General features: G+C 40.3%; 85 protein-coding genes (1 of these 85 cut by a window edge). 65 read left to right on the top strand and 20 right to left on the bottom strand.

Translation table 11 applies throughout. The features are described from left to right. Positions 1-530: 530 nt before the first annotated feature. On the top strand, positions 531-4,706 hold the full coding sequence (locus AC504W_RS00930; RefSeq protein ID WP_494875776.1) for a hypothetical protein: 4,176 nt from the start codon (positions 531-533) through the stop codon (positions 4,704-4,706). 481 nt (positions 4,707-5,187) lie between these two features. Next, positions 5,188-7,506 (top strand): cation:proton antiporter domain-containing protein, encoded by a 2,319-nt coding sequence (locus tag AC504W_RS00925; RefSeq protein WP_494875775.1) that lies wholly within the window; start codon positions 5,188-5,190, stop codon positions 7,504-7,506. Between the two features lie 65 nt (positions 7,507-7,571). Here AC504W_RS00925 and AC504W_RS00920 read toward each other — a convergent pair whose 3' ends face one another. After that, entirely contained in the window at positions 7,572-7,790 is a 219-nt protein-coding gene (locus AC504W_RS00920; protein WP_096582344.1) for an Hfq-related RNA-binding protein, read from the bottom strand. Positions 7,791-7,964: 174 nt separating this feature from the next. Here AC504W_RS00920 and dapF point away from each other — a divergent pair, with 174 nt between their 5' ends. Then, positions 7,965-8,804 (top strand): diaminopimelate epimerase, encoded by an 840-nt coding sequence (gene dapF, locus AC504W_RS00915; protein ID WP_494875774.1) that lies wholly within the window; start codon positions 7,965-7,967, stop codon positions 8,802-8,804. Positions 8,805-8,991: 187 nt separating this feature from the next. On the opposite strand, the gene AC504W_RS00910 is transcribed toward dapF, so the two are convergent. After that, entirely contained in the window at positions 8,992-11,154 is a 2,163-nt protein-coding gene (locus AC504W_RS00910; protein WP_494875772.1) for a Tex family protein, read from the bottom strand. Between the two features lie 242 nt (positions 11,155-11,396). Here AC504W_RS00910 and AC504W_RS00905 point away from each other — a divergent pair, with 242 nt between their 5' ends. Then, the gene (locus tag AC504W_RS00905; RefSeq protein ID WP_096585521.1) at positions 11,397-11,633 is read left to right on the top strand and encodes a hypothetical protein; all 237 of its coding nucleotides are present in this window, start codon (positions 11,397-11,399) and stop codon (positions 11,631-11,633) included. 130 nt (positions 11,634-11,763) lie between these two features. Here the strand turns inward: AC504W_RS00905 and AC504W_RS00900 are convergent, their stop codons facing one another. After that, positions 11,764-13,938, bottom strand: a complete 2,175-nt coding sequence (locus tag AC504W_RS00900; protein WP_494875771.1) for a GumC family protein — start codon at positions 13,936-13,938, stop codon at positions 11,764-11,766. A gap of 1,287 nt (positions 13,939-15,225) precedes the next feature. Between AC504W_RS00900 and AC504W_RS00895 the strand changes: the two genes are divergently transcribed. The 28 genes from AC504W_RS00895 (at position 15,226) to AC504W_RS00760 (ending at position 49,062) form a co-directional block, all read left to right on the top strand. Next, positions 15,226-16,575: a glycosyltransferase family 4 protein gene (locus tag AC504W_RS00895; RefSeq protein WP_494875770.1), complete on the top strand. Its 1,350-nt coding sequence runs from the start codon at positions 15,226-15,228 to the stop codon at positions 16,573-16,575. A gap of 380 nt (positions 16,576-16,955) precedes the next feature. Further along, entirely contained in the window at positions 16,956-17,384 is a 429-nt protein-coding gene (locus AC504W_RS00890; protein ID WP_494878801.1) for a hypothetical protein, read from the top strand. 31 nt (positions 17,385-17,415) lie between these two features. Then, the gene (locus AC504W_RS00885) at positions 17,416-18,255 is read left to right on the top strand and encodes an ABC transporter permease (protein WP_096582334.1); all 840 of its coding nucleotides are present in this window, start codon (positions 17,416-17,418) and stop codon (positions 18,253-18,255) included. Between the two features lie 15 nt (positions 18,256-18,270). Then, a complete protein-coding gene (locus tag AC504W_RS00880) occupies positions 18,271-19,560 on the top strand; it encodes an ABC transporter ATP-binding protein (protein ID WP_494875769.1) in 1,290 nt (429 codons plus the stop codon). A gap of 19 nt (positions 19,561-19,579) precedes the next feature. Beyond that, positions 19,580-20,086 (top strand): acyltransferase, encoded by a 507-nt coding sequence (locus tag AC504W_RS00875; protein WP_494875768.1) that lies wholly within the window; start codon positions 19,580-19,582, stop codon positions 20,084-20,086. Positions 20,087-20,162: 76 nt separating this feature from the next. Beyond that, positions 20,163-21,200: a Gfo/Idh/MocA family protein gene (locus AC504W_RS00870; RefSeq protein ID WP_494875767.1), complete on the top strand. Its 1,038-nt coding sequence runs from the start codon at positions 20,163-20,165 to the stop codon at positions 21,198-21,200. Next, positions 21,197-22,291 carry a DegT/DnrJ/EryC1/StrS family aminotransferase gene (locus AC504W_RS00865; protein ID WP_494875766.1) on the top strand — a complete coding sequence of 365 codons (1,095 nt, stop codon included), beginning with the start codon at positions 21,197-21,199 and terminating at the stop codon, positions 22,289-22,291. Before AC504W_RS00870 ends, AC504W_RS00865 begins: the two co-directional genes overlap by 4 nt. A gap of 12 nt (positions 22,292-22,303) precedes the next feature. Beyond that, a complete protein-coding gene (locus AC504W_RS00860; RefSeq protein ID WP_494875765.1) occupies positions 22,304-22,990 on the top strand; it encodes an acyltransferase in 687 nt (228 codons plus the stop codon). A gap of 8 nt (positions 22,991-22,998) precedes the next feature. Then, entirely contained in the window at positions 22,999-23,973 is a 975-nt protein-coding gene (locus AC504W_RS00855; RefSeq protein WP_494875763.1) for an NAD-dependent epimerase/dehydratase family protein, read from the top strand. Then, positions 23,966-25,171 carry a DegT/DnrJ/EryC1/StrS family aminotransferase gene (locus AC504W_RS00850; RefSeq protein ID WP_494875761.1) on the top strand — a complete coding sequence of 402 codons (1,206 nt, stop codon included), beginning with the start codon at positions 23,966-23,968 and terminating at the stop codon, positions 25,169-25,171. The genes AC504W_RS00855 and AC504W_RS00850 overlap by 8 nt, the downstream gene beginning before the upstream one ends. Positions 25,172-25,375: 204 nt before the next feature. Beyond that, positions 25,376-28,405, top strand: a complete 3,030-nt coding sequence (locus tag AC504W_RS00845; RefSeq protein ID WP_494875759.1) for a N,N-dimethylformamidase beta subunit family domain-containing protein — start codon at positions 25,376-25,378, stop codon at positions 28,403-28,405. Between the two features lie 143 nt (positions 28,406-28,548). Continuing rightward, the gene (locus tag AC504W_RS00840; RefSeq protein ID WP_494875757.1) at positions 28,549-30,891 is read left to right on the top strand and encodes a glycosyltransferase family protein; all 2,343 of its coding nucleotides are present in this window, start codon (positions 28,549-28,551) and stop codon (positions 30,889-30,891) included. 71 nt (positions 30,892-30,962) lie between these two features. Continuing rightward, complete coding sequence (locus AC504W_RS00835) at positions 30,963-31,910, top strand: glycosyltransferase family 8 protein (protein ID WP_494875755.1); 948 nt, start codon at positions 30,963-30,965, stop codon at positions 31,908-31,910. Between the two features lie 6 nt (positions 31,911-31,916). Beyond that, positions 31,917-32,474: an acyltransferase gene (locus AC504W_RS00830; protein WP_494875753.1), complete on the top strand. Its 558-nt coding sequence runs from the start codon at positions 31,917-31,919 to the stop codon at positions 32,472-32,474. Next, a complete protein-coding gene (locus AC504W_RS00825; RefSeq protein WP_494875751.1) occupies positions 32,471-33,415 on the top strand; it encodes a glycosyltransferase in 945 nt (314 codons plus the stop codon). Before AC504W_RS00830 ends, AC504W_RS00825 begins: the two co-directional genes overlap by 4 nt. A gap of 79 nt (positions 33,416-33,494) precedes the next feature. Continuing rightward, positions 33,495-34,466, top strand: a complete 972-nt coding sequence (locus AC504W_RS00820; RefSeq protein WP_494875750.1) for a glycosyl transferase — start codon at positions 33,495-33,497, stop codon at positions 34,464-34,466. Between the two features lie 37 nt (positions 34,467-34,503). Beyond that, on the top strand, positions 34,504-35,538 hold the full coding sequence (locus tag AC504W_RS00815; protein ID WP_494875748.1) for a glycosyltransferase family 2 protein: 1,035 nt from the start codon (positions 34,504-34,506) through the stop codon (positions 35,536-35,538). 5 nt (positions 35,539-35,543) lie between these two features. After that, entirely contained in the window at positions 35,544-36,794 is a 1,251-nt protein-coding gene (locus AC504W_RS00810; RefSeq protein ID WP_494875747.1) for a glycosyltransferase family protein, read from the top strand. 78 nt (positions 36,795-36,872) lie between these two features. After that, positions 36,873-37,928, top strand: a complete 1,056-nt coding sequence (locus AC504W_RS00805; RefSeq protein ID WP_494875745.1) for a glycosyltransferase — start codon at positions 36,873-36,875, stop codon at positions 37,926-37,928. Between the two features lie 16 nt (positions 37,929-37,944). After that, on the top strand, positions 37,945-38,784 hold the full coding sequence (locus AC504W_RS00800) for an FkbM family methyltransferase (RefSeq protein WP_103123365.1): 840 nt from the start codon (positions 37,945-37,947) through the stop codon (positions 38,782-38,784). 74 nt (positions 38,785-38,858) lie between these two features. Continuing rightward, complete coding sequence (locus AC504W_RS00795) at positions 38,859-40,094, top strand: glycosyltransferase (protein ID WP_494875744.1); 1,236 nt, start codon at positions 38,859-38,861, stop codon at positions 40,092-40,094. Positions 40,095-40,105: 11 nt separating this feature from the next. Further along, a complete protein-coding gene (gene wzy / locus AC504W_RS00790; protein ID WP_494875743.1) occupies positions 40,106-41,593 on the top strand; it encodes an O-antigen polysaccharide polymerase Wzy in 1,488 nt (495 codons plus the stop codon). Between the two features lie 20 nt (positions 41,594-41,613). Further along, complete coding sequence (locus AC504W_RS00785) at positions 41,614-42,786, top strand: glycosyltransferase family 4 protein (protein ID WP_494875741.1); 1,173 nt, start codon at positions 41,614-41,616, stop codon at positions 42,784-42,786. A 7-nt stretch (positions 42,787-42,793) separates the two neighbouring features. Next, positions 42,794-43,951, top strand: coding sequence for a glycosyltransferase (locus tag AC504W_RS00780; protein ID WP_494875739.1), 1,158 nt, complete (start codon positions 42,794-42,796; stop codon positions 43,949-43,951). A 55-nt stretch (positions 43,952-44,006) separates the two neighbouring features. Beyond that, positions 44,007-45,800 (top strand): asparagine synthase (glutamine-hydrolyzing), encoded by a 1,794-nt coding sequence (asnB, locus tag AC504W_RS00775; RefSeq protein ID WP_494875737.1) that lies wholly within the window; start codon positions 44,007-44,009, stop codon positions 45,798-45,800. A 46-nt stretch (positions 45,801-45,846) separates the two neighbouring features. Then, a complete protein-coding gene (locus AC504W_RS00770; protein ID WP_494875736.1) occupies positions 45,847-47,058 on the top strand; it encodes a glycosyltransferase in 1,212 nt (403 codons plus the stop codon). Between the two features lie 10 nt (positions 47,059-47,068). Beyond that, entirely contained in the window at positions 47,069-48,238 is a 1,170-nt protein-coding gene (locus AC504W_RS00765; protein WP_494875735.1) for a glycosyltransferase family 4 protein, read from the top strand. Between the two features lie 35 nt (positions 48,239-48,273). Then, positions 48,274-49,062 carry a glycosyltransferase family 2 protein gene (locus tag AC504W_RS00760; RefSeq protein ID WP_494875734.1) on the top strand — a complete coding sequence of 263 codons (789 nt, stop codon included), beginning with the start codon at positions 48,274-48,276 and terminating at the stop codon, positions 49,060-49,062. A 101-nt stretch (positions 49,063-49,163) separates the two neighbouring features. Here AC504W_RS00760 and AC504W_RS00755 read toward each other — a convergent pair whose 3' ends face one another. Further along, complete coding sequence (locus AC504W_RS00755; RefSeq protein ID WP_494875733.1) at positions 49,164-51,485, bottom strand: DUF4082 domain-containing protein; 2,322 nt, start codon at positions 51,483-51,485, stop codon at positions 49,164-49,166. Between the two features lie 6 nt (positions 51,486-51,491). Beyond that, positions 51,492-51,851 carry a hypothetical protein gene (locus tag AC504W_RS00750; RefSeq protein ID WP_494875732.1) on the bottom strand — a complete coding sequence of 120 codons (360 nt, stop codon included), beginning with the start codon at positions 51,849-51,851 and terminating at the stop codon, positions 51,492-51,494. Positions 51,852-52,657: 806 nt separating this feature from the next. Here AC504W_RS00750 and AC504W_RS00745 point away from each other — a divergent pair. After that, positions 52,658-53,197: a WcaF family extracellular polysaccharide biosynthesis acetyltransferase gene (locus AC504W_RS00745; RefSeq protein ID WP_494875731.1), complete on the top strand. Its 540-nt coding sequence runs from the start codon at positions 52,658-52,660 to the stop codon at positions 53,195-53,197. A gap of 88 nt (positions 53,198-53,285) precedes the next feature. Here the strand turns inward: AC504W_RS00745 and AC504W_RS00740 are convergent, their stop codons facing one another. Then, positions 53,286-53,543, bottom strand: a complete 258-nt coding sequence (locus AC504W_RS00740) for a hypothetical protein (protein ID WP_015112673.1) — start codon at positions 53,541-53,543, stop codon at positions 53,286-53,288. 301 nt (positions 53,544-53,844) lie between these two features. Here AC504W_RS00740 and AC504W_RS00735 point away from each other — a divergent pair, with 301 nt between their 5' ends. The 3 genes from AC504W_RS00735 to AC504W_RS00725 all read left to right on the top strand — a co-directional run bounded on the left by AC504W_RS00735 (position 53,845) and on the right by AC504W_RS00725 (position 55,831). Then, complete coding sequence (locus AC504W_RS00735; RefSeq protein WP_096582278.1) at positions 53,845-54,354, top strand: inorganic diphosphatase; 510 nt, start codon at positions 53,845-53,847, stop codon at positions 54,352-54,354. 178 nt (positions 54,355-54,532) lie between these two features. Then, entirely contained in the window at positions 54,533-54,916 is a 384-nt protein-coding gene (panD, locus tag AC504W_RS00730; protein WP_096582276.1) for an aspartate 1-decarboxylase, read from the top strand. A gap of 12 nt (positions 54,917-54,928) precedes the next feature. Next, positions 54,929-55,831, top strand: a complete 903-nt coding sequence (locus AC504W_RS00725; protein ID WP_494875729.1) for an MBL fold metallo-hydrolase — start codon at positions 54,929-54,931, stop codon at positions 55,829-55,831. 1 nt (position 55,832) lies between these two features. On the opposite strand, the gene AC504W_RS00720 is transcribed toward AC504W_RS00725, so the two are convergent. Then, entirely contained in the window at positions 55,833-56,624 is a 792-nt protein-coding gene (locus tag AC504W_RS00720; protein ID WP_494875727.1) for a class I SAM-dependent methyltransferase, read from the bottom strand. 506 nt (positions 56,625-57,130) lie between these two features. Here AC504W_RS00720 and AC504W_RS00715 point away from each other — a divergent pair. The 3 genes from AC504W_RS00715 (at position 57,131) to AC504W_RS00705 (ending at position 61,636) form a co-directional block, all read left to right on the top strand. Continuing rightward, on the top strand, positions 57,131-57,922 hold the full coding sequence (locus tag AC504W_RS00715) for a PEP-CTERM sorting domain-containing protein (RefSeq protein WP_494875726.1): 792 nt from the start codon (positions 57,131-57,133) through the stop codon (positions 57,920-57,922). A gap of 109 nt (positions 57,923-58,031) precedes the next feature. Further along, entirely contained in the window at positions 58,032-58,796 is a 765-nt protein-coding gene (locus tag AC504W_RS00710) for a PEP-CTERM sorting domain-containing protein (protein WP_494875725.1), read from the top strand. 95 nt (positions 58,797-58,891) lie between these two features. Then, on the top strand, positions 58,892-61,636 hold the full coding sequence (locus AC504W_RS00705) for a two-partner secretion domain-containing protein (RefSeq protein ID WP_494875724.1): 2,745 nt from the start codon (positions 58,892-58,894) through the stop codon (positions 61,634-61,636). A gap of 70 nt (positions 61,637-61,706) precedes the next feature. On the opposite strand, the gene AC504W_RS00700 is transcribed toward AC504W_RS00705, so the two are convergent. Beyond that, positions 61,707-62,774 carry an anthranilate phosphoribosyltransferase family protein gene (locus AC504W_RS00700; protein WP_494875722.1) on the bottom strand — a complete coding sequence of 356 codons (1,068 nt, stop codon included), beginning with the start codon at positions 62,772-62,774 and terminating at the stop codon, positions 61,707-61,709. 215 nt (positions 62,775-62,989) lie between these two features. Continuing rightward, positions 62,990-63,925 (bottom strand): LysR family transcriptional regulator, encoded by a 936-nt coding sequence (locus AC504W_RS00695; RefSeq protein ID WP_494875720.1) that lies wholly within the window; start codon positions 63,923-63,925, stop codon positions 62,990-62,992. Positions 63,926-65,036: 1,111 nt separating this feature from the next. Here AC504W_RS00695 and AC504W_RS00690 point away from each other — a divergent pair. The 5 genes from AC504W_RS00690 (at position 65,037) to AC504W_RS00670 (ending at position 71,636) form a co-directional block, all read left to right on the top strand. Next, the gene (locus AC504W_RS00690) at positions 65,037-65,468 is read left to right on the top strand and encodes a phenylpyruvate tautomerase MIF-related protein (RefSeq protein WP_494875719.1); all 432 of its coding nucleotides are present in this window, start codon (positions 65,037-65,039) and stop codon (positions 65,466-65,468) included. A 22-nt stretch (positions 65,469-65,490) separates the two neighbouring features. Further along, positions 65,491-67,500, top strand: coding sequence for a lipoxygenase family protein (locus AC504W_RS00685; protein WP_494875718.1), 2,010 nt, complete (start codon positions 65,491-65,493; stop codon positions 67,498-67,500). 128 nt (positions 67,501-67,628) lie between these two features. Next, complete coding sequence (locus AC504W_RS00680) at positions 67,629-68,582, top strand: hypothetical protein (RefSeq protein ID WP_494875717.1); 954 nt, start codon at positions 67,629-67,631, stop codon at positions 68,580-68,582. A 132-nt stretch (positions 68,583-68,714) separates the two neighbouring features. Then, a complete protein-coding gene (locus AC504W_RS00675; protein ID WP_494875716.1) occupies positions 68,715-69,458 on the top strand; it encodes an SDR family NAD(P)-dependent oxidoreductase in 744 nt (247 codons plus the stop codon). A 534-nt stretch (positions 69,459-69,992) separates the two neighbouring features. Further along, positions 69,993-71,636, top strand: a complete 1,644-nt coding sequence (locus AC504W_RS00670) for a purple acid phosphatase family protein (RefSeq protein ID WP_494875715.1) — start codon at positions 69,993-69,995, stop codon at positions 71,634-71,636. A gap of 336 nt (positions 71,637-71,972) precedes the next feature. On the opposite strand, the gene AC504W_RS00665 is transcribed toward AC504W_RS00670, so the two are convergent. Next, positions 71,973-72,707, bottom strand: a complete 735-nt coding sequence (locus AC504W_RS00665) for a DUF1995 family protein (protein ID WP_494875714.1) — start codon at positions 72,705-72,707, stop codon at positions 71,973-71,975. Positions 72,708-72,794: 87 nt separating this feature from the next. After that, complete coding sequence (locus AC504W_RS00660) at positions 72,795-73,649, bottom strand: oxygenase MpaB family protein (protein ID WP_494875713.1); 855 nt, start codon at positions 73,647-73,649, stop codon at positions 72,795-72,797. A 106-nt stretch (positions 73,650-73,755) separates the two neighbouring features. On the opposite strand from AC504W_RS00660, the gene AC504W_RS00655 reads away from it, so the two are divergent. The 4 genes from AC504W_RS00655 (at position 73,756) to AC504W_RS00640 (ending at position 76,288) form a co-directional block, all read left to right on the top strand. Next, positions 73,756-74,361, top strand: coding sequence for a TetR/AcrR family transcriptional regulator (locus tag AC504W_RS00655; RefSeq protein ID WP_494875712.1), 606 nt, complete (start codon positions 73,756-73,758; stop codon positions 74,359-74,361). Next, on the top strand, positions 74,348-74,737 hold the full coding sequence (locus tag AC504W_RS00650) for a tautomerase family protein (protein ID WP_494875711.1): 390 nt from the start codon (positions 74,348-74,350) through the stop codon (positions 74,735-74,737). Before AC504W_RS00655 ends, AC504W_RS00650 begins: the two co-directional genes overlap by 14 nt. Before the next feature lie 124 nt (positions 74,738-74,861). Then, on the top strand, positions 74,862-75,530 hold the full coding sequence (locus AC504W_RS00645; protein WP_494875710.1) for a glutathione S-transferase family protein: 669 nt from the start codon (positions 74,862-74,864) through the stop codon (positions 75,528-75,530). Between the two features lie 116 nt (positions 75,531-75,646). Then, the gene (locus AC504W_RS00640) at positions 75,647-76,288 is read left to right on the top strand and encodes a hypothetical protein (protein ID WP_494875709.1); all 642 of its coding nucleotides are present in this window, start codon (positions 75,647-75,649) and stop codon (positions 76,286-76,288) included. A gap of 34 nt (positions 76,289-76,322) precedes the next feature. Here the strand turns inward: AC504W_RS00640 and AC504W_RS00635 are convergent, their stop codons facing one another. Both AC504W_RS00635 and AC504W_RS00630 read right to left on the bottom strand, forming a co-directional pair. After that, positions 76,323-77,291 (bottom strand): CHAD domain-containing protein, encoded by a 969-nt coding sequence (locus AC504W_RS00635; protein ID WP_494875707.1) that lies wholly within the window; start codon positions 77,289-77,291, stop codon positions 76,323-76,325. A gap of 384 nt (positions 77,292-77,675) precedes the next feature. Then, on the bottom strand, positions 77,676-78,080 hold the full coding sequence (locus AC504W_RS00630) for an NIL domain-containing protein (protein ID WP_494875706.1): 405 nt from the start codon (positions 78,078-78,080) through the stop codon (positions 77,676-77,678). A 108-nt stretch (positions 78,081-78,188) separates the two neighbouring features. Between AC504W_RS00630 and AC504W_RS00625 the strand changes: the two genes are divergently transcribed. Both AC504W_RS00625 and AC504W_RS00620 read left to right on the top strand, forming a co-directional pair. Beyond that, positions 78,189-78,776: a thioredoxin family protein gene (locus tag AC504W_RS00625; protein WP_494875705.1), complete on the top strand. Its 588-nt coding sequence runs from the start codon at positions 78,189-78,191 to the stop codon at positions 78,774-78,776. Positions 78,777-79,156: 380 nt separating this feature from the next. Continuing rightward, the gene (locus AC504W_RS00620; RefSeq protein WP_494875704.1) at positions 79,157-80,293 is read left to right on the top strand and encodes a glycosyltransferase family 4 protein; all 1,137 of its coding nucleotides are present in this window, start codon (positions 79,157-79,159) and stop codon (positions 80,291-80,293) included. Between the two features lie 176 nt (positions 80,294-80,469). Here the strand turns inward: AC504W_RS00620 and AC504W_RS00615 are convergent, their stop codons facing one another. Then, positions 80,470-80,745 carry a MoaD/ThiS family protein gene (locus AC504W_RS00615; RefSeq protein ID WP_494875703.1) on the bottom strand — a complete coding sequence of 92 codons (276 nt, stop codon included), beginning with the start codon at positions 80,743-80,745 and terminating at the stop codon, positions 80,470-80,472. A 67-nt stretch (positions 80,746-80,812) separates the two neighbouring features. After that, positions 80,813-82,117 carry a threonine synthase gene (gene thrC / locus AC504W_RS00610; RefSeq protein WP_096582227.1) on the bottom strand — a complete coding sequence of 435 codons (1,305 nt, stop codon included), beginning with the start codon at positions 82,115-82,117 and terminating at the stop codon, positions 80,813-80,815. Positions 82,118-82,621: 504 nt separating this feature from the next. Between thrC and AC504W_RS00605 the strand changes: the two genes are divergently transcribed. The 6 genes from AC504W_RS00605 to AC504W_RS00580 all read left to right on the top strand — a co-directional run bounded on the left by AC504W_RS00605 (position 82,622) and on the right by AC504W_RS00580 (position 95,485). After that, positions 82,622-85,171, top strand: a complete 2,550-nt coding sequence (locus AC504W_RS00605; protein ID WP_494875702.1) for a beta strand repeat-containing protein — start codon at positions 82,622-82,624, stop codon at positions 85,169-85,171. Between the two features lie 24 nt (positions 85,172-85,195). After that, positions 85,196-85,750, top strand: a complete 555-nt coding sequence (locus AC504W_RS00600) for a hypothetical protein (protein ID WP_494875701.1) — start codon at positions 85,196-85,198, stop codon at positions 85,748-85,750. Between the two features lie 120 nt (positions 85,751-85,870). Beyond that, positions 85,871-87,394, top strand: a complete 1,524-nt coding sequence (locus tag AC504W_RS00595; protein WP_494875699.1) for a hypothetical protein — start codon at positions 85,871-85,873, stop codon at positions 87,392-87,394. A gap of 3 nt (positions 87,395-87,397) precedes the next feature. Further along, entirely contained in the window at positions 87,398-91,042 is a 3,645-nt protein-coding gene (locus tag AC504W_RS00590) for a TonB-dependent receptor (protein WP_494875698.1), read from the top strand. A gap of 255 nt (positions 91,043-91,297) precedes the next feature. Next, positions 91,298-94,507, top strand: coding sequence for a lamin tail domain-containing protein (locus AC504W_RS00585; RefSeq protein WP_494875697.1), 3,210 nt, complete (start codon positions 91,298-91,300; stop codon positions 94,505-94,507). 75 nt (positions 94,508-94,582) lie between these two features. Beyond that, complete coding sequence (locus tag AC504W_RS00580; RefSeq protein WP_494875695.1) at positions 94,583-95,485, top strand: hypothetical protein; 903 nt, start codon at positions 94,583-94,585, stop codon at positions 95,483-95,485. 116 nt (positions 95,486-95,601) lie between these two features. On the opposite strand, the gene AC504W_RS00575 is transcribed toward AC504W_RS00580, so the two are convergent. After that, the gene (locus tag AC504W_RS00575; RefSeq protein ID WP_494879508.1) at positions 95,602-96,804 is read right to left on the bottom strand and encodes a phosphoglycerate kinase; all 1,203 of its coding nucleotides are present in this window, start codon (positions 96,802-96,804) and stop codon (positions 95,602-95,604) included. An 88-nt stretch (positions 96,805-96,892) separates the two neighbouring features. On the opposite strand from AC504W_RS00575, the gene AC504W_RS00570 reads away from it, so the two are divergent. Further along, positions 96,893-97,300: a universal stress protein gene (locus tag AC504W_RS00570; protein WP_096582211.1), complete on the top strand. Its 408-nt coding sequence runs from the start codon at positions 96,893-96,895 to the stop codon at positions 97,298-97,300. A 124-nt stretch (positions 97,301-97,424) separates the two neighbouring features. On the opposite strand, the gene AC504W_RS00565 is transcribed toward AC504W_RS00570, so the two are convergent. Beyond that, positions 97,425-98,705: a hypothetical protein gene (locus AC504W_RS00565; RefSeq protein ID WP_494875693.1), complete on the bottom strand. Its 1,281-nt coding sequence runs from the start codon at positions 98,703-98,705 to the stop codon at positions 97,425-97,427. 99 nt (positions 98,706-98,804) lie between these two features. Continuing rightward, complete coding sequence (locus AC504W_RS00560) at positions 98,805-98,984, bottom strand: hypothetical protein (RefSeq protein WP_494875691.1); 180 nt, start codon at positions 98,982-98,984, stop codon at positions 98,805-98,807. Positions 98,985-99,131: 147 nt separating this feature from the next. Here AC504W_RS00560 and AC504W_RS00555 point away from each other — a divergent pair, with 147 nt between their 5' ends. From AC504W_RS00555 to AC504W_RS00545, 3 genes are all read left to right on the top strand, one after another. Beyond that, positions 99,132-100,439: an acetyl ornithine aminotransferase family protein gene (locus AC504W_RS00555; protein ID WP_494875690.1), complete on the top strand. Its 1,308-nt coding sequence runs from the start codon at positions 99,132-99,134 to the stop codon at positions 100,437-100,439. 78 nt (positions 100,440-100,517) lie between these two features. Further along, entirely contained in the window at positions 100,518-101,429 is a 912-nt protein-coding gene (locus tag AC504W_RS00550; RefSeq protein WP_494875689.1) for a DUF1338 domain-containing protein, read from the top strand. Positions 101,430-101,538: 109 nt separating this feature from the next. Beyond that, positions 101,539-101,892, top strand: coding sequence for a hypothetical protein (locus AC504W_RS00545; RefSeq protein ID WP_494875688.1), 354 nt, complete (start codon positions 101,539-101,541; stop codon positions 101,890-101,892). Between the two features lie 91 nt (positions 101,893-101,983). Here the strand turns inward: AC504W_RS00545 and AC504W_RS00540 are convergent, their stop codons facing one another. Together AC504W_RS00540 and AC504W_RS00535 are read right to left on the bottom strand one after the other, a co-directional pair. Further along, positions 101,984-102,532 carry a pentapeptide repeat-containing protein gene (locus AC504W_RS00540; protein WP_096582201.1) on the bottom strand — a complete coding sequence of 183 codons (549 nt, stop codon included), beginning with the start codon at positions 102,530-102,532 and terminating at the stop codon, positions 101,984-101,986. Between the two features lie 393 nt (positions 102,533-102,925). Continuing rightward, positions 102,926-103,867, bottom strand: coding sequence for an LPS biosynthesis glycosyltransferase (locus AC504W_RS00535; protein ID WP_494875686.1), 942 nt, complete (start codon positions 103,865-103,867; stop codon positions 102,926-102,928). A 1,253-nt stretch (positions 103,868-105,120) separates the two neighbouring features. Here AC504W_RS00535 and AC504W_RS00530 point away from each other — a divergent pair. The 5 genes from AC504W_RS00530 to AC504W_RS00510 form a co-directional block, all read left to right on the top strand. Further along, positions 105,121-106,041 (top strand): hypothetical protein, encoded by a 921-nt coding sequence (locus tag AC504W_RS00530; RefSeq protein ID WP_494875684.1) that lies wholly within the window; start codon positions 105,121-105,123, stop codon positions 106,039-106,041. Between the two features lies 1 nt (position 106,042). Beyond that, a complete protein-coding gene (locus AC504W_RS00525; RefSeq protein ID WP_494875682.1) occupies positions 106,043-109,762 on the top strand; it encodes a hypothetical protein in 3,720 nt (1,239 codons plus the stop codon). Between the two features lie 8 nt (positions 109,763-109,770). Then, entirely contained in the window at positions 109,771-111,933 is a 2,163-nt protein-coding gene (locus AC504W_RS00520) for an OmpA family protein (RefSeq protein WP_494875681.1), read from the top strand. A 108-nt stretch (positions 111,934-112,041) separates the two neighbouring features. Further along, the gene (locus AC504W_RS00515) at positions 112,042-114,678 is read left to right on the top strand and encodes a beta strand repeat-containing protein (protein WP_494875680.1); all 2,637 of its coding nucleotides are present in this window, start codon (positions 112,042-112,044) and stop codon (positions 114,676-114,678) included. A gap of 96 nt (positions 114,679-114,774) precedes the next feature. Further along, a protein-coding gene (locus tag AC504W_RS00510; RefSeq protein ID WP_494875679.1) for an alpha/beta hydrolase crosses the window boundary here: on the top strand, positions 114,775-115,343 show its 5' portion. 52 nt of this gene lie beyond the right edge of the window; only the first 569 of its 621 coding nucleotides appear in the window; its start codon is at positions 114,775-114,777; its stop codon lies off the right edge, out of view.

The following is a 115,343-nucleotide window of genomic DNA, read 5'->3' as shown; positions in this document are numbered from 1 at the left end:
ATCCCCATACCCTTAAAGTCTATAACCAAGTTTCCCAGACATATCATCAAAAACCTACACCTGTCAGTCCCAATGTCAACCACTAACCTTTGTGCGTAGGTTATCCAAATTATTTTTTGTGTTCTAGCTAACTTGCCATTCCTATACTCCTTAGCTAGATTAATGGCGCATGTGGATGTAAAGTGGAGGGAATTTGCCTTGTTGATGTGGTGTCTGTGATCAGATGCCAGTTGGTTCTAGACTCCTGGCCGATTTGTTGCATTTTTTTATGTTTTTGATTGTGAAGTCCCAGAGGCTGTAACATCGCCTGTAGGGTAAAAGAGCAAAATGCCTAGTCAACCAATTGGCTGACAATTAGGGAATATTTTTGTATCCTGGTACTTCAATTAGCACTCCAGCTAATTACCATGATGCCTAGTTATCATAAATTGCCGTCAGAAGTCTGAGGGGCAGTTGCTACCGTTCTTAACTTTGATAAGCGTCAATTTCTCACCCAAGTTAAAATCCAGTTCTAGCTAAGGTAATTCAAAGTGACTTCCCGCGCTGATGAAATTCAAAAACTGATCGCAGATATTGATAACTTACTCACTAACAATGGTAAGCGACTGCCGAAGTTGCTGTCTGGTCAAGCGCCAGAAGCCAGAGAGGTTTTAGAACGAGTTCGCAACTTCCTGGTGAATTTAAAGGAAACTGAGGATTTACAAGGCTATCTTCCTCAGCCAACGGGACAGATGCAAACATCACCGTTGTTGGCAAAATTTGCTGAACAAGTAAATAACCCATCTTCAAGAGAGTTATCTTCATCTGAGTCAGCAGAAAATAGTGTTCTGAGTAGCCAATTCAAAAGTGAATTGGCGATATTAATTCAGCCACTCCAAGCAGAATTAACAGCGCTGTTGCAAGAACGCTCGACCCTGATGCAGGAAATTCGGCAGTTAGAGCAGAGGCGACTGCAAAATTACTCTTTAAGTCAACAGTTAGCGAATCAAGAGCAAATTATTGGGGAATTTTTACAGGTACTAATGAGTCGCCTTGTTCCTACTGTCGCACCGCATATCAACTCGAATATGGCGAATGAGTTGAATGCTGTTAGCCCAAGTCAGCACAACATTATAGAACGAACATCTGCTACGGGTGTGTCTGCATTAGAATCTTCAACACAGGTAGAACGGTTAACTCAGTTTGCTAAGGAATTAGACCAACGTTTACTGTCTTTAGATGGAACGGTGAATGTTGTTTTTGACGCACTACAACGTAATATTAATACTTATCATGAATCCTTGTCGCAAGCACTGGCGAGAATGCACAGTACAGGCTTGCAAGGGGAACAGTTGCTGGTGAGTTTCTTGAATAATTGGACTCAGCAATTGCAGCAACTTCCTACCTCAATTCCCGCGGCGGTAGTTCAGGAAACATCAGGGCGATCGCCATTCCCAACGAAAGAAGATGCTGTTACTGTAGAAACTACCCCACCTGCTATTACCAAGACAGAAGCCACAAATCCAGCATTAGAATTGCCAGAACCAGAAGTCGAATTTGCATCTGATGTGGCAGCTAACGATTTGGATGCCATGCTGTTAGAACTAACAGGTATTGTGACTCAAGCTGGGGATAATTCGACAACACCTTTGGAATTGGAAGGGTTGGAGAACTGGGAGCAATTAGCGGATGATACTCCACAACAACCATTAAATTCGCCATCACTCCTACCTACTTCCACCTGGGAACAGGGAACAGGGAACAGGGAACAGACCCCACAATCATTAAATTCGCCATCACTCTTACCTACTCCCGAAGCTGTCACTCCTCCCCCAGAACTTTTAGAGATATTCAGTGACTCAGCACCAGAGAATATGGAGTTGACTGATACTGATGAGGTAGATCAACTTTACGCCAGTTTATTTAATATTAGTTCTGTCACTCAATCGAGTGTTGAGCCTAAGCCAGAGGAACCAACACCGGATTTTTCCGCAAATATTATTGACACCGCATCTCTCAGCACTCCTGTAAAAGAACCAGAAACATCTCCAGGAGTCACAGCAGATTTTGCCGCATTAAATATTAGTGATAACCCTCCACTAACACCGTTATTTGATGGGAATGTTGGCTTACCAGAGTCGATATTCACTCAGTCAGATGCAGGGTTGTTTGAACCGAGTTCCACTCCACCGCCAAACATACCAACTGATTCGCCGCAATTTATTGATTTATCATCGGATTTCCAACAAAAATTATTTTTTGAGGAAGAGCCGGAATTATTCAGCGCTACACTCAGTTATTCTCCTTCCCTACGTGAAAATATTCCAGTTCAGCCAGAACATACTGATACGATTACTTCTTTAAGTGAACTGTTCGCTGAGGAGAGTAGTGAAGAGAATTTATGGCCTGGTTTATCACCCGCAGAAATCGTACTAACTTTGGATGAACCAACTCCAGAAATTGCAGATACCTCTGATGCGGAACCCCAGGAGAATTTATCAGATATATATATTGCGGCTTCCCCCCAGGAGAATTTGCTTGCGCCAGAGGTAATGCAGTCGGCAAATTTACCGGAGATTTCTTTGAATGAATCACAGTTGCAGCAATTAAATCAAGATTTAGCTAATTTTGATGAGTTGCTCAATTATCAGTCAGCGGATGTCTACAGTCTGGCAGAGAGCGAACCACCAGATGTTACTTTTCCTCATCCGCAAACAGTAGACCACACGCCAAATGTGGCTTTTTCGCGTCCGGCTGTACCACCAGTTGCACCTATATCATTGCCACAAACACAAGCTGATTTAAACTTTAGTCCCGCCAACGAAAAAAAAAAGGAAGCTACAACTGGTTCCATTTCTCCCAGCCAGATAGAACTGACCGTCGATGTGCATAACTCGGTATGGTATTTAGGTATTGATTTGGGAACAACAGGTATTTCTGCGGCTTTGTTAAATCGCTCCCAGTCGGTGGTGTATCCTATTTACTGGTCGGCAGAAAATATTCCAGGCGCGACTTCTTTTCAACATTCATTTCGTTTACCTGCGGAAGTTTATCTACCAAATGCTACAGTTTCAAATGGTGGAACTAATGTCAAGAGTAGCCAATGTTCCGCACAATTAAAGCCTTATTTACAAGTGGCGATTCCCTATAAAAATGAAGAGCAAAAATGGGAACCTGTGCTGCAATTCAATGAGTTTTCGGCAGGGCCATTAATTTGGGTGGTACGATCGCTCTCTAAGTTACTTTTAACATTAAAATCCGATCGCCAAAGCACAACTCAAGGTTTAGTGGCTATGGCTGTGGGGATTAATCAGCCGACGTTCCACACAATTGTCGGTAAAATCGCTGGTGTTATCTGCACTTGTCCTTCTAGTTGGTCAGAACAATATAGATTTAATGTGCGGGAAGCTTTGCTGACAAGCAAACTGATTCAACATCCCCAGCAAGTATTTTTTGTAGAAGAAGCGATCGCCAGTTTAATTAGTTTATTCGATCAAAGTCACGGCGAAATCATTCAAGTGAGCGATCGCACTGGTTTACAGCCTGTCCAAACCACAGAATCTTTGCTGGGCAATACTTTGGTGATTAATATTGGCGCAACCGCCACCGAAATGGCTTTGGTTGATGTCCCAGAAAATCTGCTGCAATTAGCGCACCAAGATTTTATGCTGCACAGTTTTCCTTATGCAAGTAAGGGAATAGAACAAGATATTATTTGTCAGTTGCTGATTCCGCCAAAATATCGGCAATCACGCAAAGATATTCCAGATAGTGGTCAAAATAATACTAGTAGCTCTTGGCATTGGCAACCAGCTTTCCCTGATATCGACAAAATGCAGTGGCAAAGTTTGGGGTTAGATAAATTTGATTTACCAAGAGCCGGAGAGCCAGATATTGGTGTGCGAATTCGCTTACAACAGCGCCTAGAAAGTTCAATATTAGGACAAGCTGCTCTCGAAGCTGCTCTCGCATTAAAGTTAATTTTGCAACACCAAGAAAATTTCACCCTGGATTTGGCAGACCAACAGTGGAAACTACAAAGACGGGACTTAGAAAATCAGGTGTTTGTCCCCTTTGTGCGACGGCTGAACCGCGAATTAAATAAATTGCTAGTCGCGCGGGGTATCCCCACCGAAGCCATTAATCAAGCCATCTTGACTGGTGGAGTTGCATCATTAGGAGTTGTGCATCATTGGCTCAAGCAAAAACTCCCCAACGCCAAGATTATGCAGGATGCGTATTTAGGGGAAAATGGCGCACCGAATTGCAGCCGGGTTGCATTGGGTTTAGCAATGTTACCTTTACATCCCCAGATTTTAGAAGAACCGCGACAACAGTATACTGACTACTTTCTGTTTACAGAATTGCTGCGGCTGTTACCAGAGCGAAGTTTGTCCTTTAACGAAGTGCTGCAATTGTTTGAGGGAAGGGGAATTAATACAAGTATTTGTCAGCAAAGATTATTGGCATTTTTAGAAGGAGAATTACCTGCGGGTTTGATTCCATCGCCACCTGAGTCAGCATGGTTAACCCAGAATTCATCTCAGAATTTAGATTATCAGGCGATCGCAACTGCACCCCTATTTGAAAAGCAAGGTAATCTCAGCTATCGTCCTAACTCTCAGCAATTGTCTGCTTTGCGACGCTATTTAGCAGCAGTGAAAACTAGTACACAGCAATCTTTAGAGGAACCATACACAGTTAACTTTGTTAATGTTCCTATGTAGGGTTTGCTGAAAAAGTGATCTGTGAGAACAAGGAACAGGGAACAGTTTCAGCTATCTGAATCTTGCCAAGTCTGCTAATTTATCAGAAATATCCCTTTTCTGTCACTTTCCAGAATAAGCAAGTAGTTGACGAGCAAAATCATTCAGAAGCATAACAGGGTTTAAACTGATTCATTGCAGCAATTCAATGCTTGAATCCCAGCAATAAATGTGAATTAGGGAAAATACTGAACCAGGGATAAATTAACCAACATAGTAAAAATGGTTGGGTAATGAGACGCAGATTATTTAAAGTATTTTTCCATTTTATGGTAGGTGCTTACATAGCATAAACTGTGTAGGTTTATTCAATAAGTTTTAATTAGGCAGTTTCCCGAAGAAAGCACAAATTTTGTTGCCTTTATACCAACAATTTAACCCCTAGATAGATAAAAATTTGTATGCTGAAGTTAACAGGTCTTAATAGTTCTTTTTAAAGATTGTGCAGGAAGATTTTAGATTAATTGTCGATTTAGTACTAGTTTTGGGAGTCGCAGCCTGTGGGGGACTGTTGGCATCCCTTTTAAAACAACCCGTGCTACTGGGTTATCTCATTGGGGGAATGGTTGTTGGGCCTGCGGGGCTAGGGCTGATTAAAGAGGTTATTCAAGTAGAAACTTTAGCGCAGTTCGGGGTAGCCTTTCTCTTATTTGCCTTGGGCGTAGAATTTTCTTTTGCTGAATTAAAAAAAGTAAAAGCGATCGCTCTTGGTGGAGGTGGACTACAAATCGCCTTGACAATCTTAGTCACAGTGCTGGTGTGTGGCGTAACGGGAGCTTGGGGCAGTTTACCCGCTAAAGGTGTATTCTTAGGGTCAATTCTTTCCTTATCTTCCACTGCCGTTGTCCTCAAGTGTTTGATGGAGCGTAACGAGACGGAAACGCCCCACGGACAGGTAATGTTGGGGATTTTGGTAGTGCAGGACTTGGCTTTAGGGCTAATGCTGGCGGTTTTACCTGCACTGCACGCACCAGCAGAAGTAATTGGTGTAGCTGTACTCACAGCCCTGGTACGGATTGGTTTATTTGCGGCTGGGGCTGTCGTGGCGGGGATTTGGCTCATACCGCCATTGTTGCGACTGTTAGCCCGCACGGAAAGCAGAGAATTATTTTTACTAGGTGTTGTAGCTCTATGCTTAGGTATTGCTCTGTTAACAGAGTATCTGGGCTTGTCAATTGAAATGGGGGCCTTTGTCGCCGGCTTGATGATTTCTGAGGTGGAATACGCCGACCAAACCCTAACTTACGTAGAACCGCTACGAGATATTTTTGCCAGTTTGTTCTTCGCGGCCATTGGGATGCTGATTGACCCGATGTTTTTGTGGCAGAATCTGGAATTAATTTTAGGTTTAGTGGCGTTGGTGTTTGTCGGTAAGTTTTTGATTATTACGCCCTTAGTCAAACTGTTCCGCTACCCATTGAAAACAGCCTTAATTGCTGGTTTAGGACTGGCACAAATTGGGGAATTTTCCTTTGTACTAGCCAGTGAAGGACAAGTATTAGGTTTAGTATCCCGACGAATATATTTATTAATTTTAGGAACTACAGCAGTTACCCTGATTTTGACTCCTTTTGTACTGCGGCTACTACCATTGTTATTTAATTTTGCCGAATCTATGCCTTGGCTGAAACCCTATTTAGCGGGAGAAGGTGAAGCGCGGGATGTATCGGAAGAATTACCGATAAAAGACCATATAGTTGTTTGTGGCTATGGGCGTGTAGGTAAGAATTTGGTCAAGTTATTGCAACAGCATGACTTACCTGTAGTAGTTATTGACCAATCAGAAAGTCGAATTCAGCAGTTACGAGATGCAGGAGTGCCTTATGTTTACGGTAACTGCGTGAGTTTTCACGTTTTGGAAACCGCAGGTGTCAATCATGCGAAAGGAATGGCGATCGCACTTCCTGACCCCATGAGTACGCGCCTTAGCCTGAAACGCGCTTTAGAATTACACCCAGAATTAAATCTAGTTGTCCGCGCTACCCAAGACAAAAATATTGAAGTGCTTTATCAATTAGGGGCGAGGGAAGTAGTTCAACCAGAATTCGAAGCCAGTTTAGAAATGGCAACTTATTTATTAAATGACTTGGGCTTCTCGCAATTTGTGGTACAACGAGAAATGCAGCAAATCCGTAACGATCATTACTTGGATTTGCGCCCAGAGCGTTCTGCTTCAGAAGTTTCCCGCGATTTACACCAAGCAACCCGCGATTTAAATCGGCGCTGGTATGCAATACCATCTACTTCACCTCTCATTGGGATGAGCTTAGAAGAAGCAGATATGCGTTACTTAACAGGGGTCAGCTTGATGGCGATTCGCCGCGCTAACGGCCATGAAATCGACTATCCTAATAATCAAACTAAATTAGAGGAAGGCGATCGCCTATTAGTTGTCGGTGCATCTGAGGAACTAGCAGCCTTAGAAGAATTTGCTCAAGGTAAGATAGCTGTTCCAGGAGAACATAGCGCTTGCCAATGGATAGCTGTCGAGGCTGATTCCCCTGTGGAAAATAAAACCTTGGCTGACTTGAAAAATCATGAGCAATCAGTGAAGGTGCAAGCACTACGGCGGGATGGCAAGTTTATTCGCCGCCCTGATGACAAAACAGACCTCAGAGTTGGCGACCAATTATTATTATGTGGTAGCTTACCCAGTTTGAATCAACTACAATCTTTATTTGCCCCAGCCAACAAAATACCTTTGTCTATACCCATCGCCAAAACTAATGAAGCACAAACGCTCAAAGAGTTTCTGCCTTAAGAGTGCTGAGTAAAATTACTAGTCTTGAACCTCTAGTCTCTCTTTCTTTGGAACAGCTTTGAGGATTAACCTTTGGGTTTGAAGTAGGCGATCGCTTGTTTCCAAATGGTTGTTTGCTGGTTGTTTTCATCGGCAATACAAACACAACCAGGGTCTTGCCATAAAACCTTACCTGTCAACAGGTCGCCTGTCACCAGTTTGAATTCAACTACTGCGGCTTGTTTAATCAGGTTCTGCACTTGCCGAATGCTTGGTAGTGACGTATCAAAATCAGTTATCGCCATGTTTGATGATGGTTTATGCACAATAAAAAATGTTTTCTGTAAGGAGTTGTAAAGTATGAATGATCGATTATGAAGGATAAAATTTCATACTAGCCTGCGGCAAGCCACCTAAAAGGTGTCTACATACTTCACACTTCATACTTTCCTAATCATTGATAATTCATCATTGGAAAAATGGCAATCGAATTTACTAAGTATCACGGTCTAGGAAACGACTTTATTTTAATTGACAATCGCGCGTCAGCCTCACCATTACTAACACCAGAGAAAGCAATTGAGTGGTGCGATCGCCATTTTGGTATTGGTGCAGATGGTGTGATTTTTGCTTTACCCGGAAAAAACGGTACTGACTACACTATGCGGATTTTTAATTCCGATGGTTCAGAACCGGAAATGTGTGGTAATGGTATTCGCTGTTTAGCCGCATTTCTCGCCGATTTAGAAGGTATATCCCGCACTCAAGATAAATATCATATTCATACCTTGGCGGGTACAATTACACCCCAGCTAACACCGGATGGTCAAATTAAGGTGGATATGGGTTTACCTCGGCTACTCGCTGGCGAAATCCCGACTACCTTGGGTGCTGCTGATGCCAAAGTGATTAATCAACCTCTAGAAGTCGCAGGCCAAACTTGGGAAGTCACTTGTGTGAGCATGGGTAATCCCCACTGCATCACTTTTGTTGAAGATGTCGCCGCGATTCCCTTAGAAACCATCGGCCCAAAATTTGAACATCACCCAGTTTTTCCCCAAAGAACCAACACCGAATTTATTCAAGTGGTGAGTCGTGACTACCTGAAAATGCGGGTATGGGAAAGAGGTGCAGGAATTACATTAGCTTGTGGTACAGGTGCTTGTGCATCTTTAGTGGCTGGCGTGTTAACTGGAAAATGCGATCGCTTGGCGACTGTAGAATTACCAGGAGGTTGCTTAGAAATTGAATGGTCAGAAATAGACCAACGAATTTATATGACTGGCCCTGCTGATCGAGTGTTTAAGGGTACTGCTTGAAGAAGTTAGCAGTCATACCTTTTTGGATTTTAGATTGTAGATTTTGGATTGTCACATATCTTGCACCTAGCCCCGACGAATAGAATTCGCGGCTAGAAACAAAAACCCTTGCGCTGCGCTTGGCGCACCACGAGGACTAATGCAAAATCAAGGGTTGTTTGTCAATCCAAAATCCAAAATCCAAAATCTAAAATTGCTTGGCTGCTTTCATAGACAAACTAATCCGTTTTAATTTCTCGTTCACTTCCAAGACTCTAACTTTGACAACTTGTCCCACCTTCACTATGAGCTTAGGGTCTTCGACAAATCTATCGGCGAGTTGGGAAATATGCACTAAACCATCTTGATGTACACCGATATCCACAAATGCGCCAAAATTGGCAACATTGGTAACTATTCCTTCTAATTCCATCCCAATTTGTAAATCTTTAATTTCTTTAATGCCTTCTTGAAAGGTGGCATACTTAAATTCGGCGCGGGGGTCTCGACCGGGTTTTTCAAGTTCGCTGAAAATATCGCGCAATGTTGGTTCACCAATACTATCGGTGGTATATTTTCTGATATCTACTTTTTTGAGTTTTTCCGCAACTTGGATCACTTGATTTAATGGTACTTTCAGGTCAGTTGCGATCGCCTCTACAACTGAGTAACTTTCAGGATGCACAGCAGTATTGTCTAAAGGATGCTCACCATTACGAATCCGCAAAAATCCCGCTGCTTGTTCAAAGGCTTTCGGCCCTAATTTCGGTACTTTCAGAAGTTGACGGCGATTTTTAAACGCTCCATTTTGATTACGGTAGGTGACAATATTATTAGCAACTGCGGCTGTAATGCCAGACACAAAAGTTAAAAGTTCTTTAGAAGCCGTATTTAAATCTACACCCACAAAGTTGACGCAGCTTTCTACAGTGTCATCCAGCTTCTTTTTCAACAATTTTTGATCAACATCGTGCTGATATTGTCCCACGCCAATCGATTTGGGATCAATTTTGACTAATTCCGCTAAGGGGTCTTGTAAACGACGACCGATACTAATCGCACCCCGCACTGTTACATCTAAATCAGGAAACTCTTCTAAAGCTACTTTACTGGCAGAATATATGGATGCACCAGATTCATTCACCATCACCTTAATTGGTTTACGGTCGAGAGTTTGTAATACTTGCGCTACAAATTCATCGGTTTCTCGCGAAGCTGTTCCGTTACCAATAGCAATTAGCTCGATTTGATATTTTTCAATCAAATTTTTAATCGTTTGTGCAGCTTTAGTGCGTTGTTCTGCTGCTTGGTGGGGAAAAACAGCCTGATACTCTAAAAATTTGCCTGTTTCATCTAAAACTGCGACTTTACATCCCGTTCTAAATCCTGGATCAATTGCCAAAGTGGGTTTCATTCCCGCTGGTGCAGACAGTAATAACTCGCGCAGATTAGTTTCAAATGTTTTGATTGATTCTATATCTGCATAAACTTTTTTGATAGAAATTACTTCTCCGGTGAGAGAAGTTTTCATCAGACGGTTGAAAGCATCTTTCAGCATCAGCTGGTAGAAATCCCGAATTGCACGAACTTTTGTGTGAATTACCTGAGATTCGAGATAACTAAGCACATAATCTTCATCAAAGTTAATATCAAAGTTTAATACTCCCTCAGCTTCACCACGACACAATGCCAACATATTGTGGGGAGCAATATTTTTGACTTTGATTTGATAATTCCGGTACATTTCAAATTTGGTTGTACCTTCAGGATAAGCATCTTTAATCTGAGAAACAAAAACTCCTGCTTCTAAGAGGTAGTCACGCAAATAAGCACGGAGTTCTGCTTTTTCTGCTATTGCTTCTGCGAGAATATCTGCTGCACCTTTGAGCGCTTCATCTGCTGTTTTTACGCCTTTCTCTTGAGAAATATACTTGCTGGCTTCTGCTTCTAAAGATGCAGCTATACCATTTTTAATATTCAGCGATTTAATAAACTCTGCCAGCGGTTCTAATCCTTTTTCTTTCGCAACTGTGGCACGAGTACGGCGCTTTGGTCGATATGGTAAGTATAAATCCTCAAGCTCTGTTTTTTGTTGACAAGAGATAATTTGCATTTTCAACTCATCAGTGAGTTTACCTTGTTCGGTGATCGCATTTAAAATGACTGATTTTCTGGCTTCTATTTCTGTTAAGTAATTATACTTATCAAATAAATCCCGCAATTGCACTTCATTCATTTCTCCAGTGCGCTCTTTGCGGTAACGTGCAATAAAAGGAACTGTCGCACCCTCTGCCAAAAGTTCCAGCGCGTTCTGCACCTGATAAGGTTTAAGGTCTAGTTCAGTTGCTAATAGTTGAGGAATGTTTAGCATTGGGTATCTAATGGGAAAACGTTACTTCTTAAGGTAATATCGTAGATCGTTATTATAGTGACAGCGCTGAGTGTTAAACTTATTTACTGGATAATTACGGAATTGTGACTTGCTGATTGTTTATTTCTTTAGAGGATTGTGAAGACACCTCTTTAGATATAAGATTGACAGCAATGATTATAAAAACAATATAAATTAAACCTTCTCAATTCTTGGCATTTTACGTTAGGAGAAGAATAGCAATGCCCTTGTTTTTTTTAATTCCTCTGTTTACTGGTTTAGCAACTGGTTACTTATCCAAAAAATGTAGTGATGAATTAGCTTACCTGACTGGTATATTTACAATCATCAGTCTAGTCGTGAGTTTAGTTTTAGCACCTTGGCAAATCCAGCTATTGCTACTGGTTTTTGTGGTTATTACTACTAATAAACTTCTACGAGATAATGATAAAAAATATACCCAAGCCAGTAAAAAGTAAATGGAAATAATTTAAAGAATAGGACAGATGCGATCGCCACTAATTCTATAAAATGATGAACTACAAGCGATCGCCGTCTCTTAGCCAAAAATTCATCCCTAAAAATTTACACATCTTGTATGGGGATAATTTAATAACTCTTGAAGGTAGTTTTTTCACCATTACCAACTATACCCAGAATATTCAACCGAGAAAGTTTTAAATTGTCAATAGCACGGCTAAGAACTAAGGACTGGGTTTTACCAATTTTTGCGACTATTAAAATACCGTCTGTGTTTGGTGCAAGCAAACTAACATCAGCCAGCCCCACTAGAGGAGGTACATCATAAATTACCAAGTCAAAAGAATTATGAAACTCAGTCATCAGTCGCTTCATTTTCTCTGAAGATAACAATTTTGTAGCATCTGGTGGTACTGGACCAGAGGTAATTACAGATAATTGACTCAACGTAGATATTTCCTGAATAGCTTCTCCTACTGGTAAATTGGTCGAAATTAAATTACTTAGACCCCACAGATTACTTAAATTTGATAAACTATGGATTGTTGGTCTGCGAAGATCAGCATCTACTAGTAGTACTTTTTGACCCATTGCTGTAGCTATTTGAGCCAAATTAAAAGCAACTGTAGATTTCCCATCACCAGGCATAGATGAAGTAATAATAATTGAACGGATTGGGTGATCAGAATTGAGAAGCTGAATATTTGTATAAAGCACCCGTAAAGATTCTAAAAAATTTGTAGTATAGTTACTATTCTCGTGAACTGTGTCAACATTTAAATTAGGTAGAAATTCAGAGAAGTACTTTGGTAAATTGAGCAAAGGAAGATTTCGAGGAAACAGAGAGTTATCTTGCTCAGTCTGAATTTGCTTTTCAAAAGGTATACTACCTAATAATGGTAATTTTACTTTTTCCTTTAAATCTTTAATGCTATTGTATGTACTGTCCAACTTTTCTAGTAGCAAAGCAACACCAATACCTATCAGAATACTGGCAGCTAATCCTGATAAGAGGTTCTTTTTTAAACTAGATGAAGTAGCAGGAAATCCTGGTTTAACTGGTGCTTGAACTAACTCCCAACTAAATTCTGTTTGAGATTTCTGAATTTGCAAAGTTTCACGAGTAGACAAAAAACGATTAAGGCTTTCAACAGCGACTTGTAATTTCCTTTGTAAATCTGTATATTGACGGGACAAAATAGGTAGCTGTTTACGTTTTTGTTGTAATTCCTGTTCTCTTTTTGCCACTGTCAGACTCTGTACTTCTAAAATTCTAATTCCAGTTGCTATCTCAGCACGTTTAGTATCTAAAAAGCGCTTGGCTTCTTGGTCAATTAAAGGCAACAAACTGTCTCGCCTTTCTTTCAAAGATTGGAGCGTGGGATTATTTAATTGGAACCGAGTAGAATCCGCAGCTACTTGAGCATCTAATTGATTTTTTTGAATGATTAGCTGTTGATATAAATTTGCAGTGTTCAGTGCTGTTTTGGCACCATCTGGTTGTTGAAGCAGGTTTAAATTAGCACGAGCTTGTGCCAACTGAAAATTAATTGTTTGCTTTTGTGCATTTAAAGTTGCTGTTTCGGCATCTAGTGCTTTTGTTTCAGTTTCTGGATCATTCAGATTGTATATTTGTTTGAGAGTTTGCAGTTGTTGTTGCAGCTGATCAACACGACTTTGGGAAATTTTTAGCTGTTTTTCAACAAATTGAAGTCCTTGCCCTATTTTAGTTTGTCGTTTTTCTTTACTATATTCTAGGTAAGATTGAGCAGTTTTATCTAAAACCAGTTTAACTTTATCTGGATCGTTATCTCGATAACTTACTTGTATAATTTTTGTTTTACCTAACTGAACAACATTTAAAGAATTAGCTAAAAAATCATAACTGATATCTGGATAGGCAACTTGCACGCGTTTAATTACATCTCCCAAGATTACAGGACTCTTAAGAATCTGAATTTGGCTATCATAATCTAGAGTAGATTGATTTGAATTAGGATTAGCATCTTTGATCACATCAACAGTTTTGCTATCGTCACTGACTGGTTCTACTAAAATCTGAAAATTTGCTTCATATTCTGGCTTTGTCGGGTTCAGTGTTAAACCGATAACAATACTGACCATCGCAGCAGTAGCAACTCCAGCAATAGTTAGCCATCTTCGCTGTAAAATATCTAAAACTTCTTGAAGGTTCCAACCACCTTCTGATTCTTCAGCCCACGGCAGAGGTTGGTTTGATAAAAATTGATGTTCAGGGTTGCTATTATGTCCGGAGGAGGAGTGTTGTGAAGGATGATTGTCCATTATTTATGAATACTTGGTAGTCAACCATACTAGATTTATTTATAACAATTTTTTAGATTGAGTTTCTATAGCAGCCATAATGACTTAATGAGAGTTTTTGCAAAAATTTATACGACTTATAAGACTATTACCTAAACAATACTGGATCTAAAAGTAATTTTTAATACAACTAAATCTAAAGAAAAAATATTGTTGTGACAGAAAAATAATTTTATATTTATACTAGATTATAATTAGTTTATACTGAAGTTAGAAATTTATTTTAAGTTTATTAAAGGTTTAATATACCTACACAAAATAAATTATTTTATAGTATTTTTTACATTTATTTAGATAAAATTGATATGTTAAAAAATATATCAAGATAGTCATTTTGAATTAACCATTTTTTCCCTTCTAGTCGAGGAGTACTTATAAATAAAAAAATACTTAATCATCTTTAGATGGAATCTGTAAATTACAGATTCATATAGTTGTGAATAGGAATAAACCAGTAACCTAATTTACGAAACTTAAACATATATACTTTCCCTAAACTACTGATTTCTTCAATAATAATTATTTTTTTATAAAGAAAAATTGGTGACATATTAAACTCTTAATAAGAGTCTAAGAAAATCCTAGTTCACCAATTAGTTCTTGATTAGGAGCAGGAAGTTTAATATACATAAGAACTAGTACTTAAATAAAAATATACTGTATGAAGATATTGTATAAAGCTACTTGCTCAAAATAAATTTTTGATAAAGATTATGAGTAAACTTTGAAACATGATATTTTACTATTTAGGATCATAATTAGTGATTGTATGCAATTTAGGAAAAGTGAATACAGTCACTAATAAACAATAAAATTAGTAAAAGCTAAAATCTTACAAACATTAAGTTTCATACTAGGAGGTAAATTAGATTTCCACGATAGGAAGTAAAATTCCCAAATTTTATTTAAATGATCAATCTGTATGAGCTAAGAACTCGCTCGAAAAAAGTTTTATATTTAAATAAAACTTATTGTAAATTGTGTGTTTCCCTGTTTAAGAAATTTTATTATACATAATCAAGAGTACATTTACTTACTTATGTGATGAATATTTCCTAGCTCTCGGAATTACACGAGTAAGGTTTAGGGAAATTTCACAGAGTATGTGATTCTCATGCCAGGCTTTCAGCAAACTAAAAACTGGTATGAACAACTAGTATTAAATTGTATAGATTAATGACTTAAGAGCTTTAGTGGTTCAGTTATATTTCCCTATAAATCTCTAAATTCTTAAGTAGGATAGCGCCGATGAGACTCAATGAATGGATGAACCAAAAATTTTTACAATCCATTTCTACTCGGTTAGAAGAAGAAAGCGACAATTCTTTAAAAGTCCAGCAATCTATTAAATTGTCTGTAGTTACCCAATATTTTCCCCCAGACTATGCTGCTACCGGACAGTTAATTGAGGAATTAGTAAAACAGTTAGGACAGCAAGGAGTAGATGTAGAAGTTTTTACTAGTCAACCAGGGTATGCGTTTAACTCAGCAGCAGCTCCATCAGTTGAGAAATTAGAACGCCTCCGAGTTCAGCGCTCTCGGACTGCTCAACTTTGGCCAGGAAGAATTCGCGGCAAAGCTATTAATGGTGTGTTATACACTTTACGCGCCTTATTGTACATGTTGAGAGCTTGGCGGCGTAACAATGTGATGTTAGTTACAACAGCCCCACCATTTTTGCCATTATTAGGATATTTAGGATATTTGTTATTTAGGCTGCCCTATGTCTGCATAATATATGATCTTTATCCTGATATTGCGATCGCTCTAGGAGTAGTTTCCAAGAGTCATTGGCTAGTTAGAATGTGGCGTAAAATTAACCAACAAGTTTGGTTAAATGCAAAGGGAATTATTGTTTTAAGCCCAGCAATGAAACAACGGGTATTAGCCCATTGCCCGCAAATCAGCGATAAGATTTCTGTTATTCATAGTTGGGCTAATCCAGATTTAATTGTTCCAATTGCTAAACAAGAAAACTGGTTTGCATGGAAGCATAACCTTGTGCAGAAATTTACAGTTCTCTATTCTGGCAACATGGGGCGCTGTCATGATATTGAAACCATGTTAGAAGCAGCCAAAGAACTACAAGATGAACCAATTCAGTTTGTCTGTATTGGTGGTGGCGCAAAGCGAGAAGAATTAATCAAGGAAGTAAATCGCTTAGGTTTGAGAAACTTTACATTTCTGCCATATCAAGATAAGCAAGTACTTCCATATTCTTTAACAGCCTGTGATTTGTCCTTTGTAAGTGTAGATGAAACTACAGAAGGTTTGGTTGTTCCTAGTAAGCTTTACTCTGCCTTAGCAACCGGGAGGCCTATAGCGGTCATTTGTTCTCCCTACTCTTATCTAAGACAGTTGATTGCAGAAGCTAACTGTGGTGCAACTTTTGACAATGGAGATGGACACGGACTAGCTCAATTTATTCGCTTACTGAGCCGCGACCCACAATTAGGAGAACGGATGGGAAAAGCTGGTCGTCAATATTTGCGATCGCATTTCACACCTAAGTTAATCTCTCAACAGTACTTGGATGTTTTACAGCAAGCAATAGCCTCTGATGAAGTGATCTCTGTGTCTCAAATGCAGACAAAATAAACTTTAAGAGGATATTCATTTTATCCTAGAAAAATATTAGTTTAGTGTTTTGTTTCAACAATGCAATCTTGATAATTTATTAAAGCTCTGTTGATAATGAACTCACTAATAACTAAGTATCTATATTTTTATGGTAGGAGGAACATAATATTTAAAAGCTGACTCTAATTAATATATCTGAATAGACTATAACTAAACTAAGATAGATTATTTAGCAATAACCAGCTGAATCAATTGTTAAAAGAAGTATTCTAACTAAATTAGTAATCAAATTGGTAAAAATTTAGGAGATGGGCTTCGATGGTCATTTTGATCTCAGTCCCTCCAAATAAACCTTCCGTACTTATCTATTTTGTAGTTCATCAATGTGGGAGGCAAAATTGCAGAGAAGGTGTGACCGAAATCGGAAGCGTTCAAAAAGAAGGGCTATTTACTGCCCAATTCACAGTTGCTATATAGATAGCGTCAGTCAGAAATATCAAATATTTGCTGAAAACCCAGGTCAATTGCAGCAACGAGGTGTGGGTAAGCGTAATGCTCTAATGCTAATTGCCAGTCACACGACAGTTGCCATAGAAGGAGAATGGCTGGAAGCTTTTTGGTGTGAAGAATGCCAGCAGACAAAATGGTATCATGTACAAAAATCTGGCGATCGCACCTATAAACTTTCACTAGCCCCACAAGAACTTTGGCAGCAAGCAACAGGAGTGATAAATCCAAATGGAAATCCTTCTGTTGGAGAGTTTACTCGTAGACAATCAAGACTAGTTGGTTATCACGGTATGAAAGATTTCCAGTTTGTAGGTTAACTATTACAGATTAAGATACTAAATATATACTATGAGTAGTCAAGATATAGCTTCTAAACAAGAGCTAGTACTGGAAGCTGGAAAAGTGGAGCGACAGTATTGGCAAGACTTGTGGCGCTATCGGGAACTATTATATTTTCTTGCCTGGCGTGATATTTTGGTGCGGTATAAGCAAACTGTGGTTGGTTTAGCGTGGGCGTTAATCCGACCATTTTTGACTATGGTTGTATTTACTGTAGTGTTTGGCAATTTAGCAAAATTACCTTCATCAGCACCTTATCCAATTCTTGTTTTCGCAGCGATGTTGCCTTGGCAATTTTTTGCCAATTCCCTTAGCGACTGTAGCAACAGCCTAATTGGTAATGCCAACTTGATATCGAAGGTTTACTTTCCTCGCCTGATTGTGCCACTGAGCTCAGTAATAGTCAGCTTTGTAGATTTTATGATTTCTGGCATAATTCTACTCGCACTTATGGCTTGGTATAATTTTGTTCCTGACTGGCGGATATTGACACTGCCCTTATTCATTGCGATAGCTTTTGCTGCTTCATCTGGAGTTGGGCTGTGGTTTGCAGCATTAAATGTAGAATATCGTGACTTCCGCTATATTGTGCCATTTATTGTCCAATTTGGATTATACATATCACCAGTTGGTTTTAGTAGCAATCTTGTACCAGAAAAGTGGCGATTACTGTATTCATTAAATCCAATGGTAGGAGTGATTGATGGATTTCGTTGGGCTATTCTTGGCGGTGATGCCAAAATTTACTGGCCAGGATTTACCTTATCTTTAGCCTTAGTTTTACTTTTACTGCTAAGTGGCATCTGGTATTTCCGCAAAGTAGAACGGACATTTGCTGACGTAATTTAGAAAGGAGTAAAGCAGATGTCAGAAACTGTAATTCGTGTTGAAAATCTTAGTAAAAAATATATCATTAGTCATCAGCAGGAGAACTCCGGTCGCTTTCGCTATAAAGCTTTGCGTGATGTGATTACTGATGGCACTAAATACGTGACTCAGAAACTTTTCAAACCAGCCGATAAAAAAATAACTAATCCATCTATTGAAGAATTTTGGGCATTGAATGATGTTTCCTTTGAGATTAAACAAGGTGAAGCCATTGGTGTGATTGGACGTAATGGTGCAGGTAAATCCACTCTCCTCAAAATTTTGAGTCGCATTACCGAACCAAGCAGAGGGCGTATTACTATCCAAGGAAGAGTGGCAAGTTTATTAGAAGTAGGAACAGGATTTCATCCAGAACTGACAGGCCGAGAAAACATCTATCTCAATGGTTCAGTCCTGGGGATGAGTCGAGTCGAAATTAAGCAGAAATTTGATGAAATAGTAGCCTTTGCTGAAGTTGAGAAATTTTTAGACACACCAGTGAAGCGCTATTCTTCCGGAATGTATGTGCGCCTTGCGTTTTCTGTTGCCGCCCATTTAGAACCAGAAATTTTAATTGTTGATGAAGTTTTGGCTGTGGGTGATTCGGCATTTCAGAAAAAGTGCTTAGGGAAAATGGATGATGTCGCAACCAAAGAAGGGCGGACAGTTTTATTTGTTAGCCATAGTATGGCCGCGATCGCCCAGTTAACAAAACGCTGTATCCTGCTTTCTAAAGGCAACATTCAGTTTGATGGTAGTACCAATAAAGCTGTACAGCTATATTTAGTTGGACAAAAAGATGATTCCCTACCACAGGCATACTACCAAGCACCTGCAAATAAAACTGGCAATTACATTGCTTGGGCGCGAGTGCATACATCGGAAACTGAGGGAATTCACTGTTGGGGCGAACCAATTACCGTTGAGTTTGCATTACACATTACTCAACCTCATGAAAGTCTGCGCTTTTCTTTTCAGATAGTCAATTCTTTACAGCAGCCGATTTGTATTTTTTGGTTTTTTGAATCAAATGCTCCCTTCTGTAAAAAACCCGGAACATTTATTCTCCGGTGTGAAATTCCGAAATCAAGACTTTACATGGGTTCATACACCTTAACAACATGGTTTTCCGAAAGACGCAGCGAGACTTTACTAGAAAATCTCAGAGAAATTTGCCCATTTGAAGTGACTATGCACAAATTCGAGCGTCCCGAATATGAATGGCAGCCTAATGAATGTATTTATTTAGAAGATGCCGTTTGGCAATCTGTTGAACAAATCTCATAACAGCAAAAGGTAGAGTAAAGTGCCAATCAACGATGATGTAAAATTAGGCAAAAATGTCACAATTTTTCATGCCAATCTGGTGAATCTTTACGGTTGTGAAATTGGTGATGAAACCAAGATAGGCGCATTCGTAGAAATTCAAAAAGATGTGATTATTGGTGAGCGATGTAAGGTTTCATCTCACAGTTTTTTGTGTGAAGGCGTAGTCCTAGAAAACGAAGTCTTTATTGGTCATGGAGTTATGTTTACCAATGACATTTATCCCCGTGCCACTAATGAAGATGGTAGTTTAAAAACAGGAGATGATTGGTGTGTAGTAAAGACCCTAGTTAAAAAATGTGCTTCTATTGGCAGTAACGCCACTATCCTACCAGGAGTAACCATTGGTAAAAAAGCCATTGTTGGTTCGGGAGCAGTGGTAACTCGTGATGTTCCTGATTATGCAATTGTAGTTGGAGTACCAGCTAAAGTAATAGGTGATGTTCGCGATCGGCAAAACTTACAAATTTCAACTAGCATTTTGTGAGAGCATTGTGTGTTGCCACTTTTCAATAGTAACAATTGATAATACCTAAAAAATAAATTCTGATTAGTTAAAAGCTATGGTAAATATCATTAATATCGGTGTCATTGGCTATGGTTATTGGGGCCCAAATCTGGTAAGAAATTTTGTAGAGATTCCTGGAGTTCAGGTAAGAACACTCAGTGATTTTAACCCAGAATTATTGGCCAAGGCCCAAGCTCGGTATCCTGCTATCCAAGTTACTCAAGATTGTCGAGATATATTTACAGATCCCAAGATTGATGCAGTAGCGATCGCCACACCAGTTTCAAGTCACTTTGAATTAGCTTTAGCTGCGTTGCAGGCTGGTAAACATGTGCTGGTAGAGAAGCCAATGACAACTACCTCAGAGCAAGCAATGCGGCTGATTGAAGAAGCAGAAAAACGCAACCTAGTGTTAATGGTGGATCACACTTTTGTGTATACCGGTGCTGTACGCAAAATGCACGATTTAATCGCCACTAATTCCTTGGGCGATATTTACTACTATGATTCTGTACGCGTTAATCTGGGACTTTTTCAGCATGATGTGAATGTTATTTGGGATTTGGCAGTCCACGACCTTTCGATCATGAGCTACTTACTGCCATCTACACCTTATGCTGTCTCCGCTACAGGTATCAGCCATGTTCCTGGAGAACCAGAAAATATTGCTTACTTGACTTTATTCTTTGAAAAGAATCTCATTGCTCACATCAATGTCAACTGGTTAGCACCAGTAAAAATCCGTCGCACATTGATTGGTGGTAGCCAACGGATGATTGTTTACGATGACTTAGAGCCAAGTGAGAAAGTCAAAGTATATGACAAAGGTATTACAGTCAATGGCAACTCTGAAAGCGTTTACCAAATGATGATTGGTTATCGCACAGGGGATATGTACTCACCCAAGTTAGATATGACAGAAGCCTTGAAAACAGAAGGTTTACACTTCATCGATTGTATTACCAAAGGCGATCGCCCGCTAACTGATGGACAAGCCGGACTGCGGGTAGTCAGAATTCTCGAAGCTGCAACCCAGTCACTCAAGCAGCAAGGCCAATTAATTGAACTTAATACAGCAGGGGTAGCAGTATGATTCCATTTGTAGACCTAAAAACTCAATACCTGAGTATTAAAGACGAAATTGATACTGCCGTCTTGAAATTACTTGCAAGTACGCAATTCGTTTTAGGAAATGAAGTCAAAGCCTTTGAACAAGAATTTGCCAGTTACTGCAATTCAGATTATGGCATTGCTGTCAATACAGGTACTAGTGCGCTACATTTAGCATTACTAGCAGCAGGCATTGGTGCTGGTGACGAAGTAATTACCGTACCTTTCACCTTCGTAGCAACCACAGCAGCCATTTGTTACACCGGAGCTACACCCGTTTTTGTTGATATCGATCCTGTATCTTATACAATAGATGTTACGCAAATTGAAAAAGCCATAACAAAACGCACCAAAGCTATCCTGCCTGTACATTTGTACGGTCAACCAGCAGATATGGAGCCAATTTTGGATATTGCGCGTCGTCATAGTTTGCTGGTAATCGAAGATGCTGCCCAAGCTCACGGCGCTGAGTACAAAGGACAACGTGTAGGTAGCATTGGGGACATTGGTTGTTTTAGTTTTTATCCCGGAAAAAACTTAGGAGCTTACGGCGAAGGAGGTATGGCAGTTACCAACAATCCCGAATATGCTCGGACTATGGGAATGCTGCGTGACTGGGGTCAAGAACGCAGATATAATCATGTTATCAAGGGTTATAACTATCGTATGGATGGTATCCAGGGAGCAATTTTACGAGTTAAGTTGCGTTACATTGAGGCCTGGACAGAAGCGAGAAGAAGCCACGCAGCATATTACGACCAACTCTTGGCAGACTCTGGTGTAAGTATACCCAAGGTGATGCCTTACAGCCGCCACGTTTATCATGTTTATGCAGTGCGATCGCCCCAAAGAGATGCGCTGCAACAAGGTCTGCAAGAAATGGAAATTCAAACAGGAATTCATTACCCCATTCCTGTTCATTTGCAACCAGCATATTCTGAATTGGGCTACAAAGCTGGAGACTTTCCCCACGCCGAAGCAGCAGCAAAAGAAGTGTTATCTCTGCCAATGTATGCAGAACTAACTACAGAGTCGCAAACTCAAGTTGCTAAGGCAGTAATTAGCTTAACATAACCCAGAAATTCAATGTCCGATCCAGGTATGATTAAGATAGCTAAAGCTGTCCACGGCTTACAAGCACAAAAGCTAGATCCTGATTTTGAAATTCAACTAGCAGAATATTTGCGTACTCAGTATGAAGGACAATCATTAATCGAGCTATATGCCCGGTTTGTGACCAGTGATGGCGACTTTGATGGATTGATGCGTCGGGCAATTTGGCGTGCTACGGCCCGAAAATTCGGACACAACGTACGTATTGGTAATGGTGTAGGCTTTAAACACTTGGAAACCTTTGAGATTGGGAATCAAGTATTTATTGGTTCCCAAAGCTATCTTCAAGGAAGATTTGATGGTACTTGTATTATCGGCAATCACGTTTGGATCGGCCCACAAAGTTACTTTGATGCCCGTAATTTAATTATTGAAGATTACGTCGGCTGGGGGCCAGGTGCAAAGCTACTAGGTTCAACACACACTGGCTTGCCGATTGACGTGCCGATTATTCAAACCGATTTAGAAATTAAACCTGTAAAGGTAGAAACAGGAGCCGATATTGGGATGAATGCGGTAATTTTACCAGGTGTGACTATTGGCAAAAACAGCATTGTTGGTGCTGGGGCAGTTGTCACCAAGGATGTACCGCCCTTTGCGATCGTGGCTGGAGTGCCTGCTAAATTTTTACGCTGGCGAGAAGGATATGAACCAACATAAGGAAGAATATGCAAAATAAACGAATTTTAATTACAGGTGGTGCAGGTTTAGTAGGCTCCCATATTGCCGATTTACTAGTAGGCGAAGGAGTCTCAGAAATTATTATTCTAGATAATTTCACCCGTGGACAATTGAAAAACCTTGCTTGGGCAAAAGAACATGGCCCTTTGGTAATTGTAGAAGGTGATATCCGAGATCAAAAACTTCTGCATGAAGTTATGCAAGGTGTGGATATAGTTTTTCATCAGGCAGCAATCCGCATTACCCAATGTGCTGAGGAACCAAGGTTAGCGTTGGAAGTCTTGGCTGATGGCACTTTTAACGTTTTAGAAGCAGCAGTAAAAGCTGGAGTAAAAAAGGTAGTTGCGGCCTCATCAGCCTCAATATACGGAATGGCAGAGGAATTTCCCACAACTGAATCTCATCACCCTTATAATAACCGCACTCTCTATGGAGCAGCCAAGGTTTTCAACGAAGGCTTATTACGCAGCTTTTATGATATGTATGGGTTGGACTATGTAGCACTACGCTACTTTAACGTCTATGGGCCGCGGATGGATATTTACGGTGTATATACTGAAGTATTGATTCGCTGGATGGAGCGCCTTGCTAAAGGACAGCCACCACTAATTTTTGGTGATGGCAAACAGACAATGGACTTTGTATATATCGAAGACATTGCCAGAGCAAATATCTTGGCAGCCAAAGCTGATGTCACTGATGAAGTATTTAACATTGCTAGTAACGTAGAAACTAGCCTCAACGACCTAGCCTATAGTTTGGCAAAGGTAATGAATTCAGATTTACAGCCAGAATACGGGCCAGAACGTAAAGTCAACCCCGTGTCTCGCCGACTGGCAGATGTGAATAAAGCCAAACAATTACTGGGTTTCGAGGCACAGGTATCTCTGGAAGAGGGATTGCATCGGTTAGTTAGTTGGTGGCGTGAACAAAAATTGGCACAGGAAGCAAGCAATGTCTGAGAAAATACAATCTATCCCCATCGCTAAACCCTGGATAGGTGAAGCTGAGGCTGAAGCAGCTAAACGAGCGATTATGTCTGGCTGGATTACACAAGGGCCAGAAGTCGCTGCCTTTGAGCAAGAGTTTGCCGCTTATATAGGAGGAAAGTATGCTTGTGCAGTCTCCAACTGTACCACAGCATTACACCTAGCACTCTTGGCTGTGGGTGTGCAACCTGGGGATGAAGTGATTACCGTCAGCCATTCTTACATTGCCACAGCTAACAGCATTCGCTATTGCGGAGCAATACCAGTGTTTGTGGATATTGAACCACAGACATACAACATTAACCCGATTTTAATTGAGGATGCGATTAGCGATCGCACCCATGCTATTCTGATTGTCCATCAGATCGGGATGCCTTGCGACCTCAAAGCCATCTTAGATATTGCCCACCGCCACAAATTGCCAGTAATTGAAGATGCAGCTTGTGCGATCAGTAGTGAAATTCTCTGGAATGGGCAATGGGAAAAAATTGGCAAGCCTCATGGTGATATCGCTTGTTTTTCTTTTCACCCCCGCAAAATCATCAGCACTGGTGATGGTGGGATGTTAACTACCAACAACCCAGCGTGGGACAAGCAATTCCGCCTCTGGCGACAACATGGAATGAGCGTACCTGACACCGTGCGCCACGGTGCCAAACAGGTAATATTTGAGTCTTACCCAATGCTGGGCTATAACTACCGGATGACTGATATTCAAGCAGCAGTCGGACGAGAACAACTCAAACGTCTTCCAGAGATTGTGGAACGTCGGCGCTATTTAGCACAACGATATCATGAAATAATTGCGGACATACCTGGACTGAAATTACCATCAGAGCCAGCTTGGGCAAAAAGTAACTGGCAGAGTTACTGCGTTAGGTTACCGCAAAAATGTGAACAAAAACAAGTCATGCAAACAATGTTGGATGCTGGCATATCTACACGTCGGGGCATTATGTGCGTCCACCGCGAAGCCGCATATCAACAACATGAAACTTGGTTATGTGCCAATCAAAGAAAAGATTGCCAGTGTAGTCAAGGAAATTGCGATCGCCTTTTTGAAAGTGAGCAAGCACAAGACAATACTGTTCTCTTACCCTTATTCCACCAAATGACTGAACCAGAACAAGACTATGTAGTAAAAGTGTTAAAAACAGCTTGTGAGAGTTGATTCATCCAGATAATTTTCAGGTGGCTCAAGTTATTACTAGGTTGGAGTTTCAAGGAATCAGTACTTTATTGCCTTAAATTCCTGCAACCCTTTTTACTACACAATTACTTTACTTGAGTATACAAATTAGCTCTGAAGAAACTCTGAACATCGGTTCCTTAATTTTAATAACTCAAATTTATCGAAATTCTATCTATCTTACTTATGAATACTATCTTTTCCACTCAAGTTCCCAGTATTCCTAATTTCACGGAGCCAGGAAATACCTACGAATTAGGTATGAAATTCCGTAGTGCCAGAACTGGTAACATTACCAAAATCCGCTTTTGGAAAGCCCCTAGTGAAACAGGTACTCATATTGGCAAACTGTGGACAGCCACAGGAACACTTTTAGCCAGTGTCACCTTTACGAATGAAACAGATTTTGGTTGGCAGGAGCAAACATTAGATCCACCAGTTCTTATCCAAGACAATACCACCTACGTAGTTTCCGTTAACATCAATAGCCACTACGTCGCCACCTATGATGAACTAGCTACTCCCATCGTGAATGGCGACCTCTCCTCCGTCGCTGATGACAACAATGGGGTATTTAATGGTACACTTGGTGCCTTTCCCAGCAATTCCTATCGCAATACTAACTACTACCGTGATGTCGACTTTGTTTATGTGCCACAACCAACAATCACCAAAATTAGCGGCGATAATCAGAGTGGTTTAGCTGGCAGCACCTTACCCAATCCCTTGATTGTTGAAGTCAGAGATGCCGCAGGTAATATCAAACCTAATGCCCCTGTGACATTTACTGTTATCAGTGGTGGAGGCTCAGTCTCCCCTGCTAGTGGAGTTACTGATACCAGTGGTAGGTTTAGTACCACCTTAACCCTGGGAGCTAATTCTGGTACTGTCAGACCTGTGCCTAACATCGTTACCGCTACAGCTACTGGTATAGGTAGTGTAGACTTTTCTGCCGATGCCAATCCATTAGGCAACACACAAGTAGTCTTGACTAACCAGGTTCCTAGCATTGGGAATAATACTGATGGTACTTCCTACGAATTAGGCATGAAATTCCAAACTACAGCAAGAGGGCAGATTACCCTCCTACGCTTCTGGAAAGCTCCTAGTGAAACAGGGACTCATATTGGTAAGCTTTGGACAGCGACAGGAACACTTTTAGCCAGCGTCATCTTTACGAACGAGACAGCTTCTGGCTGGCAAGAGCAGTTACTAGATACGCCAGTTAATATTCAAGCCAACACAACCTACGTAGTTTCTGTGAACGTTAATAGCCACTACGTTGCCACTTATAGTGAACTAGCTGCTTCCATAATCAATGGTAATGTTCGCTCTGTGGCAGACGGAAACAATGGAGTGTACAATGTCACTGTTCATTCTTTCCCACAAAATTCCTACAACAATAGTAACTATTATCGAGATATTGGCTTTGTTGTTGGTAGTAACTTATTGAAAGTGAGTGGAGATAATCAAACTGGTACCACAGGTAATGCTTTACCCAATCCTCTAGTTGTGAAAGTTGTCAATGCTCAAAATACTCCCCAAGCTGGAGTGACAGTCAACTTCAGTGTCACAATGGGTGGGGGGTCAATTTCCCCAACTAGTGCAGTTACCAATGCCAGCGGTGAAGCCAGTACAACCTTGACATTGGGAGCAGTTCCTGCGGGTTTAGGAGGAGTAGTAGTTACGGCGATCGCTCCTGGTATTGGTAGTGAAACTTTTTTAGCCGCAGCCGCTCCCAGCACTCCCAACGCTATTTATTCAGAAAACCTCAATGCTGGAACCAATAGCTGGAAGATGACTAACCGTGCCAGTGGTGAGATTGCTGGTTATGCGTCGGCAACCAGCGTCAACAAAGGTCAAAGCTTAGATATCAAAGTCTCTCTGGCACAAGAGGGGCCATTTACCATAGATATTTACCGTTTGGGCTATTATGGCGGCGCGGGAGGCAGGCAAATGGCTGGCCCAATCTCACTGAACGGCTCGCCGCAACCCGCCTGTACTCTAGACCCCAATACTCGTCTGATTGAGTGTAACTGGACTACTTCCTATGTCCTACCGGTAGGGAACAACTGGGTAAGCGGTCTTTACGTCGCCAAACTCACCGACCAAAGCACTGGCAAACAAGCTCATGTATGGTTTGTAGTGCGTGATGATAGCAGCGAAGCGGATATTATCTTCCAAAGTGCCGTTTCCACAGTATTGGCATACAGTGCAATGGGAGGTTATAGCTTATACGGTTTTAACAGCAAGGATGGTCAAAGGGCTTACAAAGTTTCCTATGACCGACCTTACTCCCAAGCCAGTTATGAGGATTCCTACGAAGCTGACACACCATTGCGATGGGAATACAATATGGTGCGCTGGTTGGAATCACAAGCCTACGATATCACCTACACAGACAATATGCAGGTACACTCTAACGGAGGAAGATTACTAAATCATAAAGTATACCTGTCTGTCGGTCATGATGAGTACTGGTCAAAAGAGATGTTTGATCATGTCAAAGCGGCTCGTGATGCAGGAATTAATTTGGGATTCTTCTCTGCTAACACCTGCTATTGGCGAGTCAGATTTGAAAATTCTACCCCTGCGGCTGGACAAATTAGTCCAAATCGAGTTATGGCTTGTTACAAGCAGGATTGGGCATTAGATTCGGTTGCCCAGCAGCAAGGAATATCAGCCGCTACTAATAAATTTCGGAGTTTCCAGAACAAGCAACCAGAAAATGCCTTATTAGGAGTTATGTATGGTAGTGACACACCCAATCTTTACGGTGGTAGTAATTTTGTTGTTACCAACAGTAACGATCCTTACTACGCAAACACAGGACTACAAAATGGGCAACAGCTATCTTTATTAGTAGGCTATGAATGGGATTTTGTGGTGAATAATGGTTCTACACCTCCAGGACTAGTGATTTTATCTGAATCACCAGTCTCACCTTCAGCTTTATTACCCAACTTTGATGAGCCACCTGGAGAACCGGGTCTGCCCACGAATCAAGATTACACCAAGTCTCACTCAGCTCGCTATACCGCAGCTAGTGGTGCAAAAGTCTTTGCTTCTGGGACGATTCAATGGGCATGGGGGCTAGATAGTGAAGATGTTACACCAGCGCGGGCAGATAGTCGCGTTAAGCAAATGACTGTCAACATTCTTGCAGATATGGCAGCCAGACCCCAGAGGCCAGATGCAAACATCATCGTTCCATAAACCATCTCAAAATTGCTAGTAACATCACTGTGCTATCAATTTTTTGATTCAAAGATAGGAAAGAACCCATCTTTCCTATCTTTCCCTTGGCTACTATATAGTCAGATTATATAAGTTTTGAAATTTCCTTTATTAATAAGGATATGATGCAGAATAATTGCAAGCCAAAATTAGTATTTTTTCGGTATAAAAATGATGAGAATTTACCCAACTTTTTGATATTACACAAACAACAACATATCCAGTGTTTATCTGAGTTTTTTGAAGTAACTGTAATTAGTAAAAATTGTGATTATCAACAAATTTGTGACCAGTACCAGCCAGATATAACCCTGTTTGAAAGTGGGGTAAACTATCGAAGATGTTACAGATTAGAGATTACTAATACTCATATTTATCCAGAAATACCCAAACTAGGCTTTCATAATGGTGACTCTTGGTGTGAAGCTCGTGCTGGCTTTATCTCCGATATGGAACTCTGGGGAATAGAAACCTTCTTTTCTATTGCTACAACAACCCCTGAACATACGCCGGAAATTGCTGAAAATACTTTTATTTGGCCTAACTTTATTGATCCGCAAATCTATCATGACTATGGGCAAGACAAGATTATTCCGGTTATGTTTACTGGTGGGATTAATCAACTTTATCCTTGGCGGCAGAGAATTCATAAGCTAATTTCCCAAAATTATCCCTCATTAATTTGCCCACATCTAGGATATCATCAGCGTGCTGCCTTCAAGATGTTAGAAGGTGAGCAATATGCGCGCACAATTAATTCTGCTTGGTTTGTGCCAACCTGTGGTTCCATAGAAAAAGAAATAATTCGTAAACATTTAGAAATACCAGGTTCTAAATCCTGTTTAATTACTGAAAAAACTCCTGTTTTGGAGTCTGCTGGCTTTGTTGATATGCAAAATTGCGTGTTTGCAGATGAAGATAACGTATTAGATAAGCTAGATTATCTATTTCATAATTTAGATAAACTATCTGAAATCATTGATGCAGGCTACCAGCTTGTTCACACTCACCATACATTCAAACAACGGGCTCAAATATATCAATGGTTTAATCTCCAAAAACATCGCCAATCTCATCAAAAAATTATTCAAACAAGCCCTTTTGGTTCACTTTCGATTGTTGAAAAATCATCAGGGATACAAAGTTCTCACATCATTGGTAATGGATTAATTCTGGAAATTCTTCGCCAAGGAGATGAGAAATTATGGGCTGGTGAATATGCAGTAGCAGAAAGTGCATATCTAAAATGTGTCAATCACATATATTGGATGCCTGAGCCAAAACTGCGATTAGCAATATGTCACCTTTATCAAGGAGATGCTAAGACAGCATATCATTGGATTACTCAACCAATTCAATATACTTTAGAAGAGTATAAAGCCTTAGATCCTGATCCAGTAGAATGGGCATATTTGATTATTACTTTACTGTGTCAAGGGGAACTCAATCAGGCGGTTGCGCGTGCTAATGAATTTACATCGCTGATTCATCCTGAGTTAGACCGCATTCGTTGGGTAGTCAAGCTGGTTGAGAATCCTGGTAGTAAAGTAAACCCATTAAATATTTCTACGGAAAAACATCGTTTGAGTGTACATCAATTACCTGAGCGCAGCTTAGATGACTGGTTGGCTCAACTTTGTAAGATGCTACAAGCTTGTGAACAGTCGCATTTAGTACAGATATTAACTCCTAGTCTAAATTTACAAGTGCCTTTCTTAGCACCACAAAAATCTATAAATTATCGCCTATACATATCATGGTTAAAGCAGAATTTAAATTTGAACATCAAAATCTTGACAAGAACGAAAAAATCAAGTTTTTCTCATAAGGAAAATCTTCTATATCAAAGAGTAAAATCTAAATTAAATAGAGAAATTGAAAAATTCATCATCAAACCCTTAAATAATTGGGAAGATCGGGTAGGACACTTCTTACCTTACAATCTTTCTAGTATGAGACATGATGAGGTATGGCAAGAAATTCACAATATTAGTCAAGAAAATATCCAAACAGTCTTAGTCATTGGAGCAGGCAATGGTCAATTAGCAACGGAAGCATTACTAGCACATTTGCATTCTAAGTTAGACAAGATAAATGTGGTTTGTCTTAATACTGCCACAAAAAACTTCCAGAAATTACAAAAACGGTATAGGCATACTAAAACGGTAGTTTTCTATACTTTAAACCTCAATTGTAATCAAAAGTTTTCCGTAAGAGATTGCGTCAAATCAGAGGAAGAAAATCAAGTAAAGGCATCCTTTGATTTAGTATTGATTGATACTCATGATTTGCAGGTTGATTTTGATATCAATGAGCTTTATGGAGCAAAATATTTATTAATTAATAATGTAAATCAAAGGTTTAATTATAATAAATACCAACAATTAATTGCTGATGTGAATTATATTACAGTATCACAAAATCTTGCTCTCCGTAAAGGTTATGCTCTCTTTAAGAGAAAGTAGAGTTTGATTGAATGATAAATTACACTATTAAAATGACTAATTAGATAATTGATAATTTCACAATAATCAATATGAGTATTAGTATTGTTTGTACGATAGATGAGAAATATGCACAGCATTGTGCTGTGATGCTATCTTCATTATTTAGCAATAATCCCCAGCAGTATTTTAATATTTATATTATTACTGATAGCATCTCTTCTAGAGAGATGGAAAAGTTAAAGTTATTTTTGGAAGAAAATAACAAAAGTTTTGAGTTTATCCCTATAAGTAAAGACACTTTTAAGAACGCGCCAGTAACTCACCATATTTCGATAGCTACTTACTTTAGGTTATGTATACCAGAAGTATTGCCGCCCACGGTTAATAGCGTGTTGTTTATTGACTCGGATATAGTAATTCGTAAACCAATTACTCCTTTGTTAAATATTAATATTGAAAATTTTAGTCATGCAGCTGCGATCGCAGCGGGGATGGATGATTATCCACCAACAATTGGACTACCTCAAGATTCTCTGTACTTTAATGCTGGATTAATACTCATTAATCTGGAAACTTGGCGCAGACTCAAAGTTTTTGAGAGGGGTTGTGAGTTAATTCGTCAACAACCTGATAGATTGCAATGGTGGGATCAAGATGTCTTGAATATTTTATTGCACGGTTCTTGGTTGCCCATAGATTTAACCTGGAATTCTCAACCTTTTATTTATGAGGAAGAAGGGATAAGTAGCTCACATTATCGGGCTAAATATGAGAAGTTTGATTATTTAACAGCCCAATTCGATCCAGCCATAGTTCACTTTGTCGGTGGAGGAACGGCCAAACCTTGGTACTATGGTTGTCAACATCCTTTTAAAGATGAATATTTCAAGTACTTAGCAACTACACCGTGGAAAAATACGCAACTTCTGGGCAAACCTAATTATCTATCTAAAGTCACTGCTGATTTACGATTTCGTTTAGGGATAGGAAGTAAAATTCGCAATTTACTTGCACCACTTACAGGAAGAATTAGCTAAAAAATCGTGCTTAAGGGTTTATTACATCGCCAAGAAAAGTTAGCAATTTTCTGGCGAAGATGGAAATTGCAGTTATTGGGCGTGGAATTACACTCTTCTTGTTGGATAGATAAGCAAGTTAAAGTAGCTTTAGGTGTTGCTAGAAATTCTCCTGGAAAAATTTGTTTATTACCAAATGTCAAATTAGAACAAGGAGTAATTCTAGAAGCATGGGGAGGAAGTATCGCAATTAAGGATAATGTTTTTATTGGGCCTTATACCGTGATTTACGGTCATGGGGGCGTAACTATTGGACAAGATTCATTAATTGCTATGCACTGCCGCATTCTTTCCTCTAATCATACAATTCCTGCTCAGTCCGAACAAATTCGTTCACAACCTGATATTTTACTACCAACAACCATAGGTAAAGATGTTTGGTTAGGTGCGGGAGTTACTGTTTTAGGTGGAGTCACAATTGGCGATGGTTGTGTTGTTGGTGCTGGTTCTGTTGTGACTAAAGATTTACCTCCTTATTGCATTGCTGTAGGTGTTCCAGCAAAAGTTATCAAAACACGTATATGAATCCTCTAATTTCAGTTGTTATTCCTACTCATAATCCTAATTTAACTCGATTACAAAGAACTTTAGATGGATTGCGATCGCAGTCTTTATCTTATAGTGATTGGCAGTTACTAATTATTGATAATGCTTCTAGTAATCCAGATTTGTTTGCCAATTTAGACCTCTCTTGGCATCCCCATACTCACATTATTCGTGAAGAACGTCTAGGATTAACCAGAGCAAGAATTGCTGGTATTCAAGCCAGCCAAGGAAAATATATAATTTTTGTTGATGATGATAATGTCCTCTGTCCTAATTATCTTCAAGACACTATCAACATTTTGCACACCTATCCCCATTTAGGGGTAATAGGCGGAAAATCTCTGCCAGAATTTGAAGCAGATCCCGAACCTTGGGTAAAACAATTTTGGGGTTGTCTGGCATTGCGAGATTTAGGGGATGAGATGCAAATTTATGCTTACGACAAAGACCCCAATAGCGAGAAACAACACCCTAAATTTGCACCCATTGGTGCAGGAATGGCTTTGCAACACCAAGCCGCACAATTTTATGTCAACAGTATCTTAAACGATAGTCTGAGATTAGGTTTAGACCGGACTGGCAAGAGTTTACAATCTGGCGGTGATTGTGACATTAATCTAACTTTGCTTGATGCTGGTTGGGGAGTTGGTTATTTTCCTCAACTACAACTTACCCATCTAATTTCTATTAATCGCTTAACAAAACATTATCTGGCTCGACTCAATTATTCGTCGTCCCGTTCCTGGGTGCAAGTATTAGATGCGCACAATATTCGCCCTTGGAAAAAAATTGCTAGTTGGACTGTCCATTTGAGGAAAGCTAAGGCTTTCGTTAGCTGTCAACCTTGGAAAAGTCCTGCTCATTATGTGGAGTGGCAAGGTGCTTGTGGGTTGTTTGAAGGTTTAGCAATGTTGAAATAATATTAAGTAAGGTTGGCAATACCCACCTTACGGATATCTCAAATAATTATAGTTAAATAGTAATTTAAATAATATTTATATGGCTGCCAATCAGCAACTCCGCCAGTTAGCTAAACAATGGGGACTAGGTGCGATCGCCTACAAATTATATTATGCTCCCAAGAGCTTTTTAGAAAAAATTTCCCGTCAGGGAAGTATCAATATAGCGATTGATTATTTGTCACGTCTTCAGATGGAAGCTGCTGCTGATAAATTACCTACAGTTGCATTTCAAACATCAGCACCATCTTTAGATATTTACTTTTTAAGTGGGCGCAAATTTTGGTATCAAACCTGCTTTTGTGCCTACTCAATGCAACAACATACAAATCTGAGATTGCGTCCAATTATTTATGATGATGGTTCTTTAGAGCAGCAATATCAAAACAAAATTAAGCGAATTTTTCCTCATGCTGAAATTATTCTGCTTTCGGAAGTGGAAGAACGCTTAGAGCAATATTTACCACAAAGTAAATTCCCCTATCTTAGAGAACGTCGTCTCAATTATCCTAACCTGAAGAAATTAACAGATATTCATATTGGCTCTCAAGGGTGGAAACTGGTACTTGACTCTGATATGTTGTTTTTCCATCCGCCAGATTTATTAATAGAATGGCTCAAATCGCCTCAGCAACCATGCCACATGGTAGATGTAGAGACATCCTATGGTTATTCTCAGTCTTTGATGTCTTCTCTAGCTCAAGCAGAAATTCCAGAGCGGTTGAATGTCGGAATTTGCGGATTAAAAAGTGAGGATATCGACTGGGAAAAGTTAGAGTATTGGTGTAAAACTATGATTGAGCAACAGGGGACTCACTATTATCAGGAACAGGCGTTGATAGCAATGTTAATGTCTAGCCAACCTTGTACTGTTGCTCCAGCCACGGATTACGTTGTTAGGCCAAATCAAGCAGAAGTCATTCAGCCCAAAATGGTGCTACATCACTATGTATCAGAATCTAAATCATGGTATTTCCGCTATGGCTGGAAGCACATTATATCTTCTATGTGAACTGATTAAATAAAATTTAATTTATTCATGATTAATTATGAGTAAACAACCTCTAGTCTCAATTCTCATACCTGCTTTTAATGTAGAAGCATGGCTGGCAGAAACCCTAGAATCTGCTTTGGCACAGACATGGCAAAACACAGAAATCATTATTGTAGATGATGGTTCCACAGATAATACTCTGGCAGTAGCCAAAAGTTTTGCCTCTTCTAAAGTTAAAGTCATCAGTCAAGAAAATAGGGGACAAAGTGCATCTGAAAATCGTGCCTTCCAAGAAGCTCAAGGAGATTTTATTGAGTATTTAGATGCAGATGACTTGTTAGCACCTGACAAAATTGAGCGACAAATTCAGCTTTTGGGTGATAGCAGTTCTGAATTTGTCGCCTCAGGAGAATGGGCGAGATTTTATAAATCTCTTGATGAAGCTTTGTTTATTCCCCAACCTCTGTGGGCAGATATGTCACCAGTTGACTGGTTAGTTTGTGCTTGGGAAAATCATCTGATGATGCACGGAGCAGCTTGGCTAATTCCCCGCCCAATTGCTGAACGGGCAGGAAATTGGGAGGAACGTTTATCATTGATTAATGATTTTGACTACTTCAGCCGCATATTATTAAGTAGCAAAGGAGTTAAGTTTTGTCAGGGTGCTAAAACCTACTACAGATCCGGTAATACTACTAGCCTAAGTGGTTCAAAATCTCGTCAAGCTTGGGAATCAGGTTTTTTAGCTTTGGAACTTGGTACAAGTAATTTATTAGCCAAAGAAGATAGCCAACGTACACGTCACGCTTGTGCAACGGTGTTTCAACGCTTTATTTATGAAGTTTATCCTGACGTACCTGATCTCCTAAAAGAAGCAGAGGACAAAGTTAAACAATTCGGTGGTTCTGATTTACAAACATCAGGAGGCCCAATGTTTCGACTTTTATCTTCTTGTTTGGGTTGGCGACAAGCTAAAAAAATGCAAAGATTTTTCTATCAATATGGATATGCAAAAGCTGCTGTGGGTTGGAAGTTTTTTAGGTTAAGAGAAAAAAGCTTGTATCGGTTAAAGGAAAGCAAAGTTCAGTAAATATAATGGCTAAGATACTGATACTCATTGGCGCTCATCTTTGTACAGCACCTCGCCCACAAAAAGAAGCAGAAGCCTTAACAAATGCAGGTCATGATGTGATAGTCGGTGGTTGTTGGTTTGACCCAGACTTGGTAGAGCGCGATCGCCTAATCATGGTAAACAAAAAATGGCGATTTGTACCCATGATTGACTTTCGGCCCAGCAAAAAATTCAAGAACTTGCTGATTCGTCTCCAAGGACGTTTAGCTAGAGAAAAATTTCAACGTTTCGGGATATTTTCGCCGGAATTGCTAGGCTACGGAGCAGAAGCTATGCTCAAATTTGCTCTGAAAACCCGTGCAGATTTAACAATAGTTCACTCGGAAGCTGGACTGTGGGTAGGAAATCAGCTTCTAGATAGAGGTTTTAGGGTTGGTGTAGATTTTGAAGACTGGTTTTCTGAAGACTTGTTACCAGAAGCTCAGATCAGCCGTCCTATTACACAGCTAAAACGTCTAGAAAGTCTGCTAGTAAAGGAATGTAGCTATTGTTTAACGACATCCCACGCCTTAGCAGAGGCTTTAGCTAAAGCTTACAATGCACCCAAACCTACAGTAATTTATAACGTTTTTCCCTGGGAAGAGCGATCACAAATCGATCACCAAAAACGTGACCGAAAAAACCTGAAGTTACCTTCTTTACATTGGTTTTCCCAAACCATTGGGACAGGAAGAGGTTTAGAAACTTTATTCCAAGCCTTACCACAAATCACAATTCCTTTAGAAATTCATTTAAGGGGTAATTATCCAGAAAGTTCCCGCCAATGGTTAGAACCATTAATACCTGATGAGTGGCGCGATCGCTTATTCATTCATCCTACTGTTCCCAACAGTGAGTTACTATCGCGTATTGCTGAACATGATATTGGTTTAGCGTTGGAGTGTAATCATATTACTAGCCGGAATCTTACAGTCACAAATAAACTTTTTCAATACCTACAAGCAGGTTTAGCGGTTGTTGCTAGTGATACTATGGGTCAACAAGAGATTTTTACGGAATTTCCTCACATTGGACAATTAATTCCTAGTGAATCTCCTAAAGCACTCGCCCAAGCATTAGAAGATTTATTAAGTACCCCAGAGAAGTTAGTCAAGGCAAAATCATCTGCATTGCAAGCAACGCAAGAAAAGTTAAATTTTGAGTTTCAAATTGAGCAAATTTTGTATGTAGCTTCCCAAGCAATGAATCCTGTAAAGACTAAAATACCTATTTAATATAAATTAATAAAAAATAATTCCTTCTTATTTTAAAAATAAAACTGCAATCTTTTCAGAGAAATCTAAATTATAGAAATGCGTATTTTATTAACTGCCGATCCAGAACTACCAGTCCCACCAAAACTTTATGGTGGCATTGAACGTATTGTTGATTTGCTAGTAACTGAACTGGAAAATCGAGGCCACACTGTCGGGCTAGTTGCTCATCCTGAATCTACTTCTAAAGCTAGTCAATTCTTTCCTTGGTGGGGAAAACAATCTCAAAACAAATTAGATGCTTTAAAAAATACAAAAGTCCTGTGGTCTGCTGTGCAGAAATTTCAACCAGATATCTTACATAGTTTTTCTCGCATCTTTTATTTGTTACCCTTGCTGAACTCTAGCTTACCCAAAATCATGTCTTATCAACGTAACCCCAGCTTACGCACTACAAGTTGGGGGACAAAATTAGCTAGAGGTTCCCTAACCTTTACTGGTTGTAGTGATTATATTTGTGGTATTGGACAGCAAGCTGGCGGAGTTTGGCACACAATTCATAACTGCGTAGAACTAGAGAAATATACTTTCCAACCTACTGTAAAATCAGATGCTCCCTTAGTTTTTCTCAGTCGAGTTGAAAGGATCAAAGGAGCGCATCAAGCGATCGCCGCAGCTCGTCAAGCAAAAAAACCCTTGATTATAGCTGGTAATCAAGTCAATTCCGAGGAAGGAAAAAACTATTGGGAACAAGAAATTGCTCCCTATTTGGGCAAAGATGGAATTGAATATATTGGCCCAGTCAACGATGAGCAGAAAAATGAATTACTTGGCCAAGCCGCAGCCATGATTGTTCCTATTCAATGGGATGAACCCTTTGGCATTGTCTTTGCCGAAGCCTTAGCCTGTGGGACACCAGTCATTTCCTGTCATCGCGGAGCTTTACCAGAAATTGTGCGTCAAGGTATAGATGGTTATCTAGTGAATAATCTAGACGAAGCTGTTACTGCGATCGCCAATATATCTAAAATTAATCGTGAGCGTTGCCGTCAGCGTGTTGAACAGTGCTTTTCTGCTGATGTAGTTGTGAGCAAATACGAACATCTTTATCATAGTTTAATATTTTCTAATACCCTAGTTTTAGCTGAAAATTAACCTAAATATACAAACCATGAAATCTGTTGCTCTACCTTTACCATTAACTTGGATACAACCCTTTGATTTTCAACATAAACTCGGAATATGTGAGCGAATATTTGGCAAAACTATATCGTCTCATGGTGTATGTTGGGTAAACACTGGAGCAGGAATTACCTGGAAACTTGACCTGACTAATCCAACTCATCGCTGGATTGTTTACGGCAAATATGAAGGAGAATCTTTCATTAACTGGGCTACTAAATTTCTACCGAAAGATGGAATTATTGTAGATTCTGGGGCTAATATCGGTCAAATGCTGATGTATTTATCTCAGTGGATACCGAATGGTAAAGTCTTGGCCTTTGAACCCGGCAATGAAGCTGCAAATTGGTTGGCAGAATGTCTTGCTGCTCATAAAAACCTACCTGTAGAACTTCTGAGATATGGTCTTGGTGCTTACCCTGCCAAATTACGGCTGCAAAATATTGGAGATCATCTTGGGCATGGGGCTTGGAATCAAATATCTGAGACAGAAGGTGAAGAGATTGAAATTGTACGTTTAGCAGATGAATTGGCAGCACGCAACATCCCAAATGTGCATCTATGGAAACTGGATGTAGAAGGTTACGAAATTCCTGCTTTACAAGGGGCAGAAACTTTACTTCACCAGCAGCGTATCAAAGCTATTTATGCAGAATTAGCTGGTGATAATGGACAACGAGTGCGAGATTACTTAGCAAATTTTGGGTACTACTGTTACTTTTTAAATCAACAAGGAAAACCCTATTTAGCGAAACAACTTCCTGAACATACAAACGGCCTATTTTTGCCAACACAAAAATTTTCAGAAAATCATCTTGAGAGTCTTTAACCTTGGTTAATCGAATCTTAATTGTCAGTCCACACTTTCCCCCGATCAATGCCCCTGATCATCAAAGGGTAAGAATGTCTTTGCCTTATTTGGCAGAATTTGGCTGGCAACCTCATATTCTCACAGTGGAACCAGATGCTGTTGAAGGAGTTAAAGATCCACTGTTGGAAAAAACAGTTCCCCAACACATCCCAGTCACACATACAGGGGCATTATCCATCCAACAAACTCGAAAATTTGGTTTAGGTAGTTTGGGTCTGCGGAGTTTTCCTCAGCTACTTCAAGCAGGTAATCGCCTTCTACAGCAGCAGAAGTTTGATTTGGTATATTTTTCTACCACTATATTTACATCAATGGTGCTGGGAGGAATTTGGTATCGGCGTTTTGGTATTCCTTACGTCCTAGACTTCCAAGATCCCTGGCTAAGTGATTACTATCAAAAATCCAATACAGCAAGACCCCCTGGTGGCCGTTTTAAGTATGAGTTTTCGCAACTGCAAGCGAAATTACTGGAACCTATTGCTTTAAAATCCGTCAGCCATGTGATTAGTGTCTCACCTGCTTATCCGCAAATCCTCCAACAGCGATACCCGCACTTGCGCCCAGAACAATTTACAGTTCTACCCTTTGGTGCTCCAGAATCAGATTTTGCATCGCTTCCGGGACTTGAGGTACAGCAGAAAATATTTAATCCTCATGATGGTAAACGCCACTGGGTTTATGTAGGTCGCGGGGGTGATGATATGGCATTGGCATTGCGAGCGTTATTTTTGAGTATACAGTGCGATCGCCGTCAAAATCCGCAAGCATGGCAGTCAATTAGACTACACTTTATTGGTACCAGTTATGCACCTAAAGGACTAGCCGTTAAAACTGTAGAACCAATTGCCCAAGAATTTGGTGTTTCCGACTTAGTAACTGAACATCCTGAACGTATTCCTTACTTTGAAGCTCTAAAAATCCTCACAGATAGTAATGCTATCTTGCTGATTGGTTCCAATGACTCTACTTACACTGCATCTAAACTCTACCCTTGCATTCTAGCCCGCAAACCCATATTGGCAGTTTTCCATCATCAGAGTTCTGTGGTAGAAATTCTCCAAAAATGCCAAGCTGGCGAGTCTGTCACTTTTAACTCGGACAGCCAACCGGAAGATTTATTAGTCGAGATGACTAATGCGGTTCAGAAATTGATTGACTTACCGAACAGACATATACCAGAGACTAACTGGTCAACCTTTAAACCCTATACAGCAAAAGAAATGACTAGGAAGCAATGCCAAATTTTTGATCAGTGTCTTGCCAGTTAAAGTAAATCACGATGAATGAATCATACTCTAGCAATTATCATTCTTTAGCTCTACTACCAGCCGTTGAAAAATATCAACGGCGACAGTTACTCAAAGTATTTTGGTTGATTGCTATAGGGTTACTGATATTTGAATTACAAGCAGAAACTGATTCTATACTGTCAAAGTTGGCAGCTATAATTATCACTGTAGCAGCACTATGGCCTAGTTATCTGTGGTGTTCTGGTCGAGCCTTTGGAATGCCACTTTTTCCATTATTTGCTCTTACTTATACTTGGACTCATGGTTTACCTCTAGTAGCTAATCATCCTTTAGTTATAACTTATTCTCCAGAAAGTCATTTATTTGCTGGTATAACAACTGCCGGATTTTTAATTATAGGTACTTCAGTTTGGCTGAAATCGGTAAAATCTCCTCCACCTTTGCCTAAACATTATCGGGCTTTAAATGGGAAAAAAGGAAACTTATTTTTTTTATTAATTATGGCACTAGCCGTTTTATTCAATTTGTCTAAAAACGGAGGGTGGCTATTACTAGATGGAGGTATATTTGCTGTTATTAGGGGTACTGTTTTAGGGCTAACTGTACTAGCTAGTTTTGTATTAACCTATCAGCTAGGTAATCGTACTTTACCAAATAATCAGTCACGATTATATATGATTTTGCTGATTGCCTATATGGTGACAGATGCAGTTGGTCTGCTAGTTGTAGGCGCAGCATCTACATTTATGGTATCTACATCTGCCTTTATTATTGGGCGTAAAAAAGTACCAATTGTAGCTATTTTAATTGTGACTATTTGCCTATCTGTTCTGCACCAAGGCAAAGACGAAATGCGTCACAAATATTGGTTTAAAGATGAGCCAACCCTGGTTCAGCCTTGGCAATATGCCGATTGGTATAACGAATGGATTGGTTACAGCCTAGAAAAGATGAGGACAAAAGATGATGTGTACAAATCATCCGACTCAGAAGAAAAATCATCTTTTATAGAACGTTCCAGTGTAATTCAGATGCTACTTTTGACCCAGAAGAAAAGCCCTGAACCAATTCCTTATTTGTATGGAGAGAGTTATGCAGTAATACCACAGCTATTAATTCCCCGTTTCTTAAATGCCAATAAAATTCGTAGTCATGAAGGCACTTATATTTTGAGTATTCATTATGGATTACAAAAACGTGAAGATACTTTAGGCACAACTATTGGTTGGGGGTTACTGGCTGAATCTTATGCAAATTTTGGTCTTTTAGGTAGTGCTGGACTTGGGGCAATTTTAGGAAACTTTTACGGTAGAGTTACTCGTTGGTCTATGAATGCACCAATTCTTTCAGCACAGTCACTATTTTCTGTTCTATTGCTGGCATTTTCGTTTCAAACAGAGTTTAGTGCTGGAGTCTACGTTTCTGCTTTATTTCAATCCGGTATGGTACTGGCGGGGATTGTGGTAGTCTTGATGCAGAATCAAAAGATACCGAAATTTCCAGCTTATCACTCATAACAGACAAGTGCAGCTAGAACATGAAAAAACTGGCGATCGTTGTTTCTCATCCAATTCAATATTATTCTCCTTGGTTTAAATATCTCAGCAACACAGCAGGTTTGGCTATAAAAGTTTTTTATTTGTGGGATTTTGGTGTTACCAAGCAAGTCGATTTTGGTTTTAAGCAGGAAATTCAATGGGATATCCCTTTACTAAGCGGATATGATTACGAATTTGTACCAAATATCAGTTCTCAACCTGGTACCCATAATTTTTGGGGTTTACAAAATCCCTCTTTAATTTCACAAATTCAAAGCTTCCATCCCGAAGCTGTACTGCTAATGATTTATAACTATGCTAGTATCTATCGTTTATTGTGGGTTTGGAATCAACGTCAAATTCCATTGTTATTTCGAGGTGATTCCCATCGATTACTAGCATCTAAAGGTGTAAAGGCTTTAGTTAAGCGAGAATTTATTACACAAATTTACCGTCGATTTGCGGCTTGTATGTATGTCGGTAAAGCTAATTATTATTACTTCCGTTATCATCGAGTAGCTGAGAAGAAGTTGTTTTTTTCTCCCCATACAGTAGATAATGAGCGGTTTTCGGCTCAAGCTGATATGGTTAATCACCAAGCACAAACCTGGAAACAAGAATTAGGTATTCCCGCAGACCATGCAGTGATTCTGTTTGCAGGTAAACTGGAAGATAAAAAAAGTCCTTTGGATTTGCTCAAAGCTTTCTTATCAGTCAATATTCCTCAGACATCTTTGTTATTTGTCGGTGCTGGCCCTTTAGAGGCAGAACTAAAAAATACGGCAGCAGGACATCCAAATATTTACTTTGCACCTTTTCAAAACCAAACATTCATGCCTCGTACTTATGCGGCGGCTGATTTATTTGTTTTACCAAGTTACGGTGCTGGAGAAACTTGGGGACTAGCTATTAATGAAGCAATGTGTTTAGGTCGTCCTGTAATTGTTAGTGATCATGTTGGTTGTTCCCAAGACTTGGTTCATAATGAACATAATGGTTTAATTTTTCGGGCTGGTGATATATCTGCATTAACTCATAGCCTGCAAGCAGCGTTATCAAATCGGGAACGTTTACAAAAATGGGGAGAAAATAGCCGAAAAATTGTAGGAAATTACACTTACACTCAGGCAACTCAGGGATTAATGCAAGCACTCGAATATGTCAAACTCTGATAAATCAATGAATATACATCTTTGGTTGCCTCAGTTGTTTAGTTTTAACGGTGGTATCCAGATATACTCGGCTTTTTTATTTCAAGCTTTACAAAACCTTTTTCCTGACAGTCGCTATGAAGTTATGATCAAACATGATCTTGAGACTTCATCTAGCATTACCTACTTACCTCAAACTCGATTTCATTTTGCTGGTGGTTTACCTGCGAAATTCCGTACACCATTATTTGCAGCCCAACTGGTTGGCAATGGTCTGATAAAAAAACCAGATTTAGTTTTGGCAACTCATTTAAATTTTGCTGTGGCTTCCTTAGTACTGAAGCGGCTAGTGGGTATTCCTTACTGGGTAGTTGCTCATGGAATAGAAGCGTGGAATATTAAAAATAAGTATTTGCAGACAGCTTTAATGGAGGCTGATTTAATTTTAGCCGTCAGCAGTTATACACGCGATCGCCTGCTGAAAGAACAAAACCTCGATCCCCAAAAAGTTACTATTCTACCCAACACCTTTGATGCTCATCGTTTTCAACCTGCGCTTAAACCTGACTATTTATTAGCAAAACATCATCTCCAACCAACACAGTCAGTCATATTAACTGTAGCCAGATTATCGGCTGGTGAACAATACAAAGGTTACGACCAAGTTTTACAAGCACTCCCTCAAATTCGGCAGTCAATTCCTAATGTTCATTATGTGATTGTCGGTCAAGGTACTGATAGACCCAGAATTGAGCAACTCATAGCCCAGCTAAAATTACAAGATTGTGTCACCTTAGCTGGATTTGTGCCTGATGAACAGCTGTGTGATTACTATAACCTCTGCGATGTTTTCGCTATGCCAAGCAAGGGTGAAGGCTTTGGCATTGTGTATTTGGAAGCATTAGCTTGTGGTAAAGCTGTTTTAGGAGGTAATCAAGATGGTGCTATAGATGCTCTGTGTCATGGTAAATTAGGGGCGCTGGTTAATCCTGATGATGTAGAGGCGATCACACAAAAGCTTACAGAAATCCTGATGAAAAAACATCCCAATAGTTTGATTTATCAACCAGACTCTCTCAGAAGTTTAGTCATTGATACCTTTGGATTTGAAAAGTTTCAATTGACTCTTCATCAGTTGTTTCAAAAATTACCTCTGCTGTCAAAGATAGCTAATTTTTCATCATGATTTATTAAATAATAAATTATATTGTCATTCTAATTTTTAATCCAAAAATTACTATATGTGTGGCATTGCTGGCATTCTTACAGTTAATCAATATCAAGAACAATTAGAATCGACGATTCAGCGAATGCAGCTTGCTTTGCAACATCGGGGGCCAGATGATGCAGGTATTTTTATTGCTCCAGAACGGCAAGCTGCACTAGCTCATACTCGTCTATCAATTCTTGACCTTAGTAGTGCTGGACATCAACCGATGTCTACTACTGATAAAAGATATTGGATTACTTTCAACGGTGAAATTTATAACTTTAAACAACTGCGACAGGAGCTAATTGATCAAGGCGAAAATTTTAATTCCCAAACAGATACAGAAGTTATTTTAAAACTCTACCAAAGATTTGGGAAGAATTGTGTTCAGCATCTTCGAGGGATGTTTGCCTTTGCCATTTGGGATGATTTTGAAAAAACTTGTTTTTTAGCTCGTGATCCTCTAGGAATTAAACCCCTTTATTATTGGCAATCTGGTTCTACATTAATATTTGCTTCTGAGCTCAGAGCAATTCTCTCCTCTGGCTTACCTGCAATTAATTTAAGTATGGAGGGATTATATGGTTATCTGATTAGCGGTTCAGTTCCAGAACCAAATACGCTGATTGCAGGAGTTCACTGCTTAAATGCAGGTTACTATCTGCATTGGGAGTCTGGTGAATTGACGCAAAAACAATATTGGCAGTTTGATTTTACTCCTGAAAAAATCACTTTAGAACAAGCTCGTGAACAAGTGCGAACTGCACTAATTGATTCTATTCAACACCACTTTGTTAGTGATGTACCAGTAGGCGTATTTCTGAGTGGTGGGATAGATTCTACAACAGTGGTCGCCTTAGCACGTCAAACCCAAACTGGTGTACTCAAAACTTACTCCATTGGCTTTGAAGAATCAGAATGGAACGAAGGGGAAATTGCCGCGAAAATTGCCCATACATTTGATACTGAGCATACAGAATTTATCATTACATCTTCTTTAGGTAAATCATTATTTCCCAATTTCTTAGAAACAATTGACCAACCGAGTGTAGATGGTTTCAATACATTTTGTGTATCCAAATTAGCTCGTGAAGATGGAACAAAAGTTGTTCTTTCTGGTTTAGGAGGAGACGAATTATTTGGGGGTTATGGTTCGTTCCAAAAGATTCCTCAAATGGTTCGCTTGGCCAGAAAAATTAAAGCACTTTATCCTTTGAATATTGGCATTGGTAGAGGCTTAGAGTTTTGGGGTCAATCATCGCAAATCAGACGCATCGGAGACTTCTTGCAAGATGTTCCTAACACAACATCTGCTTACCGTAGTTTTCGGGGTATATTTTCTCATCTAGAAGCCTGTAAAATAGCACATCAATACCTGCCAGAACAAGATTTACCTCTACGTCACAGTCAATATCAAGACATATCTCTACCTTCTCTTGAGGATGAAGTGAGCTTACTAGAAATTAGTGGCTATATGCGTAATCAGCTATTAAGAGATAGTGATGTGATGAGTATGTCATGGGGTTTAGAACTACGAGTGCCACTTGTAGACAGAGTGTTGCTAGAAACAATTGCTTCTATACCTAGTAACTTGCGTTTAATGCCACAAAAAAGATTATTAATTGAAGCTGTTCCAGAATTACCAACTTGGGTAACAAACAAACAAAAAAGAGGGTTTTCCTTTCCTTTTCCAAAGTGGATTGATGATGAATGGCATGAATGTTTTACAGGGATGAATTCAGCTAAAGATATCCATTTAGGAGTTTGGTATCGTCGCTGGAGTCTGGCACTATTAAAATATTGGTGGGAAACGATTTCTCACTAATCTCTAACTTAAAAAATTTAGGGTATTTGCCAAAAAACTAACTCCGATGAAGACAGTCGCAAAATCATTAAATGTATGTCATGTAGTTGCCAATATTAATGAAAATAGTGGTGGGCCAGCTTATTCGGTAACGAACCTAGCGCAAGCTTTATCTGAACAAGGAATTTACCCGCATTTATTTACCCTGGACTATCAAGGACATGGTAAACAAGTCGCTACAAAAAATGTCAATCTCCACAGTTACACTGCAACCAAACTAGCAAAATATTTGCGGGGATTTCAGCCAAGTGCTGGTTATGCTTTACAAAATTTGGCAGCAGCAGAGTTAGATTTAATTCATAATCACGGTCTGTGGATGTTTCCTAATATTTACGCCCGACAAGCAGCTGTAAAGAATAATCTACCATTAATCACTTCTCCTAGAGGAATGTTAGAATCATGGTCTTTACGGAACAGTTGGTTTAAAAAACTACCAGCCTGGTTTTTGTATGAACGAGAGAATCTCCAGAAAGCGATCGCCTTTCATGCAACTTCTCAAGAAGAAGCCAACTCCTTACGCCAACTAAATTTTCATCAACCAATCGCTGTGATTCCCAATGGAGTTAGTCTTCCTAACTTAGATACTCAACCTAGTCGAGAAGTTTTAATTAGGCTATTTCCCCAAATAGCTGATAAAAAATGGTTACTGTTTCTCTCAAGGATTCATCCCAAAAAAGGTCTAGATAACTTATTATTTGTTTGGAAAACACTGGTAAAGCAATTTCCTGATTGGCATTTACTCATTGCTGGTTCTGACTTAATTGGCTATCAATCCAAATTAGAAGAAATCACAGCCACATTACAATTGCAGTCACAGGTGACATTTACAGGAATGCTATCAGGCGAACAAAAAGCCTCTGCACTTAGTAACGCTGATTTATTTATTCTGCCAACTCATTCCGAAAACTTTGGAATTGCAGTTGCTGAGTCTTTAGCTTATGGTGTACCCGTAATCACTACAAAAGGCGCACCTTGGGAAGATTTAGAAACATATCATTGTGGTTGGTGGGTTGAGATTAGCCAGCCTGCTCTGACACATGCTTTGGTAGAAGCAATGGAGATGTCGGAAAGTGAACGACAAGCAATGGGTGTTCAAGGCAGAAATTTAGTGAAAGCAAAATATTCTTGGAATGCGATCGCCCAAGATATGTCCAGTGTTTACCAGTGGATTCTAGCTGGTGGTGAACCCCCTAGTTGCGTTCAGTTTTATTCTGCTTAAGGAGGTAGGCTTGATTATTAACATTGCTACAGGCCCCTGGCTACCTATTCCGACCCTACAAGGAGGAGCGCATCACCGTCTTTGGCAAGGCTTGGCCGAAGAATTTGCGGCCGCTGGTCATCAAGTAACTATCTTATGTCGGGCTTATCCAGGACAACCCCCCACAGAAACCATCAATGGTGTGAGATATATCCGTCGCGGAGGCTTTTCCCAAAGTCCAAACATCTGGTTAGACTTACTCAAAGACTTAGCCTACGCTCTACAAACATTTCCTACCTTACCATCTGCTGATATTTTAGTTATCAACGATTTTTGGCTACCTGTATTTGCGCCACTACGTAGTCAGGTTGGCAAAATTGTCATTAGCGTCGGTCGATTTCCTAAAGGACAATACCCTCTATATCGTCGTGCAGACCGCTTTATTGTGTTGTCAAAGTCCATTTGGCAAGGAATTGCACAACAGTATCCGGCGGCTATTTCACGTATGCGATTAATTCCTAACCCAGTCGATACTCGCGTTTTTTCTCCACCCACACAAAATCGGACAGATAGTGGAGAAAAGATAATTTTATATGTGGGAAGAATTCATCCAGAGAAAGGTATTCATCTGCTAATAGATGCGTTTTCTATTTTGTCACAACAAATTTCTCAGGTGAAATTGAGGATTATTGGGCCAAGTAAAGGCAGTCAAGGTGGTGGGGGTGACAGTTATTTAAATCAATTGAAATTGCAAGCACAGAAATTAAATGTAGAGTTTATCGATCCAATTTTTGAACCTACAAAACTAGTGGAAGTGTATCGACAAGCTGATGTCTTTTGCTACCCTTCCTTAGCAGAAAAAGGTGAAGCTTTTCCCATTGCCCCTTTAGAAGCGATGGCTACTGGGTTAGTACCAATAGTTTCCAACTTAAGCTGTTTTCAAGATTATATTAAAAATGAGGAAACAGGATTTTATTTTGAACATCGGAGTCCTGATGCAGCCAGAAACCTAGCAACAGTCATGTCATCTGTGATTTTGAATCCCCAGATAAGACATCAAATTAGTATCAAAGCTAGTCAGAAAGCATCTGAATACAGTTATCAACGTATAGCCCAGTTATATCTAGATGATTTTGAAGATTTAATGAGTAATCAAGCTCTCAATAATGAGACAAAATTAAATTCTTTGATGGAGAGATAAAAGTAAACAGGAAAACAATTTCTGTAATTAACTTTATGAGAGAAGAAATTACGCCGCTTATTCTGACATATAATGAAGCACCAAATATTGCTCGCACTCTAGAAAAATTGAATTGGGCAACTGCAATAGTAGTTATTGATAGTTATAGTACAGATACAACTATAGAAATTTTAGGTTCTTATCCCCAGATAAAAATATTCCAAAGAAAGTTTGATTCCTTTGCTGGTCAATGTAATTATGGCTTAACAAAAATTTCGTCTCAGTGGGTGCTTTCACTAGATGCTGATTATGTTTTAACTGATGAGTTAATTGATGAAATTCAAGCACTACCGGCAGATTCAGATATAGATAGTTACAGTATTCGATTCAAATATTGTGTCTTTGGTAAACCTTTGCGTGGTACACTGCTGCCACCGCGTAAAGTCCTCTACAAGAGAGAAAAAGCAATTTATCAAGATGATGGTCATGCTCACCGAGTTTTGGTAGATGGTAAATCTGCAATGCTATCTGCATATATTCATCATGATGATCAAAAACCCTTAAGTCGTTGGCTGTGGGCGCAGGATCGTTATATGGTAATTGAAGTAAAAAAACTCTTAGAAACACCAATACAAGAATTGAGTTGGAGCGATCGCATCCGTAGGCAAAAAATTCTTGCTCCCGTTATTATATTGTTTTATTGCTTAATTCTCAAAGGTGGCATTTTTGATGGTTGGGAAGGTTGGTACTATGCTTTCCAACGCGTATTGGCAGAAATTCTTCTCGCTACTCGTTTGATTGAAACGGAGAAGTTGAGCTTACACAAACATCATAAAATGAACTAACAATATTATTTGCATACCTCTTTTCCTAGGTAGAGGCAATCATAATAAAAAACAGCCTGTAAGTAAACTCACAGGCTGTTTTTTATTATGACTACACTATTTTAGTTAGGCGCTCTGACACCATTTCTCCCTGATGCAGAATAGTCTACAGAGGGGAAGAGACTATCTTGGCCACTTACCCTATAATCAAATCCTTGAATTGGGACGATTTGCTTATAGGTAATCTCCTTAGAAGGATCGGGTGATGTTCTGCCATTTTTGCCATAGGCATCTGTATAAATTACAGAAGATGGAGAATTATTAAAAGCCAATCCGGAAAAGTGACTCTCTATACCAACTGTTCCTCGGAAAGGTGAACGAGGATCATCCCACACTACTTGGCTACCAGCTGCTAGGGTTTCTTGGCATAACAAGGTCTTAGCAAGAGGATGAGTAGGGGAATAACACAAATCTACCGTTCTGCCAATCTTTGTTGCAGAAGAGGCATCATAAATACGAGCAGGATTTGTAACTCTAAAGTAAAAATCACCACGGACGAACTCTGTTAGCCAGTATTCAAATGTTCTTTTTTGAACTAAGGAAGATTGTTCGTCTTGAGAGCCACGCGCATAGCAATCCTTTGTAGGAATGGCACGATGAGCGCCATCTGTTGGTTGGTTGAGTGGGTTCGGCGTAATACCAGAAGGCAAGAATGCGTCACAATAAGTTGCTTCAGGTTCTTTGAAGTATCCAGGCGCACCAAACAAGCCAAACTGTTTGACATTGAAAGGTTGTTGTCCATCGCATTTACCGGCCACAAACATCTCATGTGCCGTATTTGTGAGCGCATCGGGTGAATGTGAACCCATATGTATTTTCACAAGTACATCACATTTTGTGGTGTTACTGCTATTGTTAGCATTGTACATAGTCCAGTTATTGGCAACAAAAACCTTATGGCCAAAGTGGTCTTCATGTCTGGGATTAGCTGGGTCATTAATTGCGTGCTGTTCGTTGATATAGCCGAAAGCTGGCATACCCGCAGTAGTAAACACTTCTGAACCGCGTGGGTCATCGCCATGCTCATGACCATAAGTACAATAAGTATTGGTTTCTGGGTTGAAGTCCACTGGTGGGTGCCAAGTCGGGTAGATTTTATTATCGTCAGCTTTGACCCAATAAGTATCGTGCAGCCATTTTGGACATTCCCAAGTTTTTCCAGGAGACCATAGACTGTATGATTTTGCTTTTGCCGCAGAAGTTGGAGGAAGCAAATCTGCTGTGCGCACTGGGCTACCAGCAATTGCTATCACAGGTGCAGGTTTGTTGACCATAGTGGTAGATTGCCATTTCTGTACCTGGTCAATTGTTTGCGTTGTATCCTTAGCCCAGAAAGCAAACCAATTAAAGCGCATTGTGCTGTTGGTGCCTGGGAACCTGATAACTAGGTTTTGTTTATCTTTGGCAAGGCTTGTATTCAAAGGACAAGGAACAGTACGGTAGGTTGACACAGAACCGGTACTGTTGATGGTACATGTTCCCAATACAGTACCACTAGCCGAGCCTAAACGGACTTCAACAACGTTAGTGCCTGAAGCCAAAGCAACACGGAGCATCAGTGCTTCCACACCACTGCCTAAATCAATGTTGTTGTAGACTGCATAGTTGCCACTTGAAGTATTCGACAGTTCTTGGGTCTGTACACCAGGTGAAAGGAAGAATGGATCTTCACTGTTTTCAAAATAATCTCCCCAGACTGTTGTTAACCCAACACGGGACGAAAACTTGAGCGCATCTATACGCTGAAAGACTGGCCAAGGAGCTTTAGCACTTGCAGGAATAGTTGATGTTGATGTGGATGTCGTTGGTGGGTTTGATGGTGTTGATGGAGTAGCCGCAACAAAACTGATGTCACGAAAATAGTTCGTACTTTGGTAAGAATTTGTGGGGAATGCACCTACATTTGTGTTGAACACTCCATTACTACCTGCTACTGAACTCAAGTCTCCATTGACGATGGAGTTAGTCATCCCTCCATTCGTAGCTGGGTAATAAATATTAGTGTTGACAGAGACGACATAGTTTGCATTGGCTTGAATATTTAGTGGTGTATTCAAAGCCTGTTGCTGCCAACCAGAAACAGTTTCATTGGCAAAAGTAACACTAGACAGGAGAGTTCCTCCTTCTGACCAGATTCTGCCAGTATGCGAACCTATCTCATTGGCAGGTTTCCAGAAACGAATTGAGTTAATCTGTCCGTCTTTGGCACTGCTGAATTTCATACCTAACTCATAGGGAATTCCATCAGTCTTGAAAGTGCTGGGAACTTGAGTCGTTAAAACTGTTAGGGGTGCAGTCTGGGCATGAATTATGGTGCTAGATAAACTCAACAGCAGCGTAAGTGCAGCGAGTAGGAAAAACTTGATATATTTAAATTTCTTCATAATTATTTAGCAATTGACGCTTTCTGCTGTGACACTAAAGTTAGTTCTGACAGTACCCGTCTCTTTATCAGCACTGCCTACAAGCATTTCTCCACTGTAAGTATGGCTATTTGACCCTGAGCGATACACAGTCAATTTCATGGTCACATCAGCTTGGTCAGACTTCGGTGAAGTAGCGTTCTGCATCAATTGCTTATTTGTCAGAAATTTATGGAGATTTAAATTCTCTTTCTGGACATACTTGTTGTTGCTTTGATTGGTTGCAACGAGATTAGCTCTACAACTGAAAATAGAGCTAAAAAAAGCAACAGAAATAACAGGAGCAGTTGATTCTGCTACTGTCACAAGGTCATTAAAAAGTTTCATAGAACCTCTTAGCCTGATTGTCTTTATATCGGGAACATAACTTCTATCTAAGCAATTCAGAAGTATCGAGAAATGAACAATGAACACACTTTTTGACGATTAATTCTCCTAAAATAAGCTCTAGAACTGATTTTCAGAAGAAACTGATCACACAATCTTAAGTTGGGACTAACACTAAGTTAAATGAATGAAGAAACTAGGTTTTGGGTATGAGACCTTAGTTTCGTACAAGATTGCAGGAATTAAACAAACTCTGAGAACAGTTATCAATCGTACCTCCTCACTAAATCAGAATACTTCATATTCTGCCTGAGTAAATTTACCATAAATTCATATATCGTCAAGCCAATCTTGGTGGATATACGTTAATTTAATCGCATTCAAAAATCTTATATGTTGATCTGGTAGGCTTTTCAAGTAAAATTATAAAATTTCAATTAACTACATCAACCTCGGAAATTTTAGCCTTGCTAACACACAGTTAAATGAGAATTATTGCCATCCTATTAGATTATCCAATAAAGGAGTGGGAAATAGACTTGTTGGTAACTCATTGAAAATTAATTGCTATATTCTAGGTGTCTGCAAGCAGATGGTAGACTGGTTTGAGAAGAGAATCAGTCCCAACTATGAGAATTTAGATAGAAGTATATTAAGCGTCTAATAACCTGTCTGAATCAGGCAAAACATTTGAAACCAGGCTATTTCTATGCTTGATCACACAACAGAACGAGAGAAACTTACAGTCTAATTTCCTTGGTGATACCTATGTTTGATTGTTAAATAAACTCTTTTTTGCTTGATATATGCGGTTAGATAATTACACTCTTGATACTTATACTCCTGGCGCACCTTTATGGAAACAAGTGTTGTGGTATTTCCTGGGTTTTTCTGTGGTGCAGAATCGGTGGTTAACTGCTTCAAGCTTAAAAGTTTGGATACTTCGCAGTTTTGGAGCGCAGATAGGTGAGAATGTGCGGATTAAACCAGGAGTGCGGGTGAAGTTTCCCTGGCGATTAGTTGTAGGTGATCATGTGTGGATTGGGGAAGATGCTTGGATTGATAATTTAGCAACTGTAACGATTGAAAGTCATGTGTGTATATCTCAAGGCGTGTATCTCTGCACGGGCAACCATGACTGGATCCATCCTGATTTTAAATTAATTACTGCGCCAATTCACATTCAAGAAAGTAGTTGGATTGCTGCTAAGTCGATAATTGGCCCTGGAGTAACTGTTGGGAAGGGTGCAGTATTGACTTTGGGTGGAGTTACAGGACGTTCTTTAGAAGCGATGACAATCTATGCAGGTAATCCCGCCCAGCCAATCAAGCAGCGTAAGATTTAATTGTAGTGAAGGGCGATCGCACCAAATTTACAGAGCATTCCTATTCGCAATTCAAAGTTAAATGTTTTTGAGGAATGGTCAGCAGTTTTTATAATTCTGAAGCTGTATCTGGGGCAATAATTTCACCAGTACCTATTTCTAGAATCATGTCTTGATCAGTAATTAATTCACTCAATTCCTTGACTTGTAAATTCATTTCTGCACAAGCTTGACGGAGTTCTTGGGCAAAAGTGTTGAGATCATCACCGTAACCACATTGATAAGCAGCGGTTTCAATTCCTTGCTTGGCGTTTGCTCTGGCACAATCTACTAGTTCTGTGCCATACAATGGTTTTGCAGATGGCATAATTCTGATGTTTATTGATTAGAGGTTGATTTTAGAATATCCATGATTAATTAATCGCACATCCCTCTGATGGAATAATCATCACTTGCAGCAATAATTACTATGCAGAAAGAGTGGCTTCAGCTAATAAATTGCAATCAGTATTTTGGTTAAAAGTAAGGATAATCTTTTGGTTGATATTTGTTGTATTTAGCGCCTGTTAGAAAATACTTTGGGAAGAAGTGCATCTTGGCCATAAAATTCTACACGGGGAACTAAACAGAGTGCATCCCCGATTCACCCTTAGCCGAGGAGTTTTGTTGTGGACTTATCCCGTATTCCTGCTCAACCAAAACCGGGTATTCTCAATGTTCTGATTGAAATCCCAGGCGGGAGCAAGAATAAATACGAGTATGACAAAGAACTGGAAGCTTTTGCCCTAGACCGAGTGCTTTATTCTTCGGTAAGATATCCATTCGATTACGGCTTTGTGCCGAATACTTTGGCTGATGATGGCGACCCGCTGGATGGGATGGTGATTATCGATGAGCCAACTTTCCCTGGTTGTATTATTGCTGCGCGACCAATAGGTATGCTGGAGATGATTGATGGTGGCGATCGCGATGAAAAAATTCTTTGTGTACCAGACAAAGACCCACGCTATACCCATGTCAAATCTCTTAACGACGTAGCGCCACACCGTTTAGATGAAATTGCTGAATTTTTCCGCAGTTATAAAAACTTGGAAAAGAAAGTAACAGAAATTCTCGGTTGGCAAGATGTCGGTAAAGTCTCAGCCTTAGTAGAACAGTGCATTAAAGCTGCTAAATAAGCATTGCTGAGTTAGGAGTTAAGAATCAACACTCCTAACTCCTCAACTTCACGAAGTGCTAGGTACAAAATTCACGAAGACTGCCTCCTGCTTTCCTATACTAGAGTCAGGCAATCACAAAAATAAACAGCTTGATATTTGCAGATTGCACACCTGGCCACAAAAACTTTAAACCCAAATGCAGCGTACAGTCCTTTTGGCAAAAATACACAACTGCACCCTCACGGGGGCAAATATTAATTACGTAGGAAGTATCAGCATTGATGAAATATTGTTAGAGAAAGCTGGCATTTTACCCTACGAGCAAGTGCAAGTAGTTAACGTTGCCAATGGTGAGCGCTTCATTACATATACAATCACGGCTCCAGCTAATTCGGGAATTATTGAATTAAATGGGGCGGCGGCACGTCTAGGCATTGTGGGCGATCGCTTGATTATAATGGCTTACGGGCAGTTCTCTTTGGAAGAGTTAAAAAATTACTCTCCTACGGTAGTCATTGTGGACGAAAAAAACCGACTATTAGAAGTGCGGCACTACGATGACCTGCTCAGTAAGGTCTAAATTTTCAGAAAAATGTCAAATCTTGCGCCGTCGGATTTCCAAAGTTCCGTAACTGAAACCGCAACTACGTCTCCTATTAGTTCAGCGGGTGAATTTTTTGTGCAGTTTTGGGGTGTTAGGGGTTTAATTGCCACCCCTGCTAGTAACGCCAATCGCTATGGCGGCAACACTGCTTGTGTAGAAATACAAGTAGCAGGTAAACGCTTGATTTTTGATGGTGGAACTGGTATACGCATACTCGGTAAATCTTTGCGACAACTGCAACAGCCCATAGAAGCACATTTATTTTTTACCAACTCCCAATCGAATCGCATTCAAGGGTTTCCTTTTTTTGCACCAGCATTTGTCCCAGAAAACCGCTTTCATATTTACGGTTCGGCTGCTTCTAATAGTGCATCAATTAAACAATGCCTCTGCGACCAAATGCTACAGCCGCACTTTCCTTATCCATTCCAGGTAATGCAGTCGGAATTGCAGTTCTATAATTTGCTCCCTGGTGGCGAGGTGCAGTTAGATGATGTGGCGATCGCCACAGCATTGATTAATCAAACTCAGCGTTCTGTTGGCTACCGAGTTTCTTGGCAAAACAAAAGTGTTGCTTATATCAGTGATTTAACCAAAAATGCTGATCCTGTTGATCAAGAGCAGATTTTACAGCTGGTAAAAGGTGTGGATTTGCTGATTGCCAATGCTACTTACAGTCCGCCTACAGCTAACAACCATGAATCTTCTGATTTACACTGGCAAGCGGCTGTAGAATTAGCCCAAACTGCCGCAGTAAAGCAGTTAGTTATTTCTCATCATCATCCAGACGACGATGATGATTTTCTTGATCAAGTACAAACCGATGTTAAATCTGTTTTTGCCCAAGGTTTACTAGCCTGTGAAGGTTTAGTATTATCGGTTGGCAAGTAATTTACTTAACACATTTAATAATTCCATATACTCCGCGAGTTTCTAGCTGTACACTGTCTGGATGAAACCCTGCGGCGATCGCTATCTGCGGCAATTCATCTGGAGTGAAAAAGCGAAAGACTATACTAGGTAACGGTTGCAGGAATGTAGTTGCAAACAGCTTACCGCCACTACGCAATGCTTGATAAATATTGCGTAGTCCTTGTGTAGCATCAGGCCAGCAGTGCATAGCAGCGCCACTATAAACGGCATCTAGAGAATTTGGTGTAAAGGGTAACGCTGCGACATCGCCTCGAATGATGGTTATCTGCGATGGTGATATGCCCTCTAATTGCATTTGTTGTTGTACTTGCCCTAGCATTGCTTCTGAGTAATCTAGTGCAATAATTTGCTCACATTGCTGCAATAATGCCAAACGTCGGCAAAAAATACCTGTACCACAACTGATATCAGCGACAATTCCCAAGTTTTGACCAAAAAATTCTCTACACTCCTGAAATTCAATATCAATCCCCCCAACATTACGCAACCCCATCGCCCAAATTGGTGGTAGGATACGCTCGTATAAAAAGGAAATGATTGGTAAACGAAATAGCTCTGTGCGTAGAGGTTGTGAATCAACAGCATTTTCAATCTTACCCTTGACTCGGTCAGGGGTTAAATCTACCAAACAAGAGGGCATTTTTGCTACTTCATTACGAAAGTAATTGTGACACTGGTTGCAATTTTGTGGTGCAGTGGAGAGAGTTTTTTCACAAACAGGACAGGCGATCGCTTCCTCTAAACTAGACATAGCTTTTTTATTTTTATCCAAACTGAATCACTTCTAACTGATAATATTTAATTATGTATTAATTGCTACATTCCATAAATGATAAAATTTGATAAATTAATGACTAGATAATAACTAGCACTTGCATTGATTAAGGGAAAACACTGTTGAAAAGTGTAAGATTTTTATAAATTTCTTGCTAAAAATCCGTAAATATTGTAATTTAGACATCATTACACTGTAGTATTTTTGCCAGAGAACATTGCTACTGTCCGTATACAGTAAAATTTTCTCAAAAAAAGCAGTAAACAAACTTATTTGGGTGTATCACATTTCGACAAATTACCTCAGCATAGAATTCCAAGCTATGTAAACAAAGTCTACATCCTTAGCAGACTTATATGTAGTTAGCTTTCGGCAAATTGTTGTCGAAAGACAGATTCATTTTGTCTACATAGTCGGGAATTTAACTGTGGCGACTTATTCTTGTTCACTCATTTTTCAAGGTACAGGTAGGTAAACAAAAGATGGCAATAATCAAGTTAATGTTTGCTATTAGCTTGACAGTAGTTCCCGTAATTCTAAGTTTTGTAGAACCAGCCGCAGCACAAAGAAGACTTAGAGCTAATACATACTCTCAAACAGGAGAAAACGAGCAAGGTGTGGATGCTCAATTCAATTTAGTTGATACAGCTAGGGATGGTAGTGCAATAACTGATAGTGCCAGTAGCTCAAGATTAGGTCTATTTCAAGGAGCCATACAAGACTATGTAGAAGGGGTGGGAGAAGTTTGTCTTAACCCTGACCGTGAAGCTAACCAGCCTAATTGCCCTTCTGATTATAGCGGTACAGGTCGTTATGTTTTAGATGCTTCTGGGTTCCCGATTTTAAATCCAGATTACCCTTTCGTTCCTGATGCTGGATTTATTCCATTCGATGCAAATTTACGGGCAGAATTTATTGAACAAGATCAACTGTTTGAATCTCAATTTGGAGGTATTCGAGACAGTATTGCATATAGTATTATCCGCCCAGGACAAACTGAACCATTGTACAGTTATCGCCTAGACTTTGCCAGCTTTGGATTTGATCAAAATCAAGCTATCAACAATTTGTCTTATATTCTGGAACAAAATGTCTTAGGCAGAGCGCGTCCCGTAATAGTTTTTGATGATTTCACCGATTTAGGAATAGGCGACGCTCTCATCCAAAATCGTTTTGAGCGAAATATACCAGATGCTGTCCCTGAACCTAGTGCCACTCTTGGGGCTTTAGCTGCTGTAAGTATAGGTCTACTCCTCAAGCGAAAAACAAAATAGGTTGGAACTAGTTCAATACACAAAAAATCAACATCACGATTTTCCAATTTTGAAGGAAATCTAGCTTTTCTCTTTTGCATTCAAGATAGTTTTGATAGCCCTGGTGAAAATGTCAATAATCAAATTAGCGTTTGCTATTACCTTGTCAGCAGTTCCTGTAATTCTAAGTTTTGTAGAACCAGCCGCAGCACAAAGAAGACTTAGAACTAACACATATTCTCAAACAGGCTCAGACCAACAAAATGCGCTTGCTCAATTTAATTTAGTTAATACGGCCAGGGATGGTAGTGAAATCACAGATAGTGCCAGTGATTTAAGCATAGGTCTTTTTCAAGGAGCCATACAAGACTTTACATCAGGAAATGGAGAAGTTTGTATTAACGGTGGCGGTACTCCTGATTTTCAACCTAATTGTCCTGCAAGTTCCATTAATACAGGTCGTTATGTTTTAGATGCGAATGGCTTCCTCATTTTTAATCCAGATCGACCTTTTGTTCCTGGTACCATTCCATTTGATGCAGATTTACGGGCAGAATTTACTCAAGATGACGAATTTATCTCATATAGTATTGTTCGCCCAGGACAAACTGAACCAGTATTGAATTATCGCCTATACTTTGCCAGCTTTGGATTTGACCCCAATCAAGCTGTCAACAATTTGTCTTATATCCAGGAAGAAAATATCTTAGGCAGAGCAAGTCGTACTTTCACTTCTTCTGATGGTTCTATCGAATTAATAGGTGGCGACGTTCTCATCCAAAATCGTTTTGAGCGAAATATACCAAATGCTGTCCCTGAGCCTAGTGCCACTCTTGGGGCTTTAGCTGCTGTGAGTATAGGGGTGCTATTCAAGCTGAAAAAGAAACAAGTTTAAACTAAACCGCAGTCAACCAACGCTACCTGTCTACGTTGTTGTATTAACAGCACAACTCACAATTCATTTCTATAAAGCTAAAGCTGCTCAAAGTCATGCACATATCTTCATTCAGAGTCTGGGCTTCTACCGGAGGTTTTCTGTCATGTCTGTTAACAACTCAACCAACTACAGCACAGATTATTCCAGATACCTCTTTACCCCAAAACTCTATCGTTCCGCCTAATTGTATCGACTGTGAAATTACAGGTGGCACTAGAGTAGGTAACAATCTTTTTCATAGCTTTGAGCAGTTTTCTGTACCTACAGGTGGCGTTGCTTATTTCAATAACGCTGTGACTGTCGAGAACATCATCAGCCGTGTCACAGGTAACTCTATTTCTAACATTGATGGGTTAATTCGTACTAATCCAGCAGCTAACTTGTTTTTACTTAATCCTTATGGAATTATTTTTGGCCCCAATGCTTCACTTGATGTTGGTGGCTCTTTTATTGCAACTACTGCTAGTAAATTGGCTTTTGCTGATGGCACTGTATTTAATACCACAACAAATGGAACTACACCTCTGCTAACTATCAGCCGACCAATAGGTCTGATATTTAATCAAACGCCCGGTAGAATTGTCAATCAAGCTGCTTCACTAGACTTAGATGACAACCCAATTGGGCTTCAGATACCCACAGGAAAGACTTTAGCACTTGTGGGTGGTGAGGTAGCACTAGAAGGCGGCTTCTTAACCACGCCGGGAGGGAGAATTGAGTTAGCTAGTGTTTCCGGTAATAGTGTAGTTAGTCTGACTCCCATAGATAAGGGCTGGATGTTGGGTTACGCAGGTGTACAAAACTTTCAAGACATTAGTTTAAATCAGGCAGCTTTTATTGGTTCTAGTGATTTGATGGGTGCTGACATCAAAATTCAAGGAAGGCTAGTTTCTGTGACTGAAGGTAGTCAAATTAGCTCCTTGGCTGGAACTGGTGGTCAAGCCGGAAATCTTCAGATCAATGCTTCCGAGCAAGTAGAACTAGTAGGGAACCCAGCAGATTTATTTACCACTAGTTTGTCTAATGAAGTTGAGGGTGAAGCTACAGGCGAAGGTCGAAGTTTAGAAATTGCTACTAAACGCTTGATTATTCAAGGAGGATCGCAAGTTTCAACAACTACGTATGGTACAGGTCGAGGAGTTAATTTAAATGTAAGAGCCTCGGAATCATTAGAAATAACAGGTAATTCGCCAATTTTTAATGTTCCTAGTGGTCTTTTTGCCGTAGCTGATTTAGACGCTACTCAGCAAGGAGGTACATTAACAATTGAAACTGGACGTTTGATCCTTAGAGATGGAGCGCAAGTATCAACTTCAACTTTTGGTGCTGGTGATGCAGGAGATTTAAGAGTAATAGCATCTGACTTGGTAACAGTTGAAGGTAGGACTCCAGATAATGTGCAAGCTAGTGGCTTATTTGCTCAAGTTGAACAAGGAGCCACAGGTGATGGTGGAAATTTGACAATTGAGACTCAAAGGTTGAATGTTTTAGGAGGAGCGCAGATATCCACTTCGGCTCGCAGTGGTGGTAGCGGCGGAAATCTCACCATCAATGCTGGCGATTTCGTCCTTTTGAGTGGATTTGCACCGACAGCAGACGATTTGAGTAGAAGTAATATTTTGGTTTCCGCAGAGCGAGGAGCTACCAAGAATGGCGGCAATTTAAATATTACTACTGGGCGGCTTACTGTCGAGAAGGGAGCGAGGATTTCAGCAGATAACTTTGGTATGGGTCAAGGGGGAACTGCAACTTTAAATGTTAGACAGTTAGTAGTTCAAAATGGCGGTGCAATTAGAGCGGGTTCTTTTGGTGAAGGCGCTGGCGGAACTTTAACTGTAAATGCTAAAGATTTTGTTCAGATTATTGGTACAGGAATGATCGGTTCTACTGTTGTACCTAGTACCTTGTTTACTCAAGCGGAAGCATCAGGAAGGGCTGGTAACTTAAACATTACAACCCCTAGACTCAATGTTGGAGATGGAGGACGCGTGACAGTTAATGGTGTAGGTTCTGGTGCTGCTGGTAACTTAACCATTACAACTAATGACCTGCGGCTTAATAGAGGTAATTTGACTGCTGAAACCAACGCCAGAGAGGGGGCTAATATCTCTTTGCAGGGCTTAAAACTTTTGTTTTTACAAAATCAAAGCCTAATTTCTGCTCAAGCTTTTAACAATGCTAACGGTGGAAATATCAGTATTGATGCTCCTAATGGTTTTGTAGTTGCAGTTCCTAAACAAAATAATGACATTATTGCTACTGCCTTTATAGGTCGAGGTGGGAATATTAATATTACGGCCAATAATATCTTTGGATTTGAAGTAGGTAGATCCAGTCCAGGGGACACAGCTAATAATATTGATGCTAGTTCTGAGTTTGGTTTTGCAGGCAATGTAACCATTAATACTCCAGATGTAGACCCTAGCCGTGGTTTAGTTAACTTACCTACAAGTTTGGTAGATGCTTCACAGGCGATCGCTTCTAGTTGTTCTGCCAATGCTAAGGAGGGTGGAGAGCTTGTCGTTACAGGACGTGGTGGTTTACCTCCTAGCCCTCATGTAGCACTCAGTAGCGATATAGTATGGTCAGATACTCGGATAACTAAAATTAGCAGCGTGATGAATCAAAGAGCAGCGATCGCTATTCCTAATGTTAAGCCCAACACTAACAATGTATTAGCCAATGTACCTGCTAATGGTTGGGTGTTTAACAACAAAGGTGAAGTAACACTATTTGCAAATGCTCCTAGTGATACACCTCAGTATATGAGATTAATTTCTAATAGCTGTTCAACATAATGATAACACCAAGAAATCGTAGAGTCTGCGTAAGCCCTAATTTTTTTTAGCGCTAAGAGTTGGCGAGCAATTAAATATGTTGCAAGGGATTTTCTGAGGATGACTTAACGATTTGGCTGAGTTGTTGAAGTTTGGCTGCAACTGCACCATTATTTAATAATTCGTTGGCTGTAGCGATACCCGATCGCATATCTGAACAAATACCACTTTGCCACAGATAAAATCCCCCATTCCATAAGGCTGTTTGCATTAATTCGCCTGGTTTTCCGGCGAGAACATCTTGAATTTGGGTAATGAATTCTTCCGTAGTTCCTAAAGGTACATTTTTGGTAGTGAAGTCGTAATCGTGGGGAGATAACAGCAATCTTTCTAAATTGGGAGTTGCTGATAAAGCGATAATTGCAGTGCGATCGCGTGGTAAGTCACAACTCCCTTCTAAACCTTTAATTAAGGTATATTTTTTCACTCCCCTGAGTTCTAATGCAGCTTGAAACATCCCTTCTGTCGGTGGATGAACAAACCCAGCAATTAAATGAGCATCCCCAGCGTAAGGACACCAAATTAATTCCATTGTGGCAAAGGGCGGACGTTTACCAAGTTGGTCGCGGTATTCCCAAAGACTTTGGGTTAAGGGAAAATGATTTGGTGTATAGATAAAGCCAATTTTTGTTTGTTCAAAGACTTGCTGGGTTTGAGGTAACTGTAAAGCAGTCCAATCTACACCTAAACCTTGCCATATTTCTATTAAAGGTAAACCATATTTTGTGGGCAAGCGATCGCCACCGTGCATCACCACAGGTTGTCCAGCCGCCGCCAGGAGTAAAGCTGTGACGGGGCTAATGGGTGCAGTACGGGTTCTGCCATCATAGGGTATGCCCAGTACAATAACTGGAGATGCAGATGGAATTGCTTGGAGTTTTGCCCCTAATTCATCATAAGCATCTAACATCCCTGCCAATTCTTCGCCCGTTGGTCGTTTGATGCGATGGGCAATTAAAAATGCACCGATTTGCGCTGGTGTTGCTTCTCCCAGCAACATCATTTTAGTAGCGATCGCAGCTTCAGTACGAGTTAAATTTTCTCCCGTATGATTGCCACTACCTACCTTTTTAAGTAGTTCCCTGAAGATCTTGCTCATAATTGGTCACTGGTCATTTGTCATTGGTCATTGGTCATGGGTACAGAAATTGACCCTCCGAAATTTTAGATTTTAAATTTTGGATAATGGAATTGAATCTAAAATCCAAAATCTAAAATTGGTCGCTCCCCTTATGGGTGCAGTCAATCTAAAATCTAAAATCTAAAATCCAAAATTGCTTGACCATTGACTATGGACTGTTGACTCATCATACTTCAGGAAGCCGATCGCTGCTCTTCTAATTGCAGGGGGATATTTTCTAAGACTAGTTCCCAAAAGTGCTTAATTGGGGGAATATGCAAGCGGTCTTGAGTTGTTACCATCACTACACGACGAGTCAAGCCAGAATTATCTAACGGACTATTGGCTAAGGGGCGAACTGCTAAGGTTAGGTCATGACGAGCTTCGACTAAGGCGGAAGTAGGAAGTAAGGCTATTAATTCGCCTTGACGTACAACTCCCCGAAAGGCATCAAGGGTATTAACTTCTAAAGCCGCATGAAGTGTAGCTTCTAAGCGCTCAAATTTATCTTGGACTAACCGCTGCATTCCATAACCATCTTTAAATACTACTTGGGGATAACGCACCAATTCTGACCAAGGAATACGTTCATATTGAGCGAGAGGATGATTCGCTGCGGTGAGGACTTCTATTGGTTCATCATATAAAACTTCCACCACCATTTCTCTGCCGGTGGTTAAAAAGCGATTATTCATGACGATCGCTAAATCTACTAAACCATCTTTGAGAACTTTTAAGGCGCGATCGCTGCCCAAAGATGTTACCCGCAATTGTACTTCGGGATAATCACGACAGAATTTTTGTAATACTGGCGGTAGGTAAGAAGCACATAACGAGTGAATTGAGGCAATGCACAATTCTGGCTGTTTTCCTGCCATTAAATCTGTTAACTCTTGTGTAGCAACTTGCCATTCCTGACAAATTTTGCGGACACGGGGTAATAAACGTTCTCCGCCCAAGGTTAATTTAGCATGAGTGTTGCGGTGAAACAGTTCCACACCCAAATCTGCTTCTAAGGCTTGAATCTGGCGACTGATAGTTGATTGGGTGACACCACATTGTCTGGCTGCTTGTTGGAAGCTACCACTATCGGCGATCGCTAAAAAAGCTTGCAACTGCTCTAGTCGCATGTTAATGTAGCCTGAATTACATTTATGGCTGTCATTAAGTTAACGGTTTTCGCTCCAAAATTTAGTAGAGTTTGTTACATATGCTAGTAATTGACATATTTTAATAGAAATTTAACTTTTCCTTGTGATCTAAATAAACCTCAGCAGTCAGAATTCAGTAGGAACTTGGGTCAAAATTACGGTTTTTACAATCGCTCAATTACTTGCATTAGGGATTTCCCAGCAATAAATTATCAAACATCCTCTCAGGAGTCAGGAGCCAGAATTTAGAGTTGAATTCTGTGTGACACTTCGGCCAGATCAGGGCATTGCTGGCGGATAAATAACTGTGTTCATATCCCCACTAAAGCAAAGATTTAGCCGTTAAGTGCAAGTTGTAATCGCTGTGCTTCATTCAAGCGAGGAAACTTAGGCGATCATACGAATCAGTTGCAATATCACACTTCAAAAGTTGAAATCAAACTTATAGGACTTACGTGCTTTACAAAATAACTATCTTGTGAGTCAACGTAAATACATTGTTTCAGGCTTTTATCAATCACCTTTAATTGAGTGTCGCCGCAGACATCGCTAAAATCTCATTGAAAAATCTAGCTAGAAGTTACGCATAGATAAAGTTCGCAATAAATTGACATTACTGCGAACTTTTTTGATGTAAGTTTTGATTTCTAAAAATCAAACACACCAAAAATTAAGCTTTCAGCCTTTATTCATATAATTTTATTTTGTCAATTATATGAAAGTATTTTACTTAACTCAGTATTTATTAAGACATAATTAAAAAGCAAGCAGATTAAACTATACCTCGTATATAAAGTAACGGGAAAGCACTTGCAAATGACAAGCACAAAAGATAATTAAAGTTGTTACTGACTAACTACTTTGATGCTTGTCCAAATTTAATAGTTCCCAGCGACAAACTATACTCTAAAAATTCATAGTTGAAGGATAAAGCTATGCTTAGGTAAAAAGATTTGCTTGTATTGTTATACAAGCTTCTAGATCATTATGTTTTTAATCAAGGTGATAGATATCTAACATTAATATTATCTAAACCCTTTGAGTGCCAAAGATGTCCTGAAAATGCCAATTTTCACATGGTAGAGCTAAAATGCCTTTTGTCAGAATTGAGACTAATCATGACTTCAGTCAAGAAGTTATTCAAAATGTAATAACTCAAGTTACGCAACAAGTTCATCTAATTAAAGGTGATCCGGAAGCCATGATTTTAGTAGTTGTCAACACCAAAGTCAATGTAGCTTTTGGTGGGGACTATGAAAAGCCTGCGGCCGTTGTGCAACTAATGAATTTGAGACTACCTGTAGAGATTACCACCAAACTAACAGAAAGTATCAGTGATATTTTGCTGGCAAAATTCAATATTCCCGCTAACAGAATGTATATCTTCTTTGAAGAATTTACCAAAATGCATTTGGTTGGCTGGAATCGAACAACTTTCCAGCACATATTAGGTGCTGATGACTTAGCCGATGTTGAAGCGGCTAGACAAAAAACTGTGGTTGCAAAAAAAACAGCAATTTAGTGTAATAGGAGTGATAACAGACATGACTAGCTTTCTTCAAAGAATTATTACTGGTGAAGTATCGCTTGAAGAGTATTCTGAGACAGAAAAAGAACGTTTACTTTATAAACTTCTGTCTGATTTACCATCAAGCTCTATCTTAAAAATCAAACAATTTATCAAAGGTTCAAACCACGATACAATTACCAAATCACAACGAGCTTCTGGTAAGATAGTACATCGTGACTCCCTGATACCTATTCCCAATTTAAGTTTAGAGTTATGGGATAGAGATCCGTTCGGAGGAAAAGATTATTTGGGTAGTACGGAAACGGATGAATCCGGAAATTTTGAAATTTTGTATGATCCAAAATTAGCCGGGTTTGGTGATCTACCAGATTTACAATTAAAAATATTTGACCCGCCACAAACTGTATATATTGATGGCAAAAAGAGTCAAGTTAGAAACTTAATTGAAGTAAAAAATGGCAGTGATAATGTCGTAGGTGATTATGATTTTGGAGTTGTGCAGATTTTATATTATGAGTATGACTCAGAATATAAGCTATTTCCTTACAGCCTACCTGACTCTATTCGCCATGATTTCACACCAGAAGCTGAAGTCATAACAACAAAATCTGTAGCCAAGTATGGCCTGGTTATGGATGCTCTCATCCAAAGAAATCGCCGCAATCCTAATGAGCCATCTTACGATGAAATCCAAAAATCATTTCCCGAAACCTTAACGCTAATTTTAGAAAAAGAACGTCCCGGCTATACCAGAAGTGATGAATTTTTTGGCGAAAAGATGTTAAATGGTTTCAATCCAGTAATTTTTAAGAAGGATAAAAATAATCCTTCACTATATACCACTGCTTTTAATGGAGATAAATTTACCCTAACAGGCAAAATAGATTTGCCTAATTACAAAGTAAAATTTGAGTTAAAAGACGGAAAATTACTACCGATAGAAATCACGTTGCAATTCCGTGAAGATAATTGTTTGCAACCAAATTCACCGTTAAAAGCAGCACAAACTTACACCCCGGCTGATGGTAATAAGTGGTTGCAAGCTAAACGAGTTGTTCGCGCTACTCATTTGGGTGTTTTAGGTGAAGTCAAAGGACATTTAGCCCAGTGTCACTTTAACATGGAACAGTATGCGATCGCGTTCTTCAGAAACATTAGAAAGAATCCGATCCGTGGTTTCCTTTATCCCCACATCAAAGAAGTAGTTCATATTAATAAATTTGGGCGCAAAATCCTGATGGATCCGAAAGAAGGGTTTTTTGCCAAGCTAGAACCCATGTTGATTAACCCAGATATGTTGCAATGGGTAAGAACAAGTATGGGAACATATGATTGGACAGATTGGCAACCTAGAAAACCTCTGTCTGAAAATCATACATTTGCCAAACTCGGAAATTTATATTGGGATATTCTCACTACTCATGTAGATTCATTTTTCGCAACTAATCAAGAAGAAATTGTCAATAACTGGTCAGAAATACTCAATTTCTCCAATGAATTAGTGCAAAATAGTGTACCCTATCTTCCTTTAAGTTTAGAACAAGTAGATGACGGTGATCAATGGTATGATTTGAACGAAATTGAACATTCATCAAATCCACGACAAGAAATTAATGGTGAATTAAAAGCTGTCAGACCGATTACTGCATCAGCACAACCAACTGAGCAAGACATAGCAAATCTCAAACAAGTTTGTAAGTATGTGATTTATCAATGCACCTTCTGGCATAGTTGGATTCACAACGAACATAATCCTGAATTTGGTGAATTGAAGTATGGTGATTTGTTAACTAATGGCTCAATGGGTGACGAAGATGATGAAAGTGTATTACCTGGTCGTCAGACAGCCAGCATAATTTTGGCTGTGTCTCATATGCTCACCAATTTTAAATACGGCTACATACTCAAAAACGAAGATGGAGATGTACCACCAGACTTAATTGAACTCATTCAAAGTAAGAAAGCAGAGTTTGAAAAATTAGGATTTGATCTCACAAACTTACGTTCTAGATTGAATAGCTAATATCTAGGATAAGTGGTAAAAGCAATAAGCCTTTTACCACTACTTTTTTGGAGATAAACAACTGAACTAACGCTTGAATACTGGAATTATTTTAATCCATATTTCAGCAACTATTATGGAAGATTATCATGGCATTAACCACAGAATTAAAAACCAGAGATGAACTAGATTTTGGTGAATGGATATTACTGAACAATGTCCAAATAGTCCCACTAGAAATAAATTATTTTTGGTCAGCATTTGATAATTACCTGGAGTTTCTCACAGGTTTTAGTGGACGGACAAACGTTGAATTAGAAACTGATGCGGGAAAACCTACAAATAGTCCCGGTGCTATTGTGAGATTTGATTTTCAAGGCTCGTTAGTACGTGACAGATTGCTCTACAATGACCGCCAAAATTATGTCTGGAAAATGGATATACCGGAGGCGACTAACCTCTTTACTTTGTATATAGTTACCATCACTGCCCAGAAAATAGACGATAATTATACAAAAGTTTCTATTACTGTTGAGTTAGTGTTGCAAAGTCAAAACCGTGAGGAACGCGCCCAAGCTTTGCAAACACTTAAAGCATACCTCCCCAAACGCATCGGTGAAATTATCAAATTTCTACAACACAGAGATGGTCAGGGATTTAAGTTAGCATCTTTAAGTGAATTAGAAATAAGTCAACTGGCTAAAGATTTTTACGAAAAACTCGATCAACATGCTCCACCAGAGGAAATTACGCCTTTTTTATCTCTGGCAGATAATGATTTTAAAATGCAATTTCCTAGCTCCACGTTGCACAATCACGAAGAATTTAATCAATGGTATAAAAACGCTGTCAATACGTTTTATGATGAGATTCATGCAGTGAAAGAAATGACTGTGAAATGTCAAGCTGATCGCGCTGATGTTAACGCCATCATTCATTGGGAAGGTAGTACATGGAAAGCGCCAAATGCTTACAGCCAAAGAGTTGTAGCCGATGCTCAACATAGCTGGGAAGTGGTGCGATCGCCTGATACATTTAAACCCATTTACAAAAGCTATATCGTTCACAAACTGGATTTTGCTCCTGGATCGTCAAAGCCATAACTTCTAATACTGCTATAGTTTTTGAGCCGCAGCGCCACTCCTCGTGCAAAAAGGGAATGTCTGCCAAAACCTTCGCAGTATTGTCATCATTTTCATTTTTTAAGTTCACAATTGTGGCAAACAACAAAGTATATGACAGGTAAATTAAACACAAAAGTAGCTGTAGTCACCGGCGCTTCATCAGGTATAGGTGAGGCTACATCTCTAGCATTAACCGCAGAAGGAGCTAGTGTGGCATTAGTAGCACGTCGCGCTGATCGCCTAGCCGCTTTACAACAACGCATTACGGAAAACGGAGGACAGGCGATCTCCATTTCTGCTGATATCGCTGACGAAAACCAAGCTTATGATGTTGTGCAGAAAGCTAATGCTGTATTTGGTCGCGTAGATATCCTCATCAACAACGCAGGTGTCATGCAACTCGGCTTAATTGACGGTGCAGATACAGAACAATGGCGCAGTATGATCAATATCAATCTTTTAGGCTTAATGTACGCTACCCATGCAGCTTTACCCATCATGAAAGCTCAGGGTACAGGACATATTGTGAATATTTCCTCTACAGCTGGTCTAGAAGCAAATGCTAACGCCGCCGTTTACTCAGCTACTAAATTTGGTGTAGGGGCATTTACGGAAGCACTGCGTAAAGAAAATCATATTCATAAAATCCGCGTAACACTGATTGAGCCGGGTGCTGTGGCTACAGAATTAGGCGATCGCATTACCGATCCTACCGCTAAACAATGGGCCCAATCATGGCTAGAAACCAAAAAACCACTCGCTAGTGATGACATCGCCTCTGGTATTGTTTATGCAGTTACACAACCACCCCATGTCAACGTTAACGAAATTGTTATTAGACCATTAGATCAGTAATCATCACTTACGGCGTTTTGCAAGTACATAATTAATCAGGCTGGTTTTTACTCGCTGACATTGCATCAAATTGCGCGAATTCACCACAAATCTAACGCCGTGTGCAACTTTTTCTCAAACCTAACCCCCAACCCCTTACGCCAGTTGCTACAACAGGGGGAACCCCCCTTCGGGTTCGCAGTTCCTTCTCCTAATCGGAGACGCTGCGCGAACAAGTCGGCAAAGCCGCCCAACGGACTGCTCACCGCAACGCACTGGCTCCCCTACGAGGGAAGGGGAGCAAGATTAACAGCCTCTAACGCCACTTGCTACAATGCGGAAAACCCACGCAACGCAGTGGCTCCTCCTTGCAGGGGAGGGTTTTCAAGAATAAGTCGCACATCGCTTCATCTATGGTCACAAAGTGAATAACCGCGCACCTGCATTTGTCGCAGAACATTCCAACCAGGACAAATCATGAAATTTCTCCAGCCTGTACTTCTGTTTGTTCTATGCTTTACCTTAGTAAGCGTGCATTCATTTGGGCAAACCATTATGACCGCAGCGCCGCAACTGTTGACAGATCCATTTTTGCAACTGCCAACTGCAACCTCAGTCAGAGTAGTATGGTTTACTGAGTTTGTAGGCAAGAAACATACAGTTGCTTACGGTGAAAATTTGCAGCAAATTGCCAAAGCGACGACGACTAAACTCAGCCGCACGCGAGAAGACCAAAAATCACGAGTTGGGAACCAAACCCAAGATGGACAAGTTTATCAACAACCAACCAAACGTGATGTTTGGCGACACGAAGCTGAGGTGACAGAATTAACGCCAGGGGTGCGGGTGAATTACCGAGTTACCAGTGAGAGAGAAGATGGCGCAGCTGTTAGCAGCGATGTTTTTACCCTTGCAGCTAAACCTGAACCTGGTACACCGCTAAAAATTCTCTTAACTTCCGATCATCAACTCAAGCCAATGACTGCTGCAAATCTACAAAAAGTTGTAGAAACCGTGGGGCGAGTAGATGCTGTGTGGTTTGCTGGTGATTTAATTAATGTGAGCGATCGCGCCTCGGAATGGTTTGATGATAATCGGGGGAATGCGTTATTTCCTGGTTTGCAAGGTCGTGCTAAATATGAAATGCAGCATGATGACGTGAAAGTTACTTACACTGGCGGGCAAATTATTCAATATGCACCCATGTATAGTTGCGTTGGTAATCATGAAGTCATGGGACGCTTTGCCAGAACAAACAGTTTAAACGATGAATTTAATGATACATTTCCCCGTGCTGTTGCTCAAAAACTTTATAGCGGCAAATCTCTAATAGATAATTCTTTTAATACAACTACCTACGAAGAAATTTTAACATTACCTCAAAGCAAAACAGGTGGAAAAAAATATTATGCAGTGAGTTTTGGTGATGTGCGTTTAATAGTTTTATACATCACAAATATGTGGCGCACTCCCAAGTTAGACGAAAAATATCCAGGTAGATATCGGGAAGCAGACAAAGATTTAGATAATCCTGAAAATTGGGGTTACGGGCAAATAATTTATGAGCCAATTGCCCAAGGTAGTACACAGTACAATTGGTTAGCAGCAGAACTCACCAGCCCGGAATTTCAACAAGCAAAATATAAAGTGGTGATGTTCCATCATCCGCCCCATACCCTAGGCGATAATATTGTCCCCGCCTACACTGACCCAGTGCAAATTATCGATCGCAATCAACAAGATAAAATTACATCTGTGCGTTACGAATATCCTCACAATGCCGACTATATTATTCGTGATGTTGTCCCCCTACTAGAAGCTGCTAATGTGCAGTTAGTATTTTATGGTCATTCTCATTTATGGAATCGCTTTATTAGTTCTGGGGGAATGCACTTTTTAGAAACATCAAATGTTGGTAATACTTATGGTGCAGCTTGGGGTGACAGAAAGCGAGAAGTTCCCACAGGTTATCAAGAGAAATATGTTGCCCTGGGCGATCCTAATGATTTAGAACCAGTAGTACCAAGCATTGCACCACTATTAGGTGATGATGGTAAACCAATGCCTTATCTTGCTAGTAATAATATTACTGTTTTTAGTATCTTCGATACAGCTACAGGGCAAATTAGCAGTTACCTGTTTGATACGCGTAAACCAGATTCAGAAGTTATGAAATTTGATGAATTTCAGTTGAGATAAATAGGAATTATAGCTATTCCTAGTTAAGTGACGCACAGAACTAATGTTTTTTAACGCAGAGGGGCGCAGAGTCAAGCGCAAAGTTGAGGCAGCGCGCTCTTGGGGGTTTCCCCCATGAGCGACTGCCGACGCAGAGAGAGGTTGCCAGGAGGGTTTCCCTCCAAGCAAACTTCGGTGGGTTTGCCTAATTTTATGAGCAATGTATTCAGTACCTCAGCAAATTAGGAAATGCTATATGCACAAAGATTGTCTGATAAGAGTGTCAGAGCTTTTAACATTTATACCCTGACACCTCATCTCAAGCCTGAATTTTTCGCTTTCTTACGTAAGTCCTAACTAGCTACTCAAAGCTTTGATAAATCGTTGTAAGCTCTTAAACATACTGGGTTTTTTCATGGGTGTAGCGTCAGTTGATGTTTGCCCTTGTCCTTGCATCAGCAGATAATCTATATCATCACCCGATGGTTTTTTGGGTAGTTCGGCAATTTTTTCCCAAGTTTCGCCTTTTTGGACTAAAACTTCCCATTGTCCGGGATAGCAGCGAAAGACCGCGGTGCTGTCATCAACTGGACGCAAGTAATAACAAGATTCAATGGTATTGAGAAAACGCTCCCGAATTTGTCTAGCAGCGTAACCAATACCCACAGTACCAGAATCTTCTAGGCGTGGGTTCAACATCACCAAAGGGCGATCACCAATAATTTCACAAACTTTTTCCAGTTGGGGAATTTCCACAGCACTGGGGGAAACAAATAAGAAAATTTCGTCTTCTGGTTGAATTTTAGATTGAATAGAGGCAGCCCTACCTGTACCAATATCCAGAATTTGAAATGCTGCATCTACCCAATCACGACGGGCTAAGGCTGCACCACCAGCATCAGCAAAGAACACTTTCAACCGTGACTCGTATTCAGCAAATAATGGCAGAAATTGTTCCGCTACAGGCATTTGTTTGAGTTCAGGGAACAGCAAATCAACTTGCACACGGGTGTAACCATCTGCTAAAGCGGCTTTTGTGGCTTCGCGGGCTTGAGCGATCGCATCTTCAAGAGTATCAGGAAGTTGAGTCATAGTTGATATCGAGTCTGAGAAATTGCATCACCAATGCTTAATTTTTACAGTTTTACCGCCCAGCGATCGCTTGTTCAACCATAAACCTCACTTACCTTTGTCATCTGGCCCTACATTAGCTATCTCGTAACCATTGGGATAACTGGGGATGGGAGAATCAATATAAAAATTAGTCTGAGTTCGGGGTGGGAGCAAGTGCATTAATCTGGCGCGAAATTTCAGTATTTTGACCATATTAGAGCGCAACAATGGTGAAGGGTGTTCAAAACCAAAGGCATCAAGCATTGTCTCATCAAGTAAAGCATAGATGATTGGTTTTAAGGGTTTTTCCATCCATCGAGGAAACCAACTCAAAAATAAACCTAGAGTTGCTTCTCCAACACGGCGGTTTGTGTCGGAATAGCGAAAATTTTCGCGTTCGTAGTCTAGTTTATAGCGTTCAAACTCTGCGTAGGTTTCGGGAATATTTTGAATCTGCATCCGTTTACCTACTTCCCGCCAAAAATAAAAGCAAGCTAATTTTTCTTGTTCGCACATCAACCGCCAACCAAAATTGGCATTCCAGTGGATAGGATCGTAAATAAAGGTCGAAAGTACATATAAAAAATCGGCGTTATCAATCTTAAAACGTCCGTGGATGGCGTTCATCCGTTGTAATGCTTGTTTACCGCGATCGCTCTCATAACCCCACTTGACAATTTCTACCAACAAAATCGATGTGTCATCATAGCGTTTTTGCGGGCGCTGATAAAATTCTTTGGTCTTATCCAGTAATTTAGACATACTGGGAACGCAGTAAGTTCGCATTAAGGCTATTTCGAGCGATCGCTGCATTTCCCACGTAAATTCATAACCCGACATCAGGTGATATATCTGGCTATGGTCTTGTACTGGGTCAAGTTGCTGAATCAGATTCAGGTTTTGATAACGGTTGGAAAGCATAATTCATAACCATGACTGTATTTATTGTTAATCATCTTTGTCTGTATTGATTTCCAACTATCAATTATGTTATCTTTTATCAGACCAATCGGTCGGTAAAGCTTTTATGTCTAAAGGCGAAGAAACAAAAACTCGAATTCTTCAACAAGCGGCGGAACTGTTTAACCAACAAGGATATGCGGGTTCGTCTATTTCGGATATTATGCGTGTTACTGGATTGCAAAAAGGAGGAATTTACAATCACTTTTCTAGTAAAGATGAATTAGCACTCCAAGCCTTTGATTTTGCGATCGCTCTTGTCAGTCAGCGTACAAGAGCCGCAGTCCGCAATAAACATCATGCAATTGAACGTTTGGAAGCGATTATGGAAGTATTTAGCAGCTTTGTCGAACAACCACCAATTAAAGGTGGTTGTCCACTGCTGAATACAGCAATCGAGAGTGATGATGCTCATCCAGCATTGCGCGATCGGGCGCAACAAGCAATGAATTCTTGGCGTAACTTAATTACTCAAATTATTACCAAGGGAATTGATAGAAGTGAAATTCGCCCTGAAGTAAATGCTGATGAAGTCGCAACTATTATGATTGCCACTTTAGAAGGCGCAATTATGATGAGTAAGTTATACGACGATGTAATTCATATCCAAAGAATAATTACTCATTTGAAACAGTATATAACCACTAATCTTAAAAACTATGGTACAAGTTAAAATATATGGTTTGGCTGATAAACTTAATCCAATTAAATCAGAATTATCTCATATTATTCATACTTCCTTAATTGAAACTATACAAGTTGCACCTGAAAAGAAATTCCAACGTTTCTTTCCACTGGAACAAGAAAATTTTTATTATCCTAACGATAGGTCAGAAAATTATCTTGTTATCGAAATTATCATGTTTGAAGGACGCTCAGTTGCAACCAAAAAAGAGCTAATTCGCAAACTTATAACAAACATTCATGAAACTTTTAGAATCTCTGTTAACGATATTGAAATTACCCTTTTTGAAACGCCAAAATCTAACTGGGGTATTAGAGGTACAACCGGAGACGAATTAAATTTGAACTACAAGGTAGAAGTTTAAATTTATGCCTAAGTGATAAATAAAAATACAACTGCCCATAATTATCTAGCTAGATTAGATAATTATTAAATTTTTTTGACTAACTACAAACCGTTCGGTCTTTTATCTTGAGGAAGATTACCTGATGTTGAAGTTTTACTACAACCCTATTTCCCCCAATGCGCGGCGTGTATGGCTAACTTTGCTAGAAAAAGAAATTGCTTTTGAGCCGATATTGATGAATTTAGATGGCGATCAATTACAAGCAGAATTTTTAACCGTTAATCCTTTTCATCATATTCCCGTGCTAGTTGATGATGGTTTACAAATAGTCGAATCTCTAGCAATTATGGACTATTTAGAAGCAAAGTATCCGACACCTTCACTCCTACCTAGAGAGCCGCAAGCTTTGGCAAAAGTGCGAATGGTACAGTATGTGACGGCTAATGAATTATTTCCCCAAATAGTCTCATTAATTTATGAAAGTGCAGACTCACCGCAATTTCTTCAAGCCAAACAGCATATAGATAAAGTGCTGTTATTTTTGACAGAAGTATTGGATAATACTCGCTATTTTGGCAGTGAACAGTTAACTTTAGCAGATATTGTTGCTGGTATAGCTGTGTCTTCCTTACCCAGTTTAGGCATTAACTTGATTAATTATCCCAAGATAAATGAATGGACTGAGCGACTGATGCAACGTCCAGTCTGGCAGAAAACAAAATTGAGTACAGAGGATTTTGAACAGTTCAAGCGGCGAGTCAGAATTTTAGTAAAGTTGCGTAGGCGCGAGTTAAATCGGGGAAAACGATGATTTGGAGATGCGATCGCTATTTTATCAGGCTAGTCTGACAGACTGCATAAACTCATAACCCCAAACCTATTGATTGAGTGAAGGGATGAAACACTCACACCAAAAGGAAAACAGTTATGAAAACACATATTTTATTGAGCCTTGCTTGTTCTCTGTCTTTGTTTGGCGCAGTTATATCACCTGCTCATGCTCAACAAGTCCCAACTGTAGAACCTCAAGCACAAGCAGTCAGTTCCGAAATCACCATTCCCCAAGATACGGCAATTATCGTTTCTTTTCCTGCTACTGTTACCGTAGATGTGGGAAATAAAAAAGATTATCCTCTAACTCTTCCTTTAGCTAGTGCAATTAAAGATGCTCAAGGTAATACTCTCGCTCCTGAAAATACCCCTGTAAGTATAGTTTTGCAACCAAAAGAAGGGGGAGCAAAAATTGTGGCACAGTCTCTAGTAATTAACGGACGAATTGTCACAATTAAAGCCGCTAGTCAAGTTATTCCTGGTACTACCATTACTCATAAGCGAGCTAATGATAAAGCAGTTGAAAATGGTTCTGTTTGGGGGCGAATTGGTGGTAGTACTTTAGGCTTTTTAAGCCAAGGAGATCCTGAGCAATTTGATCGAGGAGCCATGTTAGGAAGTGCTGTGGGATTGCTGACCGGCTTGCGTTCCGCAGAAAATACCCGGATTGTGCAAATTCCTCAAAGCAGTGTTTATGTCTTATCCCTTGAGGCTCCTATTAGTTTAAATCCTCATTAATGTCAGAAAACTACAGCAAAATAACTGGAAAATTTTAAACTGATTGCAAGATAGCTAAACGAAAATTATGCCGATTTTCAACCAGCAAATATTTTTCTTGTAATGGTTGCCACTGCTGCCATAATTGGTAACGATTTTCTGCTAATAAATTCGCAAGTGTGGGCAGATGAGTATTAAATTCTGACTTAAATATATCTGTCAGCCACTCACCCATAACTACACTGTCTTGAATGCTCCCTAAAATGTCTTGTATGCTTTTGATTTCTGCAAGATAAGTTGCATAAGATTCAGGATATAAGTCAGCAAATAACTCCATTTGATAACGCATACGTTTTGCTTGTTTGCGTAAGTCATGAATGGTATCATCTTTACTAGTTAAATGTTGGTCTATTTTTTCGGCTTTCCAATCACTGCGAATCTGCACTTCCGACTCGACAATTTGAGTTCCCACTAGCCATCCTGGATGTAGAAAGAAAATACTAACTTCAGGTAACAGTAAATCTGGTAGTACTTGCTGAATTGGCAGAGATGCTAAAGATTGATAACTGGGTTTTTCTAACCATTCTTCTAAGGTTTGCTTAAAAGATTTATAGTGGTCATCTTTGAGTGTATTCAACACATCAGCTAATGCAGCTTCTCGCTGTTGTTCTAAAGCATGAAATACTTTATGGAGAGATTTATTTTCTTTATTTGGTAGTTTTGGTTGGTAGAGCTTCTCTAAATTTTCTTTGAGTACATCTAAGTCCCGTAAGCTACCAAGACGACGAGCAATTTTACCAATGTTTTTATCACTGGCTGGCTTTGGCAAATTGAGTACTAAATCAAATCTACTAACTGCGGTGCGGAGGCGGCGCATCCCAACACGCATTTGGTGTAGTGCTTCGGGATCTTCATCTTTTTTAACAGTTTTTTCGTATTTTAAAGTTTTACTAAAATGCTTTTGAATCGCTTGGTAAGCGTATTCTCCTAGAGTTTTTACTGTGGGTTTTGTAGCTATTTTCATAATTAATAGCAATTAGATACTGAGTTGGATTATTGCATAATAGCATTAGTTAAAAATGTATATCTATCTTTTGATATGCTTTTTAAACTTACAGTTATGGCAATAGGTGTTTATGTTAACATTAGATATTGATTATTTGTAACAAAATATAATTAAAACTTGCCTCAAAATTGAAATATTAGCTATTAGGAATAATTTTAATTATCTATGGAAATTTATTATTTTGCTGTCAACAACCTCAAGACTTAAATTTGCAGTTTAATTGACTGAATCAATAAAAATGAATGACACAGCAAGATAACTTGCTATGTCATCAGGAATAAATAACTAAAAGTTTTATGAGAAATTTAATATGAAATTTGGGATGATAATATTCTCATTAGCTTAAAGGTTGGTAGAAATCGCTTGTACAGGACAAGTCGGAATACACTGTTCACAGACAATACAGCGCGATCGCGTGAATGTTAACTTATATGTATCTGGGTGCAGACTCAGTGCTTCTGTGGGACATACTCCAGTACACAAACCACAGTCAACACATATATCTTCATCAATGGCAATTTCTCCCAAACTCGAAGACACACCAATATGGCGCGATCGCATCCATTCAATTGCTGCATCTAACTGATCGATGTCTCCCGATAGTTCCACCACCAGTTTACCGATTTGATTGGGGGCAACTTGGGCGCGGATAATATTGGCAGCTACATTAAAATCTTTTGCCAGTACATAAGTTACAGGCATTTGAATGGCACGCTTGGGAAATGTTAGGGTAACTCGTTTTTTCACAGGTTTAACAGAGACTTGTTGAGGTTTAAGCAAGCAGAAGCTGATATACAAAGAGAAAGCGATAAACTAGCATAGTGGCAATAGTTAATCAATATAAATAAATTTGCTATGACGACAGAAGCACCCGTTAATTCTCCCGCCAAGCCGGAATCTAAATTTGGGGCGCGTTTGAGAAACTTCTTAATTGTAATAGTAGCGATCGCCCTTAGCGTTGCCCTCTTCTTAGGGTTAAGAACTGAAAGTAATTCCATTTCCGTTTCAGAGTTGGGTAAAAACTCTACCCCTCTAGATGTTGCGTTGAGTAACGGTAAACCATCCATAGTTGAGTTTTACGCTGACTGGTGTACTGTCTGCCAAAAAATGGCACCAGACATGGCACAACTAGAACAGCAGTATGCCGATCAAGCTAATTTTGTCATGCTGAACGTAGATAATAACAAGTGGTTGCCAGAAATGTTGAAATATCGTGTAGATGGCATTCCCCATTTTGTCTTCTTAACTAAAGGTGGAGAAAGCATAGCCCAGGCGATCGGTGATATACCCCGTACTATCATGGGCAATAATATCGAAGCATTAGTGGCTGGTACACCTTTACCTTATGCCCAGGCAAATGGTAAAACTTCTAAAGTTTCCACACCGATTGCACCAAAAGGCCAAGATGATCCTCGCAGTCATGGTAGTCAAGTAGTCAACTAGTTGTGTTCATCTAAATTTTGAAAAATAGTGTGAGACTATTAGCAAATTCAATTTACATAATCATTAAAATGTGTTAATAATTTGCTCAACAAAACTCTTCCTGTTTTGTTCGCCTAGATTCTCACCAGCAACAAATCAACATTATTTGAGCATATTTAACTTTTCACTATAGAGGTGCTTGTGATTGCAGGCATCTCTATAGTTTTTGCATTGTTATTATCAGCATATTTGCTTGTTTTTATTTCAACCTAGTCTTGAGGTTATTTTTTACTTGTTGTATGTATCTAGTATTAAATACAGCAATAGTACTATAATCTTTGCTTAATCAACTAATTGATGTGTTTCCTCACCTTATTTGCTTGGGTTTAAAAACTTAAATTTTGTCAATAATTCCTTGTAAAAATATGCGATTAGGAATCAAATTTTCTCCTCCAACTAAAATAAAAAGTGGTAGTGCTTATACTTTTGCTACTAACTTAATTCCTATTTTGTATAAACAAAATCCTGATCTCAAAATATTTACAGCAAGTCCGCAGGTATTTTCTGAACTAGAAGGCTTATTCATTAACTATACAGAAAATCCATTTTGGCAATCATCTCCTACAAAAAAAATCGCTTCTTGGCTATACCAACAAGTTACTTTAGAAAATCACCTAATCCAGGAAAAAGTAGATGCTTTATATTGTCCTTTTAATTATGAATCTTTATTCTGGACACGTAAAATACCTCAAGTAATTACTGTTCATGACTTGATTCCTTTAATGTGGCAAGAAGATTTTAAGGCAACTTCAACTCTTTGGAAATATCTTTATATTCCAGCAATTAAAAATGCCAAAGCTATTATTACAGAATCAGAAAATACCAAAAGAGATATTCTAAAATTTTGTAATATTTCACATGAAAAAATCTTTGTCATTCCTATAGGATTTACCTTTAAAGAAATTAAATCAGAAGATTGTAGCTACAAACAAGAGCCTTATATACTTTATGTTTGTAGCACTCATTATCCTTATAAAAACTTACCCAAATTATTTACAGCTTATCAGGCAATTCATCATAATATTCCTCATAAACTAGTCATTGTTGGTAAATCAATAGCACGATTTACTCCACAAATTAAAGACCACATTTCCGAATTGGGTTTGTCAGAAAAAATAGTTTTACGAGAGAATCTTTCGGATACAGAATTAGCAATAATTTATAAAAATGCTGATTTGTTTGTTTACCCCTCGCTTTATGAAGGTTTCGGTATACCACCTCTAGAAGCTATGTCTTATGGTGTTCCTGTTATAGCTTCGCGTGTAGCATCCATACCAGAAGTGTGTGGAGATGCTGCTTTATATATTGAGCCTCATTCTGTGGAAAGTATAGCGGATGGTATTATTAAAGGACTAACTGACTCTGATTTAAGACAAAAGCTAAAAATAGCAGGGCAAGAGAGAGTTAAATTATTTAATTGGGAAACCTCTGCTGAGAAAATATTAGAAGTTTGTCAAATAGTGAGTCAATCAACTTAAGACTTTAGGAATAGAATTTCCACTTATCTTCTACACCAACATAAATAAACCAGTAGAATACCTTCAGATATTCTACTGGTTTCAACAAAAGCTCTGGATAAACAAGGAATGATTGAAAATAGTTTTGCGCTATTTTATTAAAGACATCTTATTTGGCAAATTTAGATATTGTTGGCTTAACCGCCTGCAACAGCGGGGACAATACTCACTTCGTCACCATCTTTCAATGGTGTCTCTGTTCCATCTAAAAAGCGAATATCTTCGCTATTTACATATAAATTTAAAAAGCGTCGTGGTTGTCCTTGTTCATCACACAAGCGAGATTTGATACCAGGACAGTTTGTTTCTAGAGAATCGAACAACTCAGAAATATTATTACCACTGCATTCTATAACAGCTTTATTATCTGTAAACTTTTGGAGAGCAGTAGGGACTAAAACAGTAACAGCCATATTTGAAGTGTGAAGTGTGAAGTGTGAAGTATGAAATCAAGCTTTTCAGCTTTTACCCTTAATAACTTTAAACTAGAACTTGTTGCCATTCTAAGCGGTCAAGGGTACGAGAACGTTCTAGCGCACGTTCAAAGCTATCGAGTTTGGCATCAATTGTCAACGGTTCGCCAACGTAACCTTGAACTGCTTCTTGGGTTTTCAAACCATTACCAGTGATATAAACCACAGTGGTTTCATCTGGATCAATTTTGCCAGCTTCTACCAATTTTTTCAGCACGGCTACGGTTGTACCACCAGCTGTTTCTGTAAATATACCTTCGGTTTCTGCCAACAGCTTGATGCCTTCAATAATTTCTGCATCAGTGACTGATTCTATATTACCGCCTGTCTTCTTAGCAATTTCGACAGCATATACACCATCTGCGGGATTACCAATTGCGATCGATTTAGCAATTGTATTTGGTTTCACAGGTTTAATGAAGTCGCGGTCTTCTCTAAATGCTTGGGCGATGGGAGAACAACCTTCAGCTTGTGCGCCGCTGAAGCGAACATTTTTACCTTCTACCAAACCAACTTCTACAAATTCTTTGAAGCCTTTATAGATTTTGGTAAACAGCGAACCAGAAGCCAAAGGCGCAACTATATGATCTGGGAGTTCCCAACCGAGTTGTTCTGCAACTTCAAAGCCAAGGGTTTTAGAACCTTCAGAATAATAAGGGCGCAGATTGATGTTCACAAAGCCCCAACCATGTGTGTTTGCAACTTCCGAACACAGGCGGTTTACTTGATCATAGTTGCCTTTGACAGCCATAAGAGTAGGACTGTAAATCAAGCTGCCTAAGACTTTACCTGCTTCTAAGTCGGAGGGGATGAAAACGCAGCAGTCTAAACCTGCATGGGCTGCGATCGCTGCGGTAGAATTTGCTAAGTTACCAGTGCTGGCACAAGATACTGTAGTAAAACCTAACTCTCGTGCGCGAGACAGCGCCACAGATACCACCCGATCCTTGAAGCTGAGGGTGGGCATGTTGACGGCATCATTTTTAATGTAAAGCTTGTTGAGACCCAGGCGACGCGCCAAACGTTGGGAACGCACCAAAGGAGTCATCCCAGTTCCCACGTCAATTACATTGTCAGTTGCAACAGGTAAAAATTCACGATAGCGCCAAATTGAATTTGGCCCAGCTTGAATTTTTTCGCGGCTCACACTCAGGCGGATATTGTCATAGTTATATTTCACTTCCAACGGCCCAAAGCAAAACTCACAAACATGACTGGCTTTGAGTTCGTATTCCGCGCCACATTCCTTACACTTCAAAGCTTCTAAGGTGGCTGTGGTTGTTTGGGTGTGTGTGGAGGTTGCCTGAGTCATAGCGATCGCTTTCCCTGTTTGTCCATCAACTGTCGCTTGATAGTATCACGAGTAAAAATACCAGTCAAACATACCCGACAAAAATAGTCGGATATGCTTGAGCCATCTAGAAATTTCTTGAGCAAGCAAAAACCTATTTTTTCATTGTTGATGAACACTCAGTATTACGATATTGCCATATTAACGAAGTATAAAAAATTAGATTTGTCTTAATTATGACTTAGTAAAAAATACTGGATACCTTTGAGTATGAATTTTTGGTATCCCAGTATTTCGACTGTTTTTTAATTCCAGAGGCTTGATTTAAGGTTGTTATTGTTACGCAACATTGGTGTAACCAGTAATAGCCAAAGTGTCGGTAAATTAGACGGAATCTAAGTAAAATCTGTAACTCATAACAAATTAGGATTACATCACATTCAGTATTGAATAATTCAATTCCAGCATTTATATCGACTTTCACCGAAATTAACCAGATTGCACCGTATTGAGCGACTACACCCAATGAAATCTCGTTATCAAATTAAAAAGCCTAAAAACTGCATATTTCGCAATACTTTAGTGGTAACAGTATTTTTAGCTAACGGGTTTTTTTTGGTCTCCCCAGGGTTAGCTCAAACTACGCCAACCGCAGCTGGTTCAACTATTGACAACCAAGCGACAGCCACCTACGAAGACCCTAATAATCCCAATGTACCAATTAACAGTACTTCTAACACCGTAACTGTTACCGTCGCGGAAGTAGCGGGGATATCTGTTGTTGCTGGGACACCTGAAGATGATAACGGTGGAAGTGTCCAAACAGGCGATATCATATATTTTCCTTTTACCATTACCAATGTTGGTAACGACCCAACTAGATTCCAAATTCCCACCCAAGCTGGGATTACAGGCCCAGGTACACAAGGCACAATACAATACAGTACCGACGGTGGAACAACATGGACAAATGTTCCCAATGGAGGCTTCACCACCTCTTCCATACCTGTTAATGGAACGATACAAGTACGAGTACCAGTCACAGTCAATTCAGGTGTAACATCAGGTCAAACTATCAAAGTTACTCTAGGGGAAACTAACCCGGCTGAAACCGCCACTAACTCACCACGTAGCGGCTCAGTTAATGATGCTAGAGATATTTACACGGTAGATAACCTAGATGGTACTCCTGTAGAAGTTCTAGGTACACCTGCTAATGGAGTAGTGGAAGGCAGCGCCTCAGCCAGTATCACCATTAATCCGAAAAATTATTCTTTGGCTACTATACTCAAAACTCGTGGTACTTATAACAATCAAAATACTCTCGGAGATATCACAGACGATACCATCAACTACAACTTGAGTTTACAAGTTAGATCTACTGATAATACAGGTCAAAACATCACGCCTTCAGCCCTAGCAGGTTCCGTCATCCCTGGTCTTTCCGGCACAAATATCCTAGTTTCCGATGCTATTCCCGCTGGGACACAACTAGCAGTTGCACCAACTGCTCCCAGTGGATGGACTGTTGTTTATTCCACTACTGCTGTCAGCACATCAGCAAATGCAGCCACTTGGACAACTACAGCACCTACTTTATCTACAGTCACTCGTGTTGGTTTTATTAAACCCACTACAGATGGTAATCCAGTCACTTACCTTGCTGCGGCGGATGCACAATTAACTTCATTCTCCATTCAGCTAAAAGTTAAAAACGGAGAGACTCCACCTCTCACCATAGCCAACATCGCCCAAGTATTTGGTAAAACACCAGAAACAGATGCGCCTGTGTTAGATGAGTCTGGTGATCAAAATCCCAGTAACTTTAATGGAATTTCCGGTAACATGACACCCCCATCAAATACAGACACGAATGGAGATGGTGTACCAGATCAGTTACCACCCACTGTACCTGATGGTTATATCAATAACCAAACTGATTTGGAAACAACGGGAACTGATACTGCTGGTAACAATACTGGTGATAGTAATAACACAACCGCCAACTCTGGCGGTGAAGCCAACGTTTTCACACTCGACGCTGTTTTACTGCTCAATGGGCCTAACGGTTCTCCCGAAGCAGTAGGGCCGAGTAATAACAATGATGACTTCACTAATAAATCTTCTGATGTTCCTGCTAATACAACTCCAGGTTCAACATTTGATCCAGACCCTGTGACTTTTACTAACACCATTAGGAATACAGGAAATCAACCAGCCAATATTTCTTTATTACCTACACTACCAGCTAACCCAAATGACTTGCCTAACGATACAGTTGTGACTATATCTGCTAACAATGGTACAACGTCTGCTACTTATAAATACAATAACGGTGTATTTACGTTTATAAGCGGCACTGGTATTGTAGGAGGAAACCCAGTTAGTGCCACAAATCCTGTACGCATTGATGGAGTAACATCAAATGGAACGGCTAACTATACTGTCACTATTGACTTACCTACAGATACTCCACTTTCCACCGATCCTGGTATTGAACACGGTTTCCCTGTACCAATTACAGCATTTATAGACACTGATGGGGATGGTTTGGCAGTCGATGAGCGAGCGACAAACATCACAATTAATCGCGTCTACACTGGTTTCTTGCAACTCATCAAACAGTCACGAGTTTTACAAGGAACTGGCCCAGCCGTTCAAGGTACTGATGGGACTTTGAGTACAACACCAAAAAAACCAGCACCAGGAAACATTATTGAGTACGTGATTCAGTACAAAAATATTTCTGAACAACAGCCTGCGAGTGGTAGCAATAATGTCATTTTGAATGCTTCCCAAGTGGTGATTACAGAAGATGGCACTGTAACTCCGAACAATTGGGCAAAAGATAATGATGGCAACGCTGCAATTGATACTAGCCATATTTCTGGATCAGCGCAAGATTCTGGCGGAACAATAACATTCTTTAGTGGTAATCCTGCTACTACTTCTGCTACTAACACTACTAGCGGTACTACTGTGACTACCGATGTTACTAAATATGTAGACACCGTTAATAGTACTGTTCCTCCCGGTACGACGGGAACCTTTACCTTTCAACGCAAAGTTAACTAATAGTAATTGATCAGGGTGACTACAATGAAACAAATTTTGATGATGGGAATAAGGGCAAGTTTATTGTTGACTACAGCCTTATTTATTAGTAATTTACCAGATGCTTGGCAAATTAACAGAGCAGTTGCCCAAAACCCTACAAAACAACAGGCTTTAAAGTTAGTTTTAGCAGCAGAAAAGCAAGTATTAATTAAGGATGAACAAAGCAAGCTAAAAATAACATGGCAAGCTTTGAATGATAAAGCAACCGTCAAACCAGGAGATATATTACGCTATACCTTGACTGGTGAAAATACAAGCGATCGCCCTCTCAAAAATTTAAATCTCAATCAACCTATTGCCAAAGGTATGATTTATGTTTTGAAATCAGCTACTTTTACTGGTAATGCCAAAATTAGCTACAGCATTGATGGCGGACGCAGTTTTGTAGAAAACCCCACAATTAAAGTTAATTTACCTAACGGCAATATCGCAACTCAACCTGCACCAGCCAAGGCTTATACACATATTCGCTTTTATAGCCCAGTAATTGCAGCCAATAATACACTCAAAGTCACCTATCAAACGCAGGTACGTTAAACAATAAATCAAAAAAATTTAGGTTGGAGAATTCATCACTTTTTTATTGTTTAGCCTTTACAACTCAAATATTAATTTTTAGAATGTAAATCCATCTACTAAAAATAGCATTTCAAACAAATGAAGTTAGTCAGTATTGCACAAAAGCAAAAACAGATTATTTTTAGTAGTAAATGGCAACATAAATTGTCTAGCATTATTCTGGCAATTAGTTTCTTATCTACCAATTTACCTTTCAAAGCAACGGCACAACAAGCAAGTAATAATATTGTTAACCAAGCTGGTTACACTTATACAGATTCAAGTAATAATAAGAAATATCAAGGAATTTCTAGCGAACTGCAACTATTAACTGATATTACTATTTCCAGTAGCAAATCAGGCAGAATTTTAGGTTGTGCTGGCACAACATTGTCTGACTATACAGGTTTTTCAGTAGGTTTATATGAAGCTGACATTACTGATCCAACAGGTACAGAATTAGGCAAAATAGTATCTTTAATTCGCACAGAGCTACCGGATGTTCCAAATAATAATCTGCCTGGTGGACAAACCCCAAATATTGAAAATTCTAATCCTTTTTTCTTGAGAAATAGTCCAGCAGGTGTTTACAATCTGCTGCTTGATCCAAATAGAGGGCAAACTGAGGTTGGTAAAACTTACATTTTGGTAGTCAATCCACCACAAAATTCCAGTTACCAACAACGGCGGATTAAAATTCAGATTACTGGTGTTGATAGCACTAATAATAATGTGAAATATGTAGCAGCTTCTTTGGATGGAGAACCTTTGAATAGTACGGGTGCAACCAGAGTTGAAGACACATTAGTTATGGTTGCAAATGCAGAAGTTAACCAACGTAGTTTATTAGCTTTGGCATTTACAGCTAATTTATGTACAGCACAGCAATTACAGATTATTAAAACAGGCGATCGCGCCACGGCGGAACCAGGGGATACAGTTATTTACCGCATATCTGTGAAAAACTTATCTGATTCTGGTTTAAATAACTTAGTTGTTACTGATAACTTGCCTTTAGGCTTTCATTTCATTAACAAATCTGTACGCGGTGAGTTGGATAGTCAAGCAGTTAACATTACCACAGAGCGCAATGGCAATACAGTTACCTTCCGTACAGATGTGATAATTCCATCTCAAAAAGTGGTGAATATTGCCTACGCTGCCCAACTCACACCTGATGCAGTGCGGGGGACTGGTCGCAATAGTGCGATCGCGCGTGTACTCAGAACTGACAATAACTTAGCTGCCAAGGATGGCCCAGCAACTCACCAATTAGTCATTCGTCCGGGGATTGTGGCTGACTGCGGCACAATTATCGGTCGTGTGTTTGAAGATAAAAACTTCGACGGTGAACAGCAAAATGGTGAACCAGGAATTCCCAATGCCGTAATTTTCTTAGAAAACGGTAATCGCATCACCACAGATCCCAATGGTTTGTTTTCTGTTGCTAATGTTTTGCCAGGCAGCCATACAGGAGTACTCGACCTCAGCAGTATTCCTGACTATACCTTAGCTCCCAACCGCAAATTCCGCGAACGCAATACGCAATCTCGCTGGGTGCGTCTAGAACCTGGCGGCTTAGTCAGAATGAACTTTGCTGTCACCCCCAGCAGGAGTAAATAAAGTATGAAACCTCAACTACACGGTGTAACTACCTTTAATCTCAGGCTGATGGGTGCTGTAGCAGGTGCAATCAGCGTTGTTTTGTATCCGGCTGTTGTTAAAGCCCAAACATTCCTTCCGCAAACAGAAAATAGTCTCCAGAATCAGTTTCCCTCTGCTTCTACCTTAGCCGCAGCAGAGCATCAGACTTCTGTGAATACATTTAGAGAAGTTGATGAACTTTCTCAGCCAAATCCTTTGTTACAAGACAATCAGATTGATAGTTCCTTGCCAGATATTAACGAACTGACCGCGGTTGAGCCTACTGTCACAACAACCGGCATACAACCATTTCAACCTGCAACTGATATTCAAATTCCTAAAAACTTACGTAAAATTGCGGCATCTGTAGACAATCAAAATACAACCATCAAAATTCTTAACCCATCTACTGATAGTGTTGTAGATATTCCTGCGGCTAACGTGAGTGTGCAATTTCCTAGTGGTAGTCAGATAGAATTGCGCGTCAATGGCGTATTGGTAGATTCTTCATTAGTTGGACAAACAGAAACTGATAGTCAGACCAATTTAGTCACACAGACATGGTATGGTGTCTCACTCCAAGCCGGAGAAAATATCATCTCTGCACAAGAAGTTGGAAAACCAGAATCATCTGTAAAAGTAAGGATAATAGTGCGGAGTGCGCCAAAAAAACTCACACTAGAAACAGTAGAAGCGCGTATTCCTGCTGATGGACGTTCAACTGCAACTATCCGTGGTGAATTAATAGATGAAAATGGCAATCGCTCTAACCACGATGCTGTTGTGACTTTGATACCGACGGCGGGAGAATTAATCGGGAAAGACTTCAAACCTGATGAACCAGGATTTCAGGTAGAAGCGAAGGCTGGGGAGTTTACCGCCACATTGCGTTCTGATTTAAAAGCCCAAACAGTCCGTATTCGCGCCACAGCCAATGATTTAGAAGCTTTTACCCAACTGCAATTTGAAACAGCCTTGCGTCCCAGTTTATTAACTGGCGTTATCGATGTCCGTTTAGGTGCGAGAGGTACAGATTATTACAGTAGTTTTCGAGATTTTGTCCGTCCTGACAAAGATACCAGCACTCAATTAGATTTTCACTCAGCGATATTTGCCACAGGTGCAATAGGCAAATGGTTATTTACAGGTGCATATAACAGTTCCCGCACTCTCAACGAAGATTGTAACTGCGACAACCGTCTATTTAGAAACTACCAATTTAACGAACAAAATTATCCTGTTTATGGTGATAGTTCCAGAACTGATGTTGTTGCACCTTCCATTGATAGTGTATTTTTGCGATTTGAACGTACTTCTAAAACTCCCAATGCTGCTCCTGATTATTTCATGTGGGGTGATTATGATACAGAAGAGTTTGCCCGGACATCCCAACAATTTACTTCTATCACTCGTCAATTACATGGGTTTAAAGCCAACTATAACTTTGGGAATCTGCAATTTACAGGCTTATATGGCAATAATCTAGAAGGTTTTCAAAGAGACACCATTGCACCTGATGGTACGAGTGGTTATTACTTCCTCTCTAGAAGGTTAGTCATCGCTGGTAGTGAAAATGTCTTTCTGGAATTAGAAGAACTAAACCGTCCTGGTACGGTATTGGAGCGTAAACAACTCAGTCGTGGCCCAGACTACGAAATTGATTATGATCGCGGTACATTAATTTTTCGTGAACCGATTCTTCGTACAGATATAGATAGTAATGGACAAGTCTTAGTCCGACGCATTGTAGTGAGCTATCAATATGAAAGCCAAGATTCTGACAGTAATATTTATGCAGGTCGATTACAATATCATTTCTCCCGCGGCTTGAACCAAGAAAGTTGGTTAGGTGCGACTTTCGTCCAAGAAAATCAAGGAGTACGGGATTTTCAACTGTATGGTGCAGATGCACTGATTTCTTTAGGTAGTAATGGCAGGCTAATTGCTGAATATGCTCATTCGATGAATGATTCAGAAGTGATTGGTAAAGTCAGTGGTGCAGCTTACCGTCTAGAAGCTGAGGGACAAATTAGCAATGCTATTCAAGGACGTGCTTATTATCGATTTGCTGATACAGGCTTTGCCAATAATGCCACCATTAGCTTTGTACCTGGACAAACTCGCTATGGTGGACAAGTCACAGCAAGACTGTCACAAACAACTAACTTTCGGGCGCAATACGACCACGAAGATAACTTTGGGATTGCACCCCAACCGCTAGACACTTTTGAAGAACTATTTGCACCACGTTCGGAAGCTACACCAGGGAGTAAAGTTGATAACTCTTTAACAACAATTTCCGCTGGGATTCAACAACGCCTAGGTAAGGCTACGGTTGATGTTGATTGGATTCATCGCCATCGAGAAGATAGGATTCCAGTGAATGCGTTAACAAGTGATTCTCATCAGATGCGATCGCGTCTGACTTTTCCCATCGCCAAAAACCTGACTTTCGCCGCCCAGAACGAACTCACCCTATCTTCCAGTGCAGATACTGTTTATCCAGACCGTACCATCTTGGGTTTGAATTGGGCTGCTATTCCTGGTGTGAATATCAGTCTCGCTCAACAGTTTTATAGTAGCGGTCAACAGAGTGGGAATTCGATCACCAGTTTAAGCATCAATGGTGAACATAAACTCGGCACAGATACAACTTTGACAGCACGTTACTCAATTTTAGGAGGTGCTAACCAACTCACAACTCAAGGGGCTATTGGCCTAAATAACCGTTGGACGATCGCTCCTGGTTTACGATTGAATCTGGCTTATGAACATGTATTTGGCAACTTCTTCAACCGCACTGGCGCAGGACAACAATACTCCCAACCTTTCACAGTTGGTCAAGCGGCTTCATCTATTGGGTTTGAGAGTGGCGATAGTTACAGCGCTGGCTTAGAATACAGTGATAATCCTGAGTTTCAAGCCAGTGCGCGTTATGAACATCGGACTTCTGCTAGTGGCTCTAATACAGTAATTTCGGCAGCAGCCACAGGCAAAATTTCCCCAGCACTGACAGCGTTAGCACGTTATCAACAGGCAAACTCAGCTAATCAAAAACTCACAGGCTTGGGTGATACAGTGAACCTGAAATTGGGTTTAGCTTACCGTGACCCCAGTAATGATCAATTTAATGCTTTGCTGCGGTATGAATACCGAGAAAATCCAGCGGTGATTCCTGACACGATTTTGTTAGGTAGTGGTACAGGCTCTCAAGACCATACTTTTGCTCTAGAAACCATCTATGCACCCAACTGGCAATGGGAATTTTACGGTAAATATGCTTTGCGTAACAGTACATCTTACCTAGCCAACGATTTAGTAGGCACTAGTACCGTTAACTTGGGGCAATTGAGAGCTACATACCGCTTGGGATACAAGATGGATTTAGTAGGAGAGGCGCGTTGGATAGGGCAAGGTAATTATAGTGAAACAGGCTTTGTTGTCGAAACTGGTTACTACTTATCGCCTAACCTGCGTTTAGCGGCTGGATATGCTTTTGGGAGAGTTGATGACCGAGATTTTTCCGGTGTGCGTTCGGCTGGTGGCCCTTATTTGGGTTTAACGTTGAAACTCAACGAATTATTTGAAGGTTTTGGACAGCAGAAAATCCCGCCACCACAGCGTTAGATGCGAGAAATCTAGCTTTTTCCCAGGAAATTTTGATTTTTGGTATTTATGTTAAAACTGATACCAATCCTAATCCAAAATCTAAAATCCAAAATTGTATGAGGTGGTAGATTTAGCGAGACTTTGGGAAATCTAAAAGCTAAAGACTTGGTAAATGAGTTAGTTATTTTTCGCCAATAGTATTTCTGAGTATACCGGGAATTTAGTGGTGCGATCGCGATCATTCAATCGACATCAGGAGCTAATAACACAGCAATGTATTTACTGTACAGACGAAAATGCTATCAGAGATTATTCAACAGTTTAGGATTATCACTATTAGCCCTGAGTGTTTGCTCGCAAACTGTCCGAGCCGAAGGAAGCCGCACACTTTATCCTAATGGAGCTACTGGTAATCGAGCCAACATCGAATGGCGTAATAGTACTTATGGTAATTTAGTACAGCGCCGCACTTTACTCAAAGTTTACGCACAGGCTGGTGAATATATTCTCATGGGGTCTTCCGCGGTCAAAGTTAATAGTGGCAATATTCGGGTATTTAATCCTGGTGCTGTTACAGGTTCCGTTGGGAACGAAAATATTCCTGCTGCGGGTTCCGAGGCTTTTAGCTGTGCTGCCCAAACAGGAGCAAATACAGGTAAGATTACTAGTCGCGCTCTAGAGTTAGCCGGGCCGCGTTCTGCTGATGGTACAGGTAACACCAGTGGTTATATACCTTGTGTTTATCAAGCACCAACAACCGGCGTTTATACTATCGTTTTTTCTGGCCCATCAGGAGAAAACTCTAACAACGAAACAGCCTCCACGGGTGATATTGAGTTAACTAGTGCCGACAATTTTAATAGTAAGCAAACTACCAGTGTTGCAGCTTGGGATGTCACAGTCCGCAGCAGTGCAAACTCAACAACAGATATCAACGGCAGGTTATTCACTTACTATTTTGCCTTTTTTACTGGTGATAACGGTCGATATCTCAATTTTCCCGTTTATCCAGTCACGACCGATGGCTACCAATACGAAATCAAGCTCAGAGGTACAGACCCAAATGGATTCATTCTTTACGGCAACCAGGTAGGATTTTATGATAGCGATGGTAAGACACCCCTCTATCATGATGTTCTGGCAAAAGATAATACGCTTAGTCCGCTAGAAGCAGGAACTAGCTTATCGCGTCCACAATATGCCACCTTTTTGAATCCTTTAGATACTCAAGCACTGTCATCTATTGATCGCTACAGGCCAGATGGCACGTTCGATGGTACTGGTGTTCCTCTTATACCTACCGTACCCAGTGTAGATAGTTTGAATTTTCTAGGTACAGCCAGTGGAAATACAAGTTCTTTAGGTACAGGCGGTACTTTTACTTTTAACACCAACATCACAGGTAACTACGAAATTGTTATTAGTAGAGATGGCTCAGATTTTGACCCCACTAACAGCCAAAACCGTGTGCTGAGAGGTGTGATGAACACATCCGGCCTACAGTCTGTTAGTTGGAATGGTAAAGATAATAGTGGTGATAATTTCCCAGTAGGTACTAATTATCAAGTCCGCGTCAAAGTTCATGCAGGTGAATACCACTTTCCTTTACTGGATGCAGAGAATAATTTTTCGGGTGGGCCGACCATTACAATGCTGAACAGCAGTAATCCCTTGGGAAATACCACTGTATTTTATGATGACCGCGGATATACAACCATTGGTGGGACAAATGTTGGTGTTCCCGGTAGTGTACTTTGTGGTATTGGTCAACCAAACCCAGCTTTTAGCAACCCGATTTCTGGGTTTAATAGCAGTAACAACGACCGGAAATTTGGTCAGCTCGGTAACAATGGTAACACCAATGTAAAATGCACTGGTTCTTTTGGTGACGCGAAAGGACTAGATTTATGGACTTTTTATCCCAGTAATACGGAAACAACACCATTAAATATTATTAATTTTGGTACAACTATCTCAGGCACTTTATATCAAGATAGCGATCGCGGAGATGATTTTGATCCTGGTGAACCAACTTTACCAGCTGGGATTAATGTCAAACTAATCAAAACTAGTGATAACTCTGTTGTGACGGTGACTAGCACAAAAGCAGATGGTACTTACAGCTTTACTGGTGTGATAGATGGTAGTTACAAAATTCAAGTTGATACCACCAATAGCAACATTCCTGTGGGGTTTTCTTTGGGTACACCTAATGACCTAGCAGTTACCGTCTCTGGAAGTGCCATCACCAATCAAAACTTCGGCTTTGATGTTTACAAAGTCTCGCCTCAAGCGGGCAAAATCATTATTAATGAAGTGTTATATAACGAAACAGGATCAAGTAGCAGTGCTAGTACAAATGATGAGTTTATCGAAGTTTATAATGCTTCTTCCTCAGCTGTTGACTTGAGTGGTGTAAAATTAGCCGATGGCAATCTCATTGTTAATAGTGTTGAGACTACAACAAATAGCTTTAATTACACATTTCCCAGTGGGACAACTCTACAACCAGGACAATACGCCGTTATTTGGATAGGTTCTAATCAAACCAATAACCAAGCTCCAGACGCAGCTTTTCAAGCTTGGTTAGGGTTTTCAACTCGACTGACTAACGGCGGTGATGATGTCTGGTTATACGATAGCCAGAATCAAATTATCGATTATGTTGCTTATGGTTCTGGTAATGCAATCAGCACACCTCCACCAAGTTCTCTCAATATTTGGGACAGTACTTATCAATCGAACCTGGCTAATGCTAGTGATGCTCAGTCGATTAGCTTAACCCGAAATGGTAATGATACTAACACCAGTGCTTGTTGGGAACAAACAACTAGTGGTAACGCCAGCAGTAGGTGTCCTAGCTATCTACCAACTAGAGATACAGATAATGTAGGTACTAGAGTCACCAGTGTGGGTGTTAATAATAACGGTAGTCCCAAGGTACTGCTAGTGAAACGCATTACCCGCATTAATAGTGACGATTTAAACGATAGTGTAGATGGTGCTGGTACTGATGATAATGATTCTAAATGGCCGAGTGGTTACTTGCGAGGCAAGATAAATGCTACTGGTGTCAAGCCAGGAGATGAGGTGGAGTACACTATTTATTTTCTCTCTAACGGTAATAGTAGTGTTGCTAATGTAAAATTCTGTGATTTAGTTCCAGGAAAGACTACTTTTATTCCTTCAGCTTTTAATGGTCAAACGCCTAATGATGGTGGTTCAGGAGGAAACCAAGGTATTGCAATGGCAGTTGGTTCTACTACACCAACTGTTTATTTTAGTAATGCAGCAGATTCTGATCGCGGAGCTTTTTACACAGCGAATGATTCATCTACGCCTACAAGTTGTGGTAGTAATACAAATGGGGCTGTAGTCGTCAATGTGACAAATTCTAGTCTAACTAGCTTACCTGCGGCAACTGGACAAGGTACACCTACTAATTCTTATGGTTTTATTCGTTTCCGTGTCAAGATAAACTGATCAAGTTTTGCGCGATCGCCATACTTGTATACTCTATTGTGTGTTGTTAGAGTATTACCTCAGTTTGCAGCAGGTATGGCAGAACCAATTCGGATTCTTTTACAAACAACAATTCCTACGACTGAAGACGACTGGAGCATTTTTCGGTTCTCAATGCTACAGGAGTATTTAGCATCGATTCAAGATGAAGCGGGAAATTGTTTATTTAAAGTTGTAGCACGCGATCGCTCTGCCGACGCAGAAGGCAATGATCCAATTTTAGGAAGCCTTGACCAATCTGATTTTGATGAACTTTGGCTATTTGCTTTAGATGTTGGTGATGGTTTAACAGCCAAAGATATTGCCGGAATTAACGCTTTTCGCCGACGCGGTGGCGGTATTTTAACCACACGCGACCATCAAGATATGGGCTGTTCTATGTGCGATTTAATTGATATTGGCGATATCCATTATTTCAATACCAAAAATCCCGACCCTGATGAATCTCGCTGGTGTCGAGATGACCCATATACAACTTATATTTCTTGGCCTAACTATCATTCAGGCGCGAATGGTGACTATCAAAAAATTGCTGCTGTTGAACCTGTTCACGAACTATTAAAAAATCCGAATTCATCATCAGGTGTAATTGAATTTTTCCCCGCCCATCCCCACGAAGGTGGAATTGGTATACCTCCCAGTAATCTCAAGGCAAAGGTAATTGCTTTAGGAAAAAGCTTGGTTACAGGTCGTGATTTTAATTTGATTGTAGCGATCGACCATTACCAAGATGCACAAGGTAATCACTTAGGGCGTACTGTCGCTACTTCCAGTTTCCATCATTTTGTGGATTACAACTGGGATATTACTAAGGGTTGTCCTACTTTTGTAGATGAACCGCCTGGAGATGGGATGAAAAACGAGCCACGGGCTTTAGAAGATATTAAAACTTATGTGCGTAATCTTGCCTTGTGGTTGGCAAAAAAAGCTGAAGGCTGAATTCTGAAGTCTGAAATGAAGAAACTTTTTAGAATGGGTTAGCGTATTATCAAGATGAAGTATGAAGATGAAAGTATGAAATTTCACACTTCATACTTCACACTTCATACTTCTAATTACGCTTCATCTAAAGCAGCAATACCGGGCAGAACTTTGCCTTCGAGTAATTCTAAGCTGGCACCACCACCGGTGGAGATATGGCTCATTTGGTCAGCCAAACCAACTTTTTCTACAGCCGCAACAGAGTCACCACCACCGATGATGGTAGTTGTACCTGTTTTGCTAATGTCTGCGAGAGTGTGTGCGATCGCTTCTGTACCGACAGCAAATTTATCAAACTCAAACACGCCCATAGGCCCGTTCCAAATTACGGTCTTACAATCAGCCAAAGCTTCTTGGAAGACTTTCACAGAGTCAGGGCCAATATCCAAGCCCATACCATCAGCAGGGATATTCTCAATGCTGACAGTGGTTGCATTGGCATCGGGCGCAAATTTATCAGCTGACACAATATCAGTAGGTAGCAAGAAGGTAACGCCTTTTTCTTTGGCTTTTGCTTCCAAAGATTTCGCTAGTTCTAGCTTGTCTTCTTCTACCAAAGACTTACCAACATTCAAACCACGGGCTTTGTAGAAGGTAAAAATCATTCCACCACCAATGATCAGCTTGTCGCACTTCTCTAGTAGAGTTTCGATAACGCCGATTTTGCTAGATACTTTGGAACCACCAACAATTGCTGCCAAAGGACGTTGGGGATTTTCAATTGCATTTTGGAGGTATTGCAATTCTTTCTCCACCAAATAGCCAGCCACAGAAGGACTCAGGAATTGAGTCACCCCTTCAGTAGAAGCATGGGCGCGGTGTGCAGTACCAAACGCATCATTTACATAAAAGTCAGCATTTGCTGCTAATTTTTTCGCAAATTCTGGATCGTTTTTCTCTTCTTCTTTGTAAAAGCGGACATTTTCTAGTAAAAGCACTTGCCCATTTTGCAAAGCGCTAACTGCTTGAGCGACCTCATCGCCGATAGAGTCATCCGTCTTGACAACTTCTTGATCCAACAACTCAGACAAACGCTTGGCCACTGGTGTTAAACGCAGTTTCTCGTCTACGCCCTTGGGACGACCAAAATGGCTTACCAGAATTACCTTAGCACCCTTGTTTGTTAAATCTTGGATGGTTGGCAGCGCAGCGCGGATACGAGTATCATCGGTAATGTTACCTTGATCATCAACAGGCACATTAAAGTCAACTCGCACTAAGGCACGTTTACCAGAAATATCAGCCGCCGATAAACTTGCTAAACTTTTTTTGGACACAGCCAAACCCTCCTGATTGCCTTTTTGTTATCGTTTTGAAAGTATAACCATCAAGATTTTACCGGAGTCTGGGGTGCGGAGGAGAGATATGTTTAAGACAGTGTTATTTCCAATCGATCAAAGTCGGGAAGCACGGGAGGCTGCTGATGTAGTTGCCAATGTCGTGCAAAAGTACGGAAGCCGCTTGGTGTTGCTATCTGTGGTTGAGGAAACCTCGGCAGAAGCACCAAGTCCTGATCCGATGGTTTCACCAGAGGTAGTTGCTAAACTGCTAGAAAATGCTCAAGCCTTATTTTTACAGGAGGGTATTCAGTCTGAAGTTTTGGAACGGCAAGGTAAACCAGCATTTACCATTTGTGATGTTGCTGATGAAATCGGTGCGGATCTAATTGTTATGGGCTGTCGCGGACTGGGCTTAACTGATGAGGGTGCAACTGATAGTGTAACGACACGGGTAATTAATCTTTCTCCATGCCCAGTTTTGATAGTGCCTTAATTGGCTTGGAGACCAAAATCAATGGTTTAGACAGGTGTAAGAATATCGGGGTGTAAGTGAGCAAAAACTTTACACCCCATTTTAACAACTCCAGATTTTGTGTATGCAAATGATCTGTTGCCGTTTATTTCTTAACTAAAAAATATGCTGTAGCATACTCTGGTAATTGCTGAATATACTGACCAAATTCTTGTCGATTTTGAAAAATTCCTGCTAAAAAATCGAGTTGATAAAGGTTCGGTAAAAATGCTCCACCTGTATCGGCAATTACGCCCATTCGCAAATTTTTCCGTCCGCCTTGGGTATTCTCTATTACTACTACTTTACCTACGCCAATATTCAAAACATCTCCAGCAAAAGTCACTCCTGGTTTAATGGAAATTTTGGCATCTATTTTATGACCATAGCCTTTAATGGCATCTACCTTTTTAAAATACCAATAACGTTTCTGGGCTGTTCCTTTTAAGCCCCGAATATAAGACATACCATTATTTCTATCTACATTGAAAAATGCTTGAGAACCATCAGTAAATTTAATTAAGATAGTACCCTGCAAAAGGGCTTCTTCTAAACCATCACGAGTCAGGTAAGCTAAAGGTTGAACTTTACCAAATTCTTTACCGCCAGGCTCATAAATACCTGATAAAACATCTTGTTTCGTATATTTAGTATAAAACTTATCTTTATATGAGCTATCTTTTAAACTATAAATTGGTGTATTAAACTTAGCTGTTTTAGTGGGAGAACCTTGATGAGTAAAAACGGCATATTTGGTGATGCGTAGTTGTTTTTGACTAGTATTTTGCTTATTGTAAGCATTCCATTTAATCACACGAAAATTTTTGTTGATAAAATTAGGCTCTTGTAGCCGAGTCGGACGATTATTTGCAATGTCTTCTTTTAAGACAACAATCATAAAATCTAAAGTTTTGAGAACGTCTTCTACACTAACTCCTTGAGTTCCTAATAAACCTTTGCGTTGAATATCTGGATCATCAGCAGCGTGGTATTGGAAATATTGACGGGTATTAACAAGGGTACTTAATAAATCTGATTGATTGAAATTAATTTTACTAGTAGGTAATTTAGCTGTAGATAAAATTTGATTACCGTTAATACTAAATTTATAATTTTTCCACTCATCGATAACTGGATAGCCTACAGATACTGAAGCTGCATATTTATTAGACACTTGCTCTAAAATCGGCTGATTTACACTAGCCGTTTGCATAGAAGCTAGAGAAATTTGCGGTTGAGAGAGGGCAAAATTATCTTGAATGTTTTCTGGTTGAGCTAGTTCTGGACTTTTTGCCGGAGAGTAAAAATAGCCATGCGCGAAAATAGCCGTTAATAAAGCGGCGGTACCCAAAGAGAGGCTAATTTTTAGACTGAATAAGTTACTCATAGTTGAAAAAAATTTCCATAAATCAATAATAATTACACTTGCTTAATATCTGGGTGATATTAATTTGACAATCCAGAAACCCTGATTACAATAGTGGCATTATAACTGGTTCAAATTGTATTTATATCTGCTCAGACAGGTTAACTCTGTTAGTTTTACCAAGTTCATCTTGGTGTAATTAGCGTAGCAAAAATCAGTACTTACCATATTCACCCAATATAAATACTCAGTCAGAGCATAGCCATGAAACTCTTGTGCTAATTCGTTCGGAGGATTCATGAAAATTTTTCGAGATTTATTCAGAAGAAAATAACCCATATTACCGTTTTTCTGTCAATACGTAACATTTATACAAATGGCAGCAAATGATACTGTCAAAAATCTTACATACCTGTTTAATCATCAGTAATCTAAAAAATCTCAAAAATGTTAAGTATATCCATTAATCAACCTTTACCGAGTGTGCCGCGTTTGGTAACAGCTTTACCAGGAACTCGCGCTCAAGCAATTGTAGAACGCGATCGCGCTGTAACTTCCCCATCTTATACCCGCGACTATCCCCTAGTGGTAGCACGCGGTCAAGGCTGCATGGTGGAAGATGTAGACGGCAATGTATTTTTAGATATGACCGCTGGTATTGCTGTCACAGCTACCGGACACGCCCATCCGGAAGTTGTCAAAGCTATTCAAGAACAGTCAGCTTGTTTGCTGCACATGTCAGGTACGGATTTTTATTATGAACCGATGGTTGAATTGGCGGAAAAGTTAGCCTTTCGCGCCCCTTTCCCCGAAGGTGCAAAAATATTTTTTACCAACTCTGGGGCGGAGTCAAACGAAGGGGCAATTAAACTAGCTCGATATTACACCAAGCGATCGCTCATCGTCGCATTCTTGGGTGCATTCCACGGACGTACCTACGGCGCAATGTCGCTGACTGGTTCTAAAACAGTGCAAAGGGCTAACTTTGGGGCGTTAGTTCCAGGAGTAACTCATATTCCTTACGGCACTCACGCGAGTTTAGATTATTTAGAAAAACAACTATTTAATACCATACTACCGCCCCAGGAAGTAGCAGCTATATTCGTTGAGCCAATTCAAGGAGAAGGCGGTTATATTGTCCCCGAAGATGGATTTTTGCAAAGAATCAGAGATATCTGCGATCGCTACGGCATATTAATGGTAGTAGATGAAGTGCAATCAGGGATGGGACGTACAGGTCGCTTGTTTGCCATTGAACATTGGGGTGTGATGCCTGATATTATCACCACAGCTAAAGGTCTTGCTAGTGGTTTACCTCTCGGCGCAATTCTCGCCCGTCCAGAATTAATGACATGGCCGCCTGGTTCCCACGCCACCACATTTGGCGGAAATCCTGTGGCTTGTGCAGCGGGTTTGGCAACATTGCGACTGTTAGAAAGTGGCTTGATGACCAACGCTACCCAAATGGGCGAACTATTACAAGCTGGCTTAACTCAATTGCACCAAATATTTCCTAATATGTCTTTACCCAGAGGTAAAGGTTTGATGGTAGCGGTGGATTTAGTTGATGAAGCAGGTAATTATAATAGTAAGCTACGCGATCGCATCATCCAAGAAGCCTTTTTACGTGGTCTGCTATTACTCGGTTGCGGTAAAGCCGCCATTCGTTTTTGTCCACCCTTAATCATTGACAGCAACCAAATACAAACCGCCCTCGAAATTCTCTCTGACATTCTTAAAAGTATTGAGTCCTGAATAACAATTAAAATTTTTCCCCTGCTTCACTCTGTCCGCTGTAACCTTTACCCTGTCCCCTGTTCCCTTCTTCTATATATGAAACCCGAACTCGTATCTGATCTGTGGGAATCACTTTGGCAAGAATATCAAGCCAGAGTCAATTATGCCCAAATCTACCAAAACATGATTAGGGAGGCGGGTGGAACCGTCGCCAACGACCATATTGCTTTTCGGTCTTTGCGTTTAGTAGTCGATAGTCCCCAAGGTAAAATTAACTTAGGTATCAACCACTTAGCACAAATAGCCGAAGCCTTGGGTTACGAACCTACGGGGGAATATATATTTGCAGCAACCCATCTTTACGCGCGTCATTATCGCCATCCTCAGCAAGCAGAATTCGATTTACCTAAACTATTTATTAGTGAATTAATTGTTGATGAATTACCGGATACTATTGCCCAATTAATTTATCAAACAGTATCCACAATTCCCGCAGAAGGTCTTCCTGTTTTGACACCTGTGTTACTAGATGAGAATAATTTTGCCAGCAGTATCCAACAATTAAAGCAAACCTTCACTCGACCTTGGCAAATTCCTCGACGTTCCGTTTTAGAGGAAGTGAATAAAATTACCCAATACGGCGCTTGGGTGTTACTGCACGGTTACGCCGTCAACCACTTCACAGGCTATATTAACCGCCAAAATACTCCTGTATATCCTGATATAGATACTACTGCTCAAGCTTTGGCGAATTTGGGTGTACCGATGAAAGCCGAAATTGAAGGTAATACTACTTGTGGTTTACGCCAAACTGCAACCCAAGCGGTAACAGAAATGGTGAGTGTGATAGATGATAGCAGTCATGCAGAAATTCAAATTCCCTGGACTTATGCTTATTATGAACTTGCCCAGCGTTACATCATAGAAATTGAACCTGGAAAGCCTGAACTTTTTGAGGCTTTTTTAGGTAAAAATGCTCAACAATTATTTGAAATGACCCGACGTTAATCATTTCCTTTCTCATATCTGGGAAACATAAGCTCCTGATGGACATTCATGGTAAACGTAAGATTTAATCGAAGTATTTTGAGTAGTCAGGATTTTTTGCAGGAAACCGATGAACAAAATTATACTAAGCTTACTTTCGACCCCTGTGCTGATTAGTTCGATTTTGTCTATGACGGCTATGTTTAATCCAGCACAAGCAGCCGAACCAGCGGTAAAAGCCACAGAAGACCGTCTATCTTGTATCCGCAACAAGCATAAGGTTGGCTTAGTGTGTGCTAGAGTTTCGGTGTTAGCACAAATCCCCACACAGCAGGCTGAAGTGGAATTTTCACAAGAAGATGTGCCGATGTTGGAGTTTAGTGACCAAGAAAGCGAAATGGCAGTGACTTTGTTTGGTTGTGACTGTCCCGCTTGCATCAACTCGTTGCGTCAGATGAGTGGTGCTAGACCTTTGGTTTATTAGAATTTTACGAGCGATCGCTTTAATTTTAGCTGTTATAGACAAAAATTTAGGGACACAACAGCGATCGTGTCCCTATTAAACCCTATACTCACTAATAACAGCCAGCCCAAGTTACCCATTTATGAGATAAGCCTAAGTGCATTACTTTGCCAGTCATCTCATATTCTGTAACAATTGCTTTTGTGAAATCAGCATTGCTAATTTCTGCTTCATTAATATTACTAGCAATCAAATTTGCTTTCTTGAGATTAGCACCAGTCAAATCTGCACCACTCATTTCTGCTTCGCTGAGGTTTGCTTTTAGCAAGTTTGCTAGTAACAAATTAGCACCCCGCAAATCTGCACGACTAAGATTTGTTCCTTCGAGGTTAGCCTTAATTAAGTCTGCGCCTATTAAGTTTACTTCACTCAAATTTGCGCCACTCAGATTACCTCCGCTGATATCTGCATCAGTCAGATTTGCTCGGCTGAAGTTACATCCACTCAAATTAGTCTGGCTTAAATCTGCTCCACTTAAGTCAGCTTCAACAAAGTTTGCGCCTCTCAAATCAGCACCGCAAAGATTAACTTGATGCAGATTTGCACCCACGAAGTCTCGCTCTCCTGCTGCATATAAATTCAGGAGTTTGTTAGCATCCATATTTTCACCTCAACTTGTCTATAGGTACGCAAGTCTGTGCATTAACACTACCCAAACCACACCAAAGACTATTTTTTGAGTTGCTATAGCAATTGGGAATTGTAAGAAAAACTCGTTCTTTTATTTTCCTATACCTTCCTCGATTTGTAACTATGGCTTCATGGAAATATACTTACAGCATTGTTCTGGTTGAATCTTGATGTAAAAAGACCCGTCTTACTCATTCTGAAGGACTTTTATCACTTTTGCTAAAAACTGGGATGGTTCCAACTGTTGTCAATGCTCAACACTAGTAATGTTTTCATAAAAAAAACTATATTTCTTTTGAATATTTTTATACTTTTTTAACTATCATGTTTTCATTCTCAGTTCATGAGAATGATTGAGGCAAGTCTAGATAGAAGGAAACAACTGTCGGCGAATAGCAAAATTTGCTAACCTAGCAGGTACACGAGAACGTTTCAGAACTGGCAATCGGAGAAATTTACCTGTTAACAAACGAGCTATGCCTTTTATCCGTGCTTGAAGTCTCACTAAGAAAAAATTAAAATAGTCTACACCTACTTTTGAAGCATACATAGGCATAAAAGCCAGTTGATTATAGAGAACATCTGCTCTATGGGTTTTACTTAATCCATGACGAGAATGTTCTAGATTTGGTAAGCCACCATGCTCTCCATAATTTCGGAAAGGGATGTAGTTTTTCAAGTGATGATGGCGCAGAAAATTATCAAGATAAGTATCCCAAGTAGAATAAGCATTAGGGTCTGATTGTTGTATAAGTTCTTCTGCAAATTTAATTAATTTATCAGCCCCTTGGGGAGTAACAATGTAAGCAACGGTTGAGACTGAAAAACCTTCAGCATAGCCATCTGCTGAAATACTATATATCTGAGAGGCACAAGTATATAGCCAGCACATACCAACATTAGTTTGATAGGGATTAAAAGGTAAAGGTAGTTTGCCCAATCCTACAACTGGGACAAAATCTGCTTCAACAATTAAAGTGGGTTGAGTTTCTCTTGCAGCTATTTTCCATGCACTTAAATGATTGAGTAGACAAAGATAACTCGGAGAAAAGTTTTTATACTGTGGTTGGTGCTTTTGTCTCAATACTTCACACTGTAAGCCTTCTTTAATCAAGGTCGATTCAAGTAAATTAGTTTGTTCTTTATAGGCAATAATAAAAGCTCGTCCAATCACATCAGCAATTTGTAAAGAAGTAAAGGTTTTATTTTTTGATCCTCTTCGGGGATATTTGCACTCTTCTAGAACCTTTTTAAGGGTAGCTTGAGAATTAAAATAGTTTTTGTTTTTAATGCCTAGCTCTAACATGTAAATGCCCCTGTTACTGATAATGATATGTTGCTACTTAAGGAATAATATGCAGTACAAAAATATGGAATATACAGGTTGTATTATTGATTTTTTACTGGTTAATACTTAATTTCGCTGTTTATATCAAAAATAACTAGGGTGATATTACTGAGAGAATATTTAAACTCTGTAAATTATGTTTGATGCTGGAGTATAGTAATGTAGCAATAACTTTACTTTCATTGTCTGATGTTTATAGAAACTTAAAACTTTTAGAATAGATAATATATTTAAATTCACCGAGTAAGATTTTTAGATTGTCAGTTTTGGCAAAATTGTTAGCACTGCTCAATTATTCTTGATTAAGAATTTCTTTAGTACCTTAAATAAGTTGATAATTTCAGTAGAGGAAATTTTTAAACTTGCTTTTACCGAGAAAACTTGCAGAGATTATAAAACTATAATCTCTGGTTTCAGTATGATTACATTAATCCTAATAAAAAATCTAATTTTTGTACCTAAAAATAGTAAATACTAGTAAAACTTTAAACTTACAATAAAATATTAGATGTAAAAATTAGTGTTATCCACATTGCCAATCACTATCATTATGGTTTTTGAGAAAACGATAATGATTTTTAGATGAATTAATTGCCATTTAACCTTACTATAGTTATATTTGTTTCAAGTAAGCCGCTGCATCTACCAGAATTATTCGTGCATTTACCTAAAAACAGATCATAATATCAATCGTTGTATTCGGGCTGAGAAGAATTAGATATACAACAGTAAGTACTATCAGAGTAATTTTAATTTTTAAATTGCTCTGATATTAAGCTACATAATATTTGACTTGGTAGATATTTGAACTAGATTTATCACAATATCTATAAGTCAAGTTTGGGAATTGTACAAGATTTAACAACATGATGCTGTTGGCACAAATCAGAAATTAAATCAATTTTATTTGTGCGCTTTTAGTGAGTTAAAAGCTAAGTATACGGTCAACATGACTGAGAGTGCAGATGACTTATTTGAACTAATGGAAATTATCAAAAATCTAATTAAAACTAAAAAATATAAATTTTATGTGTTGAATATAAAACAATCTGGATATAAAAAATGGTTAGAAGAATAACATAATATTCAATTTACATACTTGGTTTGATGTCTAATATAGAGTGTTTTAAATAATCATGATTAATTATTTCCAATAATAACTTCTCATCATTTGTTCTTTTGAAGAAAAAATACATTTTTTTAATATAGCTATGAAGTTGGTACAAGACTGGAAGCAAAATTATCTTTTCTTGCTTCTGTTGCTTCCTGGAATTTTTTCTGTTGGCATTTCAGCCGTAATTGCTGATGAAACTACTAATACAGCCGTGTTGGGAGGCGATAATATTCAGCCTGTTACTTCTAATACTGTGTTTTTTACTAGAGGTGCAACTGCATTAGAGATTGTCAAAACGGCCGATCGCATCGCCGTGGAACCAGGTGATACCGTTGTTTATCGGCTGGCTATCCGCAACACTGGTAACTCTCCCGCCAGCAATATTACTCTGACTGATACTCTCCCCCTCGGCTTGAATTTCGAGACGCGATCGCTGCAAGTCTCTTTAACCAGCAATAACACCACCACACCTGTAACTGTATCAAATAGCCAAGATAACCACACAGTAACCATTAACTACGCTGGTACTATCCCGGCACAGGGAACGATGAATGTAGCCTATGCAGTCACAGTCACACCCGATGCAGTACGCGGAACAGGGAAGAATTTAGCCGTCGCCGCCGCAGGTAATATCCGCAGTAATACAGCCAGTCATTTACTAAAAATTCGTCCTGGTATTATCTCCGATTGTGCAACTTTAATTGGACGAGTCTTTATTGATAAAAACTTTGACGGCGAACAACAACCAGGAGAACCAGGTATACCCAACGCCGTAATTTACATGGATGACGGGAACCGCATCCTTACCGATGCTAATGGGATGTTCTCTCTAGCAAATGTGATTGCTGGTAATCGGACTGGAACTTTAGATTTAACCAGCTTACCTGGATATAGCCTTGCACCCAACCTCTACAACATCGAAAAAAATAGCCAATCGCGCCTCGTCCGACTCGCACCCAGAAGTATGGGACGGATGAATTTTGCAGTCACACCAGCATCAGGGGAAGGACGTAATTAAGATGACGCAGATTAGTGTTAGAAAGCGTGACTTAACTTTACTAAGCGTTTGTAGTGCATTTCCCATCCTCCCAATTGCGGCGGCGACTGCACAAACACCACCACAAACACAACAAAAAGTTGAATCTCCCAATGTCCCAGAGTTAATCGCACCTGTAGAAGATGATCTCGAAGCTGTTTTCTCGCCACCAAGACCAAGCCAACCTGATAAATTAATAATTTCAGACCAAATAGACTCCTTCACTTCTGTAGAAAGTACAGAAGATAATCAAGCGAATATTTCCTCAGATAAAATAGACTCCTTCACTCCTATAGAGAAAGCCGAAAATAATCAGGCGAAGATTTTCTCAGATCAGATAAATACGTTCACTTCTGGAGAGAAAGCCGAAAACAAGCAAACGGAAGAAAAAGCAGCAACCCCTATTTCCGCCGAAATTCGCATTATCACTCCAGTTGCAGGTGTGACTACTGCCAAAATTACTAACTTGGGAGTTCAATATCACTCTAATAACCAGGTAACAGTGACATTGAATGGTAAACCCATTGATGCGGCTATATCCCAATACTTGCATAAAGACGAAGCGCAAAAGTTAAACACCTTAATTTGGTATAACGTGCCGTTAAATAAAGGTGAAAATACTATTACTGCTCAAGGTGCTGATGGTAAATCAACCAGTGTGAAAGTCACGGTTGAGGAGGTGCAGAAAAAAATTGCGATCGCACCCATCCAAGAACCCAAAATTCCTGCCGATGGACGCTCCACCATCACCATAGAAGGTAAAATTACCGACGAAAAAGGCGAAATTATTACCGAAGATATTCCTGTCACCTTAACAGCTAGTGCAGGTCAATTTGTGGGTGCAGACCAAGATAAAGACGCACCAGGGTTTCAGGTACTTGCGCGTAAAGGTGAGTTTACAGCCACACTCCAAGCAGGTTTAATCGCCCAAAACGTGAAAATTCGGGCGGCTATAGACCAAGATGCAGAAATCGAAGCTTATACCAATGTAGAATTTATTACCAACTTGCGTCCTTCCTTAGCCACAGGTAGCATTAACGTCAGGATTGGCGCTGGTGGAACTGATTACCGAGGTAGTTTCCGCGACTATCTCAACCCCAATAAAATCGGTCGTACAAGTGTAGATGTAGATGCAGCCGTCTTCGCCACTGGCAAAGTTGGAGATTGGTTATTTACAGGCGCATTCAATAGCAAACGTCCTCTAAATCAAGATTGCAACGGAGATAATCGCCTCTTTGGTGGTATCCAATCTTGTGAAAAAGACTATCCAGTTTATGGTGATAGTTCTAGCTTTACTAACACTGCACCTTCTACAGATAGTGTCTATGCTCGCATTGAACGTACACCAGACATCCCAGGCGCAGAATCAGACTATTTTATGTGGGGTGACTACAATACTGAAGAGTTTGCCAGATCATCCCAGTTGTATACAGCTACCACCAGACAACTGCACGGCTTCAAAGGTAATTACAACTTTGGCAACCTGCAACTAACAGCCTTATACGCCAATAATATTCAAGGCTTCCAACGCGACGCAATTACCCCCAACGGAACCAGTAGTTACTATTTCCTTTCCCGTCGCTTAGTTATTCCTGGTAGTGAAAACGTCTTTATTGAATCTGAAGAAATTAATCGTCCAGGTACGGTGTTGGAACGTAAAGCCTTATCCCGTGGTTCGGACTACGAAATAGATTACGATCACGGTACATTATTATTCCGTCGTCCCATTGTCGCTACAGAATTAAACCCCTTCGGTAAAACTTTGGTACGCCGCATCGTCGTTACCTATCAAAACGACGCTGGAGAAGACAGCAAACTGTACGCCGGACGACTGCAATATAATCTGAGAACTTCCGAAAATACTCAAAACGGAAATCCATTTATTGGTGCAAGTTACCTTAAAGAAGACCAAGGACAGCAAGATTTTGAACTATATGGATTTGATTTCTTTGCACCTTTAGGAAATTCTGGGCAAATTATCGGTGAATATGCACACTCTCGCCACAATACTCTCGCTTTTGGTAACGTCAGTGGTTCTGCATACCGTTTAGAAGCTAGTGCAAATCTTGGCAAAAACTTCCAAGGACAAGCTTACTATCGTTCTGTCACCGAAAACTTTGCCAATAACGCCACTTGGAGTTTTACACCCGGACAAACTCGCTACGGTGCGTCCTTAACGGGGAAATTGGGACAAATTACCAGCTTTAATCTAGGGTACGATCGCGAAGACAATTTTGGTATCGCCCCAGCCGAACAAACCCAGTTAATTGACTTATTCAACCCCCAACCCCAAGCCGCACCAGGAAGCAAAATTAATAATTCTCTCACCACCATCCGCGCAGGTATCCAACAAAAAATCGGTCAATCTGACTTAAGTTTGGAATACATCAACCGTTCCCGCGAAGACCGCATTACTAACAAATTCAACGGTAACGCCAGCCAGTTAGTCTCTCGTTTGGACGTTCCCTTATCTGAATCACTCACATTTCACGCTCAAAACGAACTCAACCTAGGTAAAAGCGACCAACTCTATCCCAACCGCACAACATTCGGCTTAGATTGGGCGTTGTATCCTGGCGTAAGTATGCGACTAGCCCACCAATTTTATGAAGGTGGTTTATTACAAGGCAATAGCATTACCAGCCTAGATACAATTGTCGAGCATAAATTTTCCCTAGATACCACCGTCAGAGGTCGTTACTCAATTTTAGGTGGTGCGGATGGAATGACTGACCAAGGTTCCGTGTCTCTAAATCACGGTATTCGTCTCGCACCAGGATTAAAATTAAGCCTCGGTTACGAACACATCTTCAAAGATATTTTTGGTGATTCCGCCACAGGTATCAGATTTGCTCAACCTTACGCAGTCGGACAAACTGCTTCCTCATTAGGTTTGTTTGCAGGTGATGTTTACAGCATCGGCCTAGATTACACCGATAACCCCAACTTCCAAGCCAACGCCAGATTAGAACATCGTAGTGGCAGCGAAGGCAATCATACAGTAATTTCCGCCGCCGCATCCGGTAAACTTTCCCCAGCTTTAACTGCGGCGGTACGCTATCAACAAGCAGGCGGCGCAAACCAACTCTTGCAAGAACTAGGAGACACCGCAAATCTGCGCGTCGGATTAGCTTATCGTGACCCCAACGACGATAAATTTAACGCTTTATTAGGGTATGAATATCGCCAAAACCCCGCCACCACACCCGATACCTTATTGGCCGGTAGCGGTAACGGTTCCATAGATCATATTTTCTCCGCCGAAGCGATTTATGCACCCAACTGGCAATGGGAATTGTATGGTAAATACGCCTTCCGCAGCAGTTCTACTTCCCTATCCGAGGATTTTACCAACCATAGCAGCATTCACCTAGCGCAGTTACGCACAACTTACCAACTAGGCTACCGCACAGACTTAGCCTTAGAAGGACGTTGGCTGGGTCAACCAGAACAAGGCTTCAACGAATTTGGTTTAGCTGTAGAAGGTGGGTATCATTTAACACCAGATTTAAGAATTGGTGTCGGTTACGCCTTCGGTAGTGCAGATGACCGAGATTTTAGCGGTTATCGATCCGCCGGCGGCCCCTATTTAAACATCAGCTTTAAACTCAACGAGCTTTTCGGTGGTTTCGGTAGGCAAAAAATAGTACCACCGCAACAGCAAGAGTCAGTAGTTCAACCAGTAGCCTTAGAGTCAAAGTGAGGAGAGCAATGATACCAAAAAACCCCCCTAATTCCCTAACATCCACGAAAAAACCCTCTCTTTCCTCTCTTCCTTTGTGTCCTTTGCGCCCTTTGTGGTTCGTTCCTTTCTTACTTCTAATTCTCCCTCAAATTGCGATCGCCCAAACATCCCCCACATCCCTACAAGTAACAGTCAACACTAACCAAGACGGACAAATACAACCAGACGACAAACTCACCTTACGCGAAGCCATTGCACTAGTAAACGGTAATCTCTCCGTAGAAAAACTGAGTAACCAAGAAAAAGCGCAAGTAAAACCCAGCAACGACAACGCGCGAATTGAGTTTAACTTACCGCCAAATCAAACCACTATCCAACTACGGCAAGAATTACCAGCCTTAGCCACACCCAGATTAATAGTAGACGGTACTAGCCAAGCGGGTTACGATGCTTCCCGTTCAGCAACGGCGGAAATTGCCATTCCTCAACCAATAGTTGCTATCACCCCCACCGCCAACCAAGAGATATTGCGTGGTTTTACAGTCGTCGCTGATAATGTGCAGATTCGCGGTTTAAGTATCTACGGTTTCCGTTCCCTGAATCAAGGCGCAACCTTAACCACACCGCCAGCCGATATTTTCATTTCCCATCGTTTACCGCCTCCTAATACCAAACAGCAACAACCACCCAACAGTAACTTTCCCTTTGGAGACAAAGACATTCCCCCCAAAGGCGTAGTAATTGAAAACAACTGGTTAGGCATTACCCCAGATGAGAAAATGCCAGAGAAAACCTCAGCTTTTGGTGTCTACGTTTTCAACAGCACCGGAACAACAATCAGACGTAACCGTATTTCTTACCATGAAGGTAGTGCAATTATTACCTCAGTACGTGCCGAAAATACCTTAATAGCAGAAAACATAATTGTTAGTAACGGTATAGCTGGAATGCCTGATGCTGTGAGATTAGAAGGTGTAATTGCTAACTCCCAACTGCAAGGAAATTTAATTTGTGGTAACGATGGGGCTGGTGTTTATTTATTCAAGCCTACAGGTAACGTCAAAATTCACGATAACCGCATCACCTTTAACGGTAGACGTTTGCGCCGCGCCGCAGTTTACTTAATGGGGAACGAAAATCAAGTTACCGATAACGAAATTCGCCACCAAACCGGGCCGGGAGTAGCAGTGACAGCATTTGGTACTCATGGTAGTGGTTTTGGGAGTGCGATCGCTAACATTATCCAAAATAACAAATTTAGCGACTTAGAAGGCTTAAGTATTGACCTCAACACCCAGCAACAACTAAATATTAGTGACTTTCAACGGGGAGACGGCCCCAACCCCAAACGCAACAGTCCCAACCGCCGACTTGAAACAGCAAACGGCGCGGTGAATGCACCAGAATTTGCCAGTTCTCAATTATTACTAGTGAACGGTCAAGCCTTAATTAGCGGTCAAGCCGACCCTGGTACTCAAGTGCAGATATACCGCGTCCAGGGAAACGAGAACTACGGCCCCTTGAGTGAACCACTCACAACCTTAACTGCTGATGAAAAAGGTAACTTTAGCGGTAGTTTAACAGGTTTGCGGGCTGGGGAGAGAATAAGTGCGATCGCCACCCATCCAAAATACGGTACTTCCGAACCAGCCTACAACGCCATCATCACAGACCCCTCAGAGCAAAATCCCTCCACCTCTCCCCTACCAAATTCCCCACCTCCTAAATGTGTCAGCGCACCCCAACCAACCCCACAACCAGAACCAAAACCAGAACCCATCCGGCTCAAAGTTCCCCGCATCATTCACTTTGCCTTAGATAAAGACTTCATCAGCCAAGAAAGCAGCACAGTTCTCAACCAAATTGCCCAAGTCTTACAACAATATCCCTTCATTGTGATTGAAATTGAAGGCCATACCGATATCCGCGCCAGTGATGCCTACAACTTAGACTTAGGCAAACGCCGCGCTATGTCCGCCAGAAACTACCTACTAAAACAAGGCATTGCCGCCGAAAGAATGACCATTCGTTCCCTTGGTGAAAAACAACGACGCACCTCCGGTAACACCGTCATTGATACAGCCAGAGATAGACGAGTAGAAATAATTTTCAAAGATACCAGAGGACTAGAAATCATCCTTGAAGAACAAGAGAAAGACTTGCAAATGGAGGGGACAGGTAACAGGTGACAGAAAAAGTTAAGACTTACGCAAAAAATCTCTCAAACTCCCATTCCTCAGTGACCTCTGTGGTTCGTATTTCTTTGTGTCCTTTGCGCCCTTTGCGGTTTATTCAAAATGCTAAAACCCCACCATTCTCACAACCATCTTCTAAAACTTATCCGTAGCGTCACCCTTATCCTTACTACCCTCAGCTACCAAAGCCTAGTATTACTCACCCAAACACCAGCCACAGCCCAAGTCGCACCCCGCTTATGTGCCACCCCTGGTAAAGACGGCCCCAGCAGCTTAGGTGGCATCATCAATACTTACTACGCTGGTGCGACAAATACAACCGTTGCCGCAGGCTCAACCTCCATTCCTGTCGGCGCAATTAACCCCAACGGTTCTACCACACCCATTGCTGCTGGTGACTTATTGTTAATTATCCAAATGCAAGGCGCAGATATTGATGCCAGCAACACTGATAGTTACGGTAATGGAGTTTCTGGTGGTGGTAACAATAGTAATGTCTCCCTTGCTCCCGTAACCACAGGCGCTAGTGGCAACCTCAACAATGCCAACTTCACAGCAGGTAATTACGAATACGTTGTCGCTACTGGGCCAATAGCTGGCGGTTCCATCCCCATTCAAGGCACAAATGGCGGAGGATTAATTAATTCCTACAGTAATACCCCGTTTGGTTCTCAAGGACAAAGAACTTATCAAGTAATTCGCGTACCGCAATACTCTAGTGCCACTATGAGTTCTAGCCTCACCGCCGCGCCGTGGAATGGGGCGACAGGAGGAATTTTAATTTATGATGTTGCAGGCAATTTGAATTTAGCCAGCGCCACTGTAGATGTGAGTGGTATTGGTTTCCGTGGCGGTGCCGGTCGTCAGTTAACTGGTACTACTGGTCTCCTCCGTACAGATTATGTAACTTCATCCACTAGTGATGCCAACGGTTCCAAAGGAGAAGGTACTGCTGGCACACCCCGCTATGTACTTAACTCAGCCACCATCTCAGCTACTGATAATGGTGTTGAAGGCTATCCTGGTGGGAGTTACGGCCGTGGCGCACCTGGTAACGCTGGCGGTGGTAGCACCGATGGTCAACCAATCAACAACAGACACAATTCCGGTGGTGGTGGTGGTAGTAACGGGGGTACTGGTGGTCTAGGCGGTCGTTCTTGGACATCTGGAGTATATGTTGGTGGTTTTGGTGGTGCTAGTTTTCCTGCTAACAGTAATCGGGTTGTTTTAGGTGGCGGCGGTGGTGCTGGTACCACAAATCAGGCAACTAGTGCAACTACAGGTGTTCCGACTAATGGTATTGCTAGTAGTGGCGCTAATGGTGGCGGTATGGTGTTAATTCGCACAGCTAGTGTCAGTGGTAGCGGGACTATCAATGCAAACGGAGCCACTGCTTTTGATGTGCGTCAAGATGGCACTGGTGGCGGTGGTGCTGGTGGTAGCGTGATGGTGACATCTGCAAATAATAACCTTGCTGGTTTAACGGTGAATGCTAGAGGTGGTAATGGTGGCAACGTTAAATACAGCAATGCTGCTGAACCTTTTGATGGCGCTCATGGCCCCGGTGGCGGCGGTGGTGGTGGTGTTGTTTTTACTAGTTCTGGTGCTAGTGTTAACGTTACAGGTGGGCAAAGTGGCACAGCGAAAGACCCCATTGATCCTGTAGACCCTTACTTTGGTGCTACCGCAGGTGCAGGTGGTACCAGCCAAGCTGTTGGCGCTGTCCCTGGGGCAAATTCTGGTGCAGAATGCGTCCCCCAACTGACTATTACTAAAACCACCAGTACACCAGGGCCAATTATCAAACCAGGTAAGGCAACTTATACCATCACTGTTGCCAATGCTGCTAACCGAGCTACTGCTACCAATATTGATATTACCGATCCGTTGCCCAGTGGTTTTAGTTTTGATGGCTCTGTTACTCCTACCGTGACATTGAACGGCGGTGCAACACGCACCAGTGTGACTAACCCAACTACTGGCGCAACAACGCTGAATTTTGGCAGTTTCAACATTCCCGGTGGCGCAAGTGTGCAGATTACCTTTACTACAGATGTGGCTGCGACTGTGCCTGATGGAGTGTACAACAATGGTGCCACTGCAACTTATCTTGACCCTACCCGAACAATAGCAAATGGTACAACCAGCGTCACTTACGACCCAGCAACAGTAGGAGAGGAAGTAGCAGTGGGTTCTGCTACACCCACTCCAATTTTAAGATTGCGGGGTGTGAAACGAATTACCAATGTTGTGAGAAATGGTTTGCCTTTGAGTGGTGTTAACTTTGGTAGTTTTATTGATAATCCTAATGACCAAAACGATAACGCCGCAGGTTGGTCTCAACTTTCCCCAATAGGCATTATTAACCTGAGTTCGCAATTCACCTTACAAAGTGGCGATGAAGTGGAATATACAATTTACTTTCTGGCTGATGGCAACCAGCCAATACAAAACGCTAGATTTTGCGATCCTATCCCTACAGGTACAACATTTATTAGTAACAGCTTTGCTTCCGCTAGTGGAATTTTAGTAAATTTAGCTAATACCAATACACCCAGAACTAATGCTGCGGATGGCGATAATGGTAGCTTTTTCTCGCCTTTAGCTCCTTTAAGTGCTAAGAATGTATGTCCTAATCAAACTAATCCCACAGGTGCAGTAGTTGTGAATTTTGGTACTCTCAACTATACAGCAGGTAGTAATTTCGGGTTTGTACGCTTCCGTGTCCGAGTAGATTAATAGAATAAATCTACCTACATCCTTTATCCCGTCAAAATTTCTACTGATGGAGATAGGATTTACTACAGATTTGAATTATGGGAGTAATTTCCGTCTGTGTCTTTACAATTTATTAATGTCCCCTCTGCTAATTCTCAACCTCCAGTTGGCTTAATTGTCGCTTTGCACGGTTGGGGTGCGAATGCTGAGGATGTCGCATCTTTATTGCCTTATTTTCGATTACCGAATTACCAGTTTGTTTTTCCCAATGCACCTTATCCCCATCCTTATTCTTCTGTGGGTAAGGCGTGGTATGAGTTGCGAAATGAGAATATGTATCTGGGTTTAGCTGAAAGTCGGCAATTACTTACTGACTTTTTGGAATCTTTAGAAAGCAGCACTGGTGTACCTTTATCGCGGACGATTTTGTGTGGGTTTTCTCAAGGTGGGGCGATGACTTTAGAAGTGGGGTTAAAGTTACCCCTGGCTGGTTTAACGGTGATGAGTGGGTATTTACATCCTGATGCTGTACCGACAGGTAAAAGTGAAATTCCGCCGACTTTAGTTATGCACGGTACTCAAGATGAAGTTGTGCCATTGCAAGCAGCTATCAGAACGCGGGAAACCTTGCAGTCTCTAGGTTTTACGGTAGATTACCGGGAATTTGAGGCGGGGCATGAAATTAA

It is taken from the genome of Nostoc sp. C96 (genome assembly GCF_059384975.1).
This window is presented reverse-complemented; position numbering and strand designations above follow the sequence as displayed.

Excerpts from the sequence above, each read along its gene's own strand:
- AC504W_RS00770 (WP_494875736.1), top strand. The coding sequence starts at position 45,847 with ATGAAGACAGTCGCAAAATCATTAAATGTATGTCATGTAGTTGCCAAT.
- AC504W_RS00810 (WP_494875747.1), top strand. The coding sequence starts at position 35,544 with ATGGCTAAGATACTGATACTCATTGGCGCTCATCTTTGTACAGCACCT.
- AC504W_RS00545 (WP_494875688.1), top strand. The coding sequence starts at position 101,539 with ATGAACAAAATTATACTAAGCTTACTTTCGACCCCTGTGCTGATTAGT.
- AC504W_RS00680 (WP_494875717.1), top strand. The coding sequence starts at position 67,629 with ATGGCATTAACCACAGAATTAAAAACCAGAGATGAACTAGATTTTGGT.
- AC504W_RS00725 (WP_494875729.1), top strand. The coding sequence starts at position 54,929 with ATGTCAAATCTTGCGCCGTCGGATTTCCAAAGTTCCGTAACTGAAACC.
- AC504W_RS00590 (WP_494875698.1), top strand. The coding sequence starts at position 87,398 with ATGAAACCTCAACTACACGGTGTAACTACCTTTAATCTCAGGCTGATG.
- AC504W_RS00795 (WP_494875744.1), top strand. The coding sequence starts at position 38,859 with ATGTCTTTGCCTTATTTGGCAGAATTTGGCTGGCAACCTCATATTCTC.
- AC504W_RS00530 (WP_494875684.1), top strand. The coding sequence starts at position 105,121 with ATGAAGTTGGTACAAGACTGGAAGCAAAATTATCTTTTCTTGCTTCTG.
- AC504W_RS00870 (WP_494875767.1), top strand. The coding sequence starts at position 20,163 with ATGGTAAATATCATTAATATCGGTGTCATTGGCTATGGTTATTGGGGC.
- AC504W_RS00550 (WP_494875689.1), top strand. The coding sequence starts at position 100,518 with ATGAAACCCGAACTCGTATCTGATCTGTGGGAATCACTTTGGCAAGAA.
- dapF (WP_494875774.1), top strand. The coding sequence starts at position 7,965 with ATGGCAATCGAATTTACTAAGTATCACGGTCTAGGAAACGACTTTATT.
- AC504W_RS00665 (WP_494875714.1), bottom strand. The coding sequence starts at position 72,707 with ATGACTCAACTTCCTGATACTCTTGAAGATGCGATCGCTCAAGCCCGC.
- wzy (WP_494875743.1), top strand. The coding sequence starts at position 40,106 with ATGAATGAATCATACTCTAGCAATTATCATTCTTTAGCTCTACTACCA.
- AC504W_RS00695 (WP_494875720.1), bottom strand. The coding sequence starts at position 63,925 with ATGCGACTAGAGCAGTTGCAAGCTTTTTTAGCGATCGCCGATAGTGGT.
- AC504W_RS00840 (WP_494875757.1), top strand. The coding sequence starts at position 28,549 with ATGATGCAGAATAATTGCAAGCCAAAATTAGTATTTTTTCGGTATAAA.
- AC504W_RS00740 (WP_015112673.1), bottom strand. The coding sequence starts at position 53,543 with ATGCCATCTGCAAAACCATTGTATGGCACAGAACTAGTAGATTGTGCC.
- AC504W_RS00850 (WP_494875761.1), top strand. The coding sequence starts at position 23,966 with ATGTCTGAGAAAATACAATCTATCCCCATCGCTAAACCCTGGATAGGT.
- AC504W_RS00780 (WP_494875739.1), top strand. The coding sequence starts at position 42,794 with ATGAATATACATCTTTGGTTGCCTCAGTTGTTTAGTTTTAACGGTGGT.
- AC504W_RS00565 (WP_494875693.1), bottom strand. The coding sequence starts at position 98,705 with ATGAGTAACTTATTCAGTCTAAAAATTAGCCTCTCTTTGGGTACCGCC.
- AC504W_RS00900 (WP_494875771.1), bottom strand. The coding sequence starts at position 13,938 with ATGGACAATCATCCTTCACAACACTCCTCCTCCGGACATAATAGCAAC.
- AC504W_RS00920 (WP_096582344.1), bottom strand. The coding sequence starts at position 7,790 with ATGGCGATAACTGATTTTGATACGTCACTACCAAGCATTCGGCAAGTG.
- AC504W_RS00825 (WP_494875751.1), top strand. The coding sequence starts at position 32,471 with ATGAATCCTCTAATTTCAGTTGTTATTCCTACTCATAATCCTAATTTA.
- AC504W_RS00820 (WP_494875750.1), top strand. The coding sequence starts at position 33,495 with ATGGCTGCCAATCAGCAACTCCGCCAGTTAGCTAAACAATGGGGACTA.
- AC504W_RS00675 (WP_494875716.1), top strand. The coding sequence starts at position 68,715 with ATGACAGGTAAATTAAACACAAAAGTAGCTGTAGTCACCGGCGCTTCA.
- AC504W_RS00720 (WP_494875727.1), bottom strand. The coding sequence starts at position 56,624 with ATGTCTAGTTTAGAGGAAGCGATCGCCTGTCCTGTTTGTGAAAAAACT.
- AC504W_RS00570 (WP_096582211.1), top strand. The coding sequence starts at position 96,893 with ATGTTTAAGACAGTGTTATTTCCAATCGATCAAAGTCGGGAAGCACGG.
- AC504W_RS00670 (WP_494875715.1), top strand. The coding sequence starts at position 69,993 with ATGACCGCAGCGCCGCAACTGTTGACAGATCCATTTTTGCAACTGCCA.
- AC504W_RS00640 (WP_494875709.1), top strand. The coding sequence starts at position 75,647 with ATGAAAACACATATTTTATTGAGCCTTGCTTGTTCTCTGTCTTTGTTT.
- AC504W_RS00905 (WP_096585521.1), top strand. The coding sequence starts at position 11,397 with ATGCCCTTGTTTTTTTTAATTCCTCTGTTTACTGGTTTAGCAACTGGT.
- AC504W_RS00860 (WP_494875765.1), top strand. The coding sequence starts at position 22,304 with ATGTCCGATCCAGGTATGATTAAGATAGCTAAAGCTGTCCACGGCTTA.
- panD (WP_096582276.1), top strand. The coding sequence starts at position 54,533 with ATGCAGCGTACAGTCCTTTTGGCAAAAATACACAACTGCACCCTCACG.
- AC504W_RS00600 (WP_494875701.1), top strand. The coding sequence starts at position 85,196 with ATGAAACAAATTTTGATGATGGGAATAAGGGCAAGTTTATTGTTGACT.
- AC504W_RS00560 (WP_494875691.1), bottom strand. The coding sequence starts at position 98,984 with ATGAATCCTCCGAACGAATTAGCACAAGAGTTTCATGGCTATGCTCTG.
- AC504W_RS00855 (WP_494875763.1), top strand. The coding sequence starts at position 22,999 with ATGCAAAATAAACGAATTTTAATTACAGGTGGTGCAGGTTTAGTAGGC.
- AC504W_RS00615 (WP_494875703.1), bottom strand. The coding sequence starts at position 80,745 with ATGGCTGTTACTGTTTTAGTCCCTACTGCTCTCCAAAAGTTTACAGAT.
- AC504W_RS00690 (WP_494875719.1), top strand. The coding sequence starts at position 65,037 with ATGCCTTTTGTCAGAATTGAGACTAATCATGACTTCAGTCAAGAAGTT.
- AC504W_RS00625 (WP_494875705.1), top strand. The coding sequence starts at position 78,189 with ATGACGACAGAAGCACCCGTTAATTCTCCCGCCAAGCCGGAATCTAAA.
- AC504W_RS00845 (WP_494875759.1), top strand. The coding sequence starts at position 25,376 with ATGAATACTATCTTTTCCACTCAAGTTCCCAGTATTCCTAATTTCACG.
- AC504W_RS00745 (WP_494875731.1), top strand. The coding sequence starts at position 52,658 with ATGCGGTTAGATAATTACACTCTTGATACTTATACTCCTGGCGCACCT.
- AC504W_RS00755 (WP_494875733.1), bottom strand. The coding sequence starts at position 51,485 with ATGAAGAAATTTAAATATATCAAGTTTTTCCTACTCGCTGCACTTACG.
- AC504W_RS00785 (WP_494875741.1), top strand. The coding sequence starts at position 41,614 with ATGAAAAAACTGGCGATCGTTGTTTCTCATCCAATTCAATATTATTCT.
- AC504W_RS00535 (WP_494875686.1), bottom strand. The coding sequence starts at position 103,867 with ATGTTAGAGCTAGGCATTAAAAACAAAAACTATTTTAATTCTCAAGCT.
- AC504W_RS00525 (WP_494875682.1), top strand. The coding sequence starts at position 106,043 with ATGACGCAGATTAGTGTTAGAAAGCGTGACTTAACTTTACTAAGCGTT.
- AC504W_RS00895 (WP_494875770.1), top strand. The coding sequence starts at position 15,226 with ATGAGACTCAATGAATGGATGAACCAAAAATTTTTACAATCCATTTCT.
- asnB (WP_494875737.1), top strand. The coding sequence starts at position 44,007 with ATGTGTGGCATTGCTGGCATTCTTACAGTTAATCAATATCAAGAACAA.
- AC504W_RS00705 (WP_494875724.1), top strand. The coding sequence starts at position 58,892 with ATGCACATATCTTCATTCAGAGTCTGGGCTTCTACCGGAGGTTTTCTG.
- AC504W_RS00655 (WP_494875712.1), top strand. The coding sequence starts at position 73,756 with ATGTCTAAAGGCGAAGAAACAAAAACTCGAATTCTTCAACAAGCGGCG.
- AC504W_RS00715 (WP_494875726.1), top strand. The coding sequence starts at position 57,131 with ATGGCAATAATCAAGTTAATGTTTGCTATTAGCTTGACAGTAGTTCCC.
- AC504W_RS00835 (WP_494875755.1), top strand. The coding sequence starts at position 30,963 with ATGAGTATTAGTATTGTTTGTACGATAGATGAGAAATATGCACAGCAT.
- AC504W_RS00815 (WP_494875748.1), top strand. The coding sequence starts at position 34,504 with ATGAGTAAACAACCTCTAGTCTCAATTCTCATACCTGCTTTTAATGTA.
- thrC (WP_096582227.1), bottom strand. The coding sequence starts at position 82,117 with ATGACTCAGGCAACCTCCACACACACCCAAACAACCACAGCCACCTTA.
- AC504W_RS00865 (WP_494875766.1), top strand. The coding sequence starts at position 21,197 with ATGATTCCATTTGTAGACCTAAAAACTCAATACCTGAGTATTAAAGAC.
- AC504W_RS00605 (WP_494875702.1), top strand. The coding sequence starts at position 82,622 with ATGAAATCTCGTTATCAAATTAAAAAGCCTAAAAACTGCATATTTCGC.
- AC504W_RS00660 (WP_494875713.1), bottom strand. The coding sequence starts at position 73,649 with ATGCTTTCCAACCGTTATCAAAACCTGAATCTGATTCAGCAACTTGAC.
- AC504W_RS00645 (WP_494875710.1), top strand. The coding sequence starts at position 74,862 with ATGTTGAAGTTTTACTACAACCCTATTTCCCCCAATGCGCGGCGTGTA.
- AC504W_RS00760 (WP_494875734.1), top strand. The coding sequence starts at position 48,274 with ATGAGAGAAGAAATTACGCCGCTTATTCTGACATATAATGAAGCACCA.
- AC504W_RS00685 (WP_494875718.1), top strand. The coding sequence starts at position 65,491 with ATGACTAGCTTTCTTCAAAGAATTATTACTGGTGAAGTATCGCTTGAA.
- AC504W_RS00800 (WP_103123365.1), top strand. The coding sequence starts at position 37,945 with ATGAAATCTGTTGCTCTACCTTTACCATTAACTTGGATACAACCCTTT.
- AC504W_RS00585 (WP_494875697.1), top strand. The coding sequence starts at position 91,298 with ATGTATTTACTGTACAGACGAAAATGCTATCAGAGATTATTCAACAGT.
- AC504W_RS00910 (WP_494875772.1), bottom strand. The coding sequence starts at position 11,154 with ATGCTAAACATTCCTCAACTATTAGCAACTGAACTAGACCTTAAACCT.
- AC504W_RS00650 (WP_494875711.1), top strand. The coding sequence starts at position 74,348 with ATGGTACAAGTTAAAATATATGGTTTGGCTGATAAACTTAATCCAATT.
- AC504W_RS00710 (WP_494875725.1), top strand. The coding sequence starts at position 58,032 with ATGTCAATAATCAAATTAGCGTTTGCTATTACCTTGTCAGCAGTTCCT.
- AC504W_RS00880 (WP_494875769.1), top strand. The coding sequence starts at position 18,271 with ATGTCAGAAACTGTAATTCGTGTTGAAAATCTTAGTAAAAAATATATC.
- AC504W_RS00520 (WP_494875681.1), top strand. The coding sequence starts at position 109,771 with ATGATACCAAAAAACCCCCCTAATTCCCTAACATCCACGAAAAAACCC.
- AC504W_RS00700 (WP_494875722.1), bottom strand. The coding sequence starts at position 62,774 with ATGAGCAAGATCTTCAGGGAACTACTTAAAAAGGTAGGTAGTGGCAAT.
- AC504W_RS00805 (WP_494875745.1), top strand. The coding sequence starts at position 36,873 with ATGCGTATTTTATTAACTGCCGATCCAGAACTACCAGTCCCACCAAAA.
- AC504W_RS00540 (WP_096582201.1), bottom strand. The coding sequence starts at position 102,532 with ATGGATGCTAACAAACTCCTGAATTTATATGCAGCAGGAGAGCGAGAC.
- AC504W_RS00555 (WP_494875690.1), top strand. The coding sequence starts at position 99,132 with ATGTTAAGTATATCCATTAATCAACCTTTACCGAGTGTGCCGCGTTTG.
- AC504W_RS00885 (WP_096582334.1), top strand. The coding sequence starts at position 17,416 with ATGAGTAGTCAAGATATAGCTTCTAAACAAGAGCTAGTACTGGAAGCT.
- AC504W_RS00515 (WP_494875680.1), top strand. The coding sequence starts at position 112,042 with ATGCTAAAACCCCACCATTCTCACAACCATCTTCTAAAACTTATCCGT.
- AC504W_RS00750 (WP_494875732.1), bottom strand. The coding sequence starts at position 51,851 with ATGAAACTTTTTAATGACCTTGTGACAGTAGCAGAATCAACTGCTCCT.
- AC504W_RS00595 (WP_494875699.1), top strand. The coding sequence starts at position 85,871 with ATGAAGTTAGTCAGTATTGCACAAAAGCAAAAACAGATTATTTTTAGT.
- AC504W_RS00580 (WP_494875695.1), top strand. The coding sequence starts at position 94,583 with ATGGCAGAACCAATTCGGATTCTTTTACAAACAACAATTCCTACGACT.
- AC504W_RS00635 (WP_494875707.1), bottom strand. The coding sequence starts at position 77,291 with ATGAAAATAGCTACAAAACCCACAGTAAAAACTCTAGGAGAATACGCT.